The 114115-nt window shown below is 63.1% G+C and carries 97 protein-coding genes, 5 tRNA genes and 1 pseudogene (2 of these 103 running past the window's edge); 56 read left to right on the plus strand and 47 right to left on the minus strand.

Annotation, left to right across the window (positions count from 1 at the left end; genetic code table 11):
* The 9 genes from hisC to hisIE form a co-directional block, all read left to right on the plus strand.
* Positions 1-636: the 3' portion of a histidinol-phosphate transaminase gene (gene hisC / locus ACB031_RS02225; protein WP_371138904.1), read on the plus strand. Its footprint begins 435 nt before the window's first position; the window shows 636 of its 1071 coding nt (coding positions 436-1071); the start codon falls outside the window, past its left edge; it ends in the stop codon at positions 634-636.
* A gap of 15 nt (positions 637-651) precedes the next feature.
* Positions 652-1782 (plus strand): bifunctional histidinol-phosphatase/imidazoleglycerol-phosphate dehydratase HisB, encoded by a 1131-nt coding sequence (gene hisB / locus ACB031_RS02230; protein WP_371138905.1) that lies wholly within the window; start codon positions 652-654, stop codon positions 1780-1782.
* A gap of 82 nt (positions 1783-1864) precedes the next feature.
* A complete protein-coding gene (hisH, locus tag ACB031_RS02235; RefSeq protein WP_371138906.1) occupies positions 1865-2488 on the plus strand; it encodes an imidazole glycerol phosphate synthase subunit HisH in 624 nt (207 codons plus the stop codon).
* Between the two features lie 5 nt (positions 2489-2493).
* Positions 2494-3243 carry a 1-(5-phosphoribosyl)-5-[(5-phosphoribosylamino)methylideneamino]imidazole-4-carboxamide isomerase gene (hisA, locus tag ACB031_RS02240; protein WP_371138907.1) on the plus strand — a complete coding sequence of 250 codons (750 nt, stop codon included), beginning with the start codon at positions 2494-2496 and terminating at the stop codon, positions 3241-3243.
* A 152-nt stretch (positions 3244-3395) separates the two neighbouring features.
* Positions 3396-4505, plus strand: a complete 1110-nt coding sequence (locus tag ACB031_RS02245; protein WP_117403624.1) for a two-component system response regulator — start codon at positions 3396-3398, stop codon at positions 4503-4505.
* A complete protein-coding gene (locus ACB031_RS02250; RefSeq protein WP_371138908.1) occupies positions 4498-6651 on the plus strand; it encodes a PAS domain S-box protein in 2154 nt (717 codons plus the stop codon). The genes ACB031_RS02245 and ACB031_RS02250 overlap by 8 nt, the downstream gene beginning before the upstream one ends.
* Positions 6648-10619, plus strand: a complete 3972-nt coding sequence (locus ACB031_RS02255) for a PAS domain S-box protein (protein ID WP_371138909.1) — start codon at positions 6648-6650, stop codon at positions 10617-10619. Before ACB031_RS02250 ends, ACB031_RS02255 begins: the two co-directional genes overlap by 4 nt.
* Before the next feature lie 180 nt (positions 10620-10799).
* Positions 10800-11573, plus strand: coding sequence for an imidazole glycerol phosphate synthase subunit HisF (hisF, locus tag ACB031_RS02260; RefSeq protein ID WP_011706044.1), 774 nt, complete (start codon positions 10800-10802; stop codon positions 11571-11573).
* On the plus strand, positions 11566-12201 hold the full coding sequence (gene hisIE / locus ACB031_RS02265) for a bifunctional phosphoribosyl-AMP cyclohydrolase/phosphoribosyl-ATP diphosphatase HisIE (protein WP_124249483.1): 636 nt from the start codon (positions 11566-11568) through the stop codon (positions 12199-12201). The genes hisF and hisIE overlap by 8 nt, the downstream gene beginning before the upstream one ends.
* Before the next feature lie 29 nt (positions 12202-12230).
* Here hisIE and ACB031_RS02270 read toward each other — a convergent pair whose 3' ends face one another.
* On the minus strand, positions 12231-13715 hold the full coding sequence (locus ACB031_RS02270; protein ID WP_080760985.1) for a P-loop NTPase fold protein: 1485 nt from the start codon (positions 13713-13715) through the stop codon (positions 12231-12233).
* 139 nt (positions 13716-13854) lie between these two features.
* The gene (locus tag ACB031_RS02275) at positions 13855-15477 is read right to left on the minus strand and encodes an acyl-CoA synthetase (RefSeq protein WP_371138910.1); all 1623 of its coding nucleotides are present in this window, start codon (positions 15475-15477) and stop codon (positions 13855-13857) included.
* A 635-nt stretch (positions 15478-16112) separates the two neighbouring features.
* Here ACB031_RS02275 and ACB031_RS02280 point away from each other — a divergent pair.
* Positions 16113-17639 (plus strand): YfcC family protein, encoded by a 1527-nt coding sequence (locus tag ACB031_RS02280; protein ID WP_371138911.1) that lies wholly within the window; start codon positions 16113-16115, stop codon positions 17637-17639.
* A 60-nt stretch (positions 17640-17699) separates the two neighbouring features.
* On the opposite strand, the gene ACB031_RS02285 is transcribed toward ACB031_RS02280, so the two are convergent.
* Positions 17700-17888 carry a hypothetical protein gene (locus tag ACB031_RS02285; RefSeq protein WP_017764436.1) on the minus strand — a complete coding sequence of 63 codons (189 nt, stop codon included), beginning with the start codon at positions 17886-17888 and terminating at the stop codon, positions 17700-17702.
* 505 nt (positions 17889-18393) lie between these two features.
* On the opposite strand from ACB031_RS02285, the gene ACB031_RS02290 reads away from it, so the two are divergent.
* Positions 18394-18939 carry a glycine zipper 2TM domain-containing protein gene (locus ACB031_RS02290; protein WP_016350791.1) on the plus strand — a complete coding sequence of 182 codons (546 nt, stop codon included), beginning with the start codon at positions 18394-18396 and terminating at the stop codon, positions 18937-18939.
* A gap of 126 nt (positions 18940-19065) precedes the next feature.
* On the opposite strand, the gene ACB031_RS02295 is transcribed toward ACB031_RS02290, so the two are convergent.
* The 12 genes from ACB031_RS02295 to mocA all read right to left on the minus strand — a co-directional run bounded on the left by ACB031_RS02295 (position 19066) and on the right by mocA (position 40738).
* Positions 19066-22284: an ExeM/NucH family extracellular endonuclease gene (locus tag ACB031_RS02295; RefSeq protein ID WP_371138912.1), complete on the minus strand. Its 3219-nt coding sequence runs from the start codon at positions 22282-22284 to the stop codon at positions 19066-19068.
* Between the two features lie 529 nt (positions 22285-22813).
* Positions 22814-23299 (minus strand): xanthine dehydrogenase iron sulfur-binding subunit XdhC, encoded by a 486-nt coding sequence (gene xdhC / locus ACB031_RS02300; RefSeq protein WP_371138913.1) that lies wholly within the window; start codon positions 23297-23299, stop codon positions 22814-22816.
* Complete coding sequence (gene xdhB / locus ACB031_RS02305) at positions 23296-24174, minus strand: xanthine dehydrogenase FAD-binding subunit XdhB (protein WP_371138914.1); 879 nt, start codon at positions 24172-24174, stop codon at positions 23296-23298. The genes xdhC and xdhB overlap by 4 nt, the downstream gene beginning before the upstream one ends.
* Positions 24167-26485, minus strand: coding sequence for a xanthine dehydrogenase molybdenum-binding subunit XdhA (xdhA, locus tag ACB031_RS02310; protein WP_371138915.1), 2319 nt, complete (start codon positions 26483-26485; stop codon positions 24167-24169). The genes xdhB and xdhA overlap by 8 nt, the downstream gene beginning before the upstream one ends.
* Positions 26486-26815: 330 nt before the next feature.
* Positions 26816-28192: an NCS2 family permease gene (locus ACB031_RS02315; RefSeq protein WP_371139116.1), complete on the minus strand. Its 1377-nt coding sequence runs from the start codon at positions 28190-28192 to the stop codon at positions 26816-26818.
* Between the two features lie 285 nt (positions 28193-28477).
* Positions 28478-29794 carry a guanine deaminase gene (guaD, locus tag ACB031_RS02320; RefSeq protein WP_371138916.1) on the minus strand — a complete coding sequence of 439 codons (1317 nt, stop codon included), beginning with the start codon at positions 29792-29794 and terminating at the stop codon, positions 28478-28480.
* A gap of 24 nt (positions 29795-29818) precedes the next feature.
* Positions 29819-31336 (minus strand): nucleobase:cation symporter-2 family protein, encoded by a 1518-nt coding sequence (locus ACB031_RS02325; RefSeq protein WP_042051740.1) that lies wholly within the window; start codon positions 31334-31336, stop codon positions 29819-29821.
* A gap of 95 nt (positions 31337-31431) precedes the next feature.
* Positions 31432-34329 (minus strand): molybdopterin-dependent oxidoreductase Mo/Fe-S-binding subunit, encoded by a 2898-nt coding sequence (locus ACB031_RS02330; RefSeq protein ID WP_371138917.1) that lies wholly within the window; start codon positions 34327-34329, stop codon positions 31432-31434.
* Positions 34326-35102, minus strand: coding sequence for a molybdopterin-dependent oxidoreductase FAD-binding subunit (gene ygfM / locus ACB031_RS02335; RefSeq protein WP_371138918.1), 777 nt, complete (start codon positions 35100-35102; stop codon positions 34326-34328). The genes ACB031_RS02330 and ygfM overlap by 4 nt, the downstream gene beginning before the upstream one ends.
* Before the next feature lie 80 nt (positions 35103-35182).
* The gene (gene ssnA, locus ACB031_RS02340) at positions 35183-36511 is read right to left on the minus strand and encodes a putative aminohydrolase SsnA (protein WP_371138919.1); all 1329 of its coding nucleotides are present in this window, start codon (positions 36509-36511) and stop codon (positions 35183-35185) included.
* A gap of 30 nt (positions 36512-36541) precedes the next feature.
* Complete coding sequence (ygfK, locus tag ACB031_RS02345) at positions 36542-39664, minus strand: putative selenate reductase subunit YgfK (protein WP_371138920.1); 3123 nt, start codon at positions 39662-39664, stop codon at positions 36542-36544.
* Positions 39665-40084: 420 nt separating this feature from the next.
* Entirely contained in the window at positions 40085-40738 is a 654-nt protein-coding gene (gene mocA, locus ACB031_RS02350; protein WP_371138921.1) for a molybdenum cofactor cytidylyltransferase, read from the minus strand.
* Between mocA and yqeC the strand changes: the two genes are divergently transcribed.
* Entirely contained in the window at positions 40719-41567 is an 849-nt protein-coding gene (gene yqeC, locus ACB031_RS02355; protein WP_126881800.1) for a selenium cofactor biosynthesis protein YqeC, read from the plus strand. The two genes, mocA and yqeC, sit on opposite strands and share 20 nt — an antisense overlap.
* A gap of 19 nt (positions 41568-41586) precedes the next feature.
* Positions 41587-43179 carry a selenium-dependent molybdenum cofactor biosynthesis protein YqeB gene (yqeB, locus tag ACB031_RS02360; RefSeq protein WP_371138922.1) on the plus strand — a complete coding sequence of 531 codons (1593 nt, stop codon included), beginning with the start codon at positions 41587-41589 and terminating at the stop codon, positions 43177-43179.
* 158 nt (positions 43180-43337) lie between these two features.
* On the opposite strand, the gene ACB031_RS02365 is transcribed toward yqeB, so the two are convergent.
* From ACB031_RS02365 to fadI, 12 genes are all read right to left on the minus strand, one after another.
* Positions 43338-44261 carry a DMT family transporter gene (locus tag ACB031_RS02365; RefSeq protein WP_371138923.1) on the minus strand — a complete coding sequence of 308 codons (924 nt, stop codon included), beginning with the start codon at positions 44259-44261 and terminating at the stop codon, positions 43338-43340.
* A 178-nt stretch (positions 44262-44439) separates the two neighbouring features.
* On the minus strand, positions 44440-45372 hold the full coding sequence (gene arcC, locus ACB031_RS02370) for a carbamate kinase (protein ID WP_124252395.1): 933 nt from the start codon (positions 45370-45372) through the stop codon (positions 44440-44442).
* Between the two features lie 95 nt (positions 45373-45467).
* Positions 45468-46892 carry a dihydropyrimidinase gene (gene hydA, locus ACB031_RS02375; RefSeq protein WP_371138924.1) on the minus strand — a complete coding sequence of 475 codons (1425 nt, stop codon included), beginning with the start codon at positions 46890-46892 and terminating at the stop codon, positions 45468-45470.
* A 99-nt stretch (positions 46893-46991) separates the two neighbouring features.
* The gene (locus ACB031_RS02380; RefSeq protein ID WP_045789705.1) at positions 46992-48209 is read right to left on the minus strand and encodes a YgeY family selenium metabolism-linked hydrolase; all 1218 of its coding nucleotides are present in this window, start codon (positions 48207-48209) and stop codon (positions 46992-46994) included.
* A 116-nt stretch (positions 48210-48325) separates the two neighbouring features.
* Entirely contained in the window at positions 48326-49525 is a 1200-nt protein-coding gene (gene dpaL / locus ACB031_RS02385; RefSeq protein WP_139752411.1) for a diaminopropionate ammonia-lyase, read from the minus strand.
* 127 nt (positions 49526-49652) lie between these two features.
* Positions 49653-50840: a knotted carbamoyltransferase YgeW gene (ygeW, locus tag ACB031_RS02390; RefSeq protein ID WP_017408343.1), complete on the minus strand. Its 1188-nt coding sequence runs from the start codon at positions 50838-50840 to the stop codon at positions 49653-49655.
* Positions 50841-51268: 428 nt separating this feature from the next.
* Positions 51269-53203, minus strand: a complete 1935-nt coding sequence (locus ACB031_RS02395; protein ID WP_371138925.1) for a sigma 54-interacting transcriptional regulator — start codon at positions 53201-53203, stop codon at positions 51269-51271.
* Positions 53204-53418: 215 nt separating this feature from the next.
* Positions 53419-54303, minus strand: a complete 885-nt coding sequence (locus ACB031_RS02400; protein WP_371138926.1) for an AEC family transporter — start codon at positions 54301-54303, stop codon at positions 53419-53421.
* Between the two features lie 11 nt (positions 54304-54314).
* Entirely contained in the window at positions 54315-54872 is a 558-nt protein-coding gene (locus tag ACB031_RS02405) for a YaeQ family protein (RefSeq protein ID WP_010633897.1), read from the minus strand.
* Between the two features lie 192 nt (positions 54873-55064).
* Complete coding sequence (locus tag ACB031_RS02410; RefSeq protein WP_005301193.1) at positions 55065-55205, minus strand: TIGR02808 family protein; 141 nt, start codon at positions 55203-55205, stop codon at positions 55065-55067.
* 294 nt (positions 55206-55499) lie between these two features.
* Positions 55500-57623, minus strand: coding sequence for a fatty acid oxidation complex subunit alpha FadJ (fadJ, locus tag ACB031_RS02415; protein WP_371138927.1), 2124 nt, complete (start codon positions 57621-57623; stop codon positions 55500-55502).
* Positions 57623-58933 (minus strand): acetyl-CoA C-acyltransferase FadI, encoded by a 1311-nt coding sequence (fadI, locus tag ACB031_RS02420; RefSeq protein ID WP_010633895.1) that lies wholly within the window; start codon positions 58931-58933, stop codon positions 57623-57625. The genes fadJ and fadI overlap by 1 nt, the downstream gene beginning before the upstream one ends.
* 193 nt (positions 58934-59126) lie before the next feature.
* On the opposite strand from fadI, the gene ACB031_RS02425 reads away from it, so the two are divergent.
* The 11 genes from ACB031_RS02425 (at position 59127) to ACB031_RS02475 (ending at position 71510) form a co-directional block, all read left to right on the plus strand.
* Positions 59127-60077 (plus strand): MoxR family ATPase, encoded by a 951-nt coding sequence (locus tag ACB031_RS02425; RefSeq protein ID WP_017786153.1) that lies wholly within the window; start codon positions 59127-59129, stop codon positions 60075-60077.
* A 34-nt stretch (positions 60078-60111) separates the two neighbouring features.
* On the plus strand, positions 60112-61002 hold the full coding sequence (locus ACB031_RS02430; RefSeq protein WP_371138928.1) for a DUF58 domain-containing protein: 891 nt from the start codon (positions 60112-60114) through the stop codon (positions 61000-61002).
* The gene (locus ACB031_RS02435; protein ID WP_371138929.1) at positions 60987-61568 is read left to right on the plus strand and encodes a DUF4381 domain-containing protein; all 582 of its coding nucleotides are present in this window, start codon (positions 60987-60989) and stop codon (positions 61566-61568) included. The genes ACB031_RS02430 and ACB031_RS02435 overlap by 16 nt, the downstream gene beginning before the upstream one ends.
* Positions 61565-62575, plus strand: a complete 1011-nt coding sequence (locus ACB031_RS02440) for a VWA domain-containing protein (protein ID WP_319906140.1) — start codon at positions 61565-61567, stop codon at positions 62573-62575. The genes ACB031_RS02435 and ACB031_RS02440 overlap by 4 nt, the downstream gene beginning before the upstream one ends.
* Complete coding sequence (locus ACB031_RS02445) at positions 62575-64065, plus strand: tetratricopeptide repeat protein (protein WP_319906226.1); 1491 nt, start codon at positions 62575-62577, stop codon at positions 64063-64065. Before ACB031_RS02440 ends, ACB031_RS02445 begins: the two co-directional genes overlap by 1 nt.
* Positions 64062-65600 (plus strand): hypothetical protein, encoded by a 1539-nt coding sequence (locus ACB031_RS02450; protein ID WP_371138930.1) that lies wholly within the window; start codon positions 64062-64064, stop codon positions 65598-65600. Before ACB031_RS02445 ends, ACB031_RS02450 begins: the two co-directional genes overlap by 4 nt.
* Positions 65601-65612: 12 nt before the next feature.
* On the plus strand, positions 65613-66203 hold the full coding sequence (locus ACB031_RS02455; RefSeq protein ID WP_005301215.1) for a sigma-70 family RNA polymerase sigma factor: 591 nt from the start codon (positions 65613-65615) through the stop codon (positions 66201-66203).
* Positions 66196-66939 carry a DUF3379 domain-containing protein gene (locus ACB031_RS02460; protein ID WP_017782772.1) on the plus strand — a complete coding sequence of 248 codons (744 nt, stop codon included), beginning with the start codon at positions 66196-66198 and terminating at the stop codon, positions 66937-66939. The genes ACB031_RS02455 and ACB031_RS02460 overlap by 8 nt, the downstream gene beginning before the upstream one ends.
* Positions 66940-67349: 410 nt before the next feature.
* Positions 67350-68648, plus strand: a complete 1299-nt coding sequence (locus ACB031_RS02465) for an outer membrane protein transport protein (RefSeq protein ID WP_005301224.1) — start codon at positions 67350-67352, stop codon at positions 68646-68648.
* Between the two features lie 253 nt (positions 68649-68901).
* Positions 68902-70158, plus strand: coding sequence for an OmpP1/FadL family transporter (locus ACB031_RS02470; protein ID WP_201989100.1), 1257 nt, complete (start codon positions 68902-68904; stop codon positions 70156-70158).
* A 128-nt stretch (positions 70159-70286) separates the two neighbouring features.
* Positions 70287-71510 carry an EAL and HDOD domain-containing protein gene (locus ACB031_RS02475; protein ID WP_010633886.1) on the plus strand — a complete coding sequence of 408 codons (1224 nt, stop codon included), beginning with the start codon at positions 70287-70289 and terminating at the stop codon, positions 71508-71510.
* Here ACB031_RS02475 and ACB031_RS02480 read toward each other — a convergent pair.
* Positions 71507-72670 carry an acetyl-CoA C-acyltransferase gene (locus ACB031_RS02480; protein WP_371138931.1) on the minus strand — a complete coding sequence of 388 codons (1164 nt, stop codon included), beginning with the start codon at positions 72668-72670 and terminating at the stop codon, positions 71507-71509. The genes ACB031_RS02475 and ACB031_RS02480 overlap by 4 nt on opposite strands.
* A 121-nt stretch (positions 72671-72791) precedes the next feature.
* Here ACB031_RS02480 and ACB031_RS02485 point away from each other — a divergent pair, with 121 nt between their 5' ends.
* Complete coding sequence (locus ACB031_RS02485; RefSeq protein ID WP_005301228.1) at positions 72792-73187, plus strand: MerR family DNA-binding transcriptional regulator; 396 nt, start codon at positions 72792-72794, stop codon at positions 73185-73187.
* A 57-nt stretch (positions 73188-73244) separates the two neighbouring features.
* On the opposite strand, the gene ACB031_RS02490 is transcribed toward ACB031_RS02485, so the two are convergent.
* A complete protein-coding gene (locus tag ACB031_RS02490; protein ID WP_216972821.1) occupies positions 73245-74483 on the minus strand; it encodes a dicarboxylate/amino acid:cation symporter in 1239 nt (412 codons plus the stop codon).
* Positions 74484-74752: 269 nt separating this feature from the next.
* Here ACB031_RS02490 and ACB031_RS02495 point away from each other — a divergent pair, with 269 nt between their 5' ends.
* The 3 genes from ACB031_RS02495 (at position 74753) to ACB031_RS02505 (ending at position 78269) form a co-directional block, all read left to right on the plus strand.
* On the plus strand, positions 74753-75037 hold the full coding sequence (locus ACB031_RS02495; protein WP_010633884.1) for a pyrimidine/purine nucleoside phosphorylase: 285 nt from the start codon (positions 74753-74755) through the stop codon (positions 75035-75037).
* A 202-nt stretch (positions 75038-75239) separates the two neighbouring features.
* Positions 75240-76622 carry an L-serine ammonia-lyase gene (locus tag ACB031_RS02500; protein ID WP_005301231.1) on the plus strand — a complete coding sequence of 461 codons (1383 nt, stop codon included), beginning with the start codon at positions 75240-75242 and terminating at the stop codon, positions 76620-76622.
* Between the two features lie 276 nt (positions 76623-76898).
* Positions 76899-78269, plus strand: a complete 1371-nt coding sequence (locus tag ACB031_RS02505; protein WP_005301233.1) for an L-serine ammonia-lyase — start codon at positions 76899-76901, stop codon at positions 78267-78269.
* Positions 78270-78432: 163 nt separating this feature from the next.
* Here the strand turns inward: ACB031_RS02505 and ACB031_RS02510 are convergent, their stop codons facing one another.
* Positions 78433-79392 (minus strand): lytic transglycosylase domain-containing protein, encoded by a 960-nt coding sequence (locus tag ACB031_RS02510; protein WP_252600410.1) that lies wholly within the window; start codon positions 79390-79392, stop codon positions 78433-78435.
* The gene (locus ACB031_RS02515; protein WP_017764394.1) at positions 79389-79670 is read right to left on the minus strand and encodes a YcgL domain-containing protein; all 282 of its coding nucleotides are present in this window, start codon (positions 79668-79670) and stop codon (positions 79389-79391) included. The genes ACB031_RS02510 and ACB031_RS02515 overlap by 4 nt, the downstream gene beginning before the upstream one ends.
* A gap of 107 nt (positions 79671-79777) precedes the next feature.
* On the opposite strand from ACB031_RS02515, the gene minC reads away from it, so the two are divergent.
* From minC to mtgA, 5 genes are all read left to right on the plus strand, one after another.
* Positions 79778-80488, plus strand: a complete 711-nt coding sequence (minC, locus tag ACB031_RS02520; RefSeq protein ID WP_042051711.1) for a septum site-determining protein MinC — start codon at positions 79778-79780, stop codon at positions 80486-80488.
* 18 nt (positions 80489-80506) lie between these two features.
* Positions 80507-81319, plus strand: a complete 813-nt coding sequence (minD, locus tag ACB031_RS02525; RefSeq protein ID WP_005301248.1) for a septum site-determining protein MinD — start codon at positions 80507-80509, stop codon at positions 81317-81319.
* Positions 81320-81321: 2 nt separating this feature from the next.
* A complete protein-coding gene (gene minE, locus ACB031_RS02530) occupies positions 81322-81588 on the plus strand; it encodes a cell division topological specificity factor MinE (protein WP_005301252.1) in 267 nt (88 codons plus the stop codon).
* Between the two features lie 198 nt (positions 81589-81786).
* Positions 81787-82113, plus strand: a complete 327-nt coding sequence (locus ACB031_RS02535; RefSeq protein ID WP_005301255.1) for an HI1450 family dsDNA-mimic protein — start codon at positions 81787-81789, stop codon at positions 82111-82113.
* Between the two features lie 53 nt (positions 82114-82166).
* Complete coding sequence (gene mtgA, locus ACB031_RS02540) at positions 82167-82874, plus strand: monofunctional biosynthetic peptidoglycan transglycosylase (RefSeq protein ID WP_010633878.1); 708 nt, start codon at positions 82167-82169, stop codon at positions 82872-82874.
* Between the two features lie 23 nt (positions 82875-82897).
* Here mtgA and ACB031_RS02545 read toward each other — a convergent pair whose 3' ends face one another.
* A complete protein-coding gene (locus ACB031_RS02545; protein WP_017764392.1) occupies positions 82898-83032 on the minus strand; it encodes a hypothetical protein in 135 nt (44 codons plus the stop codon).
* A 145-nt stretch (positions 83033-83177) separates the two neighbouring features.
* On the opposite strand from ACB031_RS02545, the gene ACB031_RS02550 reads away from it, so the two are divergent.
* A complete protein-coding gene (locus ACB031_RS02550; protein WP_005301259.1) occupies positions 83178-83501 on the plus strand; it encodes an HI1450 family dsDNA-mimic protein in 324 nt (107 codons plus the stop codon).
* A 43-nt stretch (positions 83502-83544) separates the two neighbouring features.
* Here ACB031_RS02550 and ACB031_RS02555 read toward each other — a convergent pair whose 3' ends face one another.
* On the minus strand, positions 83545-83856 hold the full coding sequence (locus ACB031_RS02555) for a DUF1289 domain-containing protein (protein WP_081588809.1): 312 nt from the start codon (positions 83854-83856) through the stop codon (positions 83545-83547).
* Positions 83857-84732 (minus strand): S1 RNA-binding domain-containing protein, encoded by an 876-nt coding sequence (locus ACB031_RS02560; protein WP_010633876.1) that lies wholly within the window; start codon positions 84730-84732, stop codon positions 83857-83859.
* 212 nt (positions 84733-84944) lie between these two features.
* On the opposite strand from ACB031_RS02560, the gene ACB031_RS02565 reads away from it, so the two are divergent.
* From ACB031_RS02565 to ACB031_RS02580, 4 genes are all read left to right on the plus strand, one after another.
* Positions 84945-86159 (plus strand): UPF0149 family protein, encoded by a 1215-nt coding sequence (locus ACB031_RS02565; RefSeq protein ID WP_371138932.1) that lies wholly within the window; start codon positions 84945-84947, stop codon positions 86157-86159.
* Positions 86160-86328: 169 nt separating this feature from the next.
* Positions 86329-86799 (plus strand): MarR family winged helix-turn-helix transcriptional regulator, encoded by a 471-nt coding sequence (locus tag ACB031_RS02570; RefSeq protein ID WP_005301279.1) that lies wholly within the window; start codon positions 86329-86331, stop codon positions 86797-86799.
* Positions 86796-86984, plus strand: a complete 189-nt coding sequence (locus ACB031_RS02575; RefSeq protein WP_005301282.1) for a DUF4250 domain-containing protein — start codon at positions 86796-86798, stop codon at positions 86982-86984. Before ACB031_RS02570 ends, ACB031_RS02575 begins: the two co-directional genes overlap by 4 nt.
* 163 nt (positions 86985-87147) lie before the next feature.
* Entirely contained in the window at positions 87148-87327 is a 180-nt protein-coding gene (locus tag ACB031_RS02580) for a hypothetical protein (RefSeq protein WP_017779728.1), read from the plus strand.
* 95 nt (positions 87328-87422) lie between these two features.
* Here the strand turns inward: ACB031_RS02580 and ACB031_RS02585 are convergent, their stop codons facing one another.
* Positions 87423-88010 carry an FMN-dependent NADH-azoreductase gene (locus ACB031_RS02585; protein ID WP_005301286.1) on the minus strand — a complete coding sequence of 196 codons (588 nt, stop codon included), beginning with the start codon at positions 88008-88010 and terminating at the stop codon, positions 87423-87425.
* A gap of 225 nt (positions 88011-88235) precedes the next feature.
* Between ACB031_RS02585 and ACB031_RS02590 the strand changes: the two genes are divergently transcribed.
* The 5 genes and pseudogenes from ACB031_RS02590 (at position 88236) to ACB031_RS02610 (ending at position 91643) form a co-directional block, all read left to right on the plus strand.
* Complete coding sequence (locus tag ACB031_RS02590; protein WP_042006472.1) at positions 88236-89126, plus strand: DMT family transporter; 891 nt, start codon at positions 88236-88238, stop codon at positions 89124-89126.
* Positions 89127-89211: 85 nt separating this feature from the next.
* A complete protein-coding gene (gene purT / locus ACB031_RS02595) occupies positions 89212-90390 on the plus strand; it encodes a formate-dependent phosphoribosylglycinamide formyltransferase (protein WP_371138933.1) in 1179 nt (392 codons plus the stop codon).
* Between the two features lie 127 nt (positions 90391-90517).
* Complete coding sequence (gene hxpB / locus ACB031_RS02600; RefSeq protein WP_371138934.1) at positions 90518-91177, plus strand: hexitol phosphatase HxpB; 660 nt, start codon at positions 90518-90520, stop codon at positions 91175-91177.
* A gap of 11 nt (positions 91178-91188) precedes the next feature.
* A pseudogene (locus ACB031_RS02605) lies at positions 91189-91307 on the plus strand (hexitol phosphatase HxpB); the annotation flags it as partial.
* A 132-nt stretch (positions 91308-91439) separates the two neighbouring features.
* Complete coding sequence (locus tag ACB031_RS02610) at positions 91440-91643, plus strand: CPXCG motif-containing cysteine-rich protein (protein WP_005301298.1); 204 nt, start codon at positions 91440-91442, stop codon at positions 91641-91643.
* Positions 91644-91728: 85 nt separating this feature from the next.
* Here ACB031_RS02610 and ACB031_RS02615 read toward each other — a convergent pair whose 3' ends face one another.
* On the minus strand, positions 91729-92340 hold the full coding sequence (locus tag ACB031_RS02615) for a riboflavin synthase (protein ID WP_017764380.1): 612 nt from the start codon (positions 92338-92340) through the stop codon (positions 91729-91731).
* 130 nt (positions 92341-92470) lie between these two features.
* On the opposite strand from ACB031_RS02615, the gene ACB031_RS02620 reads away from it, so the two are divergent.
* The 7 genes from ACB031_RS02620 (at position 92471) to ACB031_RS02650 (ending at position 94872) form a co-directional block, all read left to right on the plus strand.
* Positions 92471-92677 carry a YaeP family protein gene (locus ACB031_RS02620; protein WP_005301307.1) on the plus strand — a complete coding sequence of 69 codons (207 nt, stop codon included), beginning with the start codon at positions 92471-92473 and terminating at the stop codon, positions 92675-92677.
* 146 nt (positions 92678-92823) lie between these two features.
* Entirely contained in the window at positions 92824-94203 is a 1380-nt protein-coding gene (locus ACB031_RS02625; protein WP_213343326.1) for an MATE family efflux transporter, read from the plus strand.
* A gap of 161 nt (positions 94204-94364) precedes the next feature.
* Positions 94365-94441: transfer RNA gene (locus tag ACB031_RS02630), tRNA-Val, on the plus strand.
* Positions 94442-94453: 12 nt separating this feature from the next.
* A tRNA-Val gene (locus tag ACB031_RS02635) sits at positions 94454-94530 on the plus strand.
* A gap of 16 nt (positions 94531-94546) precedes the next feature.
* Positions 94547-94623, plus strand: a tRNA-Val gene (locus tag ACB031_RS02640).
* 58 nt (positions 94624-94681) lie between these two features.
* A tRNA-Val gene (locus ACB031_RS02645) sits at positions 94682-94758 on the plus strand.
* Positions 94759-94795: 37 nt separating this feature from the next.
* Positions 94796-94872, plus strand: a tRNA-Val gene (locus tag ACB031_RS02650).
* Positions 94873-95007: 135 nt separating this feature from the next.
* Here ACB031_RS02650 and ACB031_RS02655 read toward each other — a convergent pair.
* Entirely contained in the window at positions 95008-97446 is a 2439-nt protein-coding gene (locus ACB031_RS02655) for a DNA polymerase II (RefSeq protein WP_371139117.1), read from the minus strand.
* Positions 97447-97641: 195 nt separating this feature from the next.
* Between ACB031_RS02655 and ACB031_RS02660 the strand changes: the two genes are divergently transcribed.
* The 3 genes from ACB031_RS02660 (at position 97642) to ACB031_RS02670 (ending at position 100117) form a co-directional block, all read left to right on the plus strand.
* Positions 97642-98136: a prolyl-tRNA synthetase associated domain-containing protein gene (locus ACB031_RS02660; protein WP_162518928.1), complete on the plus strand. Its 495-nt coding sequence runs from the start codon at positions 97642-97644 to the stop codon at positions 98134-98136.
* A 203-nt stretch (positions 98137-98339) separates the two neighbouring features.
* A complete protein-coding gene (locus ACB031_RS02665) occupies positions 98340-99578 on the plus strand; it encodes a GGDEF domain-containing protein (RefSeq protein ID WP_026141614.1) in 1239 nt (412 codons plus the stop codon).
* Positions 99575-100117: a GNAT family N-acetyltransferase gene (locus tag ACB031_RS02670; RefSeq protein WP_371138935.1), complete on the plus strand. Its 543-nt coding sequence runs from the start codon at positions 99575-99577 to the stop codon at positions 100115-100117. The genes ACB031_RS02665 and ACB031_RS02670 overlap by 4 nt, the downstream gene beginning before the upstream one ends.
* Before the next feature lie 51 nt (positions 100118-100168).
* On the opposite strand, the gene ACB031_RS02675 is transcribed toward ACB031_RS02670, so the two are convergent.
* The 4 genes from ACB031_RS02675 to ACB031_RS02690 all read right to left on the minus strand — a co-directional run bounded on the left by ACB031_RS02675 (position 100169) and on the right by ACB031_RS02690 (position 104529).
* Entirely contained in the window at positions 100169-101029 is an 861-nt protein-coding gene (locus ACB031_RS02675; RefSeq protein ID WP_124249772.1) for a PA4780 family RIO1-like protein kinase, read from the minus strand.
* Positions 101030-101139: 110 nt separating this feature from the next.
* Positions 101140-102135, minus strand: coding sequence for a lauroyl-Kdo(2)-lipid IV(A) myristoyltransferase (locus ACB031_RS02680; RefSeq protein ID WP_371138936.1), 996 nt, complete (start codon positions 102133-102135; stop codon positions 101140-101142).
* Positions 102136-102305: 170 nt separating this feature from the next.
* Positions 102306-103295 (minus strand): lauroyl-Kdo(2)-lipid IV(A) myristoyltransferase, encoded by a 990-nt coding sequence (gene lpxM, locus ACB031_RS02685; RefSeq protein WP_371138937.1) that lies wholly within the window; start codon positions 103293-103295, stop codon positions 102306-102308.
* A gap of 253 nt (positions 103296-103548) precedes the next feature.
* A complete protein-coding gene (locus tag ACB031_RS02690; protein WP_019840565.1) occupies positions 103549-104529 on the minus strand; it encodes a TDT family transporter in 981 nt (326 codons plus the stop codon).
* A gap of 99 nt (positions 104530-104628) precedes the next feature.
* Between ACB031_RS02690 and ACB031_RS02695 the strand changes: the two genes are divergently transcribed.
* Entirely contained in the window at positions 104629-105537 is a 909-nt protein-coding gene (locus tag ACB031_RS02695) for a LysR substrate-binding domain-containing protein (RefSeq protein WP_279484311.1), read from the plus strand.
* A gap of 123 nt (positions 105538-105660) precedes the next feature.
* On the opposite strand, the gene ACB031_RS02700 is transcribed toward ACB031_RS02695, so the two are convergent.
* From ACB031_RS02700 to ACB031_RS02710, 3 genes are all read right to left on the minus strand, one after another.
* Positions 105661-106650 (minus strand): Gfo/Idh/MocA family protein, encoded by a 990-nt coding sequence (locus ACB031_RS02700; RefSeq protein WP_371138938.1) that lies wholly within the window; start codon positions 106648-106650, stop codon positions 105661-105663.
* A 33-nt stretch (positions 106651-106683) separates the two neighbouring features.
* Entirely contained in the window at positions 106684-107529 is an 846-nt protein-coding gene (nfo, locus tag ACB031_RS02705; RefSeq protein WP_005301356.1) for a deoxyribonuclease IV, read from the minus strand.
* A gap of 160 nt (positions 107530-107689) precedes the next feature.
* On the minus strand, positions 107690-108643 hold the full coding sequence (locus tag ACB031_RS02710; protein ID WP_017764366.1) for a LysR family transcriptional regulator: 954 nt from the start codon (positions 108641-108643) through the stop codon (positions 107690-107692).
* A gap of 125 nt (positions 108644-108768) precedes the next feature.
* Between ACB031_RS02710 and ACB031_RS02715 the strand changes: the two genes are divergently transcribed.
* On the plus strand, positions 108769-109524 hold the full coding sequence (locus tag ACB031_RS02715; protein WP_010633855.1) for an SDR family NAD(P)-dependent oxidoreductase: 756 nt from the start codon (positions 108769-108771) through the stop codon (positions 109522-109524).
* Between the two features lie 29 nt (positions 109525-109553).
* Here the strand turns inward: ACB031_RS02715 and ACB031_RS02720 are convergent, their stop codons facing one another.
* Both ACB031_RS02720 and ACB031_RS02725 read right to left on the minus strand, forming a co-directional pair.
* Entirely contained in the window at positions 109554-110831 is a 1278-nt protein-coding gene (locus tag ACB031_RS02720; RefSeq protein ID WP_371138939.1) for an HD-GYP domain-containing protein, read from the minus strand.
* A 243-nt stretch (positions 110832-111074) separates the two neighbouring features.
* Positions 111075-112508 carry a glycoside hydrolase family 1 protein gene (locus ACB031_RS02725; protein ID WP_371138940.1) on the minus strand — a complete coding sequence of 478 codons (1434 nt, stop codon included), beginning with the start codon at positions 112506-112508 and terminating at the stop codon, positions 111075-111077.
* A gap of 157 nt (positions 112509-112665) precedes the next feature.
* Between ACB031_RS02725 and ACB031_RS02730 the strand changes: the two genes are divergently transcribed.
* Positions 112666-113478: a LysR family transcriptional regulator gene (locus tag ACB031_RS02730; protein ID WP_371138941.1), complete on the plus strand. Its 813-nt coding sequence runs from the start codon at positions 112666-112668 to the stop codon at positions 113476-113478.
* Between the two features lie 44 nt (positions 113479-113522).
* On the opposite strand, the gene ACB031_RS02735 is transcribed toward ACB031_RS02730, so the two are convergent.
* On the minus strand, positions 113523-114115 hold the 3' portion of the coding sequence (locus tag ACB031_RS02735; protein ID WP_371138942.1) for a glycosyltransferase family 4 protein. The gene runs 577 nt beyond the window's last position; 593 of the gene's 1170 nt are visible here — the last part of the coding sequence; its start codon lies off the right edge, out of view; the stop codon is at positions 113523-113525.

Raw genomic sequence — 114115 nt, forward strand, 5'->3', positions numbered from 1 at the left:
CTGGTGTTCCTCTGCTCCCCCAACAACCCCACCGGGGATCTGGTGGGTCGCGACGGGCTCATCGCCCTGCTGGAGAAAGCGCAGGATCGCGCCATCGTGGTGGTGGACGAGGCCTATATCGAGTTCTGCCCCGAGGCGTCCGTGGTAGACCTGCTGGCTCGCTTCCCCAATCTGGTGGTGACCCGCACCCTCTCCAAGGCCTTCGCCCTGGCGGGGATCCGCTGCGGCTTTACGCTGGCAACCCCCGAGGTGATCGCCATGCTGGCCAAGGTGATCGCCCCCTATCCCATTCCCGAGCCCATCGCCCAGATAGCGGCGCAGGCCCTCTCCCCCATGGGGCTCGAGCTGATGCGCGAGCGAGTGGTGGAGCTCAACAGGCAAAAGGCCGCCTTCAAGGCAGAGCTGGCAGGATTTGCCTGCGTGAAGGAAGTGTTCGAGGACAAGGGCAACTTTGTGCTGGTGCGCTTTGTGGATGGCGCCAGCGTGTTTGCCGCCATGAAGGCCGCCGGCATCATCTTGCGGGACTTCTCGACAAAGCCAGGCCTTGATAACAGCATTCGCGTCACCATCGGCTATCAGGGCGAGATGGACGCCGTGCTGGCCGTGCTGCGTGACCTGCCCTCTCCCACTTTGTAAGACAAGGATGTAGCGATGAAGACCCCGTTTTTGTTTATCGACCGCGACGGCACCCTGATTGAAGAGCCGGTGACCGACAAGCAGGTGGACAGCCTCGCCAAGCTGCGCTTCGAACCCATGGTGATCCCGGTACTGCGCGAGCTGCAGGCCGCCGGTTACGTGCTGGTGATGGTGACCAACCAGGATGGGCTGGGCACCGCCAGCCTGCCGCTGGAGAACTTCCAGCCGCCCCACGATCTGATGATGCACCTGTTCGAATCGCAAGGAGTGAGCTGGGAAAAGGTGCTGATCTGCCCTCACTTCCCCACCGACGGCTGCAGCTGCCGCAAACCCCACCTCGGCCTGGTGAAGGAGTATCTCGCCTCGGGTCGCATCGACTTTGCCAACTCCTTCGTGATTGGTGACAGACAGACCGATCTGCAGCTTGCCGAGAACATGGGCATTCGCGGTATTCGCTACCACCCGCAAGATCACGACTGGCTCGCCATTCGTGATCAGCTGCTCTCCAAAGGACGAGTTGCCGAGGTGGAGCGCTATACCAAGGAGACCCGCATCCAGGTGGCAGTGGACTTAGACAAGAGCGGCGGCAACCAGATTGAAACCGGCATCGGCTTTTTTGATCACATGCTGGATCAGATAGCGACCCACGCCGGTTTCAGGCTCAAGCTCAAGGTGAGCGGCGATCTGCACATCGACGATCACCACACGGTGGAAGATGTCGGCCTCGCGCTCGGTCAGGCCCTGCGCCAGGCCCTTGGCAACAAGCGCGGCATCGGCCGCTTCGGCTTCGTGCTGGCGATGGACGAGGTACAGGCGGTGATCGATGGCCGCCCGCGTGCGGATGAAGAGACCCCGCTCACCGAGCAGGAGGTGGCCACCGCGCTGGATTTGAGCGGCCGCCCCTACTTCGTGTTCGACTGCCCGAGCGGTTTTGGCCGCGACAACGTGGGCGAGATGGCCACCGAAATGGTGCCCCACTTCTTCCGCTCACTTTCTGATGCCATGGCCATCACATTGCAGATGAAGGTGGGCAGCGGCAACACCCACCATCAGGTGGAGGCGCTGTTCAAGGGCTTTGGCCGTGCCCTGCGCCAGGCGATCCGGGTGGAAGGGAGCGAGCTCCCCTCCAGCAAGGGGGTGTTGTGATGGAAGTGAACAAACAGAAGCTGGTCATTATCGATACCGCATTGATGGTGCAAATCTCGCCAATCGACATGGATAAAACACGATGAACAATCAAAAACTGGTCATCATCGACACTGGCTGTGCCAATCTGGCGTCGGTCAGGATGGCGTTCGAGCGCCTCGGCGCGGCGCCTCGGGTCTCCCGCGAGGCGGCCGACATCGAAGCGGCTGACAAGCTGATCCTGCCCGGCGTCGGCACCGCCGTGGCCGCCATGAAGAACCTCAACGAGCGCAATCTGGTGCCGCTCATTCGCGCCGCCAAACAGCCGCTGCTGGGCTTTTGCCTCGGCATGCAGATGCTGGCGGAGGCCTCCGAAGAGATCATGAGTGAGGGCGAAGACAAGGGCGGGCTGATCGACTGCCTCGGCATAGTCCCTGGCAAGATCCGGCTGATGGAGGTGGGCAACCTGCGCCTGCCTCACATGGGCTGGAATCAGGTGGAGCACGACGAGAGCCACCCGCTGCTCAAGGGCATTCCAAGCGGCAGCTACTTCTACTTCGTCCACTCCTACGCCCTGGAGGTGACCGACGCCACCATCGCCACCTGCGACTACGGCCAGCCGTTTACCGCCATCGTCGGTCGTGACAACTTCTTCGGCGCCCAATTCCACCCGGAGCGCTCCGGCGCGGCCGGAGCCCGCCTACTGCAAAACTTTCTGGAGCTTTAACAAGGATGATTATCCCAGCCATTGATCTGATTAACGGCCAAGTCGTGAGGCTCTATCAGGGCGACTACGGCCAGAAGACCGCCTACAGCGACAGCCCGCAGGCCCGCTTCGATGAATATGTCTCCCAGGGGGCAGTGCAGCTGCACCTGGTGGATCTGGACGGTGCCAAGGATGCCAAGGCGCGCCAGCTTCCCCTCATCGCCCAGCTGCTGTCGGCGACCGAGGCGCCGGTGCAGGTGGGGGGCGGCGTGCGCAGCGAACAGGATGTGGCGGATCTGCTGGCCGCCGGCGCCAGTCGGGTGGTGATCGGCTCCACCGCCGTCAAATCGCCGGATCTGGTGGCCAGCTGGATGGAGAAATACGGCCCCGAGCGCATCGTGCTGGCGCTGGACGTCAATATCGACGCCCAGGGCAATCGCCATATCGCGGTGGCCGGCTGGCAGGAGAACAGCGGAGTAACCATAGAGGCGTTGATCGAACGCTTCCTGCCCGCTGGGCTCAAGCACGTGCTCTGCACCGACATCAGCCGTGACGGTACCCTGGCCGGCACCAACGTCGAGCTCTACCGGGATCTCTGCGCCCGCTACCCGAGCGTCGGTTTCCAGGCCTCCGGCGGCATTGGCAGCATTGAGGATATCGAGGCGCTCAAGGGCTCAGGGGTCAAGGGGATCATCCTCGGTCGCGCCCTGCTGGAGGGCAAGTTCTCGGTGGGGGACGCCATCGCCTGCTGGGGCAGTCACGGCAACGCCGGCTGATCCCGCCACAGCAGACAACCTCCTGACGTTGACTGGTGAAGGCCCGCCTGCGGGCCTCTCTCCAGGCAAGGGGTAAATCGGGGTAAGTCCTTATTACTTGGTAACAATTGACTCTATACTCCAACTCACTGAGACAACGTCACGGAGGATCTATGTTTACATCTCACTCCGCCACCATCCTGATTGTCGACGATTCCCCCGAGAATCTGATGGTGCTGACCGACCTGCTCTCCTCCACCTACCGGGTGCTCGCGGCCCAGAGCGGAGAGAAGTGCCTGCGCATCGCCACCGGCAAGATCACACCGGACCTCATTCTGCTGGATGTGATGATGCCTGGTATGGACGGCTACGAGGTGCTCAAGCAGTTGCGTCTCAACGACCAGACCAGCCGCATCCCGGTCGTGCTGCTCACCGCCCTCGCCGATCCCCAGAGCGAAGAGTACGGCCTGTCGCTGGGAGCCGCCGACTACATCACCAAACCCATCAAACCCGCCATCGTCCAGGCCAGGGTACGCACCCAGCTGGAGGCCAAGCAGGCCCGCGACGGTCTGCAAAACCAGAATGCCGCGCTGGAGGCCGAAGTGGCACGGCGCATGGCGGAAAATGATCTGACCCAGCAGGTCTCCATCCGCGCCCTCGCCCATCTGGCGGAGATCCGCGATCCCGAAACCGGCAATCACATCCTGCGCACCCAGGGCTATGTCAGGCAGCTGGCCAGCGCGCTGTCGACCCATCCCCGCTTTGCCGAGACCCTGACCCCCCGCTACATCGACCTGCTGAGCCGCTCGGCCCCGCTGCACGACATCGGCAAGGTGGGCATACCGGATCAGATCCTGCTGAAACCGGGCAAGCTGACGCCCGAGGAGTGGCAGATCATGCGCACCCACGCCAAGCTCGGCAGCGATGCCATCGAGGAGGCTGAACGGGACATCGATCAGCCACTGGTATTTCTCACCCTGGCCAAGGAGATCGCTCACTGGCACCACGAGAAGTGGGACGGCAGCGGCTATCCGGACGGTCTGAAGGGAGACGCCATTCCACTCTCGGCCCGCTTGATGGCGCTGGCGGACGTGTTCGACGCCCTCATCAACGTGCGAGTCTACAAGGCTGCAATGCCCTATGACGAGGCGCGCGCCCTGATCCTCTCCGGCAGCGGCCAGCATTTCGACCCGGACGTGGTGACCGCCTTTGACAGCCACTTCGACGAGTTCATCGCCATCGCCGAGCGCTACAAGGACGACAACGAGGTCCCTCATGGCTGAACGGCCGCCCTTGACCCGGGCCCATGTGCTCAATGTGGTGCTCACCTATGCCGCCGTGGCGAGCCTGTGGATCCTGCTCTCCGACAAGGCGGTGGAGTGGCTGTTCAGCACCCCGGCGCAATTTGCACTGGCCAGTACCATCAAGGGGTGGCTGTTCATTGTCATCACCGCCACCCTGCTCTACGCCATGCTGCGCCGGCGCATCGATCAGCCCACCGTCAGCAGCACGCCATCGAGGCGCCAACTGCTTCCCTTTGTGCTGTTCAATGGCCTCATCATCGCCCTGACCGCCATGGCCATCGCCCAGAACATCAATCTGACCCAGGACAAGGAGGCGACCCGGCTCGAGACCATCGCCGACCTCAAAGGCAAGCGCATCACCGAGTGGCTCAACTCCCGCGAATTCGACGCCCACATACTGCTCGAAAACCCGCTCTATGGCGCCCTCTATCGCGAAGCCCAGACCAGCCATGCCGGCCAGGCCGACCTGATGGCCAGGCTCGATGAGTTTCTCTCCATCCGCCGTTTCAGCGCCGCCACCGTGCTGGCGCCGAGTGGCGAGGTGCTGTGGCAGACGCAGGGGGCCAGCGGTCTCAACCGCGCGCTGCGCAATGTCCTGACCAGTGTCAGCGCCGGGCGTATCACCCGGGTGGGCCCCTACCTGGACGAGCAAGGGCATGCCCGGCTCGATTTCATCGCCCCCCTGCCGGTGACCGACGGCAAGCCCCCCCTGATCGTGCTGCAGATCAGCAGCAGCGAGCCCCTCAACAGCATTCTCAAGACCTGGCCGGTGCCGGACAGCAGCGGCGAGGCCCTGCTGTTTCGCCGCAACGGCGAGCAGATCCAGTTCATCAATGACGTCCGCTATCGTCCGGACTCGGCCCTCAGCCTGCAGTTGCCGGCCAGCAGCAAGGAGCTGCTGGCGGCCCAGTACCTGCGCCATGATCACGACGCCCAGGACAAAGCGATCTTCTTTGGCCGGGACTATCGCAACGTACCTGTGTTTGGCACCGCCCGTCCGGTGCTGGGCACCGACTGGTACCTGCTGGCCAAGATAGACGAGGCGGAGCTCAACCGCGCGGTATTGAAAGAGAGCATCTGGATCGGGCTCATCGGCCTGCTTGCCCTCTTCATTACCAATGCGGGCATAGTGCTGCTGCGCCAGCACACCCGACTGCAGATGGCTGAGCAGGTTCGCCAGTCCCAGGCAGGCCGGCTGCAGGCGCTGCAGTTGCTCTCCGCCATCGCCGACAGCTCGGAAGACGCCATCTTCGCCAAGGATCTGGAGGGCAAGTACATCCTGTTCAACCGCGCCGCCAGCCAGTTCGTCGGCAAGTCGGCCAGCGAGATACTGGGCCAGGATGACACGGCCATCTTTCCCCCCGATCAGGCGCGCATGCTGATGGAGATTGGCCGCCAGGTGATTGCCAGCAACCGGGTGCAGACCCAGGAGGAGTTTCTGACCCTGCCAGGCGGCGAGCGGGTGTTTCTCGCCACCAAGGGGCCGCTGCAGGGCAGCGATGGCGAGGTGATCGGTATCTTTGGCATCTCTCGCGACATCACCGACTTCAAGCGGGCCGAAGCGGGCCTGCGCGAGCGTGAAGGGCTGTTCCGCGCCCTGGTGGAGCAATCCCTGGCCGGCATCTACATCATCCAGCAGGGTCAACTCTGCTACATCAACCCCGGTTTTGCCCGCCTGTTCGGCTACGGTTCGACTGCGGCACTGCTGAAGATTGGCTCCCTGCCAGCCCTGGCCAGTGCCAAGGACAGCGCCAGAGTGGCCGAACAGCTGCAGCGCTGCGAGCAGGAAGACAGCGAGATCCACACCCGCTTCACCGCCCTGCATCACGATCACCAGAACATCGAGATGGAGCTGTACGGCCGGCGTGTCGACTACCGTGGCCAGCCCGCAGTACTCGGCCTCTTGCTGGACATCACGGAGCGGGAGCAGGTCGAACAGGCCCTGACCCGCCAGGCGAGCGAACTGCGCCAGCAAAACAACGAGCTGGAGCGGTTCAACAAGGTGATGGTGGACAGGGAGCTCGCCATGCTGGCCCTCAAGCACAAGATCAATGAGTTGTCGCTCCAGCTCGGAGAGCAGCCCCCCTACCCGCAGGCCCCCACTCCGCCGGAAGAGTCCCTATGATGAACTGGTCTTCGCTGTGGCATCTTCGCCCCACCAAACAGCGCTGGGGCGTCTGCCTGCTGGCACTGCTGCTGCCCGTCCTGATGCTGCAGATCCGGGTCCAGCTGCCGATTGCCTTTGGCGAGCGCCCCCTGCTGGTGCTGTTCATGCTGCCCATCATCGTCTGTGCCCTGCTGGGGGGGCTGTTGCCCGGTCTGATCTGCACTCTGATGAGCGGCCTGCTCACGGCCTACTTCGTGTTGCTCCCGGTCCACGAGCTGCGCATCGGCTCCGGCCAGGATCTGGTGCAGTGGGGCATTCTGGAGGTCAACGGCATCCTCATCAGCCTGCTGAGCGCCGCGGTGCACCACTCCCGCAGCCGGGAGACCCAGCGTTGGCAAGAGCTGGCCAGCATCCAGTCCCGTCTGCAACAGAGTGAAACCCGCTTCCAGGCCACCTTCGAACAGGCCGCGGTCGGCATTGCCCTGGTCGCCCCCGACGGCAAGTGGTTGCGGGTCAACCAGCGGCTGTGCGACATGGTGGGCTATCAGGCCGACGAGCTGATGGGGATGACCTTTCAGCAGATCACCCACCCGGACGATCTCTTCATCGACCAGACCTATGTGACCCAGATGCTGGCCGGCGAACGCCAGCAGTACACCCTGGAGAAACGCTATCTGCGCAAGGGGGGAGAGATCCTCTGGATCACCCTGACGGTGGCGCTGGTCAAAAATCTCAAGGGGGAGCCCGACTACTTCATCTCGGTGATCGAGGACAACCAGCAGCGCAAGGAGGCGGAGGAGGCCCTGCGCCGCAACGAGGGGATCCTGCGTGAATCCCAGCACCTGGCCAAGATCGGCAACTGGCGCTGGCACATCGCCGATGACAGCCACTTCTGGTCGCCGGAGATCTACCGCATCTATGGCCGCGATCCCTCCCTGCCCCCTGCCATCTATCCCGAAGTGAAGAAGTATTTCACCCAGGAGGGGTGGCGAACCATTGCCCAGTCGGTCGAACGCTGCCTGCAGGATGGTCAACCCTACGAGTGCGATGCCGAGGTGTATCACGAACATGGCGACCCCGCCTGGATCATCGCCCGGGGGGCGGCGCTTCGAGACAGTGAGGGGACCATAGTCGAGCTTTACGGCACGGTACAGGACATCACGGAGCGCAAGCTGGCCGAGCAGCAGTTGCTGCACAACCAGCAGATAGCGCTCGATACCCAGCGCCGCGCCCGACTGGCGGCGCTCAATCTGATGGATGACGCCATCAGCGCCCGCATCCGCGCCGAGACCACCAGCAGCGCCCTGCGCGAGAGTGAACAGCGGTTGCTGCTGGCCCAGGAGGGGGCGCACATCGGGATCTGGGAGTGGAACATCCAGAGTGGTCGCCTCTACTTCTCCCCCGAGTGCGCCCGCCTCTATGGCCGCAGCGCAGAGCAACTCAGCGAGATCCACACCTGGCAGCGCTGCCTGCACCCGGACGACAAGCCGCGCATCGACAAGCTGCTGGCAGACCTTCCCGCCGGCGGCAAACCGGTGGAGCTCGAGTTCCGGATCCTGCTGCCCAACGGCGAGGTGCGCTGGCTCAGCAGCAAGGGCAGCGTCTATCGGGATGCCCAGCAGCGCCCGCTGCGCCTGCTCGGCATCCATCTGGACATCACAGAGCGCAAACTGGCCGAGCAGCAGCTGCGCCAGCTGTCGCTCGCGCTGGAGCAAAGCCCGGACGGCGTCTTCATCACCGATACCCAGGCCCGCATCGAGTATGTCAACGTCGCCTTCCTGACCACCAGCGGCTACCAGCAGAGCGAAGTGATCGGCCAGACCCCGACCCTGCTGCGCTCCGGCCTCACCCCCAGGGCCACCTATATCGCCCTGTGGGACGCCATCAAGCGCGGCCAGCGCTGGCACGGCGAGTTCATCAACAAACGCAAGGACGGCTCCCACTATCATGTGCTGGCCACCGTCTCCCCCATCCGCCAGGAGAACGGGGTAGTGACCCACTACGTGACGGTACAGGCCGACATTACCGAGAAGAAGCAGCTCGGCGAGGAGCTCGATCAGTACCGCTACCACCTGGAGGAGATGGTTGACGAGCGCACCCTGCAACTGGCCCAGGCCCACCAGCGGGCGGAGAGCGCCAATCGCGCCAAGAGTGCGTTTCTGGCCAACATGAGCCACGAGATCCGCACCCCCATGAACGCCATTCTGGGGCTCACCTATCTGCTCAAGCGCGACACGCCGGATCACACCCAGCAGGAGCGGCTGGAGAAGATCGACAACGCCGCCCAGCATCTGCTCACCATCATCAACGACATTCTGGATCTCTCCAAAATCGATGCCGGCAAGATGGCGCTGGAGCAGAGCGACTTCTCCCTCACCGCCATGCTGGACAACGTCAGCGCCCTGATGAGCGAGCAGGCCCGCGCCAAGGGGCTCACCATCATAGTCGACATCGGCGACACCCCGGCCTGGGTGCACGGCGACATCACCCGCCTGCGCCAGGCGCTGCTCAACTACACGGCCAATGCCATCAAGTTCACCGAGCAGGGCTCGGTCACCCTGCGGGTACGACCGGAGCGCCAGCTTGGCAACGACTATCTGCTGCGCTTCGAGGTGGAAGACACCGGCATCGGCATCAGCCCGGAACAGACCGAGAAGCTGTTCCAGGCCTTCGAGCAGGCGGACGTCTCCACCACCCGCAAATATGGCGGCACCGGGCTGGGGCTCGCCATCACCAGCCGGCTCGCCACCCTGATGGGCGGGGATGTGGGGGTCAGCAGCACCCTCGGCAAGGGCAGCTGTTTCTGGTTTACCGCCCGCCTCTCGGCAGGCCAGGGCGAGCCGCAACAGCCCGCCCGGCTGGAGCAGACGGTGCAGCAGGCTCTCTTTTTCGCCAACCATGCCAGGGTGCTGCTGGTGGAGGACAACGCCATCAACCGCGAGGTGGTGCTGGAGCTGCTCGGCAACAGCGGCCTGGTCATAGAGACGGCGGTGAACGGCCAGGAGGCGCTGGAGCGCGTCAGTCAGCACCCCTTCGATCTTATCCTGATGGACATACAGATGCCGCTGATGGATGGCTACAGCGCCACCCGCGCCATCCGGGCGCTGCCGGGTTGGGATAAGGTGCCCATTCTGGCGCTTACCGCCAGTGCCTTCGAAGAAGACAGAAGGGCCTGCGAGTCCGCCGGCATGAACGACTTCATCGCCAAACCGGTCACCCCGACCCGCCTGTTTGCAGCGCTGCAACAGTGGTTGCCCAACAGCTCAGCCGCCAAACCCGCTTATCAACGCCGGGCCAACGATCTGCTGATCGGCCCCCTCGCCCGCCTGCAAGGGGTGCCCGGGCTCGACCTGCAGCAGGGGCTGGCGGTGTTGCAGGGCAACCAGAACAAGTACGTGACCCTGCTGCGCCACTTCGCCAGCGAACACAGTCTGGACATGCAGCAGCTGGCCGCTCAGCTGCAAACCGGTGACAAGCCCGCCGCCACCCGGCTGGTTCACACCCTGCGCGGGGTTGCCAGCACCCTGGGGCTGGTCGAGCTGGCCGCGCTCTGTCAGCAGCTGGAGCAGGCCCTTGCCAAAGGGAACCTGGCCCCAGCCGAGCTGATGATGCCCATCGAGCGCCACCTCTCTGAGCTGCTCAACCTGCTGGGAGAGGAGGAGCGCCTGGTCCCCGCCACCTCGGCCCCCCTTGGCGGCCAGTGGCAACAACCGCTGCTGCGTCAGATGGAAGATCTGCTGCTGCAAAGCGACACCGCTGTGCTGCCGCTGTTCGAGCAGTATGCCGCCCCCCTGATGCTCACGCTGGGCACTCAGGGCGAGACGCTGGCCCGCCAGCTCAAGGTGTTCGACTTTGATGGGGCCCTGCTCACTCTGCGGGCACTGCTGGCAACGGATGATGCTCATGGGGATCCACTGGCACGCCAGCCCGATGGCAGCAAGGGATCCCAGAGGGCCAACAGGGCGGATAAAGGGTTGAATCACTGAATAAAGTCGTGCATATAGTGGTGTTCCCCCGCGTGAAAACACCGTCCGGATCCGGTCTTTTCTCCCGTACAGGAACCCGCTGTTAAAGCATGCCATTGACATTTTTTCACTCGCCACCGTGCCCCAAGGCCCGTTGGCAACAACGTTAGTTTTAACAGTGCTTTACATGGAGCAACGAGCATGTTGTCAAAGCGTATTATCCCCTGCCTCGACGTCAAAGATGGCGTGGTGGTCAAGGGAGTGCAGTTTCGTAATCACGAGGTGATGGGCGGCATCGTCGAGCTGGCCCGCCGCTACGCCAGCGAGGGGGCCGACGAGCTGGTGTTTTACGACATCACAGCCTCAAGCGATGAGCGGGTGGTGGACAAGAGCTGGGTGAGCCGGGTGGCCGAGGTCATCGATATACCCTTCTGCGTCGCTGGCGGCATCAAGAGTGTCGAGGATGCCCGCCAGATCCTGGAATTCGGGGCCGACAAGGTCTCCATCAACTCACCGGCACTGGCCGATCCCACCCTCATCACCCGCCTGGCCGAGCGCTTCGGCGTGCAGTGCGTGGTGGTGGGCATCGACTCCTATTTTGATGCCCAGAGCGGTCACTATCAAGTCAAGCAGTTTACCGGCGACGAGAGCCGCACCCGCACCACTGCCTGGCATACCCTCGACTGGGTCGAGGAGGCACAAAAGCGTGGCGCCGGTGAAATCGTGCTGAACGTGATGAACCAGGACGGCATGCGCCAGGGCTATGATCTCGAGCAACTCAAGCTGGTGCGCGCCGTCTGCAAGGTGCCGCTCATCGCCTCCGGCGGCGCCGGTGCCATGGAACACTTTCGCGATGCCTTCACCCTCGCCGACGTGGACGGAGCGCTGGCCGCCTCCGTGTTCCACAAAGGCCTTATCCCCATTCCCGAACTGAAACGCTGGCTGAAAACCGAAGGAGTCGCCATCCGTGAATAATCAAGCTGTAAACAACGACGCATCGCTGGCTGAGCGCCTGGACTGGGCGAAATGTGACGGCATGATCCCCGCCATCGTCCAGCATGCCGCCAGCGGCGAGGTGCTGATGCAGGGATTCATGACCCGGGAAGCCCTGGATAAAACCCTGGCGACCGGCCAGGTCACCTTCTTCAGCCGCAGCAAACAGCGCCTCTGGACCAAGGGGGAGAGCTCGGGCCATGTGCTCCAGCTGGTCGCCATCACCACCGACTGCGATCAGGACTCCCTGCTGATTGCCGCCAACCCCGTCGGCCCCACCTGCCATCTGGGCAATCCCTCCTGCTTCGACGGCCACCCTGTGCCGCCCCTTGGCTTCCTGGCCGAGCTCGAGCAGATCCTGGCCGCACGCAAAGGGGCAGATCCGGCCACCAGTTACACCGCCAGCCTCTATGGCAAGGGCACCAAGCGCATCGCCCAGAAGGTGGGTGAAGAGGGTGTCGAAGTGGCGCTCGCCGCCATGGCCAAGGATCGGGAGGAACTTATCAACGAATCCGCTGACCTGCTCTACCACCTGACGGTCTTGCTGCAAAACGAAGGGCTGGCGTTGAAGGATGTGGTACAGCGGCTTTATGAGCGCCACAACAAATAAGCAAAAAAATAAACGGGCTGATAGCCCGTTTATTCATTCATCCCCAAGGTGAGTAAATCATGATACTCTGCCAAATCACAGCAAGATGTTTTATTAACCAATTTGATTACTGCTCTTTGTAGATTATATGATGCTTCGTGAAACATTACTTCAGACTCAAGCTGACCACTAAGAAAAACAGCATTTTGATTATCGTTTAGCACTGTAGAATAGACCCACACAAAATAATCAAAAACATCAATTGAAGACTCAATACTTTGACACCTTTGGTCTAAAAAAGAAAGATTCAAAGTAACTTGTATTTTTTTCAGAAAAGCAACATCAAAGTCATTAACCCATGTTGACCAAGAAAAACTTGCACTATTACTCTGGGGTAATGAATTCCGAACTAACTCAGCATCCATGAATGCTAAATTATACACATCCTTCTTTCTTATATAAAGACAGTACATTACAATCAAAAATACAATATCAATACTCTTCTTCAGGTTAGAAATGATAGCAACTAAATTGGATATCATTCTATTCATGTCTCTTACTGACATTCCAAAAGCACTCGAAATTTCAGCAATTATTTTGGCGATCTGTTCTTTTGAGAGTCTTGGATATAGAACACTCTCAGTTGGCAGCCAAATATCATCTCCGTACAGAGCAAGCCTTGAGCTTGCCATTTGCTCTCTTGGACTTCTTTTTAAGGTTTTCTGGCTATCAAAAAATCGTTCAAAGTATTTCTTTCCGTCAAACCCTTCTCCATAGATAGACTTCACTGCATGTTGTAGTTGCTCGGTATCCGTTGCTAGGACAAACACTACCCCAGGGATCTCGAATATATGCTTGATCGTTTCCAGCATTTCTACCGCATAGGAAGGGCGACAACGGTCAAGCTCATCAATCAAGATAAATGCGGGATAATCGAGTTTCTTCTCACTTAAACCCACAGCCCCCTCGACCCATTGTCGTATCTCTGTTTTGAGATACTGAATAGATTCATAACGCTCCTTGTGATTGCTGCAAAGCGTATCAACCAGCTTGTCTGCGTCTTCTCCTTCCATAGAAAAGTCACCATCTTCCAGTCCAGCTTTTTTAATGGCTGACTTGAGTACTAATTTCCCACCAATTTTTAACAATCCTAAAAGCTTTGATTTAATGCCATCAGGTACGGCAAGCTTATCTCCCGCAGCATCTCTCAGTTGTTCGATAATCGATGAGATCACCGTCAGCAAGGGGTCATCAGAAAAGTCCTGCTGCCAGGCATCGATATAGACGGTGGGATAGTGCTGCTTCAGCTCCATATACCAGCGCTTGATAAACCAGGTTTTGCCTGCCCCCCATTCGGCATTGAGGTTCAACACATAGTTGCGCTGTTTGCCCTCTGTCGCCAGATAATTGGTCAGAAATTCGGCATAGCGAGCGCGATCCAGTCGATCTCCTGCGAGAGTATCCTGCACTCCTTCAATGGTACCCGGACCACTCCATGCAATGGAGTTTTCCCAATTAAATTCTGCACGCGTCATAATATTTCCCTGCCTCGATATTGAGCAGGATATTACCAGAGTGAGCCTCGAAAGAGTTTGATGGACATAGAAGTTTGGCGCCATATTGCTCCAGGCAGAATGGCACCAACTTAAAACTTGGGATAAGAGTAGCTAGCTCCTACCCCAGCTGCTGGCGCAGCATAAATTTCTGCACCTTGCCGGTGGAGGTTTTCGGCAGTGGGGTGAAGATGATGCGCTTGGGGGCCTTGAAATGGGCCATCTGCTCGCGGCAAAACTCGATGAGTTCGGCCTGGCTGAGTTCGCGCCCCTCCTTGAGCTTGACGAAGGCGCAGGGCACCTCCCCCCACTTCTCGTCAGGCATGGCTATCACCGCCACCTCGTCCACATCGGGATGGCGATAGAGCACGTCTTCCACCTCCAGGCTGGAGATGTTCTCCCCGCCGGAGATGATGATGTCCTTGGATCTGTCCTTGATCTCCACGTAACCGTCCGGATGCCACACCGCCAGATCGCCGCTGCGAAACCAGCCCTCCGCCATCGCCTCGGCGCTGGCGACCGGGTTCTTGAGATAGCCCTTCATCACCACATTGCCGCGCAGCACGATTTCGCCCATGGTCTTGCCATCCTGGGGGACCGGCTCGCCGCTGACCGGATTGATAACCCGCATCTCCCCCTGCAGCGGTGAGGCCACCCCCTGACGCGCCTTGAGACGCGACAGCGTGGTGGCATCTTGCCCCTGCCAGCTTTTTTGCGGCTCGCACAGCACGCAGGGGCCATAGGTTTCGGTGAGGCCGTAGACATGGGTCACGGCGATCCCCATCGCCTCCATGCCGGCGATCACGGTGGCGGGGGGCGCCGCGCCTGCCGTCATCGCCTTGATGGGGTGGTCGAGCCCGCGTTTGAGGGCCGGATCGGCGTTGTTGAGCATATTGAGTACGATGGGGGCGGCGCAAAAATGGCTCACCTTGTGCTCGTGCAGCGCCTCATAGATGGCCGCCGCCTGCACATGGCGCAGGCAGACGCTCACCCCGGCCGTCGCCGCCAGGGTCCAGGGGAAACACCAGCCGTTGCAGTGAAACATCGGCAGGGTCCAGAGATAGACGCTGTGCTTGGGCAGCTCCCAAGAGAGCACGTTGTTGACCGCATTGAGGTGGGCGCCGCGATGGTGATAGACCACCCCCTTGGGGTTGCCGGTGGTGCCGGAGGTGTAGTTCAGGGAAATCGCCTGCCACTCATCTAGCGGCAGCCAGCCTGGCTCATCCCCATTCCCCTCGGCAAGAAACCCCTCATAGGTGAGCTCGCTGACCAGCTCCCCTTGCTGATAGAGGGGATCGTCGATGGCGATCAGCAGCGGCTGGTTCTCGATAAGTGCCAACGCCTTTTGCACCAGGGTGCCGAACTCCCTGTCCACCAGCACCACCTTGCTCTGGGCATGCTGGAAGATAAAGGCCATCGACTCGGCATCGAGCCGGGTGTTGATGGTGTTGAGCACGGCGCCGCTCATGGGCACCCCGAAATGAGCCTCGAACATGGCCGGGGTATTGGGGGCGACGATGGAGACGGTATCCCCCTCGCCGATGCCGCGCAGGCGAAGGGCCGAGGCCAGCTGGCGGCAGCGTCGCTCGGTCTGGGCCCAGCTCTGGCGCAGGGGGCCGTGGATCAGCGCCGGATAGTCGGGGTAGACCCGGGCGGCCCGTCCCATAAAGCTGATGGGGGTCAGCGCCTCATAATTGGCGGGATTTTTTTCCAGATCGCGCTGATAGATGTTCTGCTCTGTCATCGGGTTCCTTCCTCGCAGGTAGCAAAAGCGGTGCGCTCCCGGGAGCGCCGGCAACCATCGTCTGGCGTCCTGCCAGAGGGTGCTCGTATCGGGGATCACAGCCTAGCGCGAGGTAATGGCCACAGGTATTAGCAAAACGTCTTAGAGGTGCTGCGCCGGCGACGCCAATCTGACCGAGCCGCATGTTGGTGCCTGTTTTTTCAGCGACAAATGTCGACGGCCAATATCCTCGGCATAAAACCCGGCAAATAATGAATATGCTGATGTTGGCATGCAAGCTGGCCATATCTGGTTGCAGGCTTGCCGATATAGATATATTTAGAAACACCACCTCCTGGATATTTATGGCATAAGCAAGCGCATCGGTTTATTGCCAATAAATTAATGACAGATCCCTCATGAAATATATTTTGTGACGGCTTCCATAAAGCAGGCCCGCAGCGCTGTTCATGCTTCCCCTCGGCGGGTTATGGTTTCTTGGTGAAACAATCTACCGGATGTTCAATATCAGGCCAGATTTCTCGCCATACGATGCGCAACAACCAGTGAGTTTGCGCACTCCCGCGGCATGACGAAGGAACCCTATCGACCCGATATTCCGCCGAGCCCGAACCTGCTTTATCGAGGAGCATTTTATGTGTGCCGAGCCGAATACCCATACCCGCAGACAATTTCCCACCGCGTTTACCATCTTGTTTTTGATCATGTTGTTGGCCATCGCCCTCACCTGGATAATTCCGGCGGGCGCCTATGCCAAGCTCTCTTATAATGCCGCCAGCCATATGCTGACCATCAACACGCCGCAAGGGGAAACCCGGCGAGTGCCCGCCACTCAGGATGAGCTAACCAGACTCGATATCAATATCGGGGTGGAGCAGTTCGTCAACGGCACCATCCGCAAGCCCATCGCCATCCCCGGTACCTATGAGCGGCTGACCCAGGCGCCGAAGGGGCTCTCCGACGTGGCAGTGAGCATGGTCAAGGGCACCATAGAGGGGGCCGACATCATCGTCTTCATCCTGGTGCTGGGGGGCCTTATCGGCGTCATCAACAAGACCGGCGCCTTCAATGCCGGACTGGTGGCGCTGTCGCGCAAGACCCGGGGCAACGAGTTCCTTTTCGTGGCGCTGGTCTGCTTCGTCATGGCGCTGGGGGGCACCACCTGCGGGCTGGAGGAGGAGGCGGTCGCCTTCTATCCCATACTGGTGCCCATCTTTCTGGCGCTCGGCTATGACGCCATCGTCTGCGTGGGGGCCATCTTCCTCGCCGCCTCCATGGGCACCACCTTCTCCACCATCAACCCTTTCTCGGTGGTGATCGCCTCCAACGCCGCCGGCATCCCCTTTACCGAGGGGTTGAGCTTTCGCGCTGTCGGCTGTCTGGTGGGCACCCTGGTGGTGATCGGTTACCTCTACTGGTACTGCAAGAAGCTCAAGGCCAACCCTGCCTTCTCCTACACCTATGAAGACAGAGAGAGCTTTCGGGCCCGCTTCCTGAAAGAGGGCTCCCTCGATGAAGGGGTCCCCTTCACCCTGCGCCGCAAGATCATCCTGACCCTGTTCATCCTCGCCTTCCCCCTGATGGTGTGGGGTGTCTCCATGGCTGGCTGGTGGTTCCCGCAGATGGCGGCCTCCTTCCTGGCCGTCGCCATCGTCATCATCCTTATCTCCGGCCTCAAGGAGAAAGAGGCTGTCGAGGCCTTCACCCAGGGAGCGTCCGAGCTGGTGGCGGTCTCGCTCATCATCGGGCTGGCGCGGGGGGTCAACCTGGTGCTGGATCAAGGGATGATCTCGGACACCATTTTGGCCTATGCCTCCAGTCTGGTGGCCGGCATGCACGGCACCGTGTTTGCGGTGGCCCAGATGCTGGTGTTCACCCTGCTGGGGCTGGTGGTGCCCTCTTCCTCGGGGCTGGCGGTGCTCTCCATGCCCATCATGGCGCCGCTGGCGGATACCGTGATGATCCCGCGCTATATCGTGGTGTCGGCCTACAACTGGGGCCAATACGCCATGCTGTTCCTGGCCCCCACCGGGCTGGTGCTGGTCACCCTGCAGATGCTCGGCATCCAGTTCAACCAGTGGGTCAGGTTCGTGCTGCCCATGGTGGGCTTTGTGCTGGGTTTCGGCGCCCTGATGCTGGTGGCGCAGGTGATGATGATCTAGGGCAGATGGCCCCCGCCCCGGCGGGGGTCATGTCTTACCCAGGGCGCAGATCTGGGGGAACTAGTGGCGCACCCTGTGCTGCTGGCGAAAACAGAAGAGCTTGAGGCTGATGTCGGCAAGGTCGGCGGGCAGCTCCTGCGCCGTCTCGCAGAGGGGTTGATAGAGGGAGTCCAGCAGCCGCTGGGCTTGTTCCCGGGTGATGATGCCGGCCTGCACGGCCGGTTGTATCCATCTTGGCAGCATCGACATATGAACCCCCTTGCTGACCGGATGACCGCAGCCGATCTGGCCTGACTGCGGGTGGCGCCTGCCGGCTCACATTGCTGCGGGCCGCCAGAGACGCGCGATTGATCCTCTCTGCCAACAGAGCAAGCATAATGCTTGCCGTGATCTGTTATCGGCCGCCAATTCTCCCCGCAACAGTGATTTATCAAGCGGTTGGCACACCCTGACTGGCCCTTGTTGACGACTAGGCCCCCCTTGTTTGCCACTGCGCCAGCCGGCTGGTGGCAGGAGCTTGGCGCAAAATGGGAAAATAGGCCCAGCTGAATCGCAAAATGCCACTCGCAGATCGCTTTTTCTCCCTTCACTGCACCTTTGTCGCCAAAGCCCGACACCTTTTTGGCGAGGCACTTTTCGGTGCAGTCAGGGGTTGTCGTGCCCGCACGGGCTTTGCCTTGTGCCTCCTTGCCCTTGTGCCAAGATGAGCGCAAGCAAGAGACGCATCCCGTGATGCATTTGAGGAGAAGAGAAAATGAACAAATCCATGTTGGCAGGAGTCGGGATCGGTGTGGCCTCTGCGCTGGCCTTGTCAGCCGCCGCCAGCGGATCCCTGTTTTCATCACAGCCTCAGTTCGCTGAAGTGCTGGCCAGCAAAGCGGTGACCGAGACCATCAAGACCCCCCGTCAGGAGTGTCGCAACGTCACCGTGACCCACCGCAAACCGGTGCAGGACGAGCACAAGATCCTGGGTACCGTGGTCGGTGCGGCGCTGGGCGGCGTGCTCGGCAACCAGTTTGGTGGTGGCAACGGCAAGAAGGTGGCGACCGCCGCCGGCGCCGTGGCAGGCGGCTATGCCGGCAACCAGGTGCAGGGCAACATGCAGGCCGGTGATACCTACACCACCACGGAGCAGCGCTGCAAGACGGTGCAGGAGAGCAGCACCCGCACCCTGGGCTATGACGTCACCTACCGCCTCGCCGGTCAGGAAGGGGTGATCCGCATGAACAAGGCCCCCGGCGCCACCATCCCGGTCAAGGATGGCAAGCTGGTGATCGACGGTCCCCAGAGCGGCAGCTGATCCCGTCAGCTGGTCCAGCTCAGAGGCCCATCCTGGTGATGGGCCTCGCTGTTTTTGGCACTTTGGCCGACAACAGAAACAACAGAAAGGGGCCCGCAGGCCCCTTTTTATATTGAGGAGTCATCCTCAGTGGCGACCGAAGGGCCACCAGGACTTGTCGTTGTCCAGAATGTCGACCCGGGCCTCCTGCAGGTTGCCCGGCTGGGCACCCTGCAGCGCGGCCAAGCTTACCTTGAACTGCTCGGTGGGCTCGACAAACCAGTCATCGATGATCAGCACCTTGACCGACTTGCTGCCCCCCTCGCCCGCGGCCCAGCTCACCGATTGACCGAACCAGGGCAGGAAATCCAGCCCCCAGCGCGCCGTGATCCCGTCAAGGGCCACCCGGGCCCGGGCCGGCTTGCTCAGATCGCCGCTGCGCACCAGCGGGATCTCGGCAAACCACTGCCCCTCGTTCACCGTCATGCTGGCACGCGCCAGCGAGATGGTGGACGGCGCCAGCTTGTCCTTGATGGTCACCAGGGTCTGGTGCTGCTCGCCCAGGGTCGCGCCGCTCGCATCAAACAGCTCCAGGGTAAAGGTCTCGTCCCCTTCGTGCAGGGTGTCGCTCTTCACCGGGATGCTGATGGTCTGGCTGTCGCTCTGGCCAGCGGCCCAGTGCAGGGTGCCGGTGAGTGGCGCCACGTCGCTTGCGTCCGCGCTGCCGTAGGCAATGCGATAGCTGACGCTGGCCTCCCCATAGCTGCCGTCGCGGCGCGCCACGCTCAGGGTCAGGGTGTTGCCCTCCTCCACACTGGCAGCGGCGCTCTCGAGGCTCAAGACCCCGGCGGGCGGCAGCGGGTACTGGATGGCCACCAGCACGGGATCGTGATCCGAGGCGCTGAAAGGCCCTTCGGATTTCGCCAGCTGGCCGCTGTACTTGCTGCCGTACTCGAAGAAGTTGCTCTCGGCGGAGTTGATGTGCCAATCCTCGATGCCGATCACCTTGGCCGCTAGGCTCGGGTTTGCCAGGGCGTGATCCAGGTTGCCGAGCTCCCCTTCGTAGCTGTAGGAGTAGGTGTCGGTACCGTGGAAGCGGGTGTTGAGGTTGATAAGGCCATACCCCTTGCCAAGGGCGCTGCCGCTCTCCTCGAAGGGCTGACCCGCCAGGGTGGTGAAGGAGGCGCTCATGATCTGGCGCGATTGGGCGGCCGGATCATAGTCGGTCAGCACCCGGATGGGATCCTCCATGCCGTAGGCGTTCATATCGCCGATGAGCAGCAGATCCCCGCCCAGATCCTTGAGGCTCTCCCCCAGCACCTTGGCGGCGGAGACCCGCAGCGCATTGCAGTGGCCCTGGCCATCCAGCGGATCGGCAGTGGCGTAATCGGGGTAATCCTCGAAGCAGGCGGAGCCCTTGGACTTGAGGTGGTTGACCACCAGGGTCAGCGGCGCATCCCCCTTGGGCGAGCTGAAGCGCTGCACCAGCGACTCGCGCATCCCTTGGTTGATGGTCACCGGCTTGCCGCTGGCGTCCTGCGCCTCGGCCTGCTGCACCGGCAGCGCGATGAGGCTGGCGGCCCCCTCCGGGGTCACCTTGGCGGGCCGGTAGATGAGCCCCACCGTGATGGCATCGGTGCCAATCGGCTTGCCATCCGGCGAGGCAATCCAGCGGTAGTGATCCGCCTCATCCGGCTGGGCGGCGTTGAGGGCAGCCACCAGGTTGGCGATGGCGGAGTTGTCGCCGTAGCCGTTGTTCTCGATCTCCATCAGCCCCACCACGTCGGCGTTGAGGCGGGTGATGGCGCTGACGATCTTGGTGCGCTGCAACTCGAACTCCGCCACCGTCAAGGCGCCCCGGTTGCTGCCGGTGGGGTTGGCATCGCCCCCCACGACCGTGGTGAAGAAGTTGAGCACGTTGAAGCTGGCGACCCGCAGATCCCCCGCCTCGGCGAGCTCAGGGGTTTCCACCCGATCCCAGCCGCTGTGATCAATCTGGCTTGCGTCGATGTGGTTGCTGGCCACCAGCCGGAACAGGTTGTAGGAGTAGCCAAGCGCCCCCTCCAGCCCGTTGAGCTTGTCGCCGATGCGCAGATAACCGTCCTCGGCGTTGAAGCCGGGGAACCAGGGCAGCACACCGTCCGGCGCCTTGGCGTCGGTCTCCACCACCAGCTGGTTCTGCTGGTTGCGCATAGCCCAGTTGCTCGCCTCCTGGCTCATGGCGGCAAATTTCTGGGTCGACTTGATGAGCGGCGCGCCATAGGCCAGCACCAGATTGTTGCGCTTGCCGTCGTAATCGAAGCTGAAGTTGCGGGTCACCACCAGGCTGGATTCAGGCACCAGCCGCACCTGCATCCCCTCGTGACGCTCCAGCAGCTGGCTCAGGCTCTCGCCCGCCACCGGCACCAGATCCACCGCGGCCGGCACGGCCCCAGCGGGCCGGGTCACCACCAGCTCGTCGGCGTTAAGCTGGGTCTGATTGAAATACTCCTTCACCTTGCCAGAGACGCACACCTCGGCCCCCGGCACGATGGCAGCGTTGGCCTTGATGCTGTAGACGAAGAGGCCGTCGGAGGTGGCCGGATCGCCGTCCCCCTGTTCATCCTGGATGAAGAAGCCCTTGTAGAGGCCGCTCACCACCTGGGTCACCACACCGCGGGTGGCATAGGCCTGCTCAGACTCGAACTTGCCGGCCGGCACCAGCGGGCTGCTGTTGCCGGGGCCCTGAATGGCGGGCACCGGCACCAGGTTGTCCACCGGGCAGACGAAGGCGGGCGGCTGGGTACCATCGCAGGGGCCATCGCCGCTGCAACCCAGGCCACTGGCGTCATCTTTCGGGGCGGCCACGTATTCGAGCGCCGGATCGAAGGGGGCGGTTGCATCAGTCCGGCCGGTGGTGACGGTGGCCTTGCGGCGCAGGGTCATGTCCAGGGTCGAGACGTTGCCCGACACCCAGGCCGTACCCGGATCCACCCCCACCTGGCCGAAGCTGTCGATTATCTCGCTGCCGCGATAGAGCACCAGGGCGTCGTCACCGTTGAACACCAGGTTGCCGCTGGTGCGGTTGGCCTTGGCCAGGATCTCGCTGCTGGCGGAGGGGTTGGCCAGCACCAGGGTGGCGCCCGGGGCTAGGGTGCCTTGCAGCGCCAGGCTGTTGGTGGGTGATTCGCTGATGGGTTTGCCGTTGGCGTAGAGTGCCAACCGATACTGGGAGAGATCGACGGCATCGCTGCCGAGGTTGCTCAGCTCCACCGCCTTGTTGTTGCCCGAGCCTTCCAGGTATTCGCTGATGAGCAGCTGTGCCTGTGCCGGTCCCGCCAGCGCCAGCCCGACGGCCAGCGCTACCAGAGAGTGTCTTCCTGACATGCCAGTTTCCTTTTCTTTTTGACGTTATGTTTTGCGCCCCGCCAAGCGGGCCGCAGCACCTTGTTACGATTCTGATTGCGCATCATGGCAGCCTTGGCCAACCACGGCGCCTACTCTGCCCGTTTCGGCGCAGGGCCGCCGCGAGCTGGCTAACAATTACAGAAAAATGTTGCGGCCACGTGACGAAAAAGGGGCTTTTTTTCAGCCCCCTTGCCGTTATTTTCCGGTATTTCCCGCCCACCGGTATTTGCTACCGCCAATAGGCAAAAGAGGCGCACAAGATGGCGACACAAGCTGACATATCGCGTAAAAACAGTCGCTTGCCATTTCCAGGCCGCTGCGCGGACCAGGCTGTTCATTATTTGTGCTGACAGCCCGGCAGTGCAGTATGCCTGTTCCCCAGTGCCCGCCCGAAATAACGGGATGCGTGTTTGACCGGCGGGGTGAAAATAACCCTCGCGGCCTATTTCAGCCGCTGTCACCTCGCTGCCGTACGACGGTTTGCGAGGCTAATCGAGGGGTGAACCCATCACCCCTTGCAGCACTTCTTCACCGCCCGCACCACGTTCTGGTAGCCGGTGCAACGGCACAGATTCCCCGACAGGCCGCGGCGGATCTCCGCCTCAGTCAGCGGACGGCGATCTGTCTTGTCGAGCAGGGCCGCGCTCGCCATCACCAACCCCGGGGTGCAAAAACCGCACTGCACCGCCCCCTCGTCGATAAAGGCCTGCTGCACGTCGGAGAGCTCGTTGCCCTGCCGCTCTCCCTCCACAGTGCGAATGGATTTGCCATCTGCCCAGACCGCCAGATAGAGGCAGCTGTCGATGGCCGTGCCATTCACCCGCACGGTACAGGCGCCGCACTCGCCGACACTGCACCCCTCTTTCACGCTGATCAGCCCCTGCCCGCGCAGGAAGTGGAGCAGCGACATGGTGGGCGGCACAGCATAGGAGTAAGGCTTGCCGTTGATCTCGCACTGGATTTCTACGGCAGCACAGCTTTGCGGTTGCATCATAGGATCTTGCCTCCGGCACGTTCGACGGCGCAGGCGACCACCCGCTGCGCCAGGGTTTTGATGAGATGCAGGCGAAACTCCTTTTCTGCCCGCCAGGAGGAGCGCGGCGCCACATCGGCCACCACCGCCTCGGCAATGGCCGCAAGCGTCGCCCGGGTCAGGGGTTGCCCCTCGGCCGCCGCTTCCGCGTGGGGCGTGCGCACCGGGGTCGGTGCTGCTACCCCGTAGGCCAGCCGCAGACGCTTGAAGTGACCATCCTCAATCTGGCAATAGGCGGCGCAGCCTATGGTGGCGATGTCCATGGCCCCCCGCATGGCGTACTTGAAGTAGTGGGAGCCCACCTGGGAGTGCACGTCCGGGGCAAAGTGGAATGCCACCAGGATCTCTGCCGGTTGCAGCGCCACCTTGCCCGGGCCGGTGTGAAAACCGGCGATGGGGATGCGACGCGTGCCGCCCGGGCCGGCAATCTCCAGCTCTGCTTCCAGCGCCACGGTTGGCGCCGCCGAGTCGGCACTGGTGGCGCCGTTGCAGATGTTGCCGCCATAGGTGGCGACGTTGCGGATCTGCGGACCGGCGATGGTGGCGGCGGCTTCCGCCAGCATCGGCAGGCGGCGCTGCACCAGCTCGTTTTCGATGAGCTCGGTAAAGGTGGTGCCAGAGCCGATGCGAATAGAGCCGTCAGCCTGCTCGCTCACCCCCTTGAGCTCGGGCAAGTCGTGAATATCGACGATATGGCGATAGGCGGCGTTGAGGTGATGGAGCTGGATCATCACATCGGTGCCACCGGCCAAGAGGCGCGACTCGGGGTCGGCCTGGCGCAGGGCGACCGCCTCTGCCACGCTGTGGGCCTTGTAGTAACGGGCAATATCAAACATGGCGTTGCTCCTCCCCTGCTCCCTCGCCAATCAGACCCGCCGCGACAAACTCCCGAAACAGGGTCTTGGGGGTGATAGGCAGCTCGTTGATGGCGACGCCGGTCGCCATGCGGATGGCGTTACGGATCGCCGGGCCCGGCGAGATGATGGGTGGCTCCCCCAGGGATTTGTGGCCATAGACCGACTGGGGCTCGTAGGTCTGCACGAAGTCGCACTCGAGCTCGGGCAAGTCCAGCATGGTGGGGAACTTGTAGTCGAGCAGGTTGGGGTTGCGCACCACGCCAGTCTTGGCGTCGATGATCATCTCCTCGAACAGGGACCAGCCGATCCCCATCCCCATGCCACCATGCACCTGCCCCTGTGCCAGCTGCGGGTTGAGGATCTTGCCCGCATCGTGCAGGTTGAGGATGCGATTGATGGTCACCTTGCAGAGATCGATATCGACACTGAGATCGACGAAGGTGCAGCCAAAGCTCGGCGGGTTGGTGGTGGTCTTGTGGGAGACTTCCGAGGTGATCTGGCCGCCGATGGTGAGGTGGTAATAGGCGTTGACCGATACCTCGGCGACGCTAATGAGCACCTTGTCCGGCGCACCCGCCAGCACCACGTAACCGTCGATCAGGGTGAGCGATCCCACATCCTGATGGCAGAGCTGGGCTGCCAGCGACAAAATGCGGGCCCGCAACTGCAGCGCCGCCTGATGGATGGCGGGGGCCGCCACATAGCTCTGGCGCGAGGCGAACGAGCCCGGGTCGTAGGCGGTGATGTCGGTATCCTGGGTCGAGATGATCCGGATCTGCTCAAATGGAATGCCCAAGGTCTGGGCCGCCATCTGGGCAAAGACGGTATCCGACCCCTGCCCTATCTCGGTGGCACCGATCTGCAGATTGACGGTGCCATCCTGATTGAGCAGCATGCGGGCGCCGGCGATCTCCACCCCCACCGGATAGGTGTTGGATCCATAACTGAAACAGGCCACCCCGATGCCGCGCCGCACCCGACTCGCCGGATCCTGCGCCAGGCATTCGGCCTTGAGCCGCTCCCACTCGAACTGCTCGCCGCCCCGGCGCAGGCACTCAGGCAAGCCCGCACTGTAGATGGTCTTCTGGTTGACCTGATTGACGTCCCCCTCGCGGGCCACGTTGGCGATGCGCACCGCAAGCGGATCCAGACCCAGCTCGGCGCAGGCGTCATCCAGCATGCATTCGAGGGCAAACACTACCTGGGGTGCGCCGTAACCGCGCATGGCACCGGCGGTGGGCAGGTTGCTGTAGAAGGTTTTGGCGTCATAGCCAAAGGCGCTGCGCGGATAGAGATAGCTTATCTTGTTGGCGCCGGCGCTGGCGATGGAGTGGCCGTGGGAGGCATAGCCGCCGGTGTTGGAGAGCACGTCCAGTTGATACCCCTTGAGGGTGCCATCCCGGTTGATGCCGAGGGTGCCGTCGATGGCAAAGCCGTGGCGGGTACGAGAAGCAAAGAAGCACTCCTCCCGGCTCAAGGTCACCTTGACCGGCACGCCGCCAAGCTGGTAGCTCAGAAACGCAGCCATCGGCTCTTCCAGCACATCCTGCTTGTTGCCAAAACCGCCGCCCATGTAGGGCTTGATCACCCGCACGCTCGACCAGGGCAGGCCGAGGGACTTGGCCACCCGGCTGCGCACAATCTGGGGGATCTGGGTACTGGTGACGACGATGATGTGGTCCGGCTGATCCATGTAGGCGTAACAGGTCACCGTCTCCAGATGACAATGCTGCACCACCGGCGTCTGGTAGTGCCCCTTGAACTGCAGATCCGCAGCGGCGATGGCCTGCTCCGGCTCCCCCGCCCGGATCTGGCTCTGGCGCAGCAGGTTGCCGCTCGGGTGGATGGGATAAGCCCCCTCGGCCAGGGCGCTGGCCGCATCCGTCATCACCGGCAGCGGCTCGTAGGTCACCTTGACCAGGGCGGCGGCCTTCTCGGCAACCAGCGGATCGCGGGCCACCACGATGGCGACGCCATCGCCAAAGTGACGCACATGGTCGGTGAGCAGGCGCCGGTCTTTCACGTCCCGCTTGGCCTCATCGAGGGACCAGGCGTGACCGGCGGTGCGAAAACAGGTGGTGGGCACATCCTCGTGGGTGAACACGGCCTCGACCCCGTGCAGGGCCAGCGCTTCGCTGGCGTCGATGGTGAGCACTTTGCCGTGGGCGATATGGCTGCGCACGTACTTGGCGTGGCGCATGCCGAGCATGATGTTGTCGTCGGTGTAGCGGGCGCTGCCGGTCACCTTGGCCTCGGCATCCACCCGCTTGAGCGGTAATCCTATGGACATATGCAAGTCCTTTGTCAGGCAGAAAAAATCAGAACCGGTATAAAAAACAGCAAGATATGCGCCCGTTTCCGGCAAGGCGTGCCAACCGGGGGGCAAAGGCGGCGAGCAAAGGGAAGAAGTGTGAAGAAGATCCCATCCGGCGCCCATCAGGCGCTCCGTCATGGCCGTGGCCAGCCCCGCAGCAGCAGCCCATGGAGGACTCGGCGGCGCCAGTGCCAGGCGGCGTTATCAATCTGGTAAGCCCCGTTATCAAAATGGTATGAGTTCGGTTTGCAGGGCGGGGCCGGCCAAGAGAGGCTGGCCCCGCCATAGAGAAGGACGCGATGCGGACTAGATGGCCCAGCCGCCAGCGTAAAAGAGCACCAGCGCCAGGGCGATGATGACGGTACCGACGTTGAGCTTGCGCCACTCCTTCGAGCAGATGCGGCCGATCACCAGGGCGCTGAAGCCCAGCATGATGCCGGTGACTATGTTGCAGGTGAGCACGATGAAGACGGCGCACAGCAGGCCGGACATGGCCCCGACGAAGTCATCGAAGTCGAGCCGGGCGACGTTGCTCAGCATCAAGAGCCCCACGTACATCAACGCCGGTGCGGTGGCATAGGCCGGCACCAGATAGGAGAGCGGCGAGAGGAACAGCATCAGCAGGAACAAGACCCCCACCACGGTGGCGGTGAGGCCGGTCTTGCCGCCTGCCGCCGTGCCCGCCGCCGATTCGATGTAGACGGCGGCCGGCGCGGCCCCCACCAGACCGGAGAAGATGCTGCTGATGGAGTCGGCGCTGAGCGCCTTGCCGCTGTTGATGATGTGGCCATCCTTGTCCAGCAGGTTGGCCTGCCCCGCCACGGCGCGAATGGTGCCGGTGGCATCAAACACCGCCGTCATCACCAGCGCCAGCACGCTTGGCAGCACCAGTGGCGAGAGCGCCCCCACAACGTCCAGGCTGAAGATGAGGGACTTGCCCTGCTCGTCGGCGAGGCTCGGCATGGCGAACAGCCCCTGGTACTTGACCGCCGGATCGAAGATGAGGCCGAAAATGGAGATGGCGATGATCACCAAGAGGATCCCGCCCGGAACTTTAAGCTTCTCCAGCCCGACGATGACCGCCAGCCCGATGAGGGACATGATGACCGGCATGGAGGTAAAGGCCCCCAGCGCCACCGGCAGCCCCTCCAGCGGGTTCTTGATCACCAGCCCCACCCCGTTGGCGGCGATCAGCAGCAGGAAGAGCCCGATGCCGATACCGGTGCCGTGGGCGATCCCCATCGGCAGGTTGTCGAGGATCCAGCTGCGCACCCCGGTCACCGAGATGGCGGTAAACAGCACCCCCATCAGAAAGACGGCGCCGAGCGCCACCGGGATGGAGATCTGTTGCCCCAACACCAGGCTGAAGGCGGTAAAGGCGGTGAGCGAGATGGCGCAGCCGATGGCCATCGGCAGCTTGGCCCAGAGCCCCATCAGCAGCGAACCAAAGCCTGCCACCAGACAGGTGGCCACGAACACGGCGCCGGGGGGAAAACCCGCCTTGCCGAGCATGCTGGGCACCACGATCACCGAATAGACCATGGCGAGGAAGGTGGTGAGCCCCGCCAGCACCTCCTGACGCACGTTGCTGCCCCGCTCGCTGATCATGAAGTAGCGATCGAGCGCGCCGCCGGCGGGCTGTCGTCCCGCCGCCGACCCCTTGTCCGCAACTGCCCCGTCCATCTCGTTTATCCTGTTTGTCTGGCTCATGGCCGACTCCTTCCTGCATCCCTGAATGTGTCGTGACGAAATGGCGGTCGGTGCCGTGGATCTCTGCTGCCACAGTCGCCGGCATCATGGGGTTGGCAGGCAAGGCAAACGTTTGACTTGCCGTCTAAAAAAACCGGGCCATTTCACCTGCTGTGGCGGGGCAAGCGCCTCGCCTGTCGTGCGGCGCAGGCACCACGCTGGTCCCTGCTGCCGTGTTCCCGGGGCGAGCATGCTCGCCCCTCTGCTTTGAAAACCGGATCAGCCCCGCTCGTGCACCAGCTGACCATCCACATAGGTGCGGTAGATGGATCTGTCATCACCCAGGGTCAGCAACACGAACAGCTTGTCGCGCAAGGTGGTGGAGTTGTCGTAGCGCAGCTGCTGCAGTGGGGTGGCGACCGGGTCGAGCACCACGAAATCCGCCTCCTTGCCCACCGCGAAGCTGCCGATCTGCTCGTCCAGCCCCAGCGCATGGGCGCCGCCCAGGGTGGCCAGGTAGAAGGCCTGATAGGCCGAGAGCCGCTCGCTTTGCAGCTGCATCACCTTGTAGGCCTCGTTCAGCGTCTGCAGCATGTTGAAGGTGGTGCCGGCACCGATGTCGGTACCTATCCCCACCTTCACCTGCTTGTGCCACGCCTTGTGCAGCTTGAAGAGGCCACTGCCGAGATACAGATTGGAGGTGGGGCAGAAGGCGATGGTGGAGCCGGTCTCCTTCAGGCAATCCCACTCCTGCTCTTCCAGATGGACGCAGTGGGCAAACACGCAGTTATGGCCGGTGAGGCCGTGCTGGTGATAGACGTCGAGATAGCCCTGATGCGCCGGGAAGAGGGATTTGACCCAGGCTATCTCGTCCTTGTTCTCGCACAGGTGGGTGTGCAGGTAGGTGGTCGGGTACTCTTCGCGCAGCCGCCGCGCCATCGCCAGCTGCGCCGGGGTCGAGGTGGGAGCAAAGCGCGGCGTGATGGCGTAGAGCAAGCGGCCGTTGCCGTGCCAGCGCTCGATGAGCGCCTTGCTCTGTTCATAGCTGCTCTCGGCGGTATCGAGCAGATAGTCGGGCGCGTTGCGATCCATCATCACCTTGCCGGCGATCATCCGCATGTTGATGCGACTGGCCGCCTCGAACAGGGCATCCACCGATTCGGGGTGGACGGTGCCGAACACCAGCGCCGTGGTGGTGCCGTTTCGCAGCAGCTGCTTGATGAAGAAGGTGGACATCTCGCGGGCGTACTCGAGATCGTTGTAGCGCCGCTCGGCCGGGAAGGTGTGGCGGTTGAGCCACTCCAGCAGCTGCTCGCCATAGGCCCCCACCATCTCGCTTTGCGGGTAGTGGATGTGGGTGTCGACAAAGCCCGGCACTATCATCTTGCCGCGATAATCCCGCACCCGCACCTGGGCCGGAATGCGATCTCGGCCCTCCTCCCACTGGCCGAACCAGTCGATGCAGCCGTTGCGAATGATCAGCAGGCCATCTTCGATGAGACGGGCATTGGGCTCTATCTCCTCGGGCTGGCTCACCACCCGGGTGATGTCAAAGAAGCTGCCGCGCACTGCCTTGACGGAGTTGTCGTTTTTCATCTCTCAATTCCCTCTAGTTGTTCGTTAGCCGCGATCCACTTGCGGGGCGCGCACCTGGGCCTCCTCCGTCGCCAGCCCCTGTTGGCGGGCGGTGGCCGACGGAGCGGGCCGGGTAGCAAAACGGGTGTCGGGTTTGTCGCTCAGCTGGATCAGCTCTACCGCCTCGGCGGCATTGGCGGCCGCCTTGCGTCTACGGCTCTGGGGCAGCACCAGGTTCATGATGATGGCGGTGATGCCGCCGGCGCAGATGGGGTTCTCCACCAGCATGTAGATCCCCGCCGGCAGCACTTTGAACACGTTCGGGTCATAGGAGACCCCGAGCCCCAGCCCGAGCGAGGTGGCGACGATCAGGGTCTCGCGCCGATCGAAGCCGTGACTGATGATGATGCGCCCGCCGGCGATGGCGATCATGGAGAACATGATGACCATGGCGCCCCCCATCACCGGCGACGGTATGGTGGTGAAGAAGCGCCCCACCACCGGGAAGAGGCCGAGCAGCACCAGGATGACGGCGATGAACTTGCCCACGTGGCGCGAGGCCACCCCGGTCATCTGGATGACGCCGTTGTTCTGGGCGAAGGTGGTGAGCGGCAGGGAGCCGAGCGCCGAGGCGATCACCGACACCAGGCCGTCCGCCAGCACGCCGCCGGAGAGCCGTTTTTGAAACTCGGGGCCCTGGATCTGCCGGTGGGAGACCATGGCGGTAGCGGTGATGTCCCCCACCGCCTCCAGCACGCTCAACAGATAGATGGTGCCGGCCAGCACGAAGGCGTGCAGATCGAAGGAAAAACCGTACTTGAACGGGATGGGCACAGTGATGAGCGGCAGGTTCTCAAGGGCGGAGAAATCCACCATGCCGAGCATCAGGGCCACCGCATAGCCCACCAGCAGGCCGATGGCGATGCCGCTCATGCGAAGCAAGGGGCTCTTGCTGCAGTTGAAGGCGACGATGACGCAGAGCACCAAGAGCCCCAGGCCGATGTTCTCGTATTTGCCGAAGGTGCCGCTGCTCATGGCGGAGAAGCCGCCGCCAAAGTCGATGATCCCCACCTTGATGAGGCTCAGGCCAATCATCAGCACCACCACCCCGCTCACGGTCGGGGTGATCACCCGCTTGAGGTAGGGCAGCACGAAGGAGGAGCCCATCACCAGGAAGGCCCCGACGAAGGAGACCCCGAGCAGGGTCGAGACGATCAGCTCCTCGTGCAGGCCATCTTTTTTCATGGCGCTGCCGAGCGCAATCATCACGGTGACGAAGGAGAAGTTGACCGACTGGATGGAGAGCAGCCCCGAGCCGATGGGGCCGTAACGGTTCACCTGCAGCCAGGTGCCGATGCCGGAGGCGATCATCGCCATGGAGACCAGGTAGGCGGTGGTCTCGGTGGAGAGGCCAAGGGCCCCGCCCACGATGAGGGCCGGCGTCACCATGGGAACAAAAATGGCCAGCAGGTGGGTCACGGCCCCCATCAGGGTTTGGTAAAAGGGAGGTTTGTCTTCGAGCGCGTAAATCAGGTCCGAGTGCTTGCGTGTTGTTTTAGACATCTTGATTGTCCCATCACACAGAATATGGGCGGAGTACTCATTCCGCTGTCAGGTGCTGGGGGCGAGCCTGTGCCCGCCCCTCACCTTTTCTTTTGTTATGCCGACGCTTGTTGCTCCAGCTTGCCCAGTTCACGCAGGATCTGCTCCGGCGTGAAGTGCCACTTGCGCAGCCAGACACCGCAGGCGTCGTGGATGGCGGTGGCGATGGCAGGTGCGGCGCCGTTGACCCCGATCTCCGAGATGGACTTGGCGCCGTAAGGGCCGACCTTGTCGTCACTCGGTACTAGGAAGGCCCGAAAATCGCGCGGAATATCGCCGATCTTGGGCGCGCCATAGCTCTTCAGATCCCGGGTCAGCGGAATGCCCTTGCCGTCGTAGCAGATCTCCTCGGTCAAGGAGTGGCCGATGGCCCGCATGGTCGCCCCGTAGATCTGGCCGAGTGCCAGCTCCGGGTTGATGGGGGTGCCGCAGTCGAGCAGGGCGTAGAACTTGTCGAGCCGGATCTGCCCGGTTCTGACGTTGACCGCCACCTCGGCGAAGTTGGCGCCGTACGGGAAGGCGAGCTCAGAGGTGATGTAGCTGGCGGTGCCCACCAGGATACCGAAGCCGGTACCTGTCTCGGCCTTGTGGGCCAGCTTGGCGAGGCTCACCTCCCCCAGCTTGCCGCGCACCACGCCCGGGAACGCCAGCTCAACATCGGCTACCGGCTCGCCCAGCATGGCGGCGCCGTGGAACAGGATCTTCTCCTTGAGGTTCTCGGCCGCCTTCTTGGCCGCGTTGCCGGAGAAGCAAGTACCTGACGAGGCGTAGGCCCCCTTGTCGAACAGGGCGTGGTCGGTGTCGCCGGAGATGACGTGCACATCTCCGAGCGGGCAGTGCAGCACCTCGGCAGTCAGCTTGGCCACCACGGTATCCAGGCCAGTGCCGATATCGGCGCCACCGGAGTGGACGATAAAGGTGCCGTCAGATTCCAGCTTGACCATGCAGTTGGCCTGATCGATATCCGGGATCCCCGATTTTTGCATGATGATGGCGACGCCACGGCCGATGCGCCAATCCCCGTCCGCGGGTTTGGGGCTGTCCCACTCGATGAGCTCGCGCCCCTGTTTCAGGATGGGCTCAAGGGCGCAGCTGGCCGCGTGGGGCACCGAGGTGGGCATCTTGCCCTCGCCGATGGCCCCCAGCACCTTGAGGATATCCCCCTCGTGCACCCGGTTGTGCTCCACCATGTCGAGCTGATCGATGCCGAGTTTCTCGGCCAGTTCCGCAATGGCCATGGTCAGCGCGAAGTTGCCCTTGGGCGCGCCATAACCCTGATAGGCGCCGGTCGGGCAGATGTTGCTGTAGTAGGTGTTGACGGTAAAGCGCACATTCTCGCACGGGTAGAGCGGCAGCGAGAGCGCCGGGCCGTTGCTCGGCACCGTCAGAGAGTGGTTGCCGTAAGGGCCGGTGTTGGCGCGAAAATCCATCTCGATGGCGGTAATGGTGCCATCTTTCTTGGCCCCCACTTTCACCTTCACCTTGGCCACATGGCGGGAGGTGTTGCTGATGAACTCCTCTTCACGGGTGTAGCGGAAGGTGACCGGACGGCCGGTAACCCTGGTCGCCCAGGCGCACACCTCTTCCAGCAGGATATCCTGCTTGGAGCCAAAGCCGCCCCCTACCCGCTCCTTGATCACATGCACCTGGTGCTGCTTCATGCCGACGATGCGCGCCACCTGACGGCGCACGTGCCAGGGCACCTGGGTGGAGGCGTGGATCACCAGCCGATCCCCATCCATGTAGGTGAAGCAGATGTGCGGCTCGGTCGGGCACTGCTGGGCCTGGGTCGATTCGTAGGTGCGCTCGACAATCTCGTCCGCCTCGGCAAAGCCTTTGGCCACATCGCCGATCTGGCCATGGACGCTGGCGGCCAGGTTCTCGTGCGGACGGGAACCGATGGGGAAGTTGATGATCATGTGCTCATCGCCACGGCGAACCGAGCAGGCGTTCTGCTGCTCCAGATCCGCAGGCGCGCCAGCCATATAGACGATGGGTTCGTCGTGCACCAGCGGGGCATTCGGGGCCATCGCCTCGTCTATGTTCATGACCGCCGGCAGCACCTGATACTCGACCTCAATGAGTTTGAGCGCCGCCAATGCGATGGCTTCGCTCTCGGCCACCACGGCGGCGACCCGGTCACCGACGTGACGCAGCTTGCGGCTGAACATTCGGCGATCCAGCGGTGACGGCTCGGGGGCACTCTGGCCACCCGGGGTGTAGTAGATATCGGGGCAGTTTAGGTGAGTGATGACATGCACCACCCCCGGCATGGCTTCGGCGCGGCTCACGTCGAGTTTGGTGATCACCGCATGGGGATGGGGGCTTCGCAGCATCTTGATGATCAGCGCATCCTCGCTGACCCGATCCTCCACGTAGCAGGGTTTGGCCTGCACCATCTTGGCGGCGTCCACTTTCGGGCAGCTCTTGCCGATGTGGCGCAGGTCGTCACGAAACTCGGGGGCAATCTGACACAGGTAATCGGGATCCTTCATCCGTGAACTGGCAAGCTCGATAGCCTGATAGAACTGCTGGTAGCCGCCATCCCGGTGAAACAGGCCCGAGAGGGCGTCGTCGATTTGATCACGGCTGGGGCTGGGATGGCGATCAAGCAGGTCGGTAACGATGAGCGCCGCTGCCGGATCGTTGTAGCCGGACTGCACCACGCCCACGTCCACCATCGCCTGCTGCACCAGGCTGAGCTGGTTCCAGCTGCCGAGCGACTCGGCGGTGCGCACCTCTGATCCATCCAGCTGAGCGGCGATCAGCAGGGAGGCGTTGATCACCTTGCCGTTGAAGAGAATGGCGTCGGAGCCGGCAAAGCCGAAACCGTCGTCGCTGTTGCGCACCGAGTGCATCCGGCACTGGTTGAACAGCACCCGCTGGGCATTCTCGCCAGCCGGGGCGATGACGGTGCGCAGGGCACCGTTCAGTGTGAAGTTGAGTTCCATCATGCCTGTACCTCCTGCTGCTGGCACTCCACCAGCAGATCCGCCACCACCACGCCGCTGATATAGCGCTTGTAGGCCACGCTGCCACCGAGATCCGCGCGCGGTGCAATCAGTGCACTCACCGCCGCCTCCAGCGCCGCATCCCGCAGCTCATGACGCTCCACGTCCCGCAGACGCATCGGTTGCGGCGTGACACCCGCCAGGGCGACCCGCATCTCGCCAAGGGCGTCGAGGGCCACCGCGGCCGTCATCACCGCCAGACCGTCGGCGTTGCGGCTGATGCGGCGAGTGGCGCAGCGCAGCTCGGGCTCCGGCAGCACCACCCCCAGCACCAGCTCCTTGCGCTGGCCGGCCAGGTAGGCATCGATGGGTTGCAGCTGGTTGTTCTCCAGCACCACCACGGCTTCAAGCACCAGCAGCACCGGCAGCAGCGGGGAGTCCTGCTGCTGGCAGGCAATTTCGCCGCCGAGGGTGGCTTGATTGCGCAGATGGCGGGAGTAGACAAACCCCAGCGCCTCGCACAGGGCGGCCGGGGTGCGGGGGTCATCTTTGAGGGCTTGCAGGGTAACGGTGGCGCCGATGTGGAGTTGACCGCGCTGCTGCTCAATCTGGCCAAGTCCGAGCCTGCCCAGCGAGATGGCGACCTTCTTGTCGGTGCGGGTCGGCGCGGCGTTGAGCTTGCTGCCGCCCCCCATGTAGACGGCGTCGTTGCCAAAGCGTGCCTTGAGTTCCAAAGCCTGACCCAGTTGCTCGGGTCGGAAGAATTGCTCAATCATGTGTCGTCCTTACTCTTGCTGCCCGCCGCCGGGAAGGTCCACAGGGCGGGCAATCCAGTCCAAACGTGCGGAGGGTGGCCTTAGGCCAGCGCGTCCATTCGTTGCCACAGGCGGCTTGCCACCTTGCTGGCCTGCTCATAAAGGGGCTCGACGTCAAAGGCGAACTCGCGATCCTGATAGACCATGCGCCCCTCCACCATCACGCTGTTGACCGAGGATGAACCCATGCCGAAGGCGAGATGGCCACCGAGGTTGCGCGGTGCCAGCGGGGTCGGTGCGGCGTAGTCGCAAATGGTGAGGTCGGCCTTGTAGCCCGGCTCCAGGCGGCCAAATTTGGCGCCGAAGTTGCGCTCAAGCAGGCGGTTGCCGTTCCAGAGGAAGCGGGCAAAGCTGTCGGGCCAAAGCGCCCCGCCGGCATCCTTGTGCTTGAAGTAGGCGAACTTGAGCTCTTCGAACATGTCGGAGCCGATACCGTCGGTGCCGAGCGCCAGGTTGCGGTATTCCGGCAGGTGTAGGTTGTAGCCCACGTGGTTGTTCATGTTGGAGCGGGCGTTATGTACCAGGAAGGCATCGCGGCTGTTGAGCAGCTCGATGTCGGCCGGGCTCAGGTAGATGCCGTGGGCGATCAGGGTCTTGCTGTCGACAAGGCCAAACTCGTCCAGCCGGGCGATGGGCTCCTTGCCATGGTGGTGGTGGCCGTGGGCCATGTCGTAGCGGTCTTCCGCCACATGGATATGCAGCCCGCGACCGGTGACCTGCAGCGCTTCGCGCAGCATGGCCAGCCCCTCGTCGGGCACGGTGAAGGGGGCGTGGGCGCCGATATGAGCCTCCACCAGATAGGGTTCGCTCCCCTTGGCTTTGGCCGCATCGATCTGTTGGGCGAACAATATGTTCTCCTCCACCCCGGCCTGCAGCTCGGCGAGGCCGCCGTTGCGATCCGTGGTCTCGAAGCAGGTCATGCCGCGCAGACCCGCCTCCACAAACCCTTTTCGCAGCACGTTCAGGGAGCCCTTGATGAAGTTGGGCGAGGCGTGGTGGTCGATCACCGCGCTGCAGCCGCTCTTGATCGCCTCCAGCGAGCAGATGAGACCGCTGTAGTAGAGGGACTCCTCATCGAGCGCCCGATCGAGCCGCCACCAGAGGTTTTTCAGGGTGGAGATAAAGTCCGGGCAAGGGGCGATATTGGCCATGATCCCCCGCGACAGGCCGGAGTAGAAGTGGTTGTGGGCACAGACGATGCCCGGCATCACCAGCTTGCCGCCCATCTCCCGATAGTTGGCCTGCGGGTAGAGGGCCCGCAGATTGGGCCCCACCGCTTTGATGAGCGATCCTTCGATGGCTATATCCACCCCTTCCAGCACCCGGGTCGGCTCCAGCTGGACAGCGGTGACGTTCTTCAGAATAAACATGGTTGGCTCCTTCGCTTATTCGTGGTTCGCTCAGGCCTCGACGGCACCCAGCAGGTAGTGGTGATGAGCATGGACATGGCTGATGATGCGGCACATGTCGCCAAGGGCCGCTGGCGCATCCAAAATCTGGCTCTGGGCGTCTATGGTCAGGCGATAGGTCTCGCCGCCCTGGCGCACCCGCAGCTCACCGCCCCCGTCATGGCCCTCGGCCAGATAGAAACCGGGGTTGCGGCTGTTGTCGAAGTCCTCGGGCAGGCTGAAGATGGTGACCTTGTCCTGATAGGGCTTGCCCTGCCACGGGCAGAACTGGGCGCAGTTGCCACATTCGTTGCAGTAGGCATCCAGGTGCAGGGTCTGGAACTGGTCCTTGAAGCCCGGCACCGCGATGGCGACGTTGGCCCGGTTGGGGCAGACATCCACGCACTTGCTGCAGAGGTAGTTGCACTCGAGGCAACGGTGCGCCTCTTGCGCCACGAAGGCATCCCGCTCCCCCTTGTCCACCAGGGTGACGGCGATGTTTCCCTTGCGGCGGTAGATCTCGTCCTTGTCAGACGGCTGGCTGGTCACATCGCACGGCTGGCCGGCAATATGCTCGCGGGCCAATACCAGATCCGCGGCGCGGCGGGCACCGCCGATGGCACCGACGATGGAGGATGGGCCGCTCTGTACGTCACCTATGAGGAAGACGTTACGACGGCTGGTTTCGCCGGTCTGGCCATCCACCTCGGGCCAGCCATCACTGCCAAGGGGAATGCCCATCGCTTTGAGCACCTCGCAGTCAGGCTGCTCGCCGATGGCGGTGATCAGGGCATCCATCTGCATCACTTCGGTCTGCTCGGTGGGTACCGGACGGCGGCGGCCCTGCTCGTCAGGTTCCCCCAGCGCCATCATCCGCACGACAAGCTTGCCATCTTTCTCAAAGCGCTCCGGATTGGTGAGGAAGCAAAAACGCACCCCATCCTCCACCGCTTCCAGGTACTCCTCGCGATAGGCGGGCATCTCTTTCTCGCTGCGACGGTAGATAACGGTGACATCGCTGACACCGGGCACCTTGAGTGCGGCGCGGGCGCAGTCCATGGCGGTGTTGCCGGCACCGATCACAGCCACATGGCGGCCCAGCGGCAGCGGTTTGCCCTGATTGAAGCTGCGCAGGAAGTTAAAAGACTTGTAAATCCGCTCATGACCTCCTTCAAGGCGCATACCGCCGTTCTTGTCGGCACCGATGCCGACGAAGACATAGGTAAAGCCCTGGGCGTGCAGCTTGTCGACGGTGAGCGCCGGATCGCAGCCAAACTCGAACTTGACCCCGTGGGCGGCGACAAAGTCGATGTCATGCTGGATAAGCTCCGCCGGAATGCGGAACTCGGGAATGATGTGTTTGACCACGCCGCCTGCATCCGCTTCGCGCTCGAAGATGGTGACCGGATGACCGGCGCGGGCCAGGAAGTAGCCAGCAGACAAACCTGCCGGGCCGGCGCCAATCACCGCCACCGGGTGTTTGTCACCGCCGCCTGCCGGCTTGTGCCAGCGCGCCTTGTATCCTTCCCAACCGCGCTCCAGCGCGACCTTCTTGAGCTCACGGATATTGAGCGGGCTGTCGTAATCGAGCCGGGTGCAGTTGTACTGGCACTGGTGATCGCAGATATGGCCGGTGATGGCAGGCAAGGCGTTGCGCTGATAAATCAGCTCAAGGGCTGCCACATACTCCCCCTCACCCATCAGGCGAATGTACTCGGGGATATCCTGATGCACGGCGCAGGCGGTTACGCAGGGCGCCACGTAGCAGTCGGTCAGCGGCAGGCCACCACCCACTTCGATGCGATCCTCGGACTTCCACTCCTTCTGGGTGTAATCCATGGTGAGCGCCTTGGCGGCAAGGGCTTCCAGCTTGGCCACATCCACCTGAGCCATGGCCCAGCTGTCAGAGGCGTCGATCTCGTTGAGGCACTCGATCTGGCGCAGGTAACCACCCGGCTTGAGCAGATCGGTCGCCATGGTGATGGGACGAATGCCGGTCTCGAAGATATCACTGATGTTGAACTTGCTGGCACCACCGGAGTAGGAGATGGGCAGCTTGCCATCGAAGGCGCGGGACAGCACGGCGGCCACGTTGATGGAGAGCGGGAACAGCGCCCGGCCGGACATATACATCTCATCCCCCGGCAGCGCCCCCTTGCGATTGATGGTGCCAAGGGTGTTGGTCAGCTTGACTCCGAAGGTGAGCCCCTTCTCGGCCCCCAGCGCCATCAAGCGGGTCAGCATGGCCTTGGCCTGATCCAGCTTGAGATCGTGATCGAACGACGCTTCGCCGAGACCTATGTAATCAAAACCACAGGTATCGAGGATCTCGCGCACCCGCGGGTAGCCCAGCAGGGTTGGGTTGAGTTTGACGAAGGTGTTGAGCCCCTTCTCTTCCAGCATGTAGCGGCAGATGGCCTCGATTTCGTTGGGCGGGCAGCCGTGCATGGTGGAGAGGGTGACGCCGTGCACCAGATTGGCCGGAATGCGCTCCACCAGCTGTTGCAGGCGATCGCGCCGCGCCCCGAGCCCCAGCTCGGCGATAAACTGCTCGTCGGCCACGAGGTCACGTACCACCTGCTGGTACTCGGCAAATTTCGGATTGCTGCCAGCATCCATCAGGCTGTGGATGAACTGCTGCATCGGCGGCTGTTTGATGCCGTCGAGGTTATACCCCACGCTCATGTTGAAGATGAAAGACTTGGCCTCCCCGTCAAGGCGCGGGTCAAACACCTCCTCCAGCAGGTAGAGGGCAAACCAGGCCTTCAGATACTCGTCAAACGCCTTGGGCAGGGTGAATTCAGTGGACCACTCGGTGTTGAAGCACTCGTCTTCGGCATCGATGCAGGGCTTTTCCAGTTCGAGACGGTCCAGGATCTGCACCGTCTTGAGCTCGATAAAGCGCCCGCCGGTCAGCCAGGAGGTGACGATGTTCTGGGCCAGCTGGGTATGGGGGCCGGCTGCCGGGCCAATGGGGGTCTCGCAGGTTTCACCGAACACCTTGATCTTGCGCTCGTCCTGCTTGCGATAGAATTGCGCGGCGGGAATGCCGAAGATGGATTGACTCGCTTTATATTCCGAGAAGATACGGACCAGAAGGTTCTTGAAGGGAACGGGTCGCATAATATCGCCCATGTTGATCTCCTTGCAGCGGCACTGCTCATTGACAGGGTGAATAAATGGGGCCCATCCACAACCACGCATAAAAAGCCCCTTGAAACTGACAAGAGCAACAATCAGGCCAGCGCCGGATCTTTTTATTTTTCAGCCATAAAAACGTGAGGCACATCCAATTAATAAAACATCGAAAGCCGATACCAGTTTCGACAATGAGAGTGGCTATCAACACCGAATTTAAATAATGGAAACGCCGCCCTCATGGCTAAAAATGATCTCACTTTGGCGCGGCGCGCTATCAGTTTGATAAAGAGCGAGGCCACCGCCATTACCAGGCCGGCCAGGATGATAACGGTCGCTGTCGGCCCCTAATAACGGGTTAGACAAGGGGATAAATATGCAAATCAAGGCCGGGCAAGCCTCTGCCAGCCGACCCGTTCATCGCTCGAATGCTTCGTTTGCCAGCAGCGCCTGATAACGCTCCGGGGTGTCCACATCCTGCAGGATGGCGACGCTCTGCACCTCGATAAAACGATGGGGATGCGCCAGCAGCCAGCGGCGCACCGAACCCTGTGCTGGCACCGCCGCCAGCGCCCTGGCAAGGGCTCTGGGCAACAGCACGGGGTGGCCCGCCTCCCCCTGATAGGAGGGAAAGAGGGTCTCGTCCCCCCGCGCCTGCCAGAGCGAGCGGTACACCTCGGGGGGGATGCAGGGCAGATCGCCGTGGCTTATGAAGAGGTGTTCGCTGCTACAAGCGGCGAGCCCCGCGCGGATGGAGCTGCCTAGCCCCTGTGCATAATCATGGTTGTGCACCAGCCGGATACGGGGGTGACTGGCGTAGCGGCTGATCAGCTCATCGGCGCGATGCCCCACCACCAGAATGACCCGGTCACACAGCACCAGGGCATTTTTGAGACTCTCATCAAGAATCGTGCTCTGGCGATACGGTAGCATCAATTTCCACGCGCCCATTCGCGATGAGAGCCCGGCCGCCGTAATTAGGCAGTCGCACCGCTCGCGCGAATGCCAGTGCTTCTCACTGACCGCGCCTCTATTTTCATCGGTCGTCACCATGGCTATTTCATCACCCATTCTGCTCACCTCGCCAAATATCGAGAGTGTATTAAACCCGCTCACCGAAAATATTGATGGGCGTACCACTTTAATTAGTCTTTGCGGCGCCGGGGGGAAAACCAGCACCCTCTTCTGGCTGGCCGACTATTTCCATCAACAGGGCAAGAAGGTGCTGCTCACCACCAGCACCCGGATGTTTCTGCCCGCCCCCTCCCCTCGGCGCACCCTGCTGATCGAGGCCGACCCCATCCGGCAGCTGACCCGCTGTCAGGCGCTGCCCGATGAACCGATGCAGCTGGTGCTGTTCAGCCACCTCGATCGGGCCAGCGGCAAGGCGGTGGGGCCGAGCCCTCAGCAGATCGATCTGCTCAAGGGGCAGCAACGCTTCGACATCATCCTGGTGGAGGCGGACGGCGCCCATCACAAGTTATTGAAAGCGCCCGCTTTGCACGAACCTTGCATTCCTCAGCACAGTGATTGGGTGATCGCCCTGGTAGGCGGCGCCATGGTGGGTGCCAGCGCCGACCCGGCGCAGATCCACCGCTGGGCCGAGTTCCAGGCCCTGTGCGGGATTGCAGCCGGTGAACGGCTCGACTGGGCCCTGTTTGACCGGCTCATCGCCCACCCCGAGGGGGCGTTCAAAGGCACCCCGCCCGGGGCGCGCCGAGTCTGGTTTATCAATGGCGATTATCAAAATGAGCAGCAGTGGCTGCCCGCCCTGATAAACCTGCTGCAGCGCCACCCCGAGCTCCACGCCATCTGGCAGGGGGCCGTGCGTGAACCCGGCGCCATTCACCATGTTTGCTGTCGGCCTGCCTCCGAAGCCGCGCAGTCACTGACCCGTTAAGGATGATACGAGGTACCTTATGAATCTGTTTGCACACGCTGCCCGACTGGAGCAGGAGAACACCCCCTTTGCCATGGCCCAGATCATCGAGAGCCGGGGCTCCACCCCGCGCCATCAGGCCCAGATGCTGGTGATGGCCGATGGCCGGATCCTCGGCACCATCGGCGGCGGCATGATCGAGCGGCTGGTGATCGAGGAAGCCATGGCCGCCATTGCCGAGCGCAAACCGCGCATCTTCCACGGCCGGATGGCCCGCAACGGCGAACATGCGGTGGGCTCGGATTGCGGCGGCGCCATGTCGGTCTATATCGACGTCTACGGCCTGCGCCCCCGCCTGGTATTGATCGGCGCCGGCCACGTCAACCGGGCACTGGCCCATGCCGCCACGCCGCTCGGCTTTGACATCCATGTAGGGGATTGCTTCGAGGGGAGCCTCAGCCCAGATCGCTTCCCGGCTGGCACTCATCTGCAGCAGGCCGACACCATCAGCGCGGTGATCGAGCAGCTTGCCATCGAGCCCGCCAACTTCGTCATCATCGCCACCAACCACCAGGACAAGGAGGCGCTGGATCGCCTCATAAGCCGTCCCCTCGCCTACCTGGGGCTGCTCGCCAGCAAGCGCAAGGTGCAGACCTTCACCCAGGCCCTGCGCCAGCAAGGGGTGAGTCAGGCCCAACTGCAGCGGCTGCACGCCCCTATCGGCTACAACATAGGTGCCGAGACCCCCGAGGAGATCGCCATCAGCATCCTCGCCGAGCTGCTGCAGGTTAAAAACGGTAAAGCGGGCGGCCTGATGCAGGATGATGTGCGCCTCAAGCGGGATCAGCTGGTGGTGATGCGCGGCTCCGGCGATATCGCCACCGGGGTGGCGCTGCGTCTCTACCATGCCGGCTTCAAGGTGGTGATGCTGGATCTCGACAAACCCACGGTGATCCGCCGCACCGTCGCCTTCGCCCAGGGGATGTTCGACGGTGAAACCAGTGTCGAAGGGGTACGTGCCAAGCGGGTCGAAAGCGTCGAGCAGGCGTTTGAGCAGCTGGATCTGGGTGTCATACCGCTGCTGGTTGACCCCGACTGCGCCACCCTTGCCGAACTCAAGCCTCGCTATCTGGTGGATGCCATCCTCGCCAAGCAGAACCTCGGCACCCACAGGGAGATGGCCCCCATCACGGTGGCCCTCGGCCCGGGGTTTGAAGCGGGGCGCGACTGCGATGCGGTGATCGAGACCAACCGTGGCCACCATCTGGGCCGGGTCATCTATCAGGGCCCTGCCCAGCCCAATACCGGCATTCCCGGGGTGATCGAGGGGCACTCCGCCCGCCGAGTGGTGCGCGCCCCCGTCGCCGGGGTGATGAAGAGCCTGATCAAGCTCGGCGATCTGGTGCAGGAGGGGGACGTGATTGCCCACGTGGGGGACGCTCCCATCATTGCGCCGCTCTCGGGTATGGTGCGAGGTCTGCTCAGCGATGGCATCGAGGTGACCGTCGGCTTCAAGATCGGTGACATCGACCCCAGGGGCGAGCGGGCCGATCTCACTACCGTCTCTGACAAGGCGCGGGCCATTGGTGGCGCCGTGCTGGAGGCCATGATGCATCTGGCCCAGCGCAGATAAACGCGAACATAGAGCCTATCGGCAAGGCCCGCGTCATCAACGGGCGGCGCCGTGCTGGAGGCCATGATGCATCTGGCCCAACGCAGATAAACCAGCGCGCCAATACAAAGGGCCCGCCATGATGGCGGGCCCTTTTTATCTCTTTGTCGGCAATCGGCTTAGCCCTGCTTGATGCGGGTCTCCCCCGCCACCGACACCACAGAGCGCTTGCCCTTGCGGCTGATGACGATAAGCGCCAGCACGATCAGGGCGATGCCGCTCCCCTCCACCGGCCCCGGGTTTTCACCGAGCAGCCACCAGGAGAGCAGCACGCCGCTCACCGGCACCGCCAGGGTGCTGAGCCCGGCGATCCCCGCCGGCAGCTTTTTCAGCACGAACAGCCAGAGGCTCCAGGCCAGCGCGGTGGCGAAGATGGCGCTGTAGGCAAGCGCACCAAACACATAGGGCTGCCAGTCGATGGGGCGCTCCGGCACCAGCGCCGCCACCAGTGCCATCACCAGGGTGGCGTAGATCATCTGCCAGGTGGTGAGGGACATCAGATCCACCGCGGGGTGGCGGGCATACATCCGCTTGGCAATGATGGCGCTGATCCCCCAGCAGATGCCGGAGGCAATGCCCAGCAGCGCGCTCTTCATGGAATCCAGGTGCAACTGCCAGGGCTCGATCACCAGCAGCAGGCCGCAGGCGGCTACCCCGACCGCCAGATAGTGGAGCTTGCGCATCCGCTCACCTAAAAAGAGCGCCGCGAAGATCACCACCCAGAACGGCATGGTGTAACTCAGAATGGCCACCTTGCCCGCCCCGCCGCTGATGAGTGCCCACTGGGCCAGCCCCACCATGCCGCAGGTCTGGAACAGGGCGATGGCGAGGGTATAGCGAAACGGGGTGGGCCTGAGATAACGGCGGCCGCGCAGGCACTGCACCAGCAGCAACACCAGGGATCCGCACAGGCAGCGCAGAGCGGTGAACTCGAACGCCCCCGCGTAGAGCATCACCTGCTTCATCACGATCCAGCTGTAACTCCAGATGGCGGTGAGCAGGACCAATCCCCCCAGCGCCGCCATGTTCAACTTGCTATTCATTGTGCTGCCTTGTTGCTGCGGTCGGTGCGTCCGCCATTCGGGGCGCCATCTTACTCCTCTGCCGCCCCCCTGCCCACCGCGGATAAGAGCTGGCCGGCCCATGCTTCCTTCTGCCAATCCCTGGCACCAGTCAACAGAAAGGGGGCCGACGGCCCCCAGGTTACAAGCTTGCTCGCCCCTACTGGCTGATCAGGGTGCCAGTCTTGCCGGCAATGCCATCGGCGGCCTTCTCCAGCAGGGTGATCAGGGATTTGCGCCCCGCCATGGAGGTGGCGAACGAGAGCGCCGCCTCCACCTTGGGCAGCATGGATCCCTTGGCAAACTGCCCCTGGGCGATAAAGCTGTTGGCATCGGCCACGCTCAGGGTATCGAGCCACTGCACCTCGGGCTTGCCGAAGTTGATGGCTACTTTTTCTACCGCGGTAAGGATGATCAGCATGTCGGCATCGATGAGCTCCGCCAGCCTGGCACTGGCCCAATCCTTGTCGATCACCGCGCTGGCACCACGCAGGTGGTTGCCCTCGCGCAGCACCGGAATGCCGCCGCCACCGACGGTGATGACCACCTGACCGGCGGCCAGCATGGCAGAGACGGTCTCTTTCTCGATGATGTCGATGGGTTTGGGGGATGCCACCACCCGGCGATAGCCGCGGCCGGCATCCTCTTTGAGCCGCTCGCCCTTGGCCATCAACGCCTCGGCCTCCTCCTTGCTGAAAAAGCCGCCGATAGGTTTGCTCGGGTCAAGGAAGGCGGGATCGTTTTTATCCACCTCCACCTGGGTCACCAGGGTGGCCACCGGCTTATGGATGCCGCGCTCCAGCAGGGCCTCGCGCAGGGCATTTTGCAGGTCATAACCGATATAACCCTGACTCAGGGCCACACAGACCGACATGGGCAGATGGGGCGCCTTGGGGTCGTGGCGGGCCGCCACCTCGAACGCCTGCTGGATCATCCCCACCTGCGGGCCGTTGCCGTGGGTCACCACCACCTCGTGCCCCTGGGCAATGAGGTCGGCAATGGTGCCCGCCGTGCTCTGCACCGCCTTCATCTGCTCGGGCAGGTTGTTGCCAAGGGCATTGCCGCCAAGGGCCAGTACGATTCGCTGTTTCATCTTGTTATCTCCAGTGAGGGGACAAGCCGGCGCGATACCGGCCCACCTTTCGTTGTTCACATAAGCTTGCGGGTTAGCCTGTTTCGAACGGATTGTCAGCCGGCCACTGTGGAGCAAGGAGATTGCAGCTCCGGCGCCAACGCCGGATCAAACGGCGCTCTGGCCAGAAAGCGGCCATGACCACGTCGCCCCAGAAACTCGCCGTCGCGAGCGACTATCTCGCCGCGACTCAGGGTCATCCTGATCTGGCCTGGGCAGCGCATCCCCTCGTAAGGGCTGTAGTCACCGTTGTCATGCAGCAGTGGGTGAGAAATCAGGGTGTCACCGCGGGGATCCATCACCACCAGATCGGCGTCAGACCCAAGTTGCAGGTTGCCCTTGCGCGGCCAGAGGCCAAACAGGCGCGCCGGGTTGGCGCTGGTGAGCGCCACGAAGCGGGACGGCGAGATGCGCCCCCCCAGCACTCCGTGGGTAAACAGCAGCAGCATCCGGTTTTCGACCCCGGGCAAACCGTTTGGGCAGCGGCTGAAATCGCCGCCAGAGAGGGTCATGCGCTGGGCGTGGGAGAAGTTGCAGTGATCGGTCGCCACCGTATCGATATCGCCGGCAGCGATGCCGACCCACAGCTTGTCCTGCTCGCTACGTCCACGCAGCGGCGGACTCAGCAGATAGTCGACCCCGTTCTCCTTGTAATAACACTGCTCATCGAGCAGCAGATATTGCGGGCAGGTCTCTACCCAGACCGGCTGGCCCTGACGGCGCGCCAGCTTGAGGTACTCCAGCCCCAAGCCGTTGGAGAGGTGGACGATATAGAGCGGCGCATTGCCAGCGAGACCCGCCAGATTGATCATCCTGGCGATCGCCTCCGCCTCGCACTGCAGCGGACGGCTTTGCGGGTGATACCAGGGCTCACAGTGGCCGGCGGCCAGCAGGGCGGCCCGGCGCGCCGCGATGGCGGCATCGTTCTCGGGGTGGACGGTGGCAAGCGCCCCCACCTCCTTGAGGCGGGCCAGGGCGCGCAGCACGTCATGGTCCCCCAGCTTGTACTGGTAGGTGAGATAGAGCTTGAAGCTGCTGATCCCCTCCTCCTGCACCATGGCGGCCATCTCGTGGAGGATGGCGTCATCCACATGCTGGACAACGCCGTGAAAGCTGTAATCGATCACCGCCTGATTGGCGGCGTAATCGTGATAGCGGGCCAGCTGGTGATGCAGGTTGCACCCCGCCGGGCCAAATCCCATGTGATCGACGATGGTGGTGGTGCCACCACAGGCGGCGGCACGGGTACCGCTGAAAAAATCATCGCAACTGCGGGCAATCCCGACATCTATGTTGAAGTGGGTGTGGACGTCGATGCCGCCCGGCATCACGTAGCAGCCGCTGGCATCGATCAGCTCGGTCTCGCCATCGGGCTCGATAGCGGCGGCGCGCGCGCGGATCACTCCGTCTTCGATCAGCAGATCCTGACGATATTCACCCTGCGCATCGACCAGCACGCCGTGTTTGATCAGCCGTTTCATCCACTCCCCCTCAACTCCTGTTGCCCTTCACGCAGCAAGCCCCGCCTGAGCGGGGCTGATCATGGTGGACAGGGACGCCAGTCTCCCTGCCCTGCGCTCTTACTTGTCCAACTCGGCCAGATAGAGCATGGGGATCACTGCGTACATGGCGGCGCACTTGACCAGATGCTCCTTCCAGGTCTTCTCGTTCGGCGCATGGGCCTCCGGCTCTTTGCCCGGGCCAAAGCCGATCACCGGGATACCGTGACGGCCCATGATGGAGACGCCATTGGTCGAGAAGGTCCACTTGTCCACCACCGGCGCCTTGTTGAACAGCTGGGTGTACGCCTTGGAGAGGGTCTTGACCGTGATGTGATCCTCTTCCACCTTCCAGGTCGGGAAGTAGCACTCGGTCGGGTAGACCAGGCCGGTGTAGGCCGGACGGTCGTACTGGTACATGGAGACCTCGGCACCGGCGGCTTGCACCGCAGGCAGGGCGCGGATCTCGTCGAGCGCCCCTTGCCAGGTCTCACCCCAGGTGAGGCGGCGGTCGATGGAGACGGCGCAGCTGTCCGCCACGGCGCAGCGGCTCGGTGAGGTGAAGAAGATCTCGGAGACGGTCAGGGTGCCCTTGCCGAGGAAGTCGTCATGGCCGAGGTTGTGGCTGAGTTCCTGCAATTCGCCCAGGATGGGGCCCATCTTGAAGATGGCGTTGTCACCGCGCTCCGGCGCGGAGCCGTGGCAGCTCACCCCCTGCACCTCCACGCGGATCTCCATGCGACCACGCTGGCCACGGTAGATCTGGCAGTCGGTCGGTTCGGTACTGACCACGAACTCGGGGCGGATCTTGCTCTGCTCTATGATGTACTGCCAGCAGAGGCCGTCGCAATCCTCCTCCTGTACGGTACCGGTCACCAGCAGGGTGTACTCGTCTTCCAGACCCAGATCCTTGATGATCTTGCCGGCGTAGACCATGGAGGCCATGCCCCCTTCCTGGTCAGAGGCACCGCGACCACCGATGATCTCGTGATCTTCCATCCCCTCATAGGGATCGAAGGTCCAGTTGGCCATGTTGCCGACCCCCACGGTATCGATGTGGGCATCCATGGCGATCAGGTGCGGGCCGTGGCCGATATAGCCCAGCACGTTGCCCATGGGGTCGATCTCCACCTTGTCGAAGCCGACTTTTTCCATCTCCTGCTTGATGCGCAGCACCACCCGCTCTTCATCGCAGCTCTCACTCGGGATGGCGATCATGTCGCGCAGGAACTGAGTCATCTCGGCCTTGTACTGGTAGGCCTTCTCCAACACCATTTCAAACGGAATTTGCTTGCTCATTGTGTCTCTCCATAACCAACCTGGGGTGCGGGAGTACGCCTCCCGCACGCTACTCGTCATGGCACCCGCCGGGCACCATCATTTTCAATTCGTGCCTCTTTCATTTGCAGGCGGGATTACCCGCAGGCAGGGTGCTTGCCTTCCCACACTACTTCCCGGTAATGGGCCACGTCGGTGTCCCCTTCGGTATTGATCACCAGCACCACCGACTGCTCATCGAGCCCTAGCCGGGCCATCAGCGCCGCGCGATCCGGGTGGTGGCGCACCGCCGCCAGCACGCCGGCGCCAATCGAACCTGACTCACCGGAGATGATGCGGGGATCATCGCCAAGGGGGTTGCCGAGCACTCGCATGCCGAGCGCCGATACCTTGTCGTGACAGGAGATGAACTGGGTGGCGCAGCTTCTGAGCAGCGGCCAGCCAAGGGGATTGGGTTCACCGCAGGCGAGGCCGGCCATGATGGTGCGCATGTCGCCCCCCACGTTGACCATCTCCCCCGCCACGCCGGAGCGGTAGATGCAGTCGGCCTGATCCGGCTCGACGACTATGCTGTGCAGGTTCTTCGCCCCGAAGCAGTCCACCAGATAGCCGAGCACGCCGCCCGCCAGCGCCCCGACCCCGGCCTGCAGCAGCACGTGGGTGGGTTGTTTGATGCCCATGGCCTGCATCTGCTCGACCGCTTCGTCGGCCAAGGTGGCGTAACCCTGCATGATCCAGGTCGGGATCCTGGTATACCCCTCCCAGGCGGTGTCCTGCACTATGTACCAGCCGCGCTCCTCGGCCATCTTCATGGTCAGGCGCACTGTGTCGTCGTAGTTCATGTCGGTGACGATGCACTCGGCCCCCAGCGCCAGGATGTGGTCCACCCGCTCCTGGGCCGAGCCCTTGGGCATGTAGACCACCGCATGCTGACCCACCTGCTTGGCGGCCCAGGCGACGCCACGCCCGTGGTTGCCATCTGTGGTGGTGGCGAAGGTCATCGGCTCCTTGATGGTGCGTTTGATGAGATCGAAGGTGAAATCCTCCACCGCCACCCCGTATTTTTCACAGAGCAGGTTGGCGATGGCGTAGACCCCCCCCAGCATCTTGAAGGCGTTGAGGCCAAAGCGTTTGGATTCATCCTTCACCAGAATGTTCTTCACCCCGATATAGCCGGCGAGCTCCTTCAGATCGCACAGGGGGGTGGGCTCATAACCGGCCAGTTTTTTATGAAAGGCGCGGGCCTTTTGCGCCTCGATACGGGAAAACAGGGGCAGCGACTCACCGGTAAAGAAACGGTTATCGGCAATTTCCATCTTCAGGGAAAATTGGGACATGAATACCTCGCAAAGAGTCATCTCGCCGGGGATCATCGAGTGAAAAGCGCCCCGGGGAGAGAACCCGTGACAATCATTGCGTGATGACGACGGCCGGGCGGGACTTATTTCCCGCCCGGCCAGGCCATTATTTGACGCGTTTTTGCGCCTCTTTTATCAAGCCTTCGAGGGCGGCGCCCGGTGCCGAGAATTTACGGGCGACAATCATGGCGGCGATAATATAGGGCTTCCAGCTCGCCTCTTTATAAGTGGCGATCCGGTATTTCTCGAATACCCCTTCACTCACTTCCCCTTCCTTGCAGGAGACACCGGAAATATCCGCCGGCAGGCAGTGCATATAGAGCGCTTCGCCACCCTTGGTGAGTTTCATCATCTCTTCGGTGCAGTGCCAATCCTTGTGCTTGGCGTTCTGCGCCAGGCAATGCTGCTCCAGCTCCTTGAGGCCAGCGTGATCGTTGGCCCGCAGCAGCTCGGTGCGCTGCTCCATCACCTGGTAGGGCGCCCAGGACTTGGGATAGACGATGTCGGCATCCTTGAACGCCTCTTCCATGGAGGTGACCTGACGGAAGCTCCCACCGGAGGCCTTGGCATTCTCCCTGGCCACTTCGATCACGTCCGGGATCAGGTCATACCCTTCCGGGTGGGCCAGGGTCACGTCCATGCCAAAGCGGGTCATCAGGCCGATGATGCCCTGCGGCACGGAGAGCGGCTTGCCGTAGCTCGGCGAGTAGGCCCAGGTCATGGCGATCTTCTTGCCCTTGAGGTTCTCGAGGCTGCCGAAGTGCTCCTGCAACCAGGCGAGATCAGCCATGGACTGGGTCGGGTGATCAATGTCGCACTGCAGGTTGACCAGCGCCGGGCGCTGGGGCAGCACCCCCTTCTCGAACCCTTCATCGAGCGCGGCGCCCACTTCACGCATGTAGGCGTTGCCGGCCCCCAGATACATGTCGTCGCGAATGCCGATGGCATCGGCGCAGAAGGAGATCATGTTGGCGGTTTCACGCACCGTCTCGCCGTGGGCGATCTGGGACTTGCCCTCGTCCAGATCCTGCTGGGTCAGGCCGAGCAGGTTGAGGGCGGAGGCGTAGGAGAAACGGGTACGGGTGGAGTTGTCACGAAACACCGAGATGCCAAGACCGGTATTGAACAGCTTGGTGGCGATGTTTTCGGCGCGCAGTCCCTTGAGGGCCTCAGCCAGCTTGAGCACCAGCGCCAGCTCCTGAGGGGTCTGCTCCCAGGTCAGCAGGAAGTCTTTTTCATGCAGGTTGGACTTGAGTTCATTGATCTCTTTGATTAACTGGTTCACTGCTTTCATCGTTAGCCCCAATCTGTTGATGAGAAATGCATTGCTCCCCTTCCACTCACAGGTCACCGAAACAAGGGCCATTGGGTGAGTTCATCGGTCAGCGTCAAATAAGGGCAATCAATAAGCGTGCCAACGCATAAATAAGCGGGGAATAACCAGAAAAGGCGTCTTTAATGTGAGCCGACGCACAGCCTGAGGCTATATGGCACCCCGCCAAGGCAGGTGAGTCGGCTTATTTTTCAGCTGATGGCTGAACGCTGCTGAAATAGCGCGAGAATAGTGCGAGAAGAGACGAAGCCGGCCCTGATAATTATCAGTCCGGCTATCACCAGAGCCTGTCAATTGATAGAGAGCGGGGCCACATTCTCATAATGATAACGCCGCGATTATCGGTCGCGGCGCGGTGAAGCGGGGCCGCCAGGCGACCCGCTGCGGGATCAGGCCTGCACGGCTATCTCGTACTTCTTTATCTTGCGATAGAGGGTGGCGATGCCGATCCCGAGTGCCTGGGCGGCCAGCTTCTTGTTGCCAAGGCGCTGCAGGGTCTCCTCTATCATCTGCTTTTCCATGTTCTCCAGCCCGTTTTCGCCAAGTGGCAGCCCCAACCCGCGCTCGACCTGGCCGGCAGCCGACTCTGGCAGGCTTGCCTCTGGCGATGACCAGGGCGTCCCGCTAGCCGATGCCGGGTTGCCAGCGGCAGGGCTGAGCGCAGGGTCGGCCAGCACACCATGGGGATAAGGGTCGGGCGAGAGCGGCATACGCGCGATCTGCGCCGTGCTCCGAGGCGGCTCGTCCGCCCCACTGCGCTGGTTGCGCAGGATATTGGGGGGCAGCAGGATGCTCTCGATCACCTCTCCCGCCTGCACCACGTTCACCAGGTACTCGATGAGGTTGCTGAGCTCGCGCACGTTGCCGGGCCAGCGGTAGCCCTCCAGCAGGGCCATCACCTCCGGGCTCAGCCCCGGATACAGCAGACCGATGCGGCTGGTGTGCAGGTTGAGGAAGTAGTGGGTCAGCAGCGCCACGTCCCCCTCCCGCTCGCGCAGGGGCGGTAGGTGGATGGGAATGACGTTGAGGCGATAGAAGAGATCCTCGCGAAACTTGCCCTCGGCAATGTACTGCTCCAGATGCTGGTGGGTCGCGGCTATGATGCGAATGTCCACCGGCACCGGCCGGCTGGCGCCGATGGGGGTCACCTCCCGCAGTTCCAGCACCCGCAGCAGCTTGGCCTGCATGGTGAGCGGCATGTCCCCTATCTCGTCGAGAAACAGGGTGCCCTGCTGGGCGGCCTGGATCAGCCCCTGCTTGCCGGTGCTGGAGGCGCCGGTGAAGGCCCCCTTCACGTAACCGAACAGCTCGCTCTCAAGCAGCTGCTCGGGGATGGCGGCGCAGTTGATGGCGATGAAGGGCTTGTCGCGGCGCGGGCTGAGCCGGTGAATGGCGCGGGCCACCACCTCCTTGCCGGTGCCGCTCTCGCCGCACACCAGCACGCTGGAGGGGCTCAGGGCGATGCGATGGAGCAGCTTTTTCAGGGCCCGCATCGGCTTGCTCTCCCCGATCAGCATGCTGACTCCCTCGTCGGGCTCCAGCGGCGGGTTCGGTGTGCCGTGGGACTGGTGAAACGCCATCAGAAACAGCTGCTGACCGTGTACGTGGTGCAACTGGCCGATGATCAGCTCCTGACGATCCCCCAGGGTGACGATGTGCTGCAGGTGGCCGGTCAGCCCCTGCTGGGCAAAGGTGAGCGGCCGCAGCCCTATTTCGCAGCCCAGCAGCGCCTCCTGCTGGCAGTTGAGCTGTTTGAGCGCAACCTCGTTGGCGTAGAGCAGCTGGCTCTTCTCGTCGAGCAGCAGGCAGCCCTGATCCATGTGGTTCATCAGGCTCAGGAAGACCTTGTTGACCCCGTCCGACAGCCCGCGCGAGTCGAGCAGCTTGGCGACGAAGATGCTGGAGATGTGCTGCACATAGTCGCACACCTCCTGCAGGTTGTTGTTGAGGCGGGCCTGCTGCTCCGGGTTGAAGGCCACCAGGCTGATCACCCCGATGCAGTTCTCCTCCACCATGATGGGCACCCCGAGAAAGGCCCGCTCCCGGCAGCTCTCCTTGCAACTGCAACCCTCGCAGACCGGATCCTCGCTGGTGTGGGTGACGATCTTCTCGCGCTGATGCTCGATGACGTAGCGCAACAGGCGGGAGTCCCCCTCCAGCTGGCGACCGAAGAACTTGCCGTAAGGGCCGGTTCCCGCCACCCGCACCATGTTGGCGTCCACGATTTCCACTTCCAGTTGCAGCACGCTGGCCAGCATCTTGGCAAAGCGCAAAATGGTGGGCTGGATCTGCATCAACAAACATTGGTTACTGACGGACATCATGTTGTAAATCCCCTGGCTCCCACCCCGGGTGGGATTCATGCTGGCCAGATACTATGCCAATTCGACAGCAGCGACTTCGCCGAGGATCACGAAAAGGGAACTTGCACCCGCCCCGCTCCCCGGAGTGAGAGCTGGCGCAGGCTGAGGAAGAGAAAAGCCAAGGAGCAGGTCACCCACATCATCTGGGGTGCGCGAAAACGGTAAGAAAGGATGCCTCAACTACCCAGATGCAGGGCCAGCCAGACTGCCAGCGGGATCACCAGGACCGAGAGCGCATTGCCGCCGAGCACTATGCTGGCCACCTTCTCGGGCTGGCACTGGTACTGCTCGCACAGCATGTAGTTGAGCACCGCCGGCGGCAGCGCCACCGACAGCATCAGCAGCGGGATCCAGGCCGGTTGCAACGGCAGCAGCCAGACCGCCAGCCCCAGGGAGATGGTGCCGGCCAGCAGATAGAGCAGGTTGCACTTGAGGGCCAGCCCCAGGTGATCCAGCTCCCCCTCCATCAGCCGGATACCGAGGGCAAACAGCATCAGCGGCACCGAGATCTGGCCGAGCAGGGAAGCGCTGGTCACCAGGTATTCGGGCAGTGGAATGTGCAGATTGGCCACCAGCAGGCCGGCCAGGGCAGCCCACAGCACAGGGCTTTTCAGCCAGAGCCAGCGGGAGGTGTTGGCCGAGAGGATGAACATGCCCACCGAGAAGTGGAGCAGGTTGGAGAGCACGAACAGTATGATGATGGCGCCCAGCTGCTGCTCGCCAAAGGCCAGCACCATCAGCGGAATGCCGAGGTTGCCGGTGTTGCGAAACATGGCGGGCAGGATCAGGGCCGGTCGGCTGATGCTGCTAAGCCTGAGCAGGGAGAGCAGCAGCCCCGGCAGCAGAATCACCAGGGCCCCCGCCGCGATGAGCGAGAGGTGGGCCATCAGATCCAGCGGGTATTTGACCAGCGCCGAGAACACCAGCGCGGGGGTAAACAGCTCGATATTGGCCCGATTGACATAGCCCAGCGCGCCGCCCGGACGCAACCGGCCGTAGAGGGCGCCAAGCCCCACCACCGCAAACACCGGAATGACGATATTGAGCAGCGCGCTGAACATGGGCGAGTCCTTTACAGTTCGCGGGCGGGGGTTCCCATCAGCAGCACGGGATCCAGGGTCACTTCCTGGCGACCGTTGCTCACCCAGAGCTGGCCGTCGGAGATGGTACAGGTGAGCTGCATGGTGCGCTCCACCATCTCGGTCAGCGGCAGGGTCTGGCTGTCGGAGAGCTCAATCACGGTGAGGTTGTCGTGCAGGCTGAGCTTGCCCTGGTTCTGCTTCCACCAGACGCTGGTGCCACGGCCGCCGTAGAGGTAGAGCACCACATGGCGGGAGCGATTGCACGCCTTCTTGAGACGGCGCTCGTCGGGCTGGCCGAGCTCGATCCAGAGTTCAATCTCGTCGGAATAGTTCTTGCGCCAGAGCTCGGGCTCATCATCGGCAGAGAGTCCCTTGGTGAACTCCAGTCGCTCGGCGGCGTGCCAGGCGAAGGCCGCCAGCCGGATCATCATCCGCTCGTCGGTCTCGGAGGGGTGACGGGCCAGGGTGAGAGAGAAGTCCTGATAGAGATTGCGATCCATGTCGGACAGGCTGAGCTGAGCCTTGAATACGGTTGCCTTGAGAGCCATAGAAAACCTTGAATACCTTGGGAAGCGGGCCGAAACGAAAAACTGCGCGCCAGTGTAATCAAAATCGGCGGCAGGTTCGACCTCAAGCAGCACACATTTGGCCCGGCTCGTGCAGATAACGGCCTGCCAAGGCTCAAAAAACAAATGCCAGTCCGAAGACTGGCATTTGGCGGTATGAACGAAAGAAGCGGATCACTTCTCGGCGGACTTGACCCCGAAGGCATTGAGCAGCAAGCAGCAGGTCACTGCCACCGCTACAAACCCGCTCAGGAAGATAAAGGGCATGGCCCCGTATCCCAATACAGTCCAGATGGTTTGTTCAAGCAGACTCATTATGTGTCCTTCATCCAGTGAAATGGGTGTCCCTTTCGTGACGGGGTTATTCCCCGTTCCTGATGATGCTATTTGACCCCAACCAGCGCCTGAGTCCTATGCCACCAAAGTAATAAATAGGGGGCTACTTTGCGTTGGATCAACAATTTATCCCTTGCCGAGGAAAAATATGGACGCAATTCAACCCGTTGTCAGCCTGCTGCCCTCTCCTCTCCCATTGCTGCACCAAAAAGAAGGAGGCGACCCTGAGGTCGCCTCCTTGTCGGTTGGGCTGTTGCCGCGAGCGGCGCACCCTCAATAGAAGCGCTGCTGCTCGGCCGCCATCGCCTTGAGGCGATCGCAGGGTGCAAACCGGTCGCCATAGCGCTTCTGGTAGTGCTCAAGGCGTGCCACCAGGTGCTCGATGCCGAGGCTGTCCATGTAGCGGAACGGGCCCCCCAGGAACGGCGGGAAGCCGATGCCGAAGATGGCGCCGATGTCGCCATCGCGGGCCGAGGCCACCACGCCGCTGTCGAGCGCCATGGCCGCTTCGTTGAGCATCATCAGCACGCAGCGCTCGGCGATCTCCGCCTTGGCCTGTTTGGCCTGGGGGCTGATGCCCAAGACGCCATAGACACTGTCGTCCACCTTCTTCTTGCCCTTGGCGGCCTTGCCGTAGAGGTAGAAGCCCTTGCCGTTCTTGCGCCCCTTGCGATCGTTTTGCAACAGCTTGTCAAAGGCCGCCGGTGCCTGGAAGCGCTCGCTCCCCAGCTCTTTTTCGAGGATCGGGGAGATCTTGGCACCCACGTCGATCCCCACCTCATCCAGCAGGGTGATGGGGCCCACCGGGAAGCCGAAATCGAGCAGGGCACCGTCCAGCACCTCCACCGGCTCCCCTTCCAGCACCAGGCGCGCCGCCTCGTTCATGTAGGGGGCCAGGATGCGGTTGACGTAGAAGCCCGCCTCGTCCTTGACGACGATGGGGGTCTTGCCCTGGGCCCGGGCGAAAGCCAGGGTGGTGGCGACCGTCTCGGCACTGGTACCGGCGTGGGGGATGATTTCCGCCAGCGGCATCTTATCCACCGGGCTGAAGTAGTGCAGCCCCACCACCCGCTCCGGGTGTGCCGCCGCCGAGGCGATCTGGTGGATAGGCAGGGAGGAGGTGTTGGAGGCAAACACGGTGTGCTCGCCGCACTCGCGCTCCACATCCTTCACCATCTGGTGCTTGAGGGCGAGATCTTCGAACACCGCCTCCACCACCATGTCGACCCGGTGGAAGCCGGAGTAGTCGAGGGTGCCGGTGAGCAGGCTCATCTGTTTCTCAAGCTCGCTGCGCAGGATATGACGACGCTTGAGCTTCTTGGCCAAGATGTCGTAGCTGTAGCGCATGGCGTTGCCGATGCCGGCACTGGCCACGTCCTTGATCCGCACCGGTACGCCCGCCTTGGTGGCGGTGACGAAGGCGATGCCGCCCCCCATCAGACCACCGCCCAGCACGGCGGCATGGCCAACTTTGCGCGGCTCGGCCCCCTGATAGGTGACCTCCTTCTTCATCTCGGTGGTGGCAAAGAAGATGGAGCGCAGGGCGGCGGATTCGCTGGTCATCACCAGCTCGCCAAAGTGGCGGGATTCGGCGGCAAGGCCTGCCTGCATCCCCTCTTCCACCCCGATGCGCACCACCTCCAGGATCAGCTCAGGGGCCGGGTAGTTGCCACGGGTCTTCGCCTTCACCCCCTTGCGGGCCTGATCGAACAGCACCTTGCGGCCAAGCTTGTTGGTCTCCAGCAGTTTGCCCTGCAGATCCCGCTTGAGCTCGTGCCGGGGCTTGCCCTTCTTGGCCAGCTTGATGGCGGCCTCCAGCAGGATGGAGGGGGGCACCACATCGTCCACCAGCCCCAGTTTCCTGGCCTGCTTGGCCCGCACCTGCTTGCCGGTCATCATCAGATCGAGCGCCTTGGCCACCCCGATGAGGCGCGGCAGACGCTGGGTCCCGCCGGAACCCGGCAGCAAGCCCAGTTGCACCTCGGGCAGGCCGAGCACCGTCTTGCCGTGATCGGTGACCACCCGGCCATGACAGGCCAGCGCCAGCTCCAGCCCGCCGCCGAGGCAGGGGCCGTGGATGGCGGCGATCACCGGAATGGGCAGCGACTCGATCTCGGCGAAGATCACCTGCCCTTCCCGCGACAGCGTCTCGGCATCCTTAGCACTGGTGCAGGCCGCCAGCATGCTGATGTCGGCGCCGGCGATGAAGGAGTCCTTCTTGCCTGAGACCACCACCAGGCCGATCAGCTCTTTATTGGCTTTCACCTCGGCCAGCACCGCGCGGATCTCGTCCACGAAGGCGGCTTTCAGGGTATTCATGCTCTCGCCCGGCACATCCATGGTGAGAATGCCGATGCCATCCTGGCGCACCGCCAGGGAAAAAGTCTTCTCGCTCATCACTCTACCTCCAACACCATGGCCACGCCGAGACCGCCCGCCGCACAGGCGGTGTTCAGCCCCAATCCTCCCCCCCGACGCCGCAGCTCGTGCAGGGTCTGGGTGATCATGCGCGCACCGGTGGCGGCAAAGGGGTGACCATAGGCCAGCGAGCCACCGAGGACGTTGAATTTGTCCATGTCCACTTCGCCGATGGCCTGCTCACGGCCCAGCTTGCTCTGGGCAAACTCGTGGCTGGCAAACATCTTGAGGTTGGCCAGGGTCTGGGCGGCAAAGGCCTCGTGCATGTCGATCAGAGTGAGATCGCTGAGCGTGATACCGGCGCGGTCCAGCGCCAGCGGGGTGGCGTAGGAGGGGCCCATCAGCATGTCCTGCCACACATCGATGGCAGAAAACGCGAAGCTGCGGATATAGCCGAGCGGCTCGAGACCGAGCTCGCGGGCCCGCCCTTCGCGCATCAGCAACACAGCGGCGGCGCCGTCGGTGAGCGGGGTGGCGTTGGCGGCGGTGACGGAGCCGTGCAGTCGGTCAAACACCGGCTTGAGCTTGGCGTAGCTCGCCAGATCCGAGCTTTCGCGGATGTTGTTGTCTCGCTCCAGCGGCGCCTTGTAGGGAGGCACATGGGCGGTAAACACCTCGCCACTCAACTTGCCATCGGCCCAGGCCTGAGCGGCCAGGGTGTGGGAGCGGTGCGCCAGCGCATCTTGCGCCTCGCGGCTGATCTGGTGGCTCTTGGCCATCTGCTCGGCGGTCTGGCCCATGGAGAGGCCGGTGGAGTACTCGGCCACGGCGGGCGGCACCGGCAGCAGATCCTTGACCCGCAGCTGGCGCAAAATGTTGAAGCGCTGCTGCAGATTGCGCGCCTTGTTGAGATCCACCAGGGCGCGGGCCAGCTTCTTGCTCACCCCGATGGGCAGCACGGAGGAGGAATCGGCGCCGCCGGCGATGGCGATATCCACCGTGCCGGCCATGATGGATTCGGTGACGTTGGCGACGGCCTGGAAACTGGTGGCGCAGGCGCGCGACACACTATAGGCATCGGTGCTGACGCTCATGCCGGTGCCGAGCACGATCTCGCGGGCGATGTTGGGGGCTTCCGGCATCTGTACCACCTGGCCGAACACCAGCTGGTCGATGAGCTTGGGATCGAGATCGGTGCGAGCGAGCATCTCGCTCACCACCAGTTTGCCCAGATCCACCGCAGGCACGCCGTGAAAGGCGGTGGCCTGCTTGGCAAAGGGAGTGCGCAAACCCGCCACGACGGCAATCCGTTCGCCCTGGCGAGTCGTCAGTTTCAATGGCTCTTTCATCCTGGCTCCTTGGTTAAACGAGAAGACTAAAGGGAGAGGTCTGACCTCATTGCGCCACATCTTAACAATCCACTCACAAATTTCATACGGCTGATTGAAACTAAATTGCCGCCATCTTGGCCCCCTCCCTCGCCCTTGTGCGCCAACTGGAGTATAAAAAGATCAACTTCTATGAAAACAACGGGTTTATTGCATGGCAGCGGCCGAGTTCAGACAGCTTGGGGACTATCTTGGTAGTCAGATTCTGGGACAGGGCCCCCTCATCGAGGGGCTGCTGATCGCCCTGTTATGTGAAGGACATGTGTTGATCGAGGGCGCCCCCGGTCTTGCCAAGACCCGGGCCGTCAAGGCACTGGCCGGCGCGGTGGAGGGACGCTTCGCCCGCATCCAGTTCACCCCCGACCTGCTGCCCGCCGATCTCACCGGCAGCGAGGTGTTTCACCCTCAGGATGCCAGCTTCGTGTTTCAGCCCGGCCCCCTCTTCAACCACCTGGTGCTGGCGGACGAGATCAACCGGGCGCCGGCCAAGGTGCAATCCGCCCTCTTGGAAGCGATGGCCGAGCATCAGATCACCGTGGGCAAGAAGAGCTGGCGCCTGCCGCCCCTCTTTATGGTGGCCGCCACGCAAAACCCGATAGAACAGGAGGGGACCTATCCCCTGCCGGAGGCCCAGCTCGATCGCTTCCTGCTCAAGCTGCTGGTGGACTACCCGAGCCCCGCCATGGAGCTCGCCATCCTCCAGCTCAACGCCCAGGGCGACACCCTGCCGGCGCCGCCGCTCACCCTGAGCCAGGCCGATCTGCTGGCGGCCCGCAGCGCGGTGCAGGCGGTGCAGATGCAGGGGCGCCTCGAGCACTATCTGGTGCAGCTGGTCTGCGCCACCCGCCCTGGCAGCGGCCTCTGTCCGGAACTCGAGCCCCTGGTCGCGGTGGGCGCCAGCCCCAGGGCCAGCATAGGTCTGGCCAGGGCGGCTCGCGCCAGGGCCTGGCTGGCCGGGCGGGATTTCGTGCTGCCCGAAGACATTCAGCAACTGGCGCCGGCCGTGCTGCGCCATCGCCTCATTCCCAGTTATCAGGCGCTGGCTGACAATCTCGACAACGAGGCGCTCATCACCCTGCTGCTGGATGCGATCCCATGCCCCTGAGCTCGCTCGCACCCTCTGCGCAGGCCCTGCTGCCATGACGGGCGCCGCCGATCCCCTCGCCCATCCCGATATCGCCCTGCCGCTTGCCAGGTTGCTGGCGATCAGGCTGTGGGCCCGGCAGGGGCCGCGCTCGCGTATTCAACCGGTGGCGCAGGGGCGGCTTGGCCGCACGCCGGGGCTCACCTTTCGCGAGCTGCGCGCCTATCAGGCCGGCGACGAGGTGCGCCACATCGACTGGCGGGTGACCGCCCGCCTCGGTCGCCCCTATACCCGCCTCTACAGCGAAGAGCAGGATCAGGCCCACTGGCTGCTGCTCGACCTCTCCCCGGCCATGTACTTCGGCTCACGTCACCAGCTCAAGGCACGCCTGGGCTGCGAGCTGGCCGCCGCCCTGCTCTGGCAAGGGGAAAAGCAGGCCAACACCCTGATCTGCCACGGCGTGGAGACACACCTGCAACATCAGCGCGGCTCTCTGGTGCCGCTGCTGGAGGCCCTCTGCCACCACTACCGGCTGGGGCTGGCACGCACACCGCCACTCCACGCCCTGGCCCATACCCTGGCCCGGCTCAACCTGCCCCACGGCGCCAGATTGACCCTGATCACCGATCACAGCCCTCTCGATGAGGCGCTCTGCCGCCAGCTGCAGCTGCTCGGTCGGCGCCACGACATTCATTGCTGGCAGATCCGCGATCCGCTGGAGGCGGCCCTGCCCACCCAGGGCCGTCTGGCGGTGCGTGCCGGCCAGCAGAGCGGCTGGCTCGAGGCCGGCGAACCGGGGTTTGCCTTGCGCTATCAAGCAGCCGCCGAGCAACTGGCCCGCCAGAGCCATCAGCAACTGCTGCCGCTGGTGCAGCGCCTCTACCGGCTCGACAACGGCCAGCCGCTGCAACGCCAGTGGCAGGAGGGGGCATGTCGCCAATTCTGAACTGGCTTGCCAGCGCCGTGCCGGGCAGCAATGTGCCCACCTCCCCGCTGGCGGCGCAGCTGCGCGACATTCACCCAGGCCCACCGCTGCAGCTCGCCTCTGATCCTCGCCTGCTGGGCTGGTGGTGGCTGCTGATCGCCCTGCTGGTCGGCACCTTGATCATCCTCGGCGTGCAGAGCCTGCTGCGTTATCACCGCTGGCGGCGACAGCTCGACTGGCAGTCCCCCGACCTGGTGCCCAGGCTGCAGGCCGTGATGCGCGAGGCCGTGCTGCCGCGCTGGCCCGAGGCTGCCTCCCTGCAGGGCGAGCCCTGGCTTGTCTTTCTTGATTCTTTGGGGCTCGATTCTCTGGGAGGCAGCCGCTTTCGCGAGCTGGCCCCGCACTGGTCTGCCTGGCTCTACGGCGGTCAAAGCCCGGATGCGCAGCAGCGCCAGGCGCTGCGCCGGGCCTACCTCGCCTGGGGACGTCACTGCATCTGCCCGCCAGCCTGTTTGCTGGCGCTGCGCACTCGCTGGCGGCGCGGGCCAAGCCTTACAAGAGATGCGCACATCCGGAGGCAATCATGATCCTCGCCTGGCCCTGGTTTGCCCTGGCGCTGGTGCTGCCGCTGCTGGTGCGCTTTGGTCTGCCGCCCCGCCCCAGCGGCGCACACGACCCCGGTGTACTGAACCATGCCGGCTTTCCTCTGCTGCGCCCCCATGCTGGCCAGCCCCTGTGGCGAATGGCGCTGTGCTGGTGCGCCCTGGTGCTGGCGCTCTGCCGCCCCCAGTGGCAGGAGCCGCCTCAGGTGAGCTATCAGAGCAGCCGGGATCTCATCCTGGCGGTGGATCTCTCCGACAGCATGCGCACCCAGGACATGCTCGACGACGGGGAGCAAAAAGACCGGCTCAGCGCGGTGCGCCAGCAGATAGACAGGCTCATCGCCGCCCGCCCCGGCGATCGCATCGCCCTCATCGTGTTTGCCGATCACGCCTACCTGCTCTCGCCCCTGACCCAGGAGACCAACGCCCTGCTCGGCCTCACCCGCGAGCTCGATTTCGAGTTGGTGGGGCGCACCACCGCGCTGGGCGAGGCCATTCTGCTTGCTCGCCAGCACAAGGCTCCCAACCGATCCACCGCCCTCTTGTTGGTCACCGACGGGCGCAACACCGCCGGCAGCGCCGATCCCCTCAGCGAGGCCAAGCAGGCCGCCGCCGCAGGCATTCGCCTCTATACCCTGGGGGTGGGCGCCGATCCGGATACCTTTGCCGAGGCCATGGCACCCGCGCTGGCCCCGGCCCAGAGCGACCCCAGCGCCGAGCTGGACGAGGCCCTCTTGCAGCAACTGGCCGAGGTGGGCCATGGCCGTTACTTCCGGGCGCGCACCCAGGGGGATCTCGAGGCCATCAATCAGGCGCTGGATACCCTGGAGCCCGTCGCCACCGCGCAAACCCGCTATCGCCTCAACGTGGAGCTCTACCCCTGGCCGCTGGCGCTGGCCTGGCTGCTGCTGAGCTGGCCAGCCCGGTTGCGCTGGCCGGCGCGGCTGACTCGCAAGGCCTTGCCTGATCAGCCGTCCCGAGGCGCCCCATGATGGAGCTCACCCTGCTGCGCCCGCTCTGGTTGCTGGCCCTGCTGCCCTGGTTGTGGCAGGGGTGGCGCCGTCGCCGCCAGGCCCCGCTGCTGGCCCCCGCCATGCAGGCCTATCTGCTGCCGGGACAGCGGCGCCAACGCCCCTGGCTCTGGCTGGCCTGCCTGCCGGTGATCCTGGCCTTGAGCGGCCCGGCCCTGCGCCAGCAGAGCCTGAGCGTGCCAAGCCCCGCCCTCGACATCTGGCTGCTGGATCTCTCCCGCTCCATGCTGGCCACCGACCTGCTGCCGGATCGGGCCACCCGGGTGCGGGTGCTGCTGCAGGATCTGCTGGCCGACAGGGAGCGGCAGGAAGCGCCCCATCCCATCGCCCTCATTCTGTTTGCCGGAGATGCCTACCTCGCCATGCCGCCCACCCGGGATCGGCAAGCCATCGCCCTGCTGCTACCCGACCTGCGCCCGGCCATCATGCCAAGACAGGGCAGTGCGCCCGAGCGCGCCGTGGCACTGGCTCTCACGCAGATCCCCGCCGGCCGGCAAGCCCGCCTGCTGCTGATCACCGATGACCTGACCGCCCGTCAGGCCGAGCGGATCAAGGCGAGCTGGCCCTGCCAGGGCAACCTCTTTTGCCACCCCGAAGTGCAAGCCCGTCTCGATATCCTGCTGGTCAACGCAGGCCAGGCCAGTCAACTGCCCGCCACCCTGGGCGGCGGCCTTGGCCGCGAGCTGCCCGCCCCGGATGTGGCGACGCTGCAGCAGCTGGCAACCGATCTCGGCGGTCAGCTGCAGTGGCTGCAGCAGGGATTGCCGCGCTTTGCCCCCCTGCCCATGAGTCAGACCACAGGCGCGCACCAGGCGCAGGATCTCGGCCCCTGGCTGCTGCTGCCCCTGCTGCCGCTGGCACTGCTGGCCCGCATCGGCAGCCTATGGCTGGTGGTAATGGGGACACTCTTGCTGACGCCCCCCTCCCTGCAGGCCAATCCGGCGCTTGCCAGCACGCCCCCGATCGGGGACAACCTGGCCTGGCAGGCCTTCTTGCAGGGGCGCTATCAGGAGGCGGCCCGCGCCTTTACCGATCCCGTCTGGCAGGGCAATGCCTGGTATCGGGCCGGCGACTACGCCCGGGCCGTCGCCGCCTACGGCCGGGCCAACAGCGCCACCGCCCACTACAACCGGGCCAACGCCCTGGTACAGCTGGGCCAGCTGGCCGCCGCCGAGCAGGCCTATCTGGCGGCGCTGGCACTGGTCCCCAACCATGAAGATGCACTTTACAACCTGGCGCTGCTGCGCGCCCAGCCGCCCGCAGCAGCACCAGAGGCGCAGGATCCCAAGCCTGTCGATCCCCCCGAACAGGCCGCTACCCCGGATGTCCCGCTGCCTCCATCTCCCCCCGTACTGCTGCTGGAGCAGCGGCTGCGCAAGGAGGATCAGCGCAGACGCGAGCAGGAGGCCGACAAAGGCCTTCTCCCCACAAGAGGGGAGGATCCCTGGTGACGCGCCTCTTTGCCCCTTGCCATGCGCTCTGCCTTCTGCTGCTCTGGCTGCTGCCGGCGCAGCTCTTTGCCGCCCCGCCCCGGGCCGAGCTGCTGCCGGGGGCCGATCGCCGCGACTGGCTGCTGATCATCGAAGCGGACGGCGAGCGCCAGAGCGATGAACTCGCCATCACCCCCCTGCTGCGCCGCTTTGCGGTGGGCAAGGTGACCATGAGCCGGGTCACCACCCCGCAGCAAAACCTGACCCGCTGGCAGATCCCCCTGCACCTGCTGGACGACGCAGAGCAGCTGTTGCCGGCTCTGTCGCTGGGGACGGAGCAGACACCGTCCATCCCCTTTCCGCCGCGCTCCGAGAGCGGCAGCCTGGTGCCTGCACCAGCCATCTCCCCCATCGAGTTGCAGGCCCGGGTGCTGCAACAGGGGCCGCTCTACCCCGGTCAGCCCTTTGTCTATCAGCTCAGCCTCTGGCTGCCCTCCAACATGGAGGCCCCCAACCTCACCGAGCCGGCCAGCGATGCCTTCACCATCCGCCGTCTCGGCAACGATCAGTGGCAGCCCCCGGCGAGCCCCGGCCTGCCGGGCCGGCTGACCCGCAGCTGGCTGTTGCAGGCCAGGGAGGCCGGGCGCCATCCGCTGGAGTCCCCCCGCTTTCAGGGGCGCCTGCCGCAAGATGACGGCGGCAGCGACCCCCTCTCGGCCCGGGCCGCCACCCTGTTCGTGCAGATCGACGAGCCTCCGCTGCAACCGGTGGCGAGCCGGCTCACCCTGAGCCAGCGGCTGGATCCCACCACCGGCGCCAGAGCGGGCGAACCGGTGATCCGCACCCTGACCCTCACCCTGGAGGGGGGGGATGGCAGTCGCCTCAATCTGGCACGTCTCGGCTCATCCGGCCTGCCCGCCGGCGTGCAGGCCAGACCGGACGGGGAACAGCAGCAGGAGCGCTATCTCGCCGAGGGGACGCTGCGCTTCGAGCGCGAGTGGCGTCAGGCCCTGACCGTCGACGAGCCCGGCGATTACCTGCTGCCCGCCATCGAGCTGGCCTGGTTCAACACCCAACACAAACGCATCGAATACGAGCGCCTGCCCGCCACGCCCCTGCACATCACCGCGGGCGTGCAGGGGCAACCGGCACAGGATGGGCCGAACGACGAGAGCTTGCGCTGGGTCATCTGGGCTCTGCTGCTGCGGGCCTGCTGGCGCCACGGGCCGCGCTGGCACGCCTTTTACCGCCTGCAACAGGCACTGTATCGGGCCGATGCCGAGCAGATCCGGGCCCGCTTGCTGGCGTGGGCCTGCCTGCGCTGGCCACTGCCCCATCTTCGTCTCGACACCCTGCCCTGTCGCCGCGATCCCGCCCTTGCGCCCCACTTCGCCGCCCTGGAGCGAGCCTGTTTTGCCGCCGTCGCCCCCGCTGACCATAGTGGGCACGACTGGCGCGGCTTTGCCGCGGCCCTATGCGGCCAGGAAACTTTTGCGATAGCCTATGGCCTCAGGCAACTGGCCCGGATCTGTGGTTCCGGGCCTTCATTCAAATAAGGAAGCCCAGCGATGGCTTTAGGATTTTTCAGAAAAAAAGGCGCCACGGTCGGAAAGGATCCCACGACCTCTCCGGTCTATGGAGGTATGGCCGACAAACAAACCAAATACGAAGCCCTGGTGCATGCCCTGCACGGGGACATCTACCGCTACGCCTACTGGCTGTGCCGGGATCCGCAAGTGGCGGAAGACCTGGTGCAGGAGACCTTCCTGCGCGCCTGGAAGGGGATAGACACCCTGGTGGATGACAAGGCCGCCAAGGCCTGGCTCATCACCATACTGCGGCGGGAGAACGCCCGGCGCTTCGAGCGCAAGCAGTTTGATCTCGTCGATCTCGACGAGCACCCCCAGAGCGATCAGGAGGCGCTGCACAGCGAGCAGGAGATGGAGAACGAGTGGCTCAGACGCCACATCGCCCGCCTGCCGGCAGAATACCAGGAGCCCCTGCTGCTGCAGGTGCTGGGAGGCTTCAGCGGCGACGAGATCGCGGCGCAGCTGGGGCTCAACAAGAACACCGTCATGACCCGCCTGTTTCGGGCCCGCAACCAGATCAAAGAGGCCATGGAGTCAACGACCCAACAGAGAGGACACACCAATGGATGAGCTGGAATTTCGCCGTCGGGCCATAGCCCATCCACATGAGCAGGATCCCGCGTTTCTCGAGCAGGCCCAGCGCTCCCCCGCCAATCGCAAGCATCTGGAAGAGATGAAGCAGCTCGATCGCAGCCTGCAGCGGGCGATGGAGGTCGAGGTGCCGGCCGGCCTGGCCGAGCGCATCCTGCTCAGGCAGGCACTGGAAGCAGATCAGGAGCAGGTGGTGCCCCTGCCGGTGCGCCCGCGCAGCAACTGGCGTGCGCTGGCGATGGCCGCCTCGGTTGCCTTCCTGCTCGGCATGAGCACCCGCTGGCTGAGCTGGCCGCAGGCCACCCCGGACGAACTCTCACTGGCCCAGGTCGCCATGGCCCACGTCTATGGCGAGGAGCCCTTCATCAAGGATGTGGACGAGCAGGTGAGCCTGCGCACCATCAACGCCAAGATGGAGAAATATGGCGCCACCCTGATGGGCATGCAGGGGCTGAAGATCACCTATGTCAACCACTGCTCCTTCTATCAGGGGCCGGCGCTGCACATGGTGCTGCAGGGCAAGATGGGCCCGGTCACCCTGTTCCTGGTGCCCAAGCATGTGCCGCTCACCCTGCAGCCCACCTTCGAGGATGGCCAGCTCAAGGGGGAGATCCTGCAACTCAAGGGGGCCAACATGGTATTGATCGGTGACATGGAGGAGCCGCTGGCACCGGTGGCGCAGCAGCTGGAATCCCGACTGCACTGGTCGATTTAACAGGTGTTAACGCAATCCTGACCCGAACGAACTCGGGTCAATTCGACGGGCAGACCAGACAACTTGGCTGCCCGTTTCCGCCCTTATCCCCCACGATTTGCCGCCATTTCCGGCTCATTCACGGCAAGTGCCGAAAAATATTTTTGTGATGCAGATCGCCCTATGTGCGTGTTTTTTATCCAATAAATGGTAAAAGAGACTATTTATGCGGCACATTCAAACAAATGATTAACACTCCAGAAACTTTTATGTATTCTGCTGTCACTGGTCTGATTTCTTACCTCCTACCAGATCCATAGAATCACGCCAGAATTGAATGGGAAGAAGCTGAAATAACAACAGATCTTGTCACATACGGAGGCAAAAAAGCCCCGATGCTGACAGAAAATCTGCCTACAAGAGAGAACACTATGACAACTGCCTTTTTCAAAAAGAGCCTGATCGCTGCCGCCGTCACTCTGGCCAGTACCCAAACCTTCGCCGCCGCGTTTCAGCTGAACGAACACTCAGCCTCCGGTCTGGGCCGTGCGTACGCCGGGGAAGCCGCCGTGGCAGACAACGCCTCCGTGTTGTCCCGCAACCCGGCAGCCATGACCCAGTTTGACAAGATGGCGTTCTCCGTATCCGGCACCTACATCAAGCCGGACGTGGATGTAAATGGTGACATCTATGCAGGTTCCGCCAAGATGGCCGGCGCCAGCGAGAGCGGCATCGCACCGAGCGCCTTCGTGCCCGCCACCTACTTCATCCAGCCGCTGAACGATCAGTGGGCCTGGGGTATCGGCCTGTTCTCCAACTACGGTCTGTCGACCGAGTACACCGAGAACTTCAACGGTGGCTCCATTGCCGGCAACACCGAACTGCTGACCTTCAACATCAACCCGAACATCGCCTACCGCGTCAACCAGCACTTCACTTTCGGTGCCGGTGTGAACCTGGTCTATGCCAAGGCTGAACTGAACCGCCGTGCCGGCGTGCTGGCCGCCGTGCCGCCGCTGAGCAGCGTACCGGGTGTCGGCAAAGACACCATCGTCAGCCACCTGAAGGGTGACGACTGGGGTTACGGCTGGAACGTGGGCACCATGTTCGAAGTCAACGAAAACAACCGCTTCGCCCTGACCTACCGCTCCCAGGTGGATCTGAAGTTCAAGGGTGACTACCAGGGTACCTCCTCCGGCTTCAAGACCGTCGGTGGCGAACTGCCGCTGGATCTGCCGGCCCAGGCCGAGTTCGCCGGTTACCACCGTCTGAACCAGCAGTTTGCGGTGCACTACTCCGTCAACTGGACCGACTGGAGCGCCTTCCAGGAGCTCAAGGCCACCAGCGGTCAGTGCAACAGCACCGACGGTGCCGGTGTCTGCCTCTACAAGCCTGAGAAGTTCAAGGACTCCACCCGCTACTCCCTGGGCGGTACCTGGTACGTCAACCCGTCCTGGGAAGCGCGTATCGGCTTTGCCTACGACAACACCCCGATCGAGCCGGAATACCGCAGCCTGAGCATCCCGGACTCCGACCGCGTTTGGTATAGCGCCGGTGCCACCTACCACATCGACAAGGACATGAGCGTCGATTTCGGCATGGCCTATCTGGACGGCAAGAAAGTGGACGTCAACGAGAAGCTGGTTGAAAGCAACGAGGCCCTGCGCTGGAAAGGCACCTCCCACGGCAACGCCTTCCTCGCTTCCGCTCAGTTCAACATGAAATTCTGATCATCAGCGAATTGACCAGAGCGCCTGCGGGCGCTCTTTTTTTATGCTCAATGCCTGTTTCAGCGTACATCTGTAGTAAACAACTGTACGCTTTTCTTTTTTTATCAAGCTATTAGCTGCACATCCTCCAGCATTTAATCCCGTTTTCGTCCGCCAGCTTCCGCGCCCGTTGCCTTACTGGTCGTACCATATAAAATCCTGCATCCAATCAGAAAAACGTTCGAACCCAAGGTTCACTTTCAAGGACAATGCAATGCACTCCATCATGAAGCCGTCTCTCATCGCCCTGCTGGTGCTGTCGAGCCAGGCCCAGGCGGCAGGTTTCCAGCTGGCCGAGCAATCCGCCACCGGCATGGGCCGCGCCTTCGCGGGCGAAGCCGCCATCGCCGACAATGCCAGCGTGCTCTCCCGCAATGCCGCCGCCATGACCCGTTTCGATACCATGGCCTTCTCCGGTGGCTTCATCTATGTGCACCCCGATGTCAACATCGAGGGCACCACCCGGGTGCCGACCGCCAGAGGGCCGGTCGACCTGGATGCGGCGGCCCACGACATCGCCGATGATGCCTGGGTGCCCAACGCCTACCTGATAGTGCCGCTCAACGATCAGTGGCGCCTGGGGCTGGCCGCCACCTCCTATTACGGGCTCGGCGTCAAGATGCCGGACAACTACAATGCCGGCCACTTCGGCAACGTCTCCGACATCAAGACCGTGGATCTGGGCGCCTCGCTGGCCTATCGCGTCAACCGCATCTGGTCCGTCGGGGCCGGCCTCTCCGCCATTCGGGGCGAAGGGGAAGTGGGTGGCACCTTCCCCTCCAACAACCAGATCGCCAAGCACCTGAAAGGGGATGGCTGGGCCATGGGCTGGAACCTGGGCACCCTGCTGGAGCTGTCGGACGCGACCCGTATCGGCCTCTCCTACCGTCATGACGTGACCCTGAAGCTCTCGGGCGACGCCATCGGCATCGATCAGAACGGTCAGCCCTTCACCGATACCGGCAGCCTGGATCTGCCGCTGCCCGCCACCGCCGAGCTGGCCCTTTTTCATCAGCTGACACCGGCGCTGGCACTGCACTCGAGCATCAACTGGACCAACTGGAGCAAGTTCGTACAGCTGGAGTCCGAGCTCGACCACCACGGCGTCATGCACATCAAGGACGAGCACTGGAATGACAGCTGGCGCTATGCGCTGGGTCTGACCTACCAGCTGGCGCCGCAATGGACACTGCGCTCGGGCCTTGCCTACGACCGCAGCCCGGTGCCGGCAGATCGCCGTACCATCTCCATCCCCGACTCGGATCGGGTCTGGTACAGCGCCGGGGTGGGTTATCAGTTCGATCGCAACCTCTCGCTGGATCTGGGGGTCACCCTGATCGACGGCAAGAAGGTGGACGTGAGCGAAACCATGCAGCTCAAACCCGGCATCCCGCAGACCACCTCCACCTTCCAGGGCACCTCGGAAGGGGACGCCTGGCTGGCCGGCCTGCAGCTCAACTACCTGTTCTGATCCGGCGGGCCTCCTGGGCCCGTCTATTCAAGCACTATGCCAGTTATTGACCGTTTCTGGCCTTCACGCGCTGGCATAGTGCTCTGCTTCACAATAAAATCAATCCAGTACACCCGCTGGAGAGATGCATGTATTCCTACGTAGCAAGGCAGCCCATCCTGGATCGGGAGTTGAAGACCCACGCCTATGAGCTGCTGTTTCGCGACAGTCTGGATAACGTGTTTCCTCCCATCTCCTCCCAGCAGGCCACGGCCAGGCTGGTAGCCGAACAGTTCCTGCAACAGAACATCGATCAGCTGCTCGGCGGCCGCCCCTGCTTCATCAACTTCCCCCACTCCCTGCTGCTGGAAGGGCTGGCCGAATGCCTGCCGCCGGAGAAGGTGGTGATCGAGATCCTGGAAGACGCCGCCCCCGACGACGCCCTGCTGGCCAAGGTGAAGCAGCTGCACGAGCTGGGCTATCAGCTGGCACTCGATGACTTCACCCTGTCGCCGGACTGGGAGCGCTTCCTCCCCTATATCCACATCATCAAGTTCGATCTGCGCACCACCTCCCTGTTGCGGATCAAGGTGTTCATTCAGCAGCATCAACAGCTCAAGCTCACCTATCTGGCCGAGAAGGTGGAAGACAAAGCGGAGTTCGAGCGGGCCAAGCGGCTCGGTATCGACCTGTTCCAGGGCTTCTTCTTCAGCCGCCCCGAAATGGTCAAGCAGGCCACCATGGAGCCAGCCCAGGTGGTGGTGATGCAGTTGCTCAACGTGGTCAACCAGGCCGAGCCGGATCTCAACCGCATCGAGCAGTTGCTGAGTCAGGACATCTCCCTGTCACTCAAGCTGCTGCGTTACGTCAACCACCTCAAGAGCCACGCCAACCCCATCTCCTCCTTTCGCCAGGCGGCGGTCTATCTCGGCCACACCCAGCTCAAGCGCTTCGTGACCCTGGTGGCCGCCACCAGCGCCGGCCAGGGCAAGAGCGCCGAGCTCTATCAGATGTCGATGATCCGGGCCCGTTTCTGCGAGCTGCTGGCCCATACCCATGCGCCGACCCAGGAGGCTCAGCAGGCCTTCATCACCGGCCTCTTCTCCCTGCTCGACGTCTTGATGGAGCAGCCGATGGACAAGCTGCTCGGCACCATTCCGCTGATCGAGGAGATCCGGGTCGCCCTGCTCGAGCGCAAGGGCAACCTGGGGTTCTACCTGTCGTTTTGCGAAGATTACGAGAATGCGAACTGGCAGCGGATCACCGCCAGAACGGCCCAATTAGGGCTCAATGAAGAGAAGGTCAGCCAGCTCTATCTGACCGCCACCGCCTGGGTCAACCAGCAACTCCAGGCGATGGCGGAGACAGATTAACCCAGCTCGATGGCGACTGCGGTCGCCTCCCCCCCCCCGATGCACAGACTGGCGATCCCGCGCTTGAGACCACGTTCGCGCAAGGCGTGGATCAGGGTCACCAGGATCCTGGCGCCACTTGCCCCCAGCGGATGACCGAGGGCACAGGCGCCGCCGTTCACGTTCACCTTGTCATGGGGCAGCTTGCAACCCGCCATGGCCAGCATGCTCACCATGGCGAATGCCTCGTTGACCTCGAACAGGTCCACTTCATCCACCTGCCAGCCCACCTTGGCCAACAAGCCCTCGATGGCCCCGATGGGCGCGCTGGTGAACTCGGCAGGCAGGGCCGCGTGGCTCTGATAACCAACCAGCCGAGCCAGCACGGGGACGCCGAGCTGCGCGGCGGTGTCGGCCCGCATCAGGATCAGCGCCGCCGCCCCGTCCGAGATGGAGCTAGCATTGGCCGCCGTGATGGTGCCCGTCTTGCTGAAAGCCGGCTTGAGCTGGGGGATCTTCTCGGGGCGCGCCTTGCCAGGCTGCTCATCCTCGGCCAGCAGCAGGGTCTCTCCGGCCTTCACCGGCGCCAGCTCCGCTGCAAAGGCGCCGCTGCGCTGGGCCGCCAGTGCCCGCTCCAGCGAGGTGATGGCAAAGGCATCCATGTCGGAGCGGGTCAGCCCGGCGCGATCGGCGCTCAACTGGGCATAATGGCCCATCAGCTGACCTTCGTAGGCATCCTGCAGCCCGTCGAGGAACATGTGATCGAGCACGCTCTGGTGCCCCATCCGAAAACCGCTGCGCGCCTTGTCGAGCAGATAAGGGGCGCGGCTCATGCTCTCCATCCCGCCGGCGATCACCACGTTCGTGTCACCGAGTCGCAACCCATCGGCCGCCAGCATCACCGCCTTCATGCCGGAACCGCACACCTTGTTGACCGTGGTGCAGGGGATGCTGTCCGGCAGGCCCGCCTTCAATACCGCCTGACGGGCGGGCGCCTGGCCGACCCCGGCACTCAGCACGTTGCCAAGATAAGCCTCATCGATCTGCTTCCCCTTGAGCCCGGCCTGTGCCATGGCCGCAGCGATGGCACAAGCACCCAGTTCGGGTGCGCTCTGGTTGGCCAGGGCCCCTTGAAAGGCCCCCATGGGGGTACGTTTGGCCGCAACAATCACGATATCCATCAATTGCACTCTCCTTGTTACATTGAGCTAACATATGCCGCCGCCGTCGCGGGAACAAGACTTGCGGGGCAGTTGACGTTTGGGTAAGGTGCCAGCCAGGATTGACAGTCAAGATAGCGCCATGAACCGAACCAAGGATGACAAACGGACCTACAGCATCAGCGAACTGGCCCGTGAATTTGATGTTACGACCCGAAGTATTCGTTTTTATGAAGATCAGGGACTTTTGAATCCTGCTCGTCAGGGGCAGACCCGGATCTACAGCCGTCAGGACAGAGTGCGGCTCAAGCTCACCCTGCGCGGCAAGCGACTGGGGTTCAGCCTGGCGGACATCCGCGATCTGTTCGATCTCTACGATGCGGACAAGAGCAGCCGTACCCAGCTGCAGACCATGCTGGGACTGGTGGCCGACAAGCGGGATACCCTGCAGCAGCAGCTGGAAGACATCAAGATGGTGCTGCTGGAGCTGGACGCCGCCGAGCAGCGCTGCCAGCAGGCGCTGGAGCAGCTCGGCTGAGGCAAACAGACAAACATAAAGAAAGGGGCCCGCGGGCCCCTTGTTATTGCAACTGGATTATTTGTTCCAGCAGTCCGGATCGTAATCCGGGCTGTAGCGGTCGACGATGACGGCGCAGGCCGCATCACCGGTGATGTTGAGGGCGGTACGGATCATGTCGAACAGACGATCCAGCGCAAACAACAGCGGCAGTCCCTCGATGGGGATCCCGGCGGCCAGCAGCACGGCGACCACCAGGAAGCTCGGGCCAGGTACACCGGCCTGACCGATGGCCCCCAGGGTGGCGGTCACTATGATGGCAGCCCAGGCACCCATGGAGAGATCGATCTGATAGACCTGGGCGAAGAAGATGGCGACCAGACCGTAATAGATGGCGTTGCCGCTCATGTTGATGGTGGCACCCAGCGGCAGCACGAAGGAGGCCGTGGCATTGCTCACCTTCAGCTCTTTCTCGCAGGTCTCCATGTTGACCGGCAGGGTCGCCATGGAAGAGGCGGTGGAGAAGGCGACGATCTGCGGCTTCTTCATGGCCGACAGGTACTTGCGCACCGGGGTGTTGGAGAAGATCATGACCAGCAGCGGATAGACCACGAAGCCGAAGATCAGGATGGCGGCCAGATAGACCACGAACAGCTTGATCACCAGGGTCAGCACGTCGAAGCCGTAGGTGCCGATGGCGTCGGCCATCAGGCCGAACACGCCGAGCGGCGCAATCAGCATCACCTTGTTGATCATCCAGACGAAGGCATCCACCAGGGTGTTCAAACCATCGACCAGCGGCTTGGCCCGCTCGCGGGGCTGCTTGGCCAGCGCGATGCCGAGGAACATGCAGAACACCAGGATCTGCAGGATGTTGGCTTCGTTGAGCGACTGGAAGACGTTGGTCGGGATCATCCCGAGCAGGGTGGCAACCGCATCGGGCAGGGCGCCCTTGTCGGAATAGTCACCGGAGAACATGGAGGCCATGGAGCCGAACTCGACCCCGATCCCGGGTTTGAAGATCTGCCCCATCACCAGGGCCAGCAGCACCGCCAGCGCCGAGGTGCCGAGGAAGAAGGCCAGCGTAGTGACGCCAATCTTGCCTGCTGCCGGGCTGGCCCCCAGATTGGCTGCCCCCGACAGGATGGCCACCGCCACCAGCGGGATCACCAGCATCTTGATGAGCTGGATAAAGAGCGTACCGAGCGGTGCGAACACGGTGGCTTGTTCACCCATGAACGCCCCCACCAGTGCCCCCAGCACCATGGCAACCACGACCTGGAAGCCAACGTTCTTAATGAGTCCTTTTGTTAACACAGAATGTTCCTTTATGTAGCAATTATTTACACTTTCCCAGTGCAATCAACCAAACAGGGGAAGAACAGCTGTCCATTCTCCTGAGCGCGCGCTTTATCTCATATTTATTGGCTGTTTGAAATCGCCAAATCGTTAACGGGAGTTATTGATAAGTTTGCAACAAAGTTAAGATTCAAAAGGAACACGGCGATTTTTCCCGCTTTCATCATGACAACTGACAAAACATTGTGCTATTTTGGCTTGGCAAACGTGCATACAGGGATGAAAACATGCTGAAAGTTAACGAATATTTTGACGGAAATGTAAAATCCATCGGTTTCGAGCAAAAAGGGGACAAAGCGACCGTCGGTGTGATGGAAGCGGGTCACTACCAGTTCAATACCGCCGCCCCCGAGCGGATGACGGTGGTCAAGGGTGCCCTTACCATCCAGCTGGCCGATGAAGATGAGTGGCACACCTATGAGCAGGGCCAATCCTTCGACGTGGCCGGCCACTCCTCCTTCAAGCTGGAAGTGAAGACCCCCACCGCCTATCTGTGCGAGTTCCTCGACTAAGCCGCAGACAAGCTGCAGCCCAAGTGGATAAGAGAGCGGACCCGAGTCCGCTCTTTTTCATCTGATCCCCTTCCCGTTTCGGCAACCCTTCGCCGTGACCCCCTCATTTGCGTGCCGCCATCACACCCCTCGGTTTTCCCGCTTTCCATCGACTACAAAAAATTTACAATATTTAGACGAAACCCATAATCGGAGTGGTGTCATGATCAGTGTCTTCGACCTGTTTTCCATCGGGATCGGTCCCTCTTCTTCTCATACCGTGGGGCCGATGCGCGCCTCTTACGCCTTTGTCATCGCACTCAAGCAACAGGGGCTGCTGCCCCGGACCGAACGGGTAGAAGTGGAGTGCTACGGCTCCCTCGGCCAGACCGGCAAGGGCCATGGCACCGGCAAGGCCATCATCCTGGGGCTGGCCGGTTTTGAACCCGAGTCGGTGGACATCGAGGCCATTCCCGCCTTCCTGGCCGAGGTGGAGCGCAGCCAGTCGCTGCGGTTGGCGGGGGAGCAGCCCAGCCAGTTCGCCCGCAGCGGCGCCATCATCTTCAACCGGCGCAAGACCCTGCCCGCCCACTCCAACGGCATGACCCTGCGCGCCTTCGCCGGTGAACAACTGCTGTTCGAGCAGACCTACTACTCCATCGGTGGCGGCTTTATCATCGAGGAGAGCCACTTCGCCAACGCCAAGGAGGAGGCCGCCCGCTTCGATGCGGCCCACCCCGTTCCCTACCCGTTCGAGAGCGGCGCCCAGCTGCTGGCCCACTGCCAGGAGAGCGGCCTCTCCATCTCCGGCCTGATGTTGGCCAACGAGAAGGTGTTTCGCACGGAGGCCGAGATCAAGGCGGGCCTGCGCAAGATCTGGCAGGCGATGCAGGGTTGCGTCGAGCGTGGCTGTCGCAGCGAGGGGGTGTTGCCCGGCGGGCTCAAGGTGAAACGGCGGGCGCCGGCCCTCTATCGCCAGCTCAGCTGCGAGACCAATTTCAACAAGGATCCGCTGATGGTGATGGAGTGGGTGGATCTGTTCGCGCTGGCCGTCAACGAGGAGAACGCCGCCGGCGGCCGGGTGGTGACCGCCCCCACCAACGGTGCCGCCGGCATCATTCCCGCCGTGCTGCACTATTACGATCGCTTCGTGCGCAAGGTGGATGACGAGCTGCTGCTGAGTTACTTCCTCACCGCCGCCGCCATCGGCATCCTCTACAAGAAGAACGCCTCCCTCTCGGGGGCGGAAGTGGGCTGCCAGGGCGAAGTGGGGGTGGCCTGCTCCATGGCGGCGGGGGCGCTGACCGAGATCCTGGGCGGCAGCCCGGCGATTGTCGAAAACGCCGCCGAAATAGGCATGGAGCACAACCTGGGGCTCACCTGTGATCCGGTGGGTGGCCAGGTGCAGGTGCCCTGCATCGAGCGCAATGCCATGGGGGCAGTCAAGGCGATCAACGCTGCCCGCCTCGCCCTGCGCGGCACCGGCGAGCACAAGGTGTCGCTGGACAAGGTGATCAAAACCATGTGGGAAACCGGCAACGACATGAAGACCAAATACAAGGAAACCGCCCGCGGTGGCCTGGCGGTTAACATTACCGAGTGTTAAAAATCGGTAACTTGCCCCATTTGGTTCCTAAATACCCGGCATTGTCGGGTATTTTTATGGGCAAACGCTTAACAAAATGGATAAGCATCAAAATAAATTTTATACTCGCCGCTCTGATTCAACAAAAATAGATCTATTTCAACTTTTTTTGGGCTTTGAGCCGTTACACTGTGGTTATCTGGTTCATTGACCTCGGCGACGACGCCCTCGTCCCATGGATCACCCCGTTTCTGCGAGTGGGCATGGCGCCCCCTTCTATCCTGAGGTAATTGTTACATGATCAGCGTTTTTGATATCTTCAAAATCGGTGTTGGCCCCTCCTCTTCCCACACTGTCGGCCCGATGAAGGCAGCCAAACAGTTCGTGGATGAACTGCGTGCAGGCGGCAAGATCCGTGACATCACCCGGATCCAGGTCGATGTCTACGGCTCACTCTCCTGGACCGGTAAAGGTCACCACACCGATACCGCTATCATCATGGGTCTGGCAGGCAACCTGCCGGAAAATGTCGATATCGACGGCATCCCCGAGTTCATCTCCCGCGTCGAACAGACCGGTCGTCTGCCCATCGGCCTGCACTGCCATACCGTCAGCTTCCCGCGCGACGCCATGGTGTTCCATGACGAAGCACTGCCGCTGCACGAGAACGGCATGAAGCTGACCGCCTTCATCGAAGACGAAGCCGTCTATAGCAAGACCTACTACTCCATCGGCGGCGGTTTCATCGTTGACGAGGAGAACTTCGGCAAGGGCGACAGCGGCGACATGTCCGTCAGCTACCCGTTCAAGAGCGCGGCCGAGCTCATCGCCCACTGCAGCCAGACCGGCCTCTCCATCTCCGCCCTGATGATGGAGAACGAGAAGTGCTTCAACACCCCGGAAGAGATCTACAAGAAGCTCGGCAAGATCTGGACCACCATGCGTGAAGGGATCGAGCGCGGCTGCCGCACCGAGGGCGTTCTCTCCGGCCCGCTGCGCGTACCGCGTCGTGCCGCGCCGCTCTATCGCCAGCTGACCACCAACGAGAACCTCTCCAACGATCCGATGAACATCGTCGACTGGGTCAACATGTTTGCCCTGGCGGTCAGTGAAGAGAACGCGGCCGGTGGCCGTGTGGTCACCGCGCCGACCAACGGCGCCGCCGGCATCATCCCGGCCGTGCTGGCCTACTACGACAAGTTCATCCAGCCGGTTGGCCGTGACGACTACACCCGCTTCTATCTGGCTGCGGCGGCCGTCGGCATGCTCTACAAGATGAACGCCTCCATCTCCGGCGCCGAAGTGGGCTGCCAGGGTGAGGTGGGCGTCTCCTGCTCCATGGCCGCCGCCGGCCTGACCGAGCTGATGGGCGGCAGCCCCGAGCACGTCTGTGAAGCTGCCGAGATCGGCATGGAGCACAACCTGGGTCTGACCTGTGACCCGGTTGCCGGTCAGGTGCAGGTGCCCTGCATCGAGCGTAACGCCATCGCCGCCATGAAGGCGGTCAACGCCTCCCGCATGGCGCTGCGTCGTACCTCCAAGCCGCGCGTCTCGCTGGACAAGGTGATCGAGACCATGTACATCACCGGCAAGGACATGGACTCCAAGTACCGTGAAACCTCCCGCGGTGGCCTGGCCATCAAGGTGATGCAGGTTGCCTGCGACTAAGCAGATAACGGCAAATGCAAAAGGCGGGAATTCCCGCCTTTTTTATTGCCCATTATTTCCCGCTCATCACCTTCTTCATGGCGCCATTTCCCTGGGGCTGGCTCGCTAATTTCCGGGACCATCCTGCAGCCCTGCCGAGATTCGTGGCCAGAGCGCCTCGGCCTTATTCCACCAGGCGATCGGCCAGGGTCCCCACCGCCACCACGAAATAGTGGGAGCGATTCCAGTCGCGCAACACCCGATAATTGGGATAGGCAAGATAGGCAGCGCCCCCTGCCCCGTCGGGCTGCACCAGCGAGGCCTGCATCTTCACCGCGGGCAAGGCGCCGCCATCCGCTTTGCGTACCCCGAGGGCCTGCCAGGCCGACAGCGTTCGGGTATCTTCAAGCCCGACCAGCGCAGGATCCAGACCTGCGGGCACCCTCACCCGGCGCCCCCAGGTTTCATCCCCGTGCCAGCCGTTCTGGCGCAGATAATTGGCTGCCGAACCAAACACATCCGCCGGCGTTCCCCACAGATCCTTCTTGCCGTCACCGTCCTGGTCGACCGCGTATTTGCGGTAGGAAGAGGGCATGAACTGCACCTGTCCCATGGCGCCGGCCCAGGAGCCCTTGAGCTCGGCCGGGGTGATCGGCTCCTCTTCCAGCATGCGCAGGACATCGAACAGCTGCCCCTTGAAGAAGGCCTCACGGCGCCCCTCCCAGGCCAGGGTCGCCAGCGACGAGACCAGCGGATATTTGCCGGTCAATTTGCCGAAATTGGTTTCAATGCCCCACAGGGCAACAATAAAGCGGGGTTGCACATCATATTCCGCCCCTATTTTTGTGAGCAGCGGCAAATACTGACGATATAGGCGTTTGGCTTGATTGACTTTCCACTGCGGCACCGCGTTGGAAATATAAGTGGCGAGGGTCTGTTTAAATTCCGGCTGATTTTTATCGTGCCGAATGGCGACCTCGATCAGATGAATATCGGCGAAGGCGGCAGCAATGGTCGCGGGCTGGATCCCGGCAGCCAGGGCCTCCTGTTTGAGGCCCGTCACATAATGGTCAAAATCGGGGCTGGCCTGCAGCGGGTGGCTCGACAATCCCCCCATCAGCAGCAGTGCCAGCCGCTTCTTCATTTCCGTTCGGCCTTCAATTGAGCCTTGTGCTGCTCCAGCAGGTTTTCCGGCGGCGGGGGCATCTGCAGGTAGAAGCCCTGACTCTGCAGCGCCTCCATCACCCGGCTGGTGGAGGCGATCCCCAAGGGCTTGGCTGGGTCCAGTTTGGTCATCAATACCAGTTCGGGACGGCCGAATGTACTCATCAGCACCTCGGGTACGCGGGAAAAGTCCTCTCTTCTTTCAACAAAAAGATAGGTCTCGGCTTTTTTGCGACTTTTATAGACTGCACACAACATGGAAATTGATATAATCCAACCGGTTTATTGCCTCTGAGGATGGCAAACTATAACATCAGGAATTGAATAACAATAACGGATTACCGTCTCTGTCTCGGGGAAGATTCATGGTTGAGCGCGATAACGAATTGAAAGGGACCACCTTCACTATTTCTGTGTTGCATATCAGCGATGGCAAGCCTGAGCGGATCCGCCAGTTGCTGGCGGCCAAAGTGGCCCAGGCGCCCCAGTTCTTTAATTGTGCCCCCCTCGTCATCAATGTGGAACGGCTCACCGAGATCCCCGACTTCGAACAGCTCAAGGAGCTGGTGGAATCGGAAGACTTCGTGCTGGTCGGGATCACGGGGGCCCAGAACGAGGCGATGAAGACGGCCGCCAAGGCGGCAGGGCTGGCGGTGATGGCCTCCGGCAAGAGCCGCAAGGCCGAACCCCAGCCAGAACCGGCGCCGGCCCCCATCGTAGAAGCGAAACCCGTGCCGGCACCGGTGATAGCGAGCAAGGTGCATGTGGGCCCGGTTCGCTCCGGCCAGCAGCTCTATGCCGCCGGCACCTCGCTGGTGGTGCTGGGCTCGGTCAGCCCGGGCGCCGAAGTCATCGCCGACGACAGTATTCATATTTATGGCACTCTGCGCGGCAGGGCCATTGCCGGCGCCAAGGGCAACTCCCAGGCACGGATTTATTGCCAGCAACTGCAGGCCGAGCTGCTCTCCATCGCTGGCACCTTCCAGCTCAGCGATGCATTGCCGGCCGGCCTCATCCAGCAGCCGGTTCATGTCCGGCTGGATAACGAACAACTCCGTATAGACCGTATCAAATAGAGTTACAAGGAAGCGAGAATGGCGCGAATCATAGTCGTTACATCGGGTAAAGGTGGCGTTGGCAAGACCACAACCAGCGCGGCCCTGAGTACCGGTTTAGCCCAGCGTGGCCACAAGACAGTGGTCATCGATTTTGACATTGGCCTGCGAAACCTGGACCTCATCATGGGCTGCGAGCGGCGCGTGGTGTATGACTTCGTCAACGTCATCAATGGCGAGGCCAACCTCAACCAGGCCCTCATCAAGGACAAGCGCTGCGAGAACCTGTTCATCCTGCCCGCCTCCCAGACCCGGGACAAGGATGCCCTCACCCGCGAAGGGGTCGAGAAGATCCTGGATCAGCTGAGCGAGATGCAGTTCGACTACATCGTCTGCGACTCCCCGGCGGGGATCGAAGCCGGCGCCCTGATGGCGCTCTACTTCGCCGATGAAGCTATTGTCACCACCAACCCGGAAGTCTCCTCCGTGCGTGACTCGGATCGCATCCTCGGCATCCTGGCCTCCAAGTCCCGTCGCGCCGAGCGTGGCGAAGACCCCATCAAGGAGCACCTGCTGCTGACCCGCTACTGCCCGACCCGCGTCAACCGCGGCGACATGCTGAGCGTACAGGACGTACAGGAGATCCTGGCCATCAAACTGCTCGGGGTGATCCCGGAGTCCCAGGCGGTGCTGCGCGCCTCCAACTCCGGCGAGCCCGTCATCCTGGACAAGGAGTCCGATGCCGGTCAGGCCTATGAGGACGCCGTTGCCCGCCTGTTGGGTGACACCAAGGATTTTCGTTTTCTGGAAGAAGAGAAGAAGGGCTTCTTTAGCCGACTGTTCGGGAGTTAAGCATGTCATTATTGGATTATTTTCGTTCCAACAAGAAACAGAGCACCGCACAACTGGCCAAAGAGCGGTTGCAGATCATCGTGGCTCACGAGCGTTCATCCAGAGGGGGGCCGGATTACCTGCCCCAGCTCAAGCAGGATATCCTCGACGTGATCCGCAAATATGTGGAGATAGACCCTGACAAGATCACGGTCCAGCTCGACAAGAAGAGTGATGAGCTGTCGGTACTCGAGCTCAACATCACCTTCGCCGACGACAAGAAGGGATGAGCCTGACGCCCTATGCGTGACCCTTTCCCCCAATGAAGACCGGATCCTGCTGCCAGGATCCGGTTTTTTATTGCCGCAACCGGGTCAAGGGCGCTGCTGCACTCGCCAAGCCCGTAGGGGACGGCTAGAATACGGCGCGCCACCGTGCGGCCGGGCCGTCGGTGTTTTTCTTTATTTATCAGCTGGAACAGACCGCTTATGTCTTTGAATGACGAAATGCACAGCGTCGAGGAACTGCTCGACACCGCCCTCGAACTCTTCATGGAGCTGGCCTCCGACAACCTGCCGGAGCAGGAGATCGCCCGCTTCAATCAGGAGTTCAACGACCGCGGCCTGCTGGCGGAAACCGATCCGGCCGATGACTGGGAAGCGGACGTTGGCTTCGAGGTCAGCGACGCCGAGTACGCCGAGATCTGGATCGGCCTTGGCAACGAGCAGGAAGAGTACGAGCACCTGTTCGCCCGCATGCTGCTCTCCCGCCGTGTTGACGAGAAGTTCTGCCACATCGAATGGCTGCCCCAATAATTCCGGATCCCGATGATCCGAGTCACTACGTCTGGGAGTCGGAGCCAGAGCCCGTGCGGCCCAATCCGGCACGGCGCCTGCTGAACTGGCTCGGCAAGCTGCTGCTGGCGGCCTTGCTCAGCACCATCGTCTCGGTGGCGCTGCTGCGCTTCATCGATCCGCCCATGTGGACCTGGCGCATCGAGCGGGCGCTGTTTCCCCCTGCCAAGGTGGCCGAGGTGAAGCACGACTGGGTGCCGCTCGAGCAGATCTCCCGCGAGCTGCAGCTGGCGGTGATCGCCGCCGAAGATCAGCGCTTTGCCGAGCACAACGGCTTCGACATGGATGCCATCAGCTCGGCGCTCAAGCACAATCAGCACAGCGAGCGGGTGCGCGGCGCCAGCACCCTCAGCCAGCAGACCGCCAAGAACCTCTTCATGTGGAGCGATCGCAGCTTCCTGCGCAAGGGGATCGAGGCCTGGTTCACCCTGCTGATGGAGCTGGGCTGGGACAAGTCCCGCATCCTCGAGGTGTACCTGAATATCGTGGAGTTCGGGCCCGGCATCTACGGCGCCGAGGCCGCGGCCAGACACTACTTCGGCAAGCCGGCGATACGTCTCACCCGCTACGAGGCGTCACTGCTGGCGGCAGCCCTGCCCAACCCCTGGCGCTACCGGGTCAAGCCCCCCTCGCCCTACGTCCAGCAGCGCTCGGCCTGGATCCGCCGTCAGATGGGCCAGCTGGGGCAGGTAACCCTCAACAAGGTGCATCAGACAGACTGATGCCTGATGGGTGTCGGGCTTGTTCACGGTGCGAGCCCGGCCTCGTCGGTGGAGGGCCCCAGGTGCCCGCCCACCGTGCCCCGATGCAGCGGCAGGTAGTGCCACCACCAGGTCTCCCGCCGCCGCTTGATCTGCTGCCGTCTCGTCCGCCGTTTCATGCCCGCTCTCCCTTGCCCTGCCCCTCTTCAACCATACCCAACTCCAGTCAGCCTTGCCCGGCGCTGGCGCACCCTTCCCACTGGTCTGGCCGCCACCGCCAATAATTGTTACAGTAGCGAACCTCGATGTATCTGGAGTGATTTCATGGAACAGCGTACCCCGGATCAGCTGGTCGAATGGGCCTATGATCAGTTTCTTGAGCAGGCCGCAGACATGCTGGCCCCCGAACAAATCGTCGACATCACCCTGGAGTTCGAACAGCGTGGCGCCGTCGAGGCGACCCTGCCCAATGCCGACTGGTCAACCGAACTCGGTGTGCCGGTGGACATGGAGCGCTGGGTCGAAGTGTGGGTGGGTCTGCTGGACCATCAGGAGGAGTTTGAGGTGATCTTTGCCACCTTCCTGCTGCCCCGTCATAGCAATGAGCACGATGTCCACGTGCGCTGGCACCGTCAGCAACAGGCATGAAAAAGGCGCCCTCGGCGCCTTTTTCTTTTGTGGTGATCTTTGCTCAAGGCCGGGCCGCGATGGCCTTCGCCAGACAGCGCCGGCACCAGCAGCTATCAGCCTCCCCCATGGGCAGGGCCGGCAGCTGGCTACACCAGCACTCTGCGATGGTCGCGCCGGCCGACACGGCGCAAAAGGCCGGTTCACCGCAGCCGGGGCAGCGGTGGGTGCTGGTGGAACCATCCAGCTGCGCCATGACCGCCAGCTGGGCCTCGCTCGCCATGGCGGACCAGTGACCAATCTCGGTCAGAGTGCGACCACAGCCAAGGCAGAGACCGTCTTTTGCCCGGCACGCACCGACGCAGGGGCTCGGCACTTATTCGCCGCCTTCGCGCTGATCGTCGCCCGTCAATGTGATGCTGTAGTCATCGATGACCAGCTTGCCCTGCTTGTAGAGGCCGCCGATGGCCTTCTTGAAGGTGCCCTTGCTCATGCCGAGCAGCTTGTAGATGAGCTCGGGTTCGCTCTTGTCGCCCACCGCCAGGCTGCCGCCCTGCTTCTTGAGGCGGACCAGGATCTGCTCGCCGGCATCGTCCAGCCGCGCCACACCCGGCTTTTGCAGGGTCAGATCCAGCTTGCCGTCATCACGCACCTGCTTGACCCAGGCGGTCAGCGGACGACCCGTGGTCACCCGGCCGAACACCTCGTTCTTGAACAGCATGCCGGAGTACTCGCCATTGACGATGGCCTTGATGCCGAGCGGCGTGCGCTCGCCAGGCAGGGCAGTCACTTCGTCACCGGCCTTGAAGGGAGGTTTGTCGGTGCGCAGGAACCGCTCGAGGCGGCTGGTGCCCACCATGCGCCCCTCGTGATCGAGCATCAGCCGCACCAGATAGACATGGCCCACCTGCATCGGCTTGTTCTGCTCGCGGCTTGGTACGAACAGATCCTTCTTCATGCCCCAGTCGAGGAAGGCACCAATCTTGTTGGCATTGACCACCTTGAGGCCGACGATGTCGTCCACCATGGCAAACGGCTTGTCGGTGGTGATCACCGGCTCGCAGTCGGCATCCAGATAGAGGAAGACCTTGACGCCGTCCCCTTCCGCCACCCCTTCCGGCAGTTGACGCTTGGGCAGCAGCAGCTCGCCGTACTCTTCGCCAGCCGCCAGCCAGGCGCCCCGATCTTCGAGCTCGACTACGGTAAGGGTGTTCATCTTGCCAATCTGTAGCATGGTGTTCTCTTCTTTCATTGTCCGGATGGCCAATTTTTCATTGCCTGTATGGGCGCGCATGTTACCCCAAGAGCGGTAACAGGGCCTAGTCCCTTGCCCTGTTCGCGGGTGATTTTCAGGGCCTTTTGGCCGGGGCGTGTCCATATAATCGCCAGTCAGCCGCCCTTTTGCTGCAAATAACCCCACTTTTGGGTAGACTTCGCCGCTGTCAAAATCCAGAGGAACTGTCGATGAATCCATCCACTCGTACCCGTCATCTCAATCAATGGATCCAGACCCACAGTGGGCAGGACATGACCTACCCGGCGCTGCACGGCTTTTTGTGTGCCCGCCTGGTCGGGCCGGATGCCCCTGACTGGCAGGCCCCGCTGGCCGGTCTGTTGCCCCATGACGCCGAGCTGGATGAAAAAAGCGCCGAGGCGCTGCACCACCTGATCGCCGAGCTGAAAACCCAGGCCGATGAGACCCAGCTCGCCCTGCCGAGCCAGTGCCGCCTCTCTACCGAGAGCCCGGAGCAGGTGTTCGAGCAGAGCCACCCCCTCGGTCAGTGGTGTTACGGCTTCAGCCAGGGCTTTGCCACCTGGCCCAAGCCCAGGGATCTGAACGACCCGACCACCCAGTACCGTTTCAGCCTGGCCGCCGAGCTGAGCCTGTTTCGCGACAAGCCCATGGCGCAGATGCTGCACGCGGCCGCCGGCAGTGACCTCCCCTTCATGGAGTTCTGCAAGCGTCAGCGCCAGAACATGAAGACCGCCCTCAACCAGCTGCTGCAATTAGATGAGTATCAGGCCGTGCCGAGCACGGAGCAGGCGCTGGACAGCCAGCAGGCCGAGCAGTGGCAACAGTGGTTTGAACTGGCCGATGCCAGCCGCGATCCGCACAGCCGCCTCGGCTGGTTTGACAAAGTGATCGCCGATGCCGAACCGCTGTTTGACGCCGCCTTCTGGCAGCAGATTGCCGGCCATGGCTGGAGTGCCCACGAAGCGCGCCCGCTGCTGGCCGCCCGGGCCGGGCGGGCCGACTGCCTGTTGCGTCTCGGCCAGCTGGAACAGGCGCTCAGCGAATATCTGGCCCTGCTCGAGCTGTGCGTGGCCGATGAACTGGGTTGCCGTTATCCCCTCTCCAGCCTCTATGCCCTGCAAGGGGACTGGTCGGCCCTGCAGGCTCTGCTGGTGCGCTTTGATGAAGCCTCCAGCTGGCTGCTCTACAACAAGGCGCTGATGACGTTCGTCTGCGCTGGCGCCGAGGCCGCGCAGCCGCTGCTGGCCGCCGCCATCAAGGCCAACGCCCATGTACCGGCCTGTCTGCTGGGCCAGCGCAAGCTGCCCAAACAGGAGCCCCACAGCTGGCAGGCTGGCAGCCGTGACGAAGCGGCGCTCTACACCCTGCAAAGCCGCGAGGCCTGGCTCAAGCACAACGCCCTGCTCTGGCTGCGCAAAGGCTGAGCCAACGGCCACAAAACCAGCTTCGAATAGACCCGGTTGCGGCGGATGACGTGCGCAACCGCACATTTCTCTGGTACTTGTTCAGACAAACGGCCCTGTGTTACGTATCATCAAGGTCAAAGTATCAAGAGAAACTGCACCCGATGCAGCCGTCACAGCAGGATGTCATATGTCAAAGATCATAGAGCTGCTTGCCCACTATCCCCCCTATCAGCTGGTACACGCCGCCGAGATGGTGCGTGATACCTTCGAACAGTTTTACCAGCAACGCTATCAGCTGACGGTGCCTCAATGGCGCCTGATGATGGTGCTCGGCCCCCACTACCCCATCAGCCAGAAAGAGCTGGTAGAGGCGAGCGGGATGGACAAGGTACGGATCTCCCGCGAAATTCACCGGCTGGTGGAAAAAGGGATCCTGTTCACCGAGAGCAGCGAGCACGACAAGCGGGTCAGCCTGGTCTCCTTCACCCAGGCGGGGCTCACCCTGTTCCAGCAGCTCAAGAGCGAAGCGGGCAGCTGGCAGCACACCCTCACCGACTACCTGCCGGCCGAGGCGCGCCAATCCATTCGTCTGCACCTGCAAAGCGTCAGCGATGCCATCGAACAACTTCACCTGCTGGATAACGAGCGACCCTCATGAACCTGAACAACTTTGCCACCATGGACGTCAACATGCTGCTGAGCCTGGTCAACATGCAGCTGCGTGATCGCTACGATGATCTCGATGATCTCTGCAAGGCGCAGGATCTCGACAAGCAGGCGCTGGTCGCCCGGCTCGCCAGCGGCGATTTCCACTATCAGGAAGATCAGAAGCAGTTCAGATAGGGATCCGGATCACAACCCGGCCCATGCCGCTGGCTCCGGCGGCAAAAGCTGCTATGGTGATGGCTACCCCGGTCAACTGACCTTCTGCAAGAGGTATGGATACATCTTGCTGTCACAGACCGCGGTTAGCCTTCTCTTCACCAGCCGTAGCCAAGGATGACCCATGATGTTTCTGACCCGTCCCGCCAGCCTGATCACCCTCTGTGCCTTGCTGATGATCAGCCTTCTCTCGCCCCGCCTGCCTGACAGCGCCGAACAGTGGCTCACTACCCTGCTGCTGGGCTCCCTGGTGGTGGTCTGCCTGATGGTCGGCAGCGGCTGTCGCCGCTTTCTGCGGGATTGACCTGACGGGCCGCTTCATCGGGTCAGACACCAAAAAACAACGCAGCCCTAGGGCTGCGTTGTTGCTTTCTGGCGTATGGCGGGTTGCTCTCTTGATCAGAGGGCCAGGGTCTCCAGCTGGCCCTTGGCCTGCTCGATGCCCTTGGCCTGGGCATCCGGACCCATGCCCATGCCTTCGGCGTAGATGAAGTCCACCTCCTTGATGCCGATGAAGCCCAGCACGGTGCGCATGTAGGGGGTCACCAGATCGGTGGCGCTGCCGACGTGCATGCCGCCGCGGGGGCTGATCACCAGGGCGCGGGTGTTTTCCACCAGGCCGACCGGACCGGTTTCGGTGTAACGGAAGGTCACGCCGGCGCGGGCCACCAGATCGATCCAGTTTTTCAGCTGGGTCGGGATGTTGAAGTTGTACATGGGGGCGGCAATCACCACCAGATCGCTCGCCTTGAGCTCGGCGATCAGCTCGTCGGACTGGGCCAGCACGGCCAGTTGACGCTCATTGAGGTTTTCACCACCGCGCAGGCCTGACGCCAGCTCGCCATCCAGTACCGGCAGGTTCAGGGCCGCCAAATCACGCACGGTGACGGTGTCGGACTGATGGTCGGCCAGGAAGCCGTCGATCAGGGCGTTGGATTGGGAATATTGGCCCAGGATGCTGGACTTGAGTACGAGGATATTGGCCATGGTGAAACTCCATTAGGTTGTCGGTTGAACAGCGGTGCTGTCGATGGAGGTCACTCTAAACATTGGGCTTCTATACAGATAGCGAAAATAGATGCTCAACTTATTCAAAAATTTTGATGGTAGTGCATTCTCTCGCCAGCCGCCTCTCTCACGCCCCGCCAAGGCTTGGCAGAACAAACGATTGCCGTTATGATCCGCCGCACTTTTTTCAGCGACCCGGATCCCATGACACCCTCGCGCAGGCACTCCCCCTTTGCCGGTGCAGTCTGGATGATGGTAGCGGGCCTCTGCTTCGCCGCCGTCAACAGCCTGAGCCAGTATGTCAGCTTCAAGCTCGGCCTCCCCTCGACCCAGGTCGCCTTCCATCAATATCTGATTGCCCTGGTCTGTCTGCTGCCCTGGCTTATTCGCCACGGCCTGCGCCAGTCGCTGATGACCAACCAGCTGCGGCTGCACCTGCTGCGGGTTGCCCTGGCGGTGGTCGGCATCCAGTTCTGGCTGTGGGCGCTGGCAGTCCCCGTCCCCATCTGGCAGGGGATAGCGCTGCTGATGACCTCGCCGCTGTTTGCCACCCTGGGGTCGGCCCTCTTTCTCAAGGAACAGGTGAGCCGGGCCCGCATTCTGGCGACCCTGGCCGGCTTTGTCGGCGCCATGCTGATCCTGGCCCCCTGGACCGACGATTTCAGCTGGGCTTCCCTGCTGCCGGTGGCGGCGGCCCTGTTCTGGGCCGGCTACTCCTTGCTGGTGCGCTATCAGGCGGCGAGCGAGTCGTCCCACACCATCGTCGTCTACCTGCTTATCTTCAGCACCCCGTTCAACGCCATGCTGGCGCTGCCGGAGTGGCAGTGGCCGAGCGAAACCCAGTGGCTGCTGGTAGCCGCCTCCGGCGTGCTGTCGGCGCTGGCCCAGATGTCCATCGCCCGCGCCTACAGCGTGGCCGAGGCCTCGTTCGTGCAACCCTTTGATTTTGCCAAGCTGCCCATGAACGTGCTGGCCGGCTGGCTGGTGTTTGGCTGGGCGCCGCCCGGCCGATTGTGGCTGGGAGCCGCCATCATCATCGGCGCCATCACCCTGCTCACCCATCTGGAGCAGCGCGCCCACAAATCCGTTTCCTGAGGTACGCCATGCGTGCCTCTTTTTTTGCCCGCTATTCGTGCGATAGCGGCCCTCAATCACCACCCACGACATCAGGAGAGATCACATGTTTGGAACCGCTACCCGCCCCGGCGCCACCCGCGCCCTGCTGCTGGGCTCCGGCGAACTTGGCAAGGAGGTCGCCATCGAGCTGCAACGCTTCGGCATCGAGGTGATCGCCGCCGACCGCTATGCCGATGCCCCCGCCATGCAGGTGGCGCACAGCGCCCATGTGCTGGACATGCTGGACGGTGACGCCCTGCGCGCCCTGGTCAACGAGGTCAAACCGGATCTGATCATCCCCGAGCTTGAAGCCATCGCCACCGATACCCTGGCCGCCCTGGAGCAGGAAGGGGTCAAGGTGGTGCCGAACGCCCGCGCCACCCAGCTCACCATGAACCGGGAGGGGATCCGCCGCCTCGCCGCCGAGACGCTGGGCTTGCCCACCTCCCCCTACCGCTTTGCCCAGAGCAAGGAGGAGTTTGTCGCCGCCGTCGAGACCATCGGCCTGCCCTGCGTGGTGAAGCCGGTAATGAGCTCGTCCGGCAAGGGGCAGAGCGTGCTGCGCGATCTCGCCAAACTCGACGAGAGCTGGACCTATGCCCAGGAGGGCGGTCGCGCCGGTCGCGGCAAGGTGATCGTCGAGGGCTTCGTCCCCTTCGAGTACGAGATCACCCTGCTCACGGTACGCGCGGTGGACGGCATCCACTTCTGCGAACCCATCGGCCATCGCCAGGAAGATGGCGACTACCGCGAATCCTGGCAGCCGCAAGCCATGAGCGAACTGGCTCTGGCCCGCTCCAAGGAGGTAGCAGCCAAGGTGGTCGAGGCGCTGGGCGGCTACGGCCTGTTCGGGGTCGAGCTCTTCATCAAGGGTGACGAGGTGTGGTTCAGCGAGGTCTCGCCGCGCCCCCACGACACCGGCATGGTGACCCTCATCTCTCAGGATCTCTCCGAGTTCGCCCTGCACGTGCGCGCCATTCTGGGGCTGCCCATCGGCACCATAACCCAGTACGGGCCTAGCGCCTCCGCCGTGGTGCTGCGCGAAGGGCACAGTCAGGACATCCGCTATCAGGGGATTGGCGAGGCGCTGGCTCTGGTGCCAGGTGCCCAGCTGCGGCTGTTTGGCAAGCCGGAGATCGCCGGTCGCCGCCGGCTCGGCGTGGCGCTGGCGCGAGCCAAGCAGTGCGACGAGGCGGTAGAAAAAGCCAAAGCGGTTGCGGCCGGCGTCAAGGTGCTGTTCTAAGCCCACTTTTTGGCACACGAAATCAAACGTTTGCCAGCATGATCCAGCGCAAGGGGCATGGCAATGCCCCTTTTGCATTGAGGCACCTTGTTTATAATCCCCCCTTCACCTATGTCAGGAGTACAAGATGTTAACTGCCGTGATCTTCGATATGGATGGTGTTCTGATCGACTCGGAACCCTTTTGGCAACGAGCCCAGATGGCTGTCTTCTCCGAGCTGGGCCATCCCCACACGGTGGAAGATTGTGAGTCGACCATCGGGGTACGCATCGATCAGCTGGTCGCCCACTGGTATCGGTTGCGCCCCTGGAGCGGCCCTAGCCAGGAAGAGGTGGTGCAGCGCATCCTGGATCGGGTCAACGCCCTGATCCTCTCCGAAGGTCAGGCCAAGGCTGGCGTGCTGGAGGCACTCGACCTCATCGAGGCGCAAGGCCTTAAAATCGGTCTGGCCACCTCCTCCCCCTTTGCCATGGTGGAGGCCGTGCTCGGCAAGCTCGGCATTCGCGATCGCTTCCTGGCGGTGCACTCCGCCGAGGTGGAGCGCTTTGGCAAGCCGCACCCGGATGTCTATATCCACGCCGCCGAGAAGCTGGGGGTCGAGCCGGTGCATTGCCTCGCCATCGAGGACAGCTTTACCGGTCTGCTGGCGGCCAAGGCGGCCTCCATGACCGCGCTGATTGTGCCGGACCCGGCGCTGGTGGGTGACCCCCGTCTGGCCATTGCCAACCATCAGCTGCGCTCGCTGGCCGAGCTTAATAGCGAGATGCTGGCCAGCTGGGTCAACTAAACGACCAGCAGGCGCTGATCGTTCCCATGTACCCGGCGCTGGTGGGTGACCCCGTCTGGCCATCGCCAACCATCAACTGCGCTCGCTGGCCGAGCTTAATAGCGAGATGCTGGCCAGCTGGGTCAAATAAACCCCGCCCTGGCGGACTGACCTCCTGCCTCCCTTGATCCCGGTCATAATCGTGCGCTTGCTCGCGGTCAGGCAGGTGCGATCCAGCTAGAATCTGGGGAGAGAGGCGGCCCACGGGCCCGAGGAGGTCATCATGATCGAGTACACCAGCAAGCGCATCGTCTGCCCCCACTGTGGCCATCATACCCGGGTCGAGCTGGATGCCAGCCAGGGGGATCAGGAGTTCTATGAGGATTGCATGGCCTGCTGCAACCCCATCCACCTGCGACTGCACCGGGATGAGGCGCGCGACTGCCTGCAACTCTTCGTGGATGCTGACGACGAACAGATGTTCTGAGTCGCCCTGACAGGGGATAGCGCAAAACAAAGCGGGGCCCACTGGGCCCCGCTTTCCTTTTCGCCTAAGCGGCCGCCCCTGCGCCTTATTGGCGCGCCGCCAGCACCCGCTCCACCGTGTCGACGATGGCCTGGGTCTGGGGGTCAATCTCGATGTTGGTCTGCCAGCCGGCCTTGACCCAGCCGAGGTTGGTGCGGGCCAGGGTCTCGGGGATCAGGTTGACGCAAAATTCGCAGCCGCGCACCTCGCCCACGGTGAGGCTGATGCCGTCGATGCCGATGTAGCCCTTGGTCAGCACGTATTTCATCAGCGTTGGGGCCAGGCGATACCACACCTGCCGGTTGTTGGGGGTGTCGATGACCGATACGACCTGCGCGGTGCCCATGATGTGGCCGGACATGGCGTGACCGCCGATTTCGTCGCCAAAGCGGGCGGCCCGCTCCACGTTGACCTTGTCCCCCGGCTGCAGCTGGCCGAGGTTGGTGAGGCGCAGGGTCTCCTGCATCAGATCGAAGCTGACCAGGTCTCCTTCGACCCGGGTGACAGTCAGGCAGCAGCCGTTGTGGGCCACGGAGGCGCCCAGCGCCAGCCCCTCGCCCCAGGCCGGGCTCGGCATGCGGATCACGTGGGTACGAAAGTTGGGCAGCTCTTCGATGGCCACCAGTTCGGCGGTCCCCTGCACTATGCCGGTGAACATGTCTCGTCTCCTGCTACGAAAAAAGGCAGGGTAACCTCGCCACACGACCCAGACAAGCGCAACCGCTGACAAGCAGGCGGCCGATCGCTATAGTGACGGCATTCAATCAAGTGCTGACAAGGAAACAAAAATGCAGGTATATCAATGCTGTGAGGCCATTCGCATCGCCTACAACCAGATTGGCTCCGGCGAGCAGGGCTATGTGCCGCAGGCCATCGCCGCCACCATCAGGGCGCTCAACGCCGTGGCATCGGATGAGCGGGTGCCGGCGGATCTGCGCGAGCAGGCCGCCTACGCCGCCGCCAACCTGCTGATCAGCGATCACGAAGACGCCTGATCCCGGGCTTGCACCAATCGTTTCGTCCCGGATGAATTTCAGGCTAGAATGACCCCCCCGCACTTTGCACTCCCCCTTCCGGAGTGCAAAGGCTCTTCCCGATACCCGCTCTTTTTACGCTTTATCTGATCCACTCGGAGGTGTCAGTGCAACGTTATTGGTCCGAGGCGAGGCAACTCGTTCGTCTAGCCAGCCCCATTCTGGTCGCCCAGGTGGCCCAGATCGCCATGAACTTTGTCGATACCGTGATGGCGGGACAGGTCAGCGCCGTCGATCTGGCCGCCGTGTCGGTGGCCTCCAGCTTCTGGTTGCCGGTGATCCTGCTGGTGCAGGGCATCATCATGGCGCTCACCCCCATCGTCTCCCAGCTCAATGGCGCCCGCAAACGGGACGAGGTGCGCCCGGCGGTGCACCAGGGCTTCTGGCTGGCGCTGATGGTCACCCCCATCGCCATGGTGGTGCTCTATTTCAGCCCGCTGGCGCTGCAGTTCATGGACGTGGATCCCGTGATGGCCACCAAGACCACCGGCTACCTGCATGCCATCCTGTGGGGGCTGCCCGCCTTCGTGCTGTTCCAGGTGCTGCGCAACTTCAGCGAGGGGCTCTCCCACACCATGCCGACCATGGTGATCGGCTTCGTGGGGCTGGCGGTCAACATCCCGGCCAACACCATCTTCATCCACGGCCTGTTCGGCATGCCGAAACTGGGCGGGGTCGGCTGCGGCGTGGCCACCGCCATCGTGCTGTGGGCCATGCTGCTGGCGATGATCGTCTATGTGAAGCTCTCCCGCCACTTCAAGGAGATCAACCTGTTCGCCCAGCTCGCGCGCCCCAATGGCAGCCGGATCTGGCGCCTGTTCCGGTTGGGTTTCCCCATCGCCATGGCCATCTTCTGTGAGGTGACCCTGTTTACCGTGGTGGCCCTGATGCTGGCCCCCTTTGGCGCGGAGACGGTGGCGAGCCACCAGATAGCGCTCAACTTCTCCAGCCTGGTGTTCATGCTGCCGCTCTCCATCGGGGTGGGCGTCACCATCCGGGTCGGTCACAGCATCGGCGAAGGGCTGCCTGATCACGCCCGGGTCGCGGCCCGCACCGGCCTGATGCTGGGCATGACGGTGGCCGCCGCCACCGCCGCCCTCACCGTGCTGCTGCGCGAGCAGATCGCCACCATCTACACCGAGGACCTGCAGGTGATCACCCTCGCGGCCACCCTGCTCTTCTTCGCCGCCATCTACCAGATCTCCGACTCGGTACAGGTGGTGGCGGCGGCGGCCCTGCGCGGTTACAAGGATACCAAGGCGATCTTCTACGTCACCATCGTCGCCTACTGGGGACTGGGGCTGCCCACCGGCATGATCCTGGGCCTGACCGACTGGGTGGTGCCGCAGATGGGACCCCAGGGCTTCTGGGTCGGCTTCATCGTCGGCCTCACCTCCGCCGCCCTGATGCTGGGTACCCGGCTGCGCTACATCTATGGCCGCTTTGCCAGCCCGGAGGCCTGCAGCGCCCTCTCCAAGGCGCAATAAGGGGAAACTCGCCTGCAAAATCAACAGGCTGCGCAAGAACTGGGCAAACAGTCTCCTTTGTGCGTGCGGCCTGTTGACAGCCTAGGGGGGCATGGGTAGTATGCCGACCACGCCAGCAGTGCTGGCGGGATAAAACGGGTTTTCAATCCGGTTTATGAAGTGGGTTTATAGCTCAGTTGGTTAGAGCACTACCTTGACATGGTAGGGGTCGTTGGTTCGAATCCAATTAAACCCACCACTTTTCCGCGATGCGTCCTTAGCTCAGCTGGTTAGAGCACCACCTTGACATGGTGGGGGTCGGTGGTTCGAATCCACTAGGACGCACCATCCGGAACACTGTTATGCGTCCTTAGCTCAGCTGGTTAGAGCATCACCTTGACATGGTGGGGGTCGGTGGTTCGAATCCACTAGGACGCACCATAACAGTTTGAATAAATTGCAGGAATTGAGTGTGAGCTGATAGCTCAAACACAGATGTGGGTTTATAGCTCAGTTGGTTAGAGCACTACCTTGACATGGTAGGGGTCGTTGGTTCGAATCCAATTAAACCCACCACTCCCCTGCAATCACACAAAGTCGCCTTGCGCACCCTGCGTCCTTAGCTCAGCTGGTTAGAGCATCACCTTGACATGGTGGGGGTCGGTGGTTCGAATCCACTAGGACGCACCAGATTTGAAAAGCCCGCTCCTCGAGCGGGCTTTTTGCATTTCTCTTCTCTGACGATCCATGCTTTCCCCTCTCATCAGCCCCTCTTGACCCGCTGCGGCCATTGTCGGGACATGGCCGCAGCGTTCCCTTGCCCAGTCAGAAGAGATCGAGCTGCTGGCCGCAGATCCGCTCGAACGACTCACCGATAAAGGGGAGGATGGCATCGGCGATGGGTTTGAGCTGCTTGTCGATGTAGTGCTCGTAGTCGATGGCGCTGCGCCGGTATTCCAGCGGCTCTGGGCCATTCAGAGTCACCAGGTAGGCGATGGAGCCCCTGTGCTGGTAGCGCTGGGGCAGACCGCGGCGCAGGTTCTCCTCGTCCGCCAGGCGCGCCGCCCGCACGTGGGGCGGCACGTTCTTCTGGTACTCCTCGAGTTTCTGGCGCAGCCGCTTGCGATAGACCAACAGCTCGTCGTGAAGGCCGGCGCGGGTCTCGTCCACCATGGTGCGCACATAGCCGCTGGGATCCTGGTCGTGAAACACCATCTCGTAGAGGCGGGTCTGGAACGCCTTGGCAAGGGGCGTCCAGTCGGTGCGCACCGATTCGAGCCCCTTGAACACCAGCTGCTCCTCTTCGCCAGCGTGATGGCCTGCCACCAAGCCCGCATAACGCTTCTTGCTCCCCTTCTCCAGCCCGCGGATGGTGGGCATCAGGAAGCGGCGATAGTGGGTCTCGTACTGGATCTCCAGATAGCTCGGCAAATCGAACTCCCGCTTGATCAGCGCAGTCCAGTTGTCGTTGATCATGCAGGCCAAGCGCCGGCCAATCTCGTCCGCCTGGGCGGGGCTGGTCTCACGCCCCAGGTGGACGAAGGTGGAGTCGGTGTCGCCATAGATCACCTCGAAACCCTCCCCCTCGATCCACTCCCGGGTCTGCTGCATGATGCCGTGACCGCGCAAGGTAATGGAGGAGGCAAGCCGCGGGTCGTAGAAGCGGCAGCCCCCCGAGCCCAGCACCCCGTAGAAGGAGTTCATGATGATCTTGATGGCCTGGGAGAGCGCCTTGTTGCTGGCCGCCTTGGCTCTATCCCGCGCCGCCCACAGGGTGGCGATGAGATCCGGCAGGAAGTGGCGGGTGCGGGAGAACAAGGCGCCGCGAAAACCCGGAATGGCGTGGTCGGGATGCTGCAGCCCCTCAATGAGCCCCATGGGGTCGATGCAGAAGGTGCGGATGATGCTGGGATAGAGGCTCTTGAAATCGAGCACCAGCACGTGGCGATAGAGCCCAGGTTTGGAGTCCATCACATAGCCGCCGGGGCTCGCGAGCCCCCCGTCGGCGGGCAGGTTGGGCGCCACATAGCCGCCGCGGTGCAGCCGTGGCAGATAAAGATTGGTAAACGCTGCCACCGAGCCCCCTACCCGGTCGAGCTCGAGGCCAGTGAGGGAGGCGCGCTCGATGGCAAAGGGGATGAGGTGGCAGTAGTCGAAGATCTCCCACACCAGCTTGCAATCCTCCAGGTTGTAGCGGGCCAGCGCCTCCTTGTCGGAGTGGAACAGCTCGGTGATCTTCTCCCCCCGGTTGGCCACATCCTCGATGTCCTTGCCGCGGCCGAGCAGCTCGCTCGCCACCGCATCCAGGCTGTAGCTGGGGAACTGCCAGGTGGCGCTTTTGAGGGTGTCGATGCCATCCAGTACCATGCGCCCGGGGATGATGACGCTGCCGCTCTGGGGGTCGTTGCGGGATGAGCGCCAGAAGCAGAGCTCGTGGCCGCGGCCGAGTCGCAGCCGCCGCTTGTTGAGCTCGGCGCGGCGCAGCAGCAGGCGAAAGTCGAAGTTCACCACGTTCCAGCCGATCACCAGATCGGGGTCGTTCCGCACAAACCAGCGCTCCAGCGCACTCAGCAGGGCGCTCTCGTCCGCTACCCACTCGACCTGGGTACCCCAGCTGTCGGCATCGGCCTCCGGCACGCCGATCATGATGACCCGCGCATCCTCTTCGCTATAGAGCCCCACCGAGAAAAGCGCCCCGTCCATGGCGCACTCCACGTCCAGCGACACCCAGGAGAGGGTCGGCGTCACCGCCTGGGGCGCGCAGCGCGCCTCGTTCACCTCCCAGTAGCCCTGTTTGCCCCCCTTCTTGCGCGCGCGCCCCTCGAAGCGCACGCCGGCGGTGATGAAGCGCTCCATCAGGAAGCGCTCCGGCAGCCGGATATCCGCCTCGAAGTGCTCCAGCCCACGGATGAGCAGCAGCTCGATGGCGCGGTGAAAGGCGCTCAGGGTGGCAAAATAGCAACCCACCACGGCGCGACCGTCGAAGGTGTGCATGGGCAGGCGGCGAAACCGCCCGCTCACCCCGGCCCCCTTGAACAGCTCCGCCGCCTCCGCCATATGGCTCTGCGGCAGGAAGAAGACCGGCTCCTGCCCCGGCACCACCACCCGCACCGGCCCCTGTTCGCTCCAGAGCCACATCACGATCTCGGTGCGCTCCGGCTGCTCGCCGCGGCCGCGCACATCCCGCCCGTGACGGGTCAGGATAAAGCCGTCGCGCGGCGGGGTAACGGGAGAGATGGGGGGGTGGTCGGTCATGCCAGTCATCGGGATCAACATAGGTGTGGGACTATTGTACGTTCATACAGTGCTTTACTGCAATTGGCACGCCAGGCTGCCATTGCCACGCAGGCTGCCAGGGGCGGCGCAAACTGGTATGCTCGGCCAGACGGACACGCGCTGCCGGTGGCAGTGGTGTTCGCCCATCGACTCACCCCGCTCGTCAGCCAACATCAGGAGGTCATGGTGGCGCTTTATTCTCTGCTGGATCAGCTGGCCATTCCCTATCAACGCATCGATCACGCCCCCGTCTTCACCTGCGAGGAGGCCAGCCGGCTATTGCCCAACCTGCCCGCAGCCAAGACCAAGAACCTCTTCCTGCGCGACCCCAAGAGCGAACGGCTGTTTCTGGTGGTGACCCCTGAGCAGAGCCGGATCGATCTCAAGGCGCTGGCGAGCGCCCTTGGCGTCAAACGGCTGAGCTTCGGCTCGCCCGAGCGGCTGGAGGCGGTGCTCGGCCTCACCCCGGGCTCGGTCACCCTGCTCGCCATGGTGCGCGACAGAGAAAGCGCGGTGGAGCTGGTGGTGGATGAGACGATCTGGCAGGCCGAGCGGGTGCAGTGCCACCCGCTGGTCAATACCGCCACCCTGCTTATTCGCCTCGACGACGTGCGCCGTCTGCTGGCCCACCTCGGCCGGGAAGCCACCGTCATGCGGCTGCCGGTGGTGGTTGACTGAGGTCGACGTGTGCGGGGGATGGCCCTTCGTCACTCCCCGCCCCTGATTAATCGTGTCAGCCGCCGGCAACTGGGGGGGTTGGCACTATCCTGCCCAGACCATCCAAGCCATTGCTCAGCGGCACAATTCATGCTGTGATCCGCCCCAGTCACCCGGCCCTGAGACCACAGCGCCGTTACCGGCAGGAAGAGCCCACACCCTTGATGCAGAGTCTGTTTTCCTCGGCCCAGTTGCTGAGCCTGGTGCTGTTTGTCAGCCTGTCCCACGTCGGGGTCGCGGCCATTTTCGCCTACCTGTGGCATACCCAGCGACCGCTGCGCGCCCTGCTCTACTGGTCGGCCAGCGAGCTGGCCATCGCCGCCGCCTTTGGTTGCCTGCTGCTGCGCCCCCTCACGGGGGAGACGTCCCTTGCCAATATCCTGCTCACCAACCTGCTGATCATCGCCACCCCGCTGCTCTATGAGCGGGGCCTGCGCCATTTTTTCCGGCGCGAAGCCGACCGCTTCGGCTGGCTCTGCCCGCTCCTCGCCCTCGCCGGCTTCCTGCTGTTTGCCCTGGTGGCCTCGCAGCAACCGCTGGCCGATGTGCACAGCCGGATCATCACCCTCTCCGGCGTGCTCTCGCTGCAGATTGGCCTGCTGCTGTGGCAGCTCTGGCGCTACCAGCGACTAGCCCCCGCCTACCGGGTGCTGCGCTTCGCCATCCTGCTGCTCGCCCTGCAACTGGCCCTGCAGCTGCTCAGGATGGCCAAACATCAGTGGTGGCCGGAGTCGGCCGCCTCCAGCCTCACCGACCCCCTGCTCGGCCCGGTGATCCTGCTCAGCCTGCTCTTTACCATTGCCCGCAGCTTCATCCTGCTGAGCCTGGTGCACACCCGCCAGCAGCAGGCCATGCTCGCCACCCAGCGCGAGCTGGAGCGGCGCGCCAACCAGGATGCCCTGACCGGGCTGGACAGCCGCCACCATTTCGAGCAGCAGCTGGCGGCGCGGGCCTGCCGCAGCGCCCGTCCCTGGCAGCTGCTGCTGATCGACCTGGACAACTTCAAGCAGATCAACGACCGCCACGGCCACCCCGCCGGCGATGCCATGCTGCGGGCGGTGGGCCGGGTGATCCGGGAGAGCCTGCCGCCGGCGGCACTGGCCGGGCGCCTCGGTGGCGACGAGCTGGCGCTGCTGGTGATGGAGACGCCGCAGACGCTGCCTGGCTACTGCCACGCCCTGCAACAGGGGGTCACCGAAGCCACCCGCCCGCTGGCGGGCGGCCCCATCGGCCTCAGCATGGGGCTGACCTCGCTGCAGACGGGAGAGAGCTTCGAGCAGGCCTATCTGCGGGCGGATCAGGCGCTCTATGCCGCCAAGCAGAGCGGGCGCATGCGCGCCTGCATCCGCGAGGCCCACCACAGCGAGCCACGCCTGCTGCAAGCGGCAGAGCTGCACCCGTGACAGCCGTCATCGAGTGTCGAGCCGCGCAGCCTGCCGATGGCCCCGCCTACCGCCGCTATGTGGCCGAGTGTGGCGCCGCCGGGTTGCCGCTCTATCAGGTGGCGCTATTCGACCCGGATCAGTGGCTGCAGGATCTGCTCGCCCATGCCGTTGGCGAGCGCCTGCCGCCGGACTACCCGCCCACCACCACCTACTTTGCCCTTGAGGGGGAAGAGATCCTCGCCACCTTGCGCCTGCGCCACGGCGACACCCCGGCGACCCGCCAGTGGCTCGGCCACATAGGTTACGAGACCCGCCCCTCCCGCCGCGCTGAAGGGGTGGCCCGCACCCTGCTCGGCTGGCTGCAACGCCATGTTCTGACCGGCCCCGTGCTCATCAGCTGTGACGAGGCAAATCCCGCCTCGCTCAAGGTCATTGCCGCCGCCGGCGGGCAATGGCTGGATCGCCGCTACCATGCTGGCGATCGCTGCTGGGTGAACTTTTACCAGATCCAGCCCCACCCCGCCCGCCAGCAAGGCGCCGCTGACTCGCAGCCATAAAAAGAGCGCCCGCAGGCGCTCAGTCGTCTCTTGGTTGCAGGAGCCTGGGCGTCAGTAGCCCTCCTCCTGCTCCGCCTTCAACCGCGCCTGGCGGGCCAGGGCCTCCTCCTCGGCGCTCTCGATTTCGTGCAGTACGGCGTCAAGATCCACCCGCTCGTTGCTCTCTTCGAACAACCCGGTCAGTTCGCTGTCGGGGGTGAGCTTGCCATCTTCATAGAGGGCCCACATCTCCTTGGCGTAACGGGTCTTGAGCAGCTCGGGGGCATACATGCCGTAGTAGTTGCGCATGTTGTCGACGTCCCGCTCCAGCATGGCCTTCGCCTGGTTGTTGGCGGCGGCATCCACCACCTGGGGCAGGTCGATGATGACGGGCCCCTCTTCATCCACCAGCACGTTGAACTCCGACAGGTCGCCGTGAATGAGGCCGGCGCAAAGCATGCGCACCACGTAGCGGATCACCCTGGCGTGGTCGACCAGCGCCTGCTCGTGGCTGAGGGCCACGTCGTTGAGGCGGGGCGCCACGTTGCCATCGGCATCGGTCACCAGCTCCATCAAGAGCACGCCGTCGAGGCAGACATAGGGCCGTGGCACCCGCACGCCGGCGGCGGCCAGCTTGAACAGGGCATCCACCTCGGTGTTCTGCCACACCTCTTCGTGCTGCTTGCGGCCGTACTTGGAGCCCTTCTCCATGGCGCGGGCATCGCGGCTGCTGCGCACCCGGCGCCCTTCCTGATAGACCACCGCCTGCTTGAAGCTGCGCTTGGCGGCCTCCTTGTACACCTTGGCGCAGCGGATCTCGTCGCCGCAGCGCACCACGTAAACATCGGCCTCTTTGCCGCTCATCAGCCGGCTGATCACCTCGTCAACCAGGCCGTCGTCAACCAGAGGTTGGATTCGATTTGGAGTTTTCATGCCCGCCCTTTCACCCTGTGTGCGCCCCCGAAGATAGCCTCTTCCGGTGCGCTTGCCTATTCCAGATTGTGCCGTGCCACCGGCGCCCGGGCGCCGGTCCTTCAGTTGCGTCAGTTTTCGGGGGGCAGGTCGCCGCGGATCCGCTTAATGCCCTCTTCGTAGAAGCCCTCGTGCCCCTGGGGATGCTCCATGGTCTCGAAGATCTTGAGAAACCACATGTACTGCTCCGGGTGCTGGCGCAACTGCTGCTCCACCATGTCATTCATGGCGCGAACGTCGGCCTCCAGATCGGTGCCTGGGTAGGGATCGAAGGGGGCCTCGATCTCCAGCCGGTAGCACCCCTCCTCCTCGTCATAGCAGGCGAGGATGGGCAGCGCCTTGGCGCCGGTCAGCTTGACCAGCTTGGGCAGGGCCGGCAGGGTCGCCTTGGGATGGCCGAAGAAGGGCACGAAGATGCTGGCCTCGCGGCCGTGATCCTGATCCGGCAGGTAAAAGAAGCTGGCGCCGCCGCGGATCGCCTTGATGGCCGGCTTGATGCCGGCACTGCGCTCATACACCTTGCCCCCCTTGGCCCGCTCCCGGTTGATGTACCAGTCGAAGACCTGATCCTTGGCGCTCTTCATCATGGTGCACATGGACATGCCCCGGATGGCGAAGTAGCGGCCTATCATGTCCACCGCCCAGGTGTGGGGCACCACCAGGATCACCGGCCGGCCGGCGGCCTGCTCTGCCTCGATGTGCTCCCAACCGCGCACCTTGATGCGGCCAGCCAGGTGATCGGCGCTGCGCAGGGTCAGCTCGGCAAAGCCCATGAAGGTCTTGAGCCCCACCCGGATCGATTTCAGCAACAGGGCCTGACGGCCCGCCTCGTCAAGCTCGGGAAAGCAGATCTTGAGGTTGGTGTCGGCGATATAAGCCTGCTTCCTGGACAGACGCAGCAGAGGGGGAGCCAGCCGGTCGGCCAGCCGGTCGCGCAGACCATGGGGCAGCAGCCCCAGCAGGCAGAGCAGGCCGAGCGCCAGCCAGCTGCCCCACCAGCGCGGATGGAGCAGACGGGGATGAAATGAGGTGTCGAAAACCGGATCGTGTGAGGACATGGCCGCCATCAAGTCATAGAAAATAAACGGTTATTTTAATTATCCTGACAAAATTTTCCACTTTGGGCTGGCGCGGGCCCGGTTGGGGCAGGCGCCGGCTCGACTGCTCGCCCTGCCAACCGGCAGAGGAGCAATAAAAATGGCCCCGCAGGGCCATAGTACCAACAAGGAATTGCTCATCAGGAGAGCGGCAACAACCCGCGACGGATCCGCTGGATCCCCGCCTCGTAGCGGCCATCCAGCCCGACCTGATCCTCGCGAGTGTCGAAGATCTTGAGAAACCACATGTACTGGCCCGGATCCCGGCTGAGCTGCTGCTGCACCATGTCGTTCATCCGGCAGGTGTCGGCCATCACATCGTCGGTGGGATAGTTGTCAAAGGGGGCGTCTATCTCCAGTCGGTAGCAGTGATGCGCCTCGTCATAGCAGGCCAGCAGCGGCACCGCCTTGGCGCCGCTCACCTGCACCAGTCGCGGCAGGGCCGGCAGGGTTGCCTTGGGCTGACCGAAGAAGGGGGCGAAGATGCTCTTCTCGCGGCCATGATCCTGATCCGGCAGGTAGAAGAAGCTGTTCCCCTCCTTGATGGTGCGGATCACCGCCTTGATGCCGGCGCTGCGCTCATAGACGCGGCAGCCATTGCGGGCCCGGGCACGGTTCAGATGCCAGTCAAACACAGGGTTGCGCGCCCGCTTCATCATGGTGCACATGGGCACCCCGCGTTGGGTGAAGTAGTAACCGGCCGCGTCCACCGGCCAGCTGTGGGGCACCACCAGGATCACCGGTCTGCCGGCCGCCTGCTCCGCCTCGATATGTTCCCAGCCAGTGACCCGCATCCGCTTCATCAGATAGGCGGGGCTGCGCACCGAGAACTCGCCAAAGCCGAGCAGGCTCTTGAGGCCGACCCGGATCGAGGTCATCAGGATGGCGTCGCGCTCGGCCTCGCTCTTTTGCGGGAAACAGAGGGCCAGGTTGGTTCTGGCGATGTAGACCTGCTTTTTCGAGATGCGAAACACCAGCGGCGCCAGGGCGACGGCCAGCCGATCGCGCAGCCTCACCGGCACGAAGGCCAGCAGCATCAGGACGCCAAGCGCCAGCCAGCTGAACCAGTAACGCGGATGCAGGAATCGGGTCTCGAAACGAGAGTCAAACACGGGATCATGGGAAGACATGGATGGGGTCAAGCATGGGAAAGGAAGCTGCATTGTATTCATCCTGACAGGTAATACCAGTTAAATTCATCATGGCTTTGGCGAAGGAGCCACCCCGGTCGGGACCAACAAAGCGGGCGGGTTTGCGCAGGCAAGCCCATAAAAAAAGCGCCCCACCCGAGGTGGAGCGCCTTGTCGTCATCTGTTCGGTGGCGTCCGTCTTGTGCGGACCTGCTCACCGGACCCTTTATCCCGGCCCTCTTGCGGCCATTTCCTAGCGACGAACCATGCCGGATGCCAGCTCGTCGCTGCCCAGCGGCAGGAAGAACATCAGGTAGCGCAGGGCCACGTAACCGACGATCAGGGTGGCGGCGCCCAGTTCGAAATGGGCCAGCAGCCGGATCTGCTCGACGTACTCGGCTGCCTGGGGCCACTGCTCGACCAGATGGCTCACCTTGAACAGGGCGGTGGCACCGATCACCAGCGGGAAGGTGAAGGCGGCGTAGCCCGGCGAGAACGGCAGACGCAGCAGCTTGATGAAGGCCAGATAGATGATGCCGGTCATCAGCACGGCGATCCCCAGCAGCACGGCTACCAGCAGCAGGGAAGGTTGCTCGCTCACGGTGAGGTAGCCGGCCAGTGACAGGCTGGCGGGCGCCGCGAGGATGGCGATGGTCGGTTTGGCGGCATCCGGCACTTCATGGCTGAAGATGAGGCGATAGAGCATCAGCGGCAGCATCAGGCCGTAGCAGAGCATGCCGAACCAGAGCAGGCCGTTGGCTAGCGCGGCGTATTGGCCGCCCGGAAAAGCGACGTCTGCGACTATGATCCCCACCGGCGGCACGAACCAGCTCGGCACCATGTGGTGGATTTCAAACTGTTTGGCCCGATGCCAGACGAAGGTGGCCAGGAACCCCAGGTGCAGCAGCACGGCAAACAGCCAGAGCCCCTCCCCCAGACCGGCGTTGAGCATGCCGACCGCCTTGGAGACCACCATGGTGCCCATGGCATAGGTGGGCACCACGCTGCCGACCACCGGGTGAGCCAGATCCTGCCACAGCAGGCGCGGGTGCAGCAGAAACTTGAAGGTCAGGATCACCAGCAGCACGGCGGCAACGGCGGCGCCCAGCAACTGCAGGCGGCCATCGAAGTGACCGGCATTTTCCCAGCACCAACCGAGACTGGCGATCCCGAGCGCCAGTCCTGCCATGGGGGTCGGAGCAGCGGCTAGGGATTGACGGGTTCTTGCGATCATGTCTGAAACCTCATGTGAGAGACGATGGGCATAGGATAATGAGCGGCCATCGTTTACGATATCTAAATGAATTAAATCAATCGTTCAGGATTTCCAAACATGAAGCTGACCCTGCAACAACTCAAGGTCTTTGCCACCATCGCCCGTTACGGCAATCTGGGGCTGGCCGCCAATGAACTGTGCCTGAGCAAGGGCGCCGTCTCCCAGTCGTTGCAGGAGCTGGAGCGTCAGCTCGCCACCCCGCTGTTCGATCGCATTCACCCCAGGCTGCAGCTCAACAACGAGGGACGCCTGCTGCAACCGGCGGCCGAAGAGCTGCTGACCCGGATGCAGGACATCGAAACCCTGTTCAGCCCGGATGCCGAACCGAGCGGCCAGCTGCGTCTGGGTGCCAGCCAGACCATAGGCAACTACCTGCTGCCGGCCCTGCTCGCCACCAGCAAGCAGGAGCTGGGACAGCCGCCCCGCGTCACCATCACCAACACCCATCAGCTCTGCCACCTGCTGGCCAACTTCGAGCTGGATCTGGCGCTGATCGAGGGGGAGAACCACCACCCGGATCTGGTCAGCGAGCCCTGGCTCCACGACGAGATGCTGATCGTGGCCCAGCCCGCTCACCCCCTCGCCGGCCGCCATCGCCTCTCCCTCGCCCAGCTGAGCGACGAGACCTGGGTGCTGCGCGAGCCCCAGTCCGGCAGCCGCGAGCAGTTCGAGCAGCAGATCCAGCCCGAACTGCCCCGCTGGCAGGCGGGGCTCGAGCTCAACACCCTGGAGGCGGTGATGCTGGCGGTCGAGAAGGGGCTCGGCATCTCCTTCATCTCCCACCTGGCGGTGACCGATCGGCTGCAGGCGGGCCGTCTGATGGCCCTGCCCCTCGCCCGCCGCTTTCCCCGCCAGCTCTCCCTCATCTGGCACCGGCAGAAGTATCACTCTGCCGCCCTGCGCCGCTTTCTGCAATTTTGCCGCGCCCAGGAGGATGTGTTGCCCAGCCAGATCAGCAGCACCTGAGCCAATGGGATGATCGGGCAGCCTATTGCCCGGCATGGCCCTTGCCGCCAGGTATCGGCAGCAATAGCAGCAATAGAAGAGGGAGAGCCCTGGCTCTCCCTCTTGGTCATTCTGCCTTGTGACTCAGCGTTTCACGGGCAGCAATCCCCGCTCGACCCAGCCCAGCACCTGTCTGGTCAGTGCCTGCGGCACCCAGGGGGAGTCGGTCATGCCCGCCCTCACGCAGGCGGCAAAGTGATCCGCCTCGTGCTGCATGCCGCCGCCACCGACCGGCAGCGCGATGTCGTGGGGCCAGGCCGGCAGAGGGTCACCACCAAGCCAGACGATCTGCTGGGGATTCCACCACTTGCCCACCAGCTCCAGCGCCCAGCCGGGCCCGGACAGCCAGGCCGACTTGTCGAGATCCTCGACGATGGAGGCCACCAGCTCGGCCTTGAGCGGGCCGGCAAAATCAAAGCGGGCGGCTTCATCCACCTCGCCCTCACGGCGAGACAGCGTGACCTCGGGCTCACCCGCCGCCAACCCCAACTGGTGACAGAGGGCGGCATAGAGCCAGAGCGGGTAGACCCCCACATCCCAGGCGGCGCCGCCATCCAGCGCCGGATCGAACAGCTTGCCGTCCCGCGTCTGCACCGAGCCGAAGGCCGCCTTTAGCCTGTCGGGGGCTGGCAGGGCCGACAGGCGCCCCAGCAATGCGCGCATGGCGGGGAAGCACATCACCTTCATCGCCTCCATCAGCAGCAGGCCCCGCTCGGCGGCGAGGCGCACCAGCCGATCCCAATCTGCGACGCGAGTCACCGCCGGCTTTTCCACCAGCACGTGCTTGCCCGCCAGCAACATGCGTTCGATCAGGGCGGCGTGCTCCGGGTGGATCACCGCCACGTAGACCGCCTCCACCAGGGGATCCGCCGCCAGCGCCTGATAGCTGCCATGGGCGTGGGGCAAGCCCTGCTCGTCGGCAAAGGCCTGCGCCCGCGCTTGATCACGGGCGGCGATCGCCACCACCCGGCTGCCACTGGCGTGTCCGTTCACATCCTGACAAAAACGGCGGGCGATGGCCCCCGCGCCGGCAACACCCCAGCGCAGCGGCTGTTCGCTTGCTCTCTCTTGCATCCCTGTCTCCTTATGCCCTCTGCCGGTCAATCATCATGCCTGCGCCAGGCTGCGCAACCAGCGGATCTCGTCGCCCCAGATGGACTCGTCGATGGTCTCCAGGATCAGCGGAATGCCGTCGAAGCGATGGTCATTCATGATGTGATGGAACACCGCCTCCCCCAGGTTCCCCTCACGCAGGCTGTGGTGACGATCGACCCGGCTGCCGAAGGTGCACTTGGCGCCGTTGATATGCATCCCTTTCAGGTACTGGAAGCCTACCGTCCGGTCGAACTCGGCAAAGACGGCAGCACAACTCTCCGCGGTGCGCAGATCGTAGCCGGCGGCAAAGGCGTGGCAGGTATCAAAGCAGATGCCGACCCGGCTCTTGTCTTCCACCCCGTCGATGATGGTGGCCAGGTGCTCGAACGACCAGCCGAGGTTGGTGCCCTGGCCGGCGGTATTCTCGATCACCGCCGTCACCCCTTCGCTGCGCTCCAGCGCCCAGTTGATGGATTCGCTCACCAGCTTGAGGCTGGCCGCCTCCGGGATCTGCTTCAGGTGGCTGCCCGGATGAAAATTGAGGTAGCAAAGACCCAGCTGCTCGCAGCGCTTCATCTCGTCCAGAAAGGCATCGCGGGACTTGGCGAGGCCATCGGGGTCGGGATGACCCAGATTGATGAGGTAGCTGTCGTGGGGCAGGATCTGCTCGGGGCGAAAGCCCCCCTTCTCGCAGGCCAGCTTGAAGGCGCGAATGCTGGTCTCGGAGAGCGGCGCCGCCTGCCACTGGCGCTGGTTCTTGGTAAACAGGGCGAAGGCGTTGGCCCCGATGGCCTGGGCGCGGGCGATGGTGTTCTCCACCCCGCCGGCCGCACTGACGTGGGCTCCGATAAATTTCATCTCATCTCCTCTGCACTGTTGCTGGGGCCGGCCACACCGCAAAGGGGCGGCCACCCCGTGTGGGGCGCCATTATGCCAAGCCACCCGGCCGGCGCCAAACCGGGATTGTCGATGGCAGCCATAGAGAGACCCGCCGCAGGTGGGGATTAGCGTCAAGCCATCAATCGGCTGCGTCCATCCCTGCCCGCGTCGCCAGGCCATCGCGCGGGCCGTCAGGGCCCAGCGCTGACGCCAGGATGCCGCTCAACCACTGAATGAAGGCCTGCACCCGGGGGGCCAGCTGACGGCGATGGGCATAGAGGGCGTGAATGGGCAGCGGCGGCGCCTGCCACTTTGGCAGGATGGCCACCAGCTCGCCGCTGGCCAGCAGTGGCTCTACCCCGACTCGCGGCTGCTGGATGATGCCAAGCCCGGCCAGCGCCGCCGCCAGATAGGATTCGCTGTCGTTCACCGTGAGCGCCCCGCTCATCGCCAGCACGGCGCGCGAGCCATCCGCCTGCAGATACTCGAAACCGCTCTCTCTGGGCCCGCTGCTGCTGCCGTAGTGCACCAGCCGATGGCCGCTCAGCTCGCTCAGGCTGCGGGGCGTCCCGTAGCGGGCCAGGTAGGCGGCGCTGGCGCAGTTGATCTGGCGATAGTGGCCGAGGGGGCGCGCCACCAGGCTGGAGGGCTCAAGCGCCCCGACCCGGATCACGCAGTCAAACCCCTCTCGCACCAGGTCGACCCGCCGGTCCGTGCTGCTCAACATCAACTGCAAGGCGGGATGCGCCGCCAGAAAGGCGGGCAGCGCCGGCATCACCAGATGGCGGGCCATCCGGCCCGGCATGTCCACCCGCAGCTGGCCGCTCAGCTGCCCCTGCTGGCGAAACAGCCCGTTGAACTCCTCCATGTCCGCCAGCAGATCCTGACAACGGGCATAACAGAGCCGGCCATCCGTGGTCAGCTGCACCCGCCGGGTGGTGCGCTGCAGCAAGCGGGTGCCCATCTGCTCCTCCAGCCGGCGGATGGCCGCCGAGAGCGTCGCCTTGGGGACTCCTAACTGTTCGGCACTGCGGGTAAAGCTCTCCAGCTCCGCCACCCGTACAAACATCCTCATCGCATCCAGTTGATCCATGGCGCCATTGTCTCGCTAATCGGAACAGTGCATTCATTATCGCCTTATTTATCCAATCAACAACGGGCAATAGAGTGATCACACCGGCTCATCCCGAGCCCATGACCACAGACAGGAGTCCTCTCATGACCCATCCCATCGCACTCATCACCGGCGCCAGCCGCGGCCTTGGCAAACAGGCGGCGTTGGCCCTCGCCGCCCGCGGCGTCGACCTCATCATCACCTATCGCAGTCAGGCCGAAGAGGCGGCGGCCGTGGTGGCCGAGGCGACTGCCCTCGGCGTCAGGGCCCATGCCCTGCCCCTCGATGTGGCCGACAGCAGCAGCTTTGCCGCCTTCGCCAGCCAGGTGCGCGAGCAGCTGGGCGCGTGGCAGCGGGATCGGTTCGATTTTCTGGTCAACAACGCCGGCATCGGCATTCACGCCAGCATCGAGCAGACCAGCGAGCAGCAGTTCGACACCCTGTTCAACATTCACCTCAAGGGGGTCTTCTTTCTGACCCAGCAGTTGCTGCCGCTTCTGCGCGATGGCGGGCGCATCCTCAACCTGTCGAGCGGGCTGACCCGCTTCGCGCTGCCCGGTTATGCCGCCTATGCGGCCATGAAGGGAGGGGTCGAGGTGCTGACCCGCTATCTGGCCAAGGAGCTGGGGCCGCGTGGCATCGCCGTCAACGTGGTGGCGCCGGGGGCCATCGAGACCGATTTTGGCGGGGGTGTGGTGCGGGACAATCAGGCGGTCAACGATTTCATCGCCAGCCAGACGGCGCTGGGCCGGGTGGGCCAGCCGGAGGACATCGGCGGCGTCATCGCCGCCCTGCTCTCCCCCGACAGCCGCTGGATCAATGCCCAGCGTATCGAGGCCTCCGGCGGCATGTTCCTCTAAGGCGTCCGCTCACCGACGCCGAGATCTCTCTAGGCCGCCTGGGTCTGACCGCTGGCGGCCTGGTGAGCCTCGGGCAGGTGCGCCGCCAGGGTAACCACGGCGTCGACATCGACCCGCCCCTGGCTCGCCAGCTGTTGCAAGAAGCCGAGCGCCGCGTCGGCGCTCAGCCCCGCCCGGTAGGGTCTGTGCTGCACCATCGCCTGGAAGATGTCGGCCACCCGCAGGATCCTCGCCTCCAGCGGCATCGCCTCGGCGGTCAGGTGGAAGGGGTAGCCGCAGCCATTGGGCTCCTCGTGATGATAGGAGGCCCACAGGGCAATCTCCTCGAAGCCGTCGATGTGGCGCAAAATCTGATAGGTTTCAAAGCTGTGGGTGTTGATGATGGCCCGCTCCCGCTCATCGAGTTTTCCCGCCTTGTCGAGGATCTCGTCGGGTACCCGCAGCTTGCCGAGATCGTGCAGCAGCCCGGCGATCTCCAGCTGCTCGCAGCGTCCCTCCTCAATCCCCATCCATTGGGCCAGCCGCCGCGCCAGCCTGGCCACCCCGAGGGAGTGGGCCACGGTGAAGGGGCTCTTGGCATCGACGATGGCCGAAAAGATGCGCGCCAGCTGCTTAAGCTCGCCGTTGCTGGTGAGGCAGGGCTCCCGCTCGCTCAGCATGCCGCGCATGTAGTCGGTGATGGCGCGCCCCTCCAGCTGCAGCCAGAACGCCTCCGGCAGAGAGGCCCGCAAAAAGGCAGCCACCAGCTCGGGGTCGAAGAACTCGCCGGCGCACGCCTCGATCCGCTGCCGGATCTCCTGGGTGTGCATCAGCAGGGAGCCGTCCCCATAATGCGGGGCCGCCAGGGCATCGACCCGGTCGACCAGAAAGATGAGGTTGGCCTGGCGCCGCACCGTGGCCGTCACCCCCTGCTGCCGAACAAGTTGATGCCAGTGGGTGTGGTGATAGCGGATGGGCTCCGCCAGCGGGGCCAGCGGCGGGAAATCCTTGAGCAGATCGTAACCGACCTCGCAATGACGCTGGGAAGACTCCCAGTCAAACTCGCTGACCAGATGGCTGTGGATGAAGGTGGAGGAGACGCCGATGTCGTGCAGCACCCCCAGCTCGAACAGACAGGCCTGCTCGCTCTCACCGGCCCCCAGAGCCTTGCCACACTCGGCGGCCATGATGCCGACCCGCTTGCCGTGTGCCACATCACCGATGCCGACCAGATCCAGCGACGCCGACAGGGCGTATACCAGCTGGCGCAGATCAACCTGCTGGGCAACCAGCCCGCCGCAGCGGGGATGAGAGCTGTTGTGGTGCATGATGCGCTTCCACCTCTGCCAAGGTGATAGATCCCTCTTCGGGGCCGCGTAAACATATTGAATCTAAACCAGATTGCCCCTCCCGCCGGTTTGCAGCCGCCATCCGCACACGCTAATTGACAAAAAGATGAGTTAGATCAATCCGGCAAGTGCCATGCTTGGATGCGACGCGGGTCGGCCCGGCAGACGGACAAAAAAACGGGCCCCGCCAGTTGGCGGGGCCCGTCGAGGGGATGGATTTGGTTACAGTGTCTTGCCGCCCGAGCTTATCACCGTCTGGTACCAGTAGAAGCTGTCCTTCTTGAGGCGGCGCAGGGAGCCGCCCTGCTCGTCCCGCTCAACATAGACGAAGCCGTAGCGCTTCTGGTAGCCGTTGAGCCAGCTCAGGATGTCGGTGAACGACCAGGCGCAATAACCCAGCAGCTCCACCCCGTCCTGCAGCGCCTCCTGGCACGCCTTGACGTGACTGCGCAGATAGTCGATGCGGTAGTCGTCGTGCACCCTGTCCCCTGCCGCCAGCTTGTCGAACTCGCCGAGGCCGTTCTCGGTGATCATCAGCGGCAGACCGTAGCGGGAGGAGAGCCGGCGCAGGGCGATGCGCATCCCGGTCGGGTCGATGGCCCAGTCCCAGTTGCTGGTCTCCAGGTGCGGGTTGGGGGCCGTCTTGTAGAGGCCGGGAATGCCGCTTGGCGGCGTAGTGCCCTTCTTGCCCGTGGTGTTGATGCGCTGCATCGTCTGGCCGCCGAGGGGGTTGTCGGTATAGGTCAGGGTGTAGTAGTAGTTGACGCCGATGTAGTCGGGGGTCCCTTCACGCAACAGCTCGAGATCGCCCGGCAGGATCTGGGGCGCCTCGCCGGTCTCCCGCAGGTAGGCGAGCGCCGCCTGGGGGTAGCGGCCGAAGCAGTAGGCATCCAGCCACCAGAGGTTGGTGAACTCCTCAGCGTTTTCAAACGCCAGCATGTCTTTGGGGTCGCACGAGGCCGGATAGGCGGGAGAATAGGCAAAGCTTGGGCCGATCAGCCCCCCCGGCACGTGCTGGCGAAACGCCTTGATGACCTGGGCGTTGGCCAGAAACGCGATGTGGTTGGCGGCGAAGAAGCGCTTGCGGTCCTGCACTGCGGGCGGATGGGTGCCGAGCTGATAGGCGTTGGTCAGGTTGTAGTTCTGCTCGTTGAGCGACACCCAGTACTTCACCTTGCCGGCAAAGCGCTGATAGAGGGTCACGCAGTAGCGCTCGAAATCGGCGATGATCCGTCTGTCTTCCCAGCCGCCGTATTCGTCCTGCAGCGCCTGGGGCAGGTCCCAGTGATAGAGGGTGAGCACCGGTTCAATCTGGTGGGCCAACAGGGTATCGATGAGTTTTTCATAGAAGGCGAGCCCCGCCTCGTTCACCTCGCCACGGCCGGTCGGGTAGATGCGCGGCCAGCTCACCGAGAAGCGATAGGCCTTGAGCCCCATCTCGGCCATCAGCGCCACGTCCTCCTCCATGCGGTGGTAGTGATCCACCGCCACGTCGCCGTTGCTCCCCTCAAAGGTCTTGCCCGGCAGCTTGGTGAACAGATCCCACACCGAGGGCCCCTTGCCATCGGCGTCCCAGCCCCCTTCCACCTGATAGGCGGCGGAGGCGGCGCCCCACAGAAAATCTTGCGGGAAGTCGTTGAACTTGTGGTGATGCATCTGGGGTTGCTCCTTCTGCGGCTGTGGCGCTGGCCACCTTGATCGCACCGACTGGCGGTGCCCAATGGAATTGGCATTAGCATCGAACAGTTCTAAAATTCCGTCCAATGACAAATTTAACCATTCAACATTCCAAACAGGAATCACAGGAGTCGACATGGAGCTGCGGGATCTGAAGGCCTTCGTCACCCTGGGGGAGGTATTGCACTTCGGTCAGGCGGCGGTGCGCCAGCACGTCACCCAGTCGGCGCTGAGCAAGCAGATCCGCCGGCTGGAAGAGGAATTTGGCGGCGAGCTGTTCGAGCGCAATGCCAGCAGCACCCGTCTCACCGTGCTGGGGCGCGCCCTCTATGAGGATGCCCGCGCCCTGGTGGCCGCCAGCGAGCAGCTAGCACGCAGCGCCCGCGACGTGCTGGCTGGCAACAGCGGCACCCTGCGCATCGGCTTCGGGGTCGCCACCAAGCTGCTGGTGCCCGCCGCCATCGCGCAATTTCGGGCCGAACGCCCCCAGGTGACCATAGAGCTCAACGATCTCTCCACCCACCATCAGTTGCTGGCACTGAGCGAGGGCAAGCTGGATCTCGGCTTCTGCCGTCTGCCCGCCCCCAAGGGGTGGCCGTGTCTGCCGGTGGTGCGGGCCCATTTTGTCGCCGTGCTGCCGGCCAGTTACGCCGGCGTGAGCAAGCTGGCTGATCTGGTGGACAGGCCGCTGGCGATCCTGCGCCGGGACAAGGCCCCCTCGTTTTACGATCACCTGATGCACTACCTGGCCCAGAGCGGGCTGCGTTTTCGCGGGACCCTGGTGCCCTCCTCCACCACCATCGAGCACCCGGACGTGCTGACCCTGCCGCTGACCGAGGGGGAAGCCTGCTGGACCATAGGCCTTATCCGCCCGCCCCACAGCAAGGGGCCGCTGATCGACGCCTTCTGGCAGACAGTCGCCAGCATGAGCGAGCCGGACCTGCCATAAGGTCAAGGCCCGGGCAAGGCCGCGATGCTGGGAGTGACGCGCCGCTACAGCGCCGGGCCAGGGCGCTTCGCGGCGCACTCAGGCTCGGCCCGCTCAAGCAGTCTTGCCAACCCCGCCACCATCTCTCTGCCCGTCTCGCTCGCCTTGTAATGCACCGCCGCATGCAACCTGGCATTGTCCCCTATGGCCATGGCCACAACAGGGGCCTCCTGCAGCGCCGCCAGCACGCCCGCCAGTTCATCGGCGCTGTCAGGCTGATATTTGCGGCAGTTCACCCCGTCGGTCAGGTGGCGATCCCACCAGGCCCCATCCGCCGGGATCACCACGCACAGGCCAGCGGCCATGGCCTCCAGGATGGAGAGACCAAAGGGCTCCTGATGGCTGGTGGAGACGAAGATGCCGCAGCCGGCCCTGATCTCGTCAAGGTTGCCGGGGTTTTCATGCCAGCGGGTATCGGGCAGATCTGGCCTGGGTTCGCTGCAAGGTTGCAGTATGTTGCGTGGTTGCAGATAGCAGACGGTCAGCGGCGCACGGGGCTCGGCAAGCTGCTGATGCGCCGCCAGCATGGTCTCCAGCCCTTTCCACTTGAGCAAGGAGGCGGCCCACAAGATGCCGGATCCGCCGGTCGTGGCCGTGG

The sequence above is a fragment of the Aeromonas sp. S8(2024) genome (assembly GCF_041403085.1).
GTDB lineage: Bacteria > Pseudomonadota > Gammaproteobacteria > Enterobacterales > Aeromonadaceae > Aeromonas > Aeromonas dhakensis.

What these genes read in the sequence shown, in the direction of transcription:
- ACB031_RS02435 (WP_371138929.1), top strand. Translation starts at nt 60,987, where the DNA reads ATGTCGCCAATTCTGAACTGGCTTGCCAGCGCCGTGCCGGGCAGCAAT.
- ygfM (WP_371138918.1), bottom strand. Translation starts at nt 35,102, where the DNA reads ATGATTGAGCAATTCTTCCGACCCGAGCAACTGGGTCAGGCTTTGGAA.
- ACB031_RS02505 (WP_005301233.1), top strand. Translation starts at nt 76,899, where the DNA reads ATGATCAGCGTTTTTGATATCTTCAAAATCGGTGTTGGCCCCTCCTCT.
- ACB031_RS02410 (WP_005301193.1), bottom strand. Translation starts at nt 55,205, where the DNA reads ATGAGTCTGCTTGAACAAACCATCTGGACTGTATTGGGATACGGGGCC.
- ACB031_RS02690 (WP_019840565.1), bottom strand. Translation starts at nt 104,529, where the DNA reads ATGATCGCAAGAACCCGTCAATCCCTAGCCGCTGCTCCGACCCCCATG.
- ACB031_RS02275 (WP_371138910.1), bottom strand. Translation starts at nt 15,477, where the DNA reads ATGACAGAGCAGAACATCTATCAGCGCGATCTGGAAAAAAATCCCGCC.
- ACB031_RS02285 (WP_017764436.1), bottom strand. Translation starts at nt 17,888, where the DNA reads ATGTCGATGCTGCCAAGATGGATACAACCGGCCGTGCAGGCCGGCATC.
- ACB031_RS02575 (WP_005301282.1), top strand. Translation starts at nt 86,796, where the DNA reads ATGAACCTGAACAACTTTGCCACCATGGACGTCAACATGCTGCTGAGC.
- hydA (WP_371138924.1), bottom strand. Translation starts at nt 46,892, where the DNA reads ATGAAACGGCTGATCAAACACGGCGTGCTGGTCGATGCGCAGGGTGAA.
- minC (WP_042051711.1), top strand. Translation starts at nt 79,778, where the DNA reads ATGGTTGAGCGCGATAACGAATTGAAAGGGACCACCTTCACTATTTCT.
- ACB031_RS02430 (WP_371138928.1), top strand. Translation starts at nt 60,112, where the DNA reads ATGACGGGCGCCGCCGATCCCCTCGCCCATCCCGATATCGCCCTGCCG.
- ACB031_RS02615 (WP_017764380.1), bottom strand. Translation starts at nt 92,340, where the DNA reads ATGTTCACCGGCATAGTGCAGGGGACCGCCGAACTGGTGGCCATCGAA.
- ACB031_RS02480 (WP_371138931.1), bottom strand. Translation starts at nt 72,670, where the DNA reads ATGGATATCGTGATTGTTGCGGCCAAACGTACCCCCATGGGGGCCTTT.
- ACB031_RS02700 (WP_371138938.1), bottom strand. Translation starts at nt 106,650, where the DNA reads ATGCAAGAGAGAGCAAGCGAACAGCCGCTGCGCTGGGGTGTTGCCGGC.
- ACB031_RS02290 (WP_016350791.1), top strand. Translation starts at nt 18,394, where the DNA reads ATGAACAAATCCATGTTGGCAGGAGTCGGGATCGGTGTGGCCTCTGCG.
- ACB031_RS02330 (WP_371138917.1), bottom strand. Translation starts at nt 34,329, where the DNA reads ATGATGGAACTCAACTTCACACTGAACGGTGCCCTGCGCACCGTCATC.
- ACB031_RS02665 (WP_026141614.1), top strand. Translation starts at nt 98,340, where the DNA reads ATGCAGAGTCTGTTTTCCTCGGCCCAGTTGCTGAGCCTGGTGCTGTTT.
- ACB031_RS02580 (WP_017779728.1), top strand. Translation starts at nt 87,148, where the DNA reads ATGATGTTTCTGACCCGTCCCGCCAGCCTGATCACCCTCTGTGCCTTG.
- xdhA (WP_371138915.1), bottom strand. Translation starts at nt 26,485, where the DNA reads ATGTCCATAGGATTACCGCTCAAGCGGGTGGATGCCGAGGCCAAGGTG.
- ACB031_RS02660 (WP_162518928.1), top strand. Translation starts at nt 97,642, where the DNA reads ATGGTGGCGCTTTATTCTCTGCTGGATCAGCTGGCCATTCCCTATCAA.
- hisF (WP_011706044.1), top strand. Translation starts at nt 10,800, where the DNA reads ATGTTGTCAAAGCGTATTATCCCCTGCCTCGACGTCAAAGATGGCGTG.
- ACB031_RS02680 (WP_371138936.1), bottom strand. Translation starts at nt 102,135, where the DNA reads ATGGCGGCCATGTCCTCACACGATCCGGTTTTCGACACCTCATTTCAT.
- purT (WP_371138933.1), top strand. Translation starts at nt 89,212, where the DNA reads ATGTTTGGAACCGCTACCCGCCCCGGCGCCACCCGCGCCCTGCTGCTG.
- ACB031_RS02315 (WP_371139116.1), bottom strand. Translation starts at nt 28,192, where the DNA reads ATGGACGGGGCAGTTGCGGACAAGGGGTCGGCGGCGGGACGACAGCCC.
- ACB031_RS02545 (WP_017764392.1), bottom strand. Translation starts at nt 83,032, where the DNA reads ATGAAACGGCGGACGAGACGGCAGCAGATCAAGCGGCGGCGGGAGACC.
- ygeW (WP_017408343.1), bottom strand. Translation starts at nt 50,840, where the DNA reads ATGAAAGCAGTGAACCAGTTAATCAAAGAGATCAATGAACTCAAGTCC.
- ACB031_RS02445 (WP_319906226.1), top strand. Translation starts at nt 62,575, where the DNA reads ATGGAGCTCACCCTGCTGCGCCCGCTCTGGTTGCTGGCCCTGCTGCCC.
- ACB031_RS02565 (WP_371138932.1), top strand. Translation starts at nt 84,945, where the DNA reads ATGAATCCATCCACTCGTACCCGTCATCTCAATCAATGGATCCAGACC.
- hxpB (WP_371138934.1), top strand. Translation starts at nt 90,518, where the DNA reads ATGTTAACTGCCGTGATCTTCGATATGGATGGTGTTCTGATCGACTCG.
- ACB031_RS02655 (WP_371139117.1), bottom strand. Translation starts at nt 97,446, where the DNA reads ATGACTGGCATGACCGACCACCCCCCCATCTCTCCCGTTACCCCGCCG.
- ygfK (WP_371138920.1), bottom strand. Translation starts at nt 39,664, where the DNA reads ATGGGCGATATTATGCGACCCGTTCCCTTCAAGAACCTTCTGGTCCGT.
- ACB031_RS02730 (WP_371138941.1), top strand. Translation starts at nt 112,666, where the DNA reads ATGGAGCTGCGGGATCTGAAGGCCTTCGTCACCCTGGGGGAGGTATTG.
- ACB031_RS02495 (WP_010633884.1), top strand. Translation starts at nt 74,753, where the DNA reads ATGCTGAAAGTTAACGAATATTTTGACGGAAATGTAAAATCCATCGGT.
- xdhC (WP_371138913.1), bottom strand. Translation starts at nt 23,299, where the DNA reads ATGATGCAACCGCAAAGCTGTGCTGCCGTAGAAATCCAGTGCGAGATC.
- ACB031_RS02380 (WP_045789705.1), bottom strand. Translation starts at nt 48,209, where the DNA reads ATGAGCAAGCAAATTCCGTTTGAAATGGTGTTGGAGAAGGCCTACCAG.
- xdhB (WP_371138914.1), bottom strand. Translation starts at nt 24,174, where the DNA reads ATGTTTGATATTGCCCGTTACTACAAGGCCCACAGCGTGGCAGAGGCG.
- lpxM (WP_371138937.1), bottom strand. Translation starts at nt 103,295, where the DNA reads ATGTCTTCCCATGATCCCGTGTTTGACTCTCGTTTCGAGACCCGATTC.
- arcC (WP_124252395.1), bottom strand. Translation starts at nt 45,372, where the DNA reads ATGAAACAGCGAATCGTACTGGCCCTTGGCGGCAATGCCCTTGGCAAC.
- fadJ (WP_371138927.1), bottom strand. Translation starts at nt 57,623, where the DNA reads ATGAGCGAGAAGACTTTTTCCCTGGCGGTGCGCCAGGATGGCATCGGC.
- nfo (WP_005301356.1), bottom strand. Translation starts at nt 107,529, where the DNA reads ATGAAATTTATCGGAGCCCACGTCAGTGCGGCCGGCGGGGTGGAGAAC.
- ACB031_RS02405 (WP_010633897.1), bottom strand. Translation starts at nt 54,872, where the DNA reads ATGGCTCTCAAGGCAACCGTATTCAAGGCTCAGCTCAGCCTGTCCGAC.
- hisA (WP_371138907.1), top strand. Translation starts at nt 2,494, where the DNA reads ATGATTATCCCAGCCATTGATCTGATTAACGGCCAAGTCGTGAGGCTC.
- ssnA (WP_371138919.1), bottom strand. Translation starts at nt 36,511, where the DNA reads ATGTTTATTCTGAAGAACGTCACCGCTGTCCAGCTGGAGCCGACCCGG.
- ACB031_RS02710 (WP_017764366.1), bottom strand. Translation starts at nt 108,643, where the DNA reads ATGGATCAACTGGATGCGATGAGGATGTTTGTACGGGTGGCGGAGCTG.
- ACB031_RS02725 (WP_371138940.1), bottom strand. Translation starts at nt 112,508, where the DNA reads ATGCATCACCACAAGTTCAACGACTTCCCGCAAGATTTTCTGTGGGGC.
- yqeB (WP_371138922.1), top strand. Translation starts at nt 41,587, where the DNA reads ATGAATCTGTTTGCACACGCTGCCCGACTGGAGCAGGAGAACACCCCC.
- ACB031_RS02280 (WP_371138911.1), top strand. Translation starts at nt 16,113, where the DNA reads ATGTGTGCCGAGCCGAATACCCATACCCGCAGACAATTTCCCACCGCG.
- ACB031_RS02535 (WP_005301255.1), top strand. Translation starts at nt 81,787, where the DNA reads ATGTCTTTGAATGACGAAATGCACAGCGTCGAGGAACTGCTCGACACC.
- mocA (WP_371138921.1), bottom strand. Translation starts at nt 40,738, where the DNA reads ATGGGTGATGAAATAGCCATGGTGACGACCGATGAAAATAGAGGCGCG.
- yqeC (WP_126881800.1), top strand. Translation starts at nt 40,719, where the DNA reads ATGGCTATTTCATCACCCATTCTGCTCACCTCGCCAAATATCGAGAGT.
- ACB031_RS02475 (WP_010633886.1), top strand. Translation starts at nt 70,287, where the DNA reads ATGTATTCCTACGTAGCAAGGCAGCCCATCCTGGATCGGGAGTTGAAG.
- ACB031_RS02585 (WP_005301286.1), bottom strand. Translation starts at nt 88,010, where the DNA reads ATGGCCAATATCCTCGTACTCAAGTCCAGCATCCTGGGCCAATATTCC.
- ACB031_RS02500 (WP_005301231.1), top strand. Translation starts at nt 75,240, where the DNA reads ATGATCAGTGTCTTCGACCTGTTTTCCATCGGGATCGGTCCCTCTTCT.
- ACB031_RS02395 (WP_371138925.1), bottom strand. Translation starts at nt 53,203, where the DNA reads ATGATGTCCGTCAGTAACCAATGTTTGTTGATGCAGATCCAGCCCACC.
- minE (WP_005301252.1), top strand. Translation starts at nt 81,322, where the DNA reads ATGTCATTATTGGATTATTTTCGTTCCAACAAGAAACAGAGCACCGCA.
- ACB031_RS02465 (WP_005301224.1), top strand. Translation starts at nt 67,350, where the DNA reads ATGACAACTGCCTTTTTCAAAAAGAGCCTGATCGCTGCCGCCGTCACT.
- ACB031_RS02425 (WP_017786153.1), top strand. Translation starts at nt 59,127, where the DNA reads ATGGCAGCGGCCGAGTTCAGACAGCTTGGGGACTATCTTGGTAGTCAG.
- ACB031_RS02270 (WP_080760985.1), bottom strand. Translation starts at nt 13,715, where the DNA reads ATGACGCGTGCAGAATTTAATTGGGAAAACTCCATTGCATGGAGTGGT.
- ACB031_RS02400 (WP_371138926.1), bottom strand. Translation starts at nt 54,303, where the DNA reads ATGTTCAGCGCGCTGCTCAATATCGTCATTCCGGTGTTTGCGGTGGTG.
- ACB031_RS02510 (WP_252600410.1), bottom strand. Translation starts at nt 79,392, where the DNA reads ATGAAGAAGCGGCTGGCACTGCTGCTGATGGGGGGATTGTCGAGCCAC.
- ACB031_RS02245 (WP_117403624.1), top strand. Translation starts at nt 3,396, where the DNA reads ATGTTTACATCTCACTCCGCCACCATCCTGATTGTCGACGATTCCCCC.
- fadI (WP_010633895.1), bottom strand. Translation starts at nt 58,933, where the DNA reads ATGAAAGAGCCATTGAAACTGACGACTCGCCAGGGCGAACGGATTGCC.
- ACB031_RS02720 (WP_371138939.1), bottom strand. Translation starts at nt 110,831, where the DNA reads ATGCACCACAACAGCTCTCATCCCCGCTGCGGCGGGCTGGTTGCCCAG.
- ACB031_RS02250 (WP_371138908.1), top strand. Translation starts at nt 4,498, where the DNA reads ATGGCTGAACGGCCGCCCTTGACCCGGGCCCATGTGCTCAATGTGGTG.
- ACB031_RS02325 (WP_042051740.1), bottom strand. Translation starts at nt 31,336, where the DNA reads ATGTCTAAAACAACACGCAAGCACTCGGACCTGATTTACGCGCTCGAA.
- dpaL (WP_139752411.1), bottom strand. Translation starts at nt 49,525, where the DNA reads ATGTCCCAATTTTCCCTGAAGATGGAAATTGCCGATAACCGTTTCTTT.
- ACB031_RS02460 (WP_017782772.1), top strand. Translation starts at nt 66,196, where the DNA reads ATGGATGAGCTGGAATTTCGCCGTCGGGCCATAGCCCATCCACATGAG.
- ACB031_RS02695 (WP_279484311.1), top strand. Translation starts at nt 104,629, where the DNA reads ATGAAGCTGACCCTGCAACAACTCAAGGTCTTTGCCACCATCGCCCGT.
- hisH (WP_371138906.1), top strand. Translation starts at nt 1,865, where the DNA reads ATGAACAATCAAAAACTGGTCATCATCGACACTGGCTGTGCCAATCTG.
- ACB031_RS02485 (WP_005301228.1), top strand. Translation starts at nt 72,792, where the DNA reads ATGAACCGAACCAAGGATGACAAACGGACCTACAGCATCAGCGAACTG.
- hisB (WP_371138905.1), top strand. Translation starts at nt 652, where the DNA reads ATGAAGACCCCGTTTTTGTTTATCGACCGCGACGGCACCCTGATTGAA.
- ACB031_RS02715 (WP_010633855.1), top strand. Translation starts at nt 108,769, where the DNA reads ATGACCCATCCCATCGCACTCATCACCGGCGCCAGCCGCGGCCTTGGC.
- ACB031_RS02570 (WP_005301279.1), top strand. Translation starts at nt 86,329, where the DNA reads ATGTCAAAGATCATAGAGCTGCTTGCCCACTATCCCCCCTATCAGCTG.
- ACB031_RS02470 (WP_201989100.1), top strand. Translation starts at nt 68,902, where the DNA reads ATGCACTCCATCATGAAGCCGTCTCTCATCGCCCTGCTGGTGCTGTCG.
- ACB031_RS02560 (WP_010633876.1), bottom strand. Translation starts at nt 84,732, where the DNA reads ATGAAAGAAGAGAACACCATGCTACAGATTGGCAAGATGAACACCCTT.
- ACB031_RS02295 (WP_371138912.1), bottom strand. Translation starts at nt 22,284, where the DNA reads ATGTCAGGAAGACACTCTCTGGTAGCGCTGGCCGTCGGGCTGGCGCTG.
- minD (WP_005301248.1), top strand. Translation starts at nt 80,507, where the DNA reads ATGGCGCGAATCATAGTCGTTACATCGGGTAAAGGTGGCGTTGGCAAG.
- ACB031_RS02255 (WP_371138909.1), top strand. Translation starts at nt 6,648, where the DNA reads ATGATGAACTGGTCTTCGCTGTGGCATCTTCGCCCCACCAAACAGCGC.
- ACB031_RS02610 (WP_005301298.1), top strand. Translation starts at nt 91,440, where the DNA reads ATGATCGAGTACACCAGCAAGCGCATCGTCTGCCCCCACTGTGGCCAT.
- ACB031_RS02620 (WP_005301307.1), top strand. Translation starts at nt 92,471, where the DNA reads ATGCAGGTATATCAATGCTGTGAGGCCATTCGCATCGCCTACAACCAG.
- ACB031_RS02365 (WP_371138923.1), bottom strand. Translation starts at nt 44,261, where the DNA reads ATGAATAGCAAGTTGAACATGGCGGCGCTGGGGGGATTGGTCCTGCTC.
- ACB031_RS02455 (WP_005301215.1), top strand. Translation starts at nt 65,613, where the DNA reads ATGGCTTTAGGATTTTTCAGAAAAAAAGGCGCCACGGTCGGAAAGGAT.
- ACB031_RS02550 (WP_005301259.1), top strand. Translation starts at nt 83,178, where the DNA reads ATGGAACAGCGTACCCCGGATCAGCTGGTCGAATGGGCCTATGATCAG.
- ACB031_RS02675 (WP_124249772.1), bottom strand. Translation starts at nt 101,029, where the DNA reads ATGAAAACTCCAAATCGAATCCAACCTCTGGTTGACGACGGCCTGGTT.
- ACB031_RS02515 (WP_017764394.1), bottom strand. Translation starts at nt 79,670, where the DNA reads ATGTTGTGTGCAGTCTATAAAAGTCGCAAAAAAGCCGAGACCTATCTT.
- ACB031_RS02590 (WP_042006472.1), top strand. Translation starts at nt 88,236, where the DNA reads ATGACACCCTCGCGCAGGCACTCCCCCTTTGCCGGTGCAGTCTGGATG.
- ACB031_RS02440 (WP_319906140.1), top strand. Translation starts at nt 61,565, where the DNA reads ATGATCCTCGCCTGGCCCTGGTTTGCCCTGGCGCTGGTGCTGCCGCTG.
- guaD (WP_371138916.1), bottom strand. Translation starts at nt 29,794, where the DNA reads ATGAAAAACGACAACTCCGTCAAGGCAGTGCGCGGCAGCTTCTTTGAC.